Origin of the sequence: Lachnospira sp. CLA-JM-H23, assembly GCF_040096425.1 — a bacterium.
In the GTDB taxonomy this organism is placed as follows: domain Bacteria; phylum Bacillota; class Clostridia; order Lachnospirales; family Lachnospiraceae; genus Lachnospira; species Lachnospira rogosae.
The window spans coordinates 1-115343 of record NZ_JBBMET010000002.1; the positions used below are offsets into that span (position 1 = coordinate 1).

Here is a 115343-nt window from a genome sequence, read left to right on the forward strand (position 1 = left end):
GAGTTATTCTTAAGGAAAGTACGAAAGTACTTGACAGGATACGGATGTATAAGATATATTTAATGTGCAGTTTTGAATGAGTAGTGAATAGTTGTTATTTAAGAGGCTTTAAAGCCTCTTTTTTATTATCATCAATTTATATATTATGTAGATATTATATAGATTAGAAAGTTTTAATAATATTGTTATATACAATAATATCAGTATTTAAACATCAGCATTTAAATATAAGTATTCAAGTAGATAATATATTGGACAATATTCATATTTTGCATAATTATATGTAATAGCAATTGAAATTATGTATGTGATTTGTTATAATATTCCAATAAAAGTACGGGATTTATGGAGGATAAAACTATATGGAAACTAATATATTAATGGAAAGTGGTACTAATGAATTAGAGGTGCTTGAATTCATAGTTGGAGGGAATCATTATGGAATTAATGTCGCTAAGATTAAAGAGATAGTTCCATATAGCAAGGTTACACCAGTACCTAATTCACATCCTTGTGTAGAAGGTGTGTTTATGCCAAGAGATTTAATGATAACAATAGTTGATTTAGCTAAGGTTATTAAGTGTGCACCTTCTAAAGATATTACAAAGGATATGTTTATTATCACTAATTTTAATAAGCTTAATGTTGCATTTCATGTGGCATCGGTTGTTGGAATACATAGAGTATCCTGGACAGATATTATTAAGCCAGACAGCACAATAAGCAGTGCTGACAGCGGAATTGCAACAGGTGTTGTTAAGATTAATGGACAGTTAATTATCATTCTTGACTTTGAGAGAATTGTATCAGATATAAGTCCAGAGACAGGATTAAAAGTATCAGATATTGAAAAGCTTGAAGGAAGAACTAAGAATGAAGCACATATTGTAATTGCAGAGGATTCTCCATTACTTATGAAGCTTATTTCAGACTCACTTATTAAGTCAGGATATGATAATCTTACATTATGTGCTAATGGACAGGAGGCCTGGGAGAATCTTGTTGCTCTGAAGGATTCAGAAGATGCACAGATGGATGTAGCTTGTGTTATAACTGATTTAGAGATGCCATTAATGGATGGACACAGATTGACAAAGCTTATCAAGACAGATGATAAATTAAAGAATATACCAGTTGTTATATTCTCATCATTAATTAATGACCAGATGAGAGCTAAGGGAGAAGCATTAGGAGCTGATGTACAGTTATCTAAGCCAGAGATTGGATTGTTAGTTAATGAGATTGATAAACTTCTCAGATAATATTATTTATGTTATTATGGTGTTATCTATATAATGATAGCACCATAATTTATTGTTAAGGCTGTGAGGATAGATATGGAATATACATTACAAGATTACTGTAATAGAATTAGAGAAGATGTTAAAGATTATGATTATATATTAATAGGTCTTGGTGATGAAGCACTTAATAATAATGATGGTAATCTTATAGATATGCTTAATAAGTTTGGTGAACTTCTTGATAAGAATAATTATTTTATTATATCGTCTACCAAGCATAATTATCTAGGTGAATCAACAATAAATCCCAAAAGAATGGTTTGTCCATATATTAATGAAGATGAGAAACAGTGGGATTTTTACAACAAATGGTTATCAGCGACATTGGCTAAGAAGCTGCTTGTTATTGAGATAGGGGAAGGATTTAACAATCCTAATCTTATAAGGTGGCCATTTGAGAGAATTGTTATGATTAATGATAAAGCACATTTTTACAGGGTACATAGTACGTTTTATCAGATACCTAAAGAAATAGCAGACAAAGCTTGTACAATGAAGATTAACTCATATGAAGTATTGAAAGAGTTAGTTAATGTTGTTAATTAATATTCTTTATGGTAGAATTTTATTTATAATTTTACGAAGGTGGTGGAATTGTGGCAGAGAATGAAGAGGATTACCTTGATGGCTTATTGAAATCATTATCTGAAGATGAGAATGCACAATCAGAGAATAAGGATGAAGAGGAAGAACAGATCAAAGAGCAGGTAAGGGAAGCCTTTGAAAAGTCTAATGAGAAGAGTACTAAATTTGAAAATATATATGATGATGAGGATGGAAATCTTAATGACGATAATATAGAAGAGTTATTAAAAGATGTTATGACAGTTCCTCGTCATATGGCGGCTTCTGATACGGAAGAAACATTTATAACTGATGATACAGTATCAGAATTAACTCCTGAGGAAGTTGCTAAGAAGGCACAGGAAGCAGATAAGCAGACAGAAGCAGATGATACATCTAAGGATAAGCAGGCAGATGAAGCTATTGATAAGATGTTAGATGACACTCCAGTTGATGAAGCTGCTGGTACTAATCTTGATAAGAACGATGAGCTTATGGATGATATGGGTTTATCAGATACCGAAAAAGACCGTCTTGCAAGTATGAATTTGGATGATCTTATAGGTGAGATGAATGATAATGCAGATGAATCATCTATGAATGAGCTTCTTAAAGAGAACGGTATGCAGTCAGAAGATGAGGTAGCTGCTGAGGATACATCAGCCGATAATTCAGCTTCATCAGCAGATAATGCTTCTTTAGGCAATGCTGATAATGAGGCAAATGCAGCTTCAGATAGCACATCTGATGACAATGGCACAGAAGCAGCTAATAAAGACAGTGTGCAGAATAAAGCTTCAGATGCCGATGAAGCACAGGATGATAAAGTTTCTATGAAAAAGAAGCACAACAAAAAGCAAAAGAAAAAAGATAAAAAAGGTATTTTTTCTGTTATAAAAGACATTTTCTTTGAAAGTATTGAAGATGATCTTAATGAAGCAAATGTGGCAACAGGCGATGGAGAATTGCTTGAAAAGACTGTTGATAATGCAATAGCTGCTAAGACTAACACAGTGGATGATGGAAAAGAGCAGGATGAGAATGAGAAGCTCATTGATGAGGTATTTCATGGTAAAGCTAATCTTGACCAGCCAGAAGCACCTAAGAAGGGCTTAATTGCTAAGATTAAGTATAGGTATCAGCAGTTTAAGATTAGGCAGGAAAAAGAAGGTAAGCTTGAAGAAGAACAGGAACAAATAGAAAATCAGCAGAAGGCTGAGGCTAAGGAAGCAAAAAAGGCTCAGGCTGAGGAGAAGAAGAAACAGGCTGCAGCTAAGAAAGAAGAAAAGAAAAAGCAGGCTAAACAGGCAAAAGATAAGAAGCCTAAGAAAGAAAAGAAACCTAAAAAAGTTAAAGTTAAAGAACCACCTAAACCAGGTGATATTCTTAAGATTAAACCAAAATCAATCATTTTATTTATATTACTTATAGCAGGAATTATTATGCTTATACAGGTATTTGGCTATAGTATCAATTACAACAGTAAAGTAAATGCAGCTAAAGATTACTTTATCAATGGCGAATACGAGAAAGCTTATAATAGTTTAAGTGGTATGAACCTTTCAGGTAATGAAGAGACAATATATAACCAGTCAAAGGTTGTTATGTATGTTCAAAGACAGTATGAGTCATATCTTAATTACAGAAAGATGAATATGAATACAGAGGCAATTAATGCTCTTATAAAGGGTGTTGACAGATATCAGACATACAGGGCTGAAGGTAAAGAATTAGGCGTAGATGATAAGATGAAGGAAAGCTATGATAAGATTATCAATGCACTTAAGGATACATATAAGATATCAGAGACAGAAGCTATATCTTTAGCAGATATGTCTAATAGCGATTTTGTTACTTATTATTACAAGATAGAAGCATACGGAGAGGCAGTAAAATGATAGCGATTATTGATTATGATGCAGGCAATCTTAAGAGTGTTGAGAAAGCGTTAATAGCACTCGGTGAAGAAGTTATGGTATCCAGAGACTCAAGTGAGATACTTCAGGCAGATAAAGTTATTCTTCCTGGAGTAGGTTCATTTGGTGATGCGATGAACAATCTGGATCGTTTTGGACTTGTAGATACAATTAAAAATGTTGTAGCTAAGGATACACCATTTCTTGGAATATGCCTTGGACTTCAGCTTTTATTCAAGGAAAGCGAAGAGACACCAGGAGCTGAAGGTCTTAACCTTCTTCCAGGAAAGATATTTAAAATTCCAGCTAAGGAAGGCTTTAAGATACCACATATGGGCTGGAATTCCTTAAATGTTAAGGATAATGCGAGATTGTTTGCAGGAATCAATGCTAATCCATATGTATATTTTGTACATTCATATTATCTAAAAGCTGATAATGATGATATTGTAGCAGCGTCTACTGAATATTCAACACATATTCATGCTTCAGTAGAAAAAGGTAATCTTTTTGCGTGTCAGTTCCACCCAGAAAAGAGTAGTGAAACAGGCTTAAGAATACTTAAAAATTTTGCTGAATTATAGAATGGAGAATGTAATATGTTTACTAAAAGAATTATACCATGCCTTGACTGCAAAGATGGACGAGTAGTAAAAGGTACTAATTTTGTTGATTTAAAGGATGCTGGAGATCCAGTTGAAGTTGCCGCAATGTATGACAAATCAGGAGCTGATGAGCTTGTATTTCTCGATATAACAGCTTCAAGTGACGGAAGAAATACAACTGTTGATTTAGTAAGAAAAGTTGCTGAAAAAGTATTTATTCCATTCACTGTAGGCGGAGGAATACGAACAGTAGATGATTTTAAGGTGCTTTTAAGAGAAGGTGCTGATAAGATATCTATTAATTCAGCGGCAATTATGGATCCAACACTTATATCAAGGGCGGCTGATAAGTTCGGCAGTCAATGTGTGGTTGTTGCAATAGATGCCAAAAGACAGGAAGATGGTCATTGGAGCATTTATAAGAATGGTGGAAGAGTTGATATGAATATTGATGCTGTTGAGTGGGCTGTTAAGGCAGAACAGCTTGGAGCAGGAGAGATACTTCTTACAAGTATGGACTGTGATGGGACTAAAGCAGGATACGATATTGAACTTACAAGAGAGGTTGCCTCTAATGTATCAATTCCAGTTATAGCCTCAGGCGGGGCTGGCAATATGGAGCATTTTTATGATGCTTTTACAGAAGGTATGGCAGATGCTGCATTAGCTGCTTCTTTATTCCATTATAAAGAGATGGAGATAAATGATTTAAAGCAGTATTTATCTGATAAGGGAATACCTATAAGATTAGTTAAGTAGATATTGGAGGGTGTTATTATGTCAATGATAACTAATGATTGGAAAGATGCTTTAAGTGATGAATTTAAGAAAGATTATTACAAAAAGTTGTATACATTTGTAAAAGACGAATATAGCAGATGTGTTGTCTATCCTCCAGCAGACGATATTTTTAATGCATTTCATTTTACACCTTTAAAAGATGTTAAAGTGCTCATATTAGGACAAGACCCATATCACGAGGTAAATCAGGCACATGGGCTTAGTTTTTCGGTTCTTCCGGGCAATCCTATTCCTAAGTCACTACAGAATATATATAAAGAATTACACGATGACTGTGGCTGTTATTATCCTAATAATGGCTACCTTAAAAAATGGGCTGATCAAGGCGTACTATTGTTAAATACAGTATTAACAGTAAGAGCTCATAATGCTAATTCACATCAGGGAATGGGCTGGGAACAGTTCACTGATTCAGTTATCAATGCGGTTAATATGCAGGACAGACCGATAGTATATATGCTCTGGGGTTCACCAGCACAGAGAAAGATACCTATGCTTACCAATCCTAAGCATCTTATATTAAAGTGTCCACACCCTAGTCCTTTATCAGCATATAGAGGATTTTTTGGATGCAGGCATTTCAGCCAATGTAACGAATTCCTTGAAAGCCATGGAGTTGAGCCTATTGACTGGCAGATAGAGAATATCTGATATTATGAATATTTTAAAATAAATAAAAAGCAGCGTTGATTGACAACCCTTAATAGTAGATTGTCAATCAACGCTGCTTTTTGCTTAGAAAATAAAACTACGGAAGAAATGTCTATTCATCAAAATCTTCTTCTGAACCTGCAACAGCTCCTATTACAGCAATAATTACTACAACTGCAAATATAGCAACTGCAACACCGATAATTGGTCCTAAAAATAATAAAAAGTTCATATTACCGACCTCCATTTATTAGTATTATACACTTGAAATTATTTAATTTCAATATATTGAAATTAAATATTTCAGCATATTTATTATATACAGATGTTTCTATAACACATATGTATACAATAAATATGCAACACTCAGCCTTTTATATAAGTTCATGGTAATAAATCTGATTTAGCAGACATCAGACATTAAAGGTTCTTGTTAGCAGTAGCAAGCATAAGCTTAATTCTGTTAAGCTGGTTAACTTCTGATGCACCTGGGTCATAATCCACGGCGATTATGTTAGCTTCAGGAAATGCTGCACGTAATTCTTTGATTACGCCCTTACCAACAATGTGGTTAGGAAGGCAGGCAAATGGCTGACAGCATACAATATTCCCAGCACCGTTATGAATAAGCTCAATCATTTCACCAGTAAGAAGCCAGCCTTCACCAGTCTGGTTACCAAGTGACACAAGGTCTTTGGCAAGAGCAGCAGTTTCTTTAATTGAAGATGGAGCATCAAACCTCTTGCTCTGTGCTAATGCTTCGTTACCAGCTTTTCTGAACCACTCAAGCAATTTAATTACCACGTTATTGATAAATGCTGACTTAGATGAAGCACCAAGGTACTTGTGTTTGAAGTTAGCATTTTCTGCACAATAAAGAAGAAATCCCATAAGATCTGGAACAACAGCTTCAGCACCTTCAGCTTCCAATAAATCTACAAGATAATTATTAGCGGCTGGAAGAAATTTAACAAGAATTTCTCCAACAACACCAACTCTAGGTTTTTTAATATCAAGAAGTTCAATATTATCAAAATCGTGAACTATATCACGCAGATTTTTATTGAAGTCTTTCATTCTTACTTTGTCAGAAGTAAGCTGCTTTATACATATCTCTTTCCAATGTTCGTGAAGGGCGTTAACAGAGCCTTTTTCCTTCTCATAAGGTCTTGTTCTGTATACAACATTCATAAATACATCACCGTATTCAATAGCCATCATAGCTTTCTTTAACATTGGCAGATCATACTTAAAGCCTGAGTTAGACTCTAGTCCCTGTGCACTTAAAGAAATAACTGGTATGTATGCAAGATTAGCTTTCTCAAGAGCACGTCTTATAAATCCAATATAGTTAGAAGCACGACAGCCACCACCAGTCTGCGTAATTATAATGGCAGTCTTGCTTAAATCATATTTACCGGAAAGAACCGCGTTCATAATCTGTCCGACAACCATTAAAGAAGGGTAGCAGGCATCATTATTAACATATTTAAGTCCCATATCTACAGACGATTTATTATCATTGGCAAGAACTTCGAAGTTATATCCACACGAATTAAGAGCAGGTTCAAGCAGGTCAAAATGTATTGGTGACATCTGAGGGCAGAGAATAGTGTAATTCTTTCTCATCTCAGGTGTGAATTCAACACGCTTGTATGCACTTGAAACTAACTGTCGCTGGTAATTTTTCTTGTCCCTTACTTTAAGTGCAGCAATAAGTGATCTGACACGTATTCTTGCAGCACCAAGGTTATTAACCTCATCAATTTTAAGAACTGTATATATTTTGCCAGACTTAGTAAGAATATCATTAACGGCATCTGTAGTAACTGCATCAAGTCCACAGCCGAATGAATTAAGCTGTATAAGATCAAGATTATCCTGAGTCTTGACATAGCTTGCTGCGGCATACAGACGTGAGTGGTACATCCACTGGTCCATAACAATAAGTGGTCTTTCAACATTGCCAAGGTGGGCAACGCTGTCTTCAGTAAGAACGGCTATTCCATATGAGTTGATAAGTTCTGGAATACCATGGTTAATCTCGGGGTCAATATGGTAAGGTCTTCCAGCGAGTACAATACCACGTTTGTTATTTTCTTTAAGGTATTTAATAACTTCTTCACCTTTATTATGCATATCAGTTCTTGACTGCATCAGTTCTTCCCACGCATCGTGAACAGCAGCCTTGATTTCTGGTGCGGGAATTAAAGGAAATTCTGCTTTAAGTCGTTTGGCAAGAATTTCTTCACTTTCAAATGAGAGGAAAGGATTTCTGAAATCTATATTTTCTGTCTTTAATTCTTCAACGTTGTTCTTAATATTTTCTGCATAAGAAGTTACAATAGGGCAGTTATAGTGGTTATTAGTGTTATCAATCTCTTTATGTTCATAAGGAACACAAGGGTAGAATATGAATTTAATACCTTTCTTGATAAGCCAGCTTATATGTCCGTGTGCAAGCTTGGCTGGGTAACACTCAGACTCAGAAGGTATTGATTCAATACCTAATTCATAAATCTTTCTTGTAGACTGAGGCGAAAGAACTACACGGTATCCAAGCTTAGTAAAGAATGTGAACCAGAAAGGATAGTTCTCATACATATTAAGTACTCTAGGAATACCAACAGTTCCACGCACTGCAAGGTCAGCGGATAATGGTTCATAATCAAAAAGTCTATGGAATTTATAATCAAAAAGGTTAGGAAGATGTTCTTTATTTCGTTCTTTTCCAAGACCTCTTTCACATCTGTTACCAGTTATAAACTGCCTGCCACCAGAGAACTTATTAATAGTAAGGTGACAACTGTTAGTACAACCCTTACATCTTGTAAGTGTTGTTTCATATGTAAGACGGTTGATCTTATCTATTGAAAGCATTGATGATTCAGATATGCCGTCATATCTTTCCCTTGCGATAAGAGCAGCTCCGAATGCTCCCATAATACCAGCAATATCAGGTCTTATGGCATCAACACCTGTAATCTTTTCAAAACTTCTTAATACTGCATCATTATAGAAAGTACCACCCTGTACAACAATGTGCTTTCCAAGGTCGTTAGGGTCAGCAATCTTAATAACTTTATATAAAGCATTTTTGATAACTGAATAAGCAAGACCGGCAGAAATATCAGCGACTTCCGCACCTTCTTTCTGAGCCTGCTTGACTTTAGAGTTCATAAATACTGTACATCTTGTACCTAAATCAATAGGGTGCTCGGCAAAAAGTGCAGCTTTGGCAAAGTCCTGAACAGAGTAGTTAAGCGACTTTGCAAATGTTTCGATAAATGAACCACATCCTGAAGAACAGGCTTCATTAAGCTGGACAGAATCAACTGTCTGGTTCTTTATCTTAATACACTTCATATCCTGTCCGCCGATATCTATAATACAGTCAACCTCAGGGTCAAAGAATGCAGCAGCATAGAAGTGGGACACAGTTTCAACTTCACCTTCATCAAGCATAAGTGCTGACTTGATAAGAGCCTCACCATAACCTGTTGAACAGGCCTGCACAATCTTAGCCTTAGGTGAAAGCTTTGTATAAATGTCTTTAACAGCCTTGATTGTAGTATCAAGAGGAGAACCGTTGTTGCTTGAGTAAAATGAGTATAATAAATTACCATCTTCATCTACTAAAGCAGCTTTAGTTGTTGTAGAGCCTGCATCAATACCAAGGTAGCAGTTACCTTCATAAGTGATTATATCAGCAGTCTTTACATGATGTGCATTATGTCTTTTAGTGAAATCATCATAAGCTAACTGATTGGCAAAAAGTGGTTCCATACGTTCAACTTCAAATTCAAGCTTGATTTTGCCTGAAAGTCTTTTGATAATATCTGCAACATTTACACATACATTTTCATCATAATTCATAGCAGAGCCAACTGCCGCAAACAAATGAGAGTGGTCAGGTGCTATAACCTGTTCAGGTGTTAAGCTTAATGTGCGGATAAATGCCTGCTTAAGTTCTGATAAGAAATGAAGCGGACCACCAAGAAATGCCACATTGCCACGGATAGGCTTGCCACACGCAAGACCAGAGATTGTCTGGTTGACAACAGCCTGAAAAATAGAAGCTGATAAATCTTCCTTAGTAGCACCCTCGTTAATTAGAGGCTGTATGTCTGATTTGGCAAATACACCACATCTTGCGGCAATAGGGTATATTGACTTGTAATTCTTGGCGTACTCATTAAGACCAGAAGCATCTGTCTGTAAAAGTGAAGCCATCTGGTCGATGAAAGAACCTGTACCACCTGCACATATACCATTCATACGCTGGTCGATACCATTAGTAAAATATATAATCTTGGCATCTTCACCACCAAGTTCTATTGCAACATCACACTGAGGTGCATAATCCTGAAGTGCTGTAGATACAGCGACAACTTCCTGTGTAAATGGTACTTCAAGATGCTTGGCAAGTGTAAGTCCGCCAGAACCTGTGATAACAGGGTATATTTCAAATTCACCTAACTGAGCGACAGCCTTTTCAAGAAGAGATTGTAAGGTCTCCTGAATATTAGCAAAATGTCTTTCGTAGTCAGAAAATAAAATATTATTATTATCATCAAGAATAGCGATCTTTACTGTTGTAGAGCCAATATCAATACCTAATCTGTATTTGTTCATAGTCATTACGGCAGAGCCGACCTCCTTGTTAATTATATTGTGTCGAAAAATATATAATAAAATCGAAAAGTTACAATCCGACATATTATATAAGAAATGACACAGAAATTCAACACTTGTTAGAACATTGTTTATATAAAATTAATAATACTATTATTGTTATATAATTGACAAACATAGGTTTTGTTTTTATACTTTTATTATTAAATCGCTTTAAATATACATAATTTAATAATGTGGGAATTATTCCTGCGGAAATGAGGAGTTTAATGGATTGGTTTCAGAAACTAGAAAGAAAGTATTCTAAATATGCAATACAGAATTTAATGATGTATATTATTGTGTTATATGCTGTAGGTTTTGTATTCGAGGTGTTTGCACCTGGGGTTTACAGCACATATCTTTCATTGGATTTTGCATATATATTTAAGGGACAGATATGGCGGCTTGTAACATTTATTATACAGCCACCATCAACAAGCATAATATTTGTATTCTTTTCACTTTATTTCTATTATCTTATAGGAACAGTGTTAGAGAATATATGGGGGTCATTTAAGTTTAATGTGTATTTCTTCTCTGGAGTAATACTTAATATAATTGCGGCTCTTATAATATATCTTATATTTGGCATAAGTTTTAATATGAGCACACATTATATTAACCTTGCTTTATTTATGGCTTTTGCTATGGAACAGCCGGATATGGAAGTGTTGTTGTTCTTTGTAATACCGATCAAGATTAAATGGATGGCACTTCTTGACGGAATAGTATTTGCAATAATTATTCTTGGAGGCTTTATTGTTCCAACAATTGCAGTAAGCGGAGTGAACTTTGGCTGGACTATGTGGAAAGGTTTATACAATGCAGGACTTCTGTCAGGAAGCGGAATGGGATGTTATGCCAATGCGATTGCAGCTTTAGTGTCTATGATTAACTTTATAATATTCATTACAGTGTCTAAGAGAAGACCTTTTAAGACTTCTACACAGAAGAATTATAATAAGGCTATGCATACAGCAGGAAAAGCACAGAAGAATAATGGCAGCAGACAGAGCTTTAATGAAACATTTTATAATGCCAATAGTGAAAAGACAACATGGCAGGGGGCTAATAAGCCATACAGACCTGCTAATGGAACACCTAAGCACAAATGTGCTGTGTGTGGAAGAACGGAATTAGACGATGAAAATCTTGTGTTCAGATTCTGCTCAAAATGTGCTGGCAATTATGAATATTGTAATGAACATTTATATACACATATTCATATTGGCAAAACACAATAATATATGGTAATATGATGGTATATATTATTAATAACACTTAATTATCATAACAATTTCAGAATGGGTATTGCTATTTTATGTGTTATTAAGTATAATTTGTTGGATTGTTTTGAATTTAATTTATTTTATTTACTTGGAGGTTATAATGAAAAAGACTAAGGTTATATGTACTATGGGTCCTAACACTAATGATAGAGAGCTTATTAAGCAGCTTGCACTTAGTGGTATGGATATTGCAAGATTTAATTTCTCACATGGTGACCATGAAGAACAGGCAGGCCGTTTTGCATTAGTTAAGAGCGTAAGGGAAGAGATTAACAAGCCTATAGCTACACTTCTTGATACAAAAGGACCAGAAATCAGAACTGGTGTGCTTAAGGATGACAAGAAGGTTACACTTAAGGAAGGTCAGAAGTTCACACTTACAACAAGAGATATTGTAGGTGATGATACTATTGATATGATTACTTATGCAGGTCTTCCAGCAGATGTAGCTAATGGTAATACTATTCTTATTGATGATGGTCTTATTGAGCTTAGAGTAGAAGAGGTAGTCGATGGTACGGATATCGTATGTACAGTAATCAATGGTGGTGAACTTGGTTCTAAGAAGGGTGTTAATGTACCTAACGTAAGCATTAAGCTTCCAGGTATTACAGATAAAGATAAAGATGATATTATATTTGGTATTGAACAGGGATTTGATTTTATTGCAGCTTCATTCGTAAGAAATGCAGCTTGTATTCAGGAAATCAAGCAGCTCTTATGGGAGCATGGTGCTGATATTCCAGTTATCGCTAAGATTGAGAATGCAGAGGGTATTGAAAATCTTGATGAAATTATCAAAGTTGCTGATGGAATTATGGTTGCTAGAGGTGATATGGGTGTAGAGATTCCAGCAGAAGATGTTCCTCATTACCAGAAGGAAATTATCAAGAAGTGTAACGCAACATATAAGCCGGTTATTACAGCTACACAGATGTTAGATTCTATGATTAGAAATCCACGTCCTACAAGAGCCGAGGTTACTGACGTTGCTAACGCTATCTATGATGGTACAGACGTGGTTATGCTCTCAGGTGAAACAGCTAATGGTAAGTATCCACTTGAAGCATTAAAGATGATGGTTAAGATTGCTGAAAGAACAGAGCAGGATATCAAGGGAAGATCTGCAGATATCGCTAAGGTTCACAGCAAGAGAAGCATTTCAAGTGCTGTATGTAACGCAACAGTTCAGACTGCTGATAACCTTAATGCAAAGGCTATTGTATGCCCAACAATTTCAGGATTCACAGCAAGACTTACATCTAAATTAAAGCCAAATGCAGAAATTATCGGCTGCTCACCATATGATAATGTTCTTAGAAAGATGCAGATTTATTGGGGAGTAAGACCATTAAAGACAGCTACAGAGACTTCAACAGATAAGATTATTGAGCACGCTTTAGTTGTATCTGAGCAGGCTGGATATGTAGAAGAAGGAGATACAGTTATCGTATCTGCCGGTATCGCTACAACATCTGATCCATCAGCTAAGAGAGGTCTTACTAATACAATGAGAGTTGTTACACTCTAATATTATAGCTGGTATAAGATATTTCAGATAGTTATATAAGCCCACAAAACCTTGTGAAATTGGTTTTGTGGGCTTGTTTTAAGTTGGTTAGAACACTACATAATTGAAAATATAAAAATTGAATGATATAATAATCGAAAAATAAATATACGTAATTATATATATGCAATGGGAGTGATGTAGATGAGTTTTTGAAACCAATTAAGGAGGTTAGAATAGAATATGCAGCTTGATATTAAAAAAAATAGCAGAATAGTTTGATAATAACATAGGTGTATATTAAAGGATTTGAATATGAGCATAAAAAAGATATTGATATGGCTCCCAGCCATTGTTATGGCAATGATTATATTTGGCTTTTCAAAGCAGGATGGGGAAGAGTCATCAGGGCTAAGCTATAAGGCGGCGGATATTATACTTACAGTGTGTGATAAGGCTGGAATTATAGATTGTAATGAGAATAACAGGGAAAGTATGATAGAGGCGGTGCAGTTTCCAATAAGAAAAGCTGCACATATGACAGAATATGCAATTTTTTCAATATTTGTAATGATTGCACTTATAGTTGATGGGATTAAGGGTGTAAGGATTCCTGTCATATCAGCAGTTATAGCAATAGCATTTGCAGCAACAGATGAGTTTCACCAGACATTCGTGCCAGGTCGGTATGGTTGTGTGTTAGATGTGTTGATAGATGCGGCAGGGAGCATAATAGGACTTATTATAGTATATATTATATATAAAAATGTATGTAAACATAAAGACGAAAAATGCAATAATATTAATTGATAAAGATATAATGAGTGCAAAAGCACTCATCTTAAAAGTTCCTAACGGAACTTTGTATGTGCTGAAAAGCAGCACAGGAATAAAGATATAATGAGTGCAAAAATATGATATAACGCTTGCAAAATTAGCAACTATATGGTATAAGCTTTAGTAGACATATGATAATCAGGTGTCGAATATCAGAATATAATATTTTATTATGCAATTTTCATAATAAGTTGTATGAGGTTGACAGTAAGATTATCATCTATATTAATATAATGCGATGATGGAAACAAGTAGGCATAACAGTAAGCAACAGAAAGTAGCCGGCTGATGAGAGGCACAGTGGATAGTTATTCTGAATACATTCCGTAGCAGCAAACTGAAAGGCATATAGTGCTTAGTAGGGGCGACGTGTGGTACACGTTACAGTATCAAGGATCATAAGACCCGTTAAGGTGAACAGTGTGAGCTGTTTATGAATAAAGGTGGTAACACGGAGCATATGCTTTCGTCCTTTAACAAGGATGAAAGATATGCTCTTTTTTGTTATTAACAGGGTTATGTATCATTTATCAAATAATAACGTAATAGGAACAGGAGAACAGAAATGGCAGAAATGACAGTTTATGACGAGTTAGTTGCAAGAGGATTAATTGCACAGGTAACAGATGAAGAATTAATTAAGAATTTAATTAATAATGGAAAGGCTACATTCTATATTGGTTTTGATCCAACAGCAGACAGTCTTCATGTAGGACATTTTATGGCACTCTGCTTTATGAAAAGACTTCAGATGGCAGGCAATAAGCCTATCGCATTAGTCGGTGGCGGAACAGGTATGATTGGTGACCCATCAGGTAAGACAGATATGAGAAAAATGCTTACACCGGAGCAGATTGAGCATAACTGTGAGTGCTTTAAGAAGCAGATGAGCAAGTTCATCGATTTTTCAGATGATAAGGCTTTATTTGTAAATAATGCAGACTGGCTTTTGAAGCTTAACTATGTTGACCTTTTAAGAGAAGTCGGTGCGTGCTTCTCAGTTAATAATATGTTAAGAGCTGAGTGCTACAAGCAGAGAATGGAGAGAGGTCTTACATTCCTTGAATTTAACTATATGATTATGCAGAGTTACGATTTCTATATGTTATACCAGAAATACGGCTGTAATCTTCAGTTTGGTGGAGATGACCAGTGGAGCAATATGCTTGGTGGTACAGAACTTATCAGAAGGAAGCTTGGCAAGGATGCTTCAGCTATGACGATCACACTTCTTCTTAATTCAGAGGGTAAGAAGATGGGTAAGACAGTAAGCGGTGCTGTATGGCTTGATCCAGAAAAGACTTCTCCATATGAGTTCTACCAGTATTGGAGAAATGTAGCTGATGCAGATGTATTAAAGTGCATCCGTATGCTTACATTTTTACCACTTGAGCAGATTGATGAAATGGATAAGTGGGAAGGTGCACAGCTTAATAGAGCTAAGGAAATACTTGCATTTGAACTTACTAAGATGGTTCATGGTGAGGAAGAAGCTAAGAAGGCAGAAGAAACAGCTAAGGCTATATTTACATCAGGTGATGCGGCTAATATGGCAGCAGTTAAGCTTGAAGATGATGCCTTTACAGATGGAAGCATTGATATTGTATCGTTAATTCACGCAGCAGGTCTTGCAGCTACTAAGTCAGAAGCAAGAAGAGTTGTCTCACAGGGCGGTGCTTCTGTTGCAGGTGAAAAGGTATCTGATATAGCAGCAAAGTTTGATAAAGAATTCTTTGCTGGTGATGGAGTAGTTGTTAAGAAGGGTAAGAAGTCATTTATAAAGGTACAGGCATAATATTGTAAAATGTTTCAGAGCCGGCAGTAATACTGCTGGTTCTGGAGAGTTAAAGAGTGAGGATAAGTATGAAAAAGAGTGAGATTACCTTTATAAGGCTTATGAGCCTTGCGTTAATTATGGTTATAAATGCGGCTGTATTATTATTTTTTGTAGGGGAGCATACATTTCAGAATATACTTAACAGAATGAATAGTAATGTATATGATGGCGGTACGCTTGATACATCAATTTATAATTATTATTTTTATGCTGGTTTTGGAAGCATATATAAGATTATATTTCCAATAACGATATTACTGCTTGTGACTGCTGCGGTATGTGTATACAAAAAGGTGAGTATGGCATCAAGGCTGTCAATAGCTGCTAATATAAGTGCATTTATAACAGGTGCGTTATTGTTATTTGCAAGAATAACAGAAAGTTCAAAAGGTGTTCATATATTTATAAATAGCTTTTATATGAATAAATCGGACATTGGTAATATACAGACAGTACAATTAATGTCCAGAATACCAATAGCTTATATTCTTGTTATGGTGTTATCAGTATTAGGACTTTTAATGGTTAAGAGCAGTACAATAACAAAGCTAAAAATATATAATGATAAGATGGCATATAATAATGCTGTTATATATATATTCCCTGCATTATCAGGTTTTCTTATACTTGAAGTTATTAGAAATCTTGTTATTTCAAGAGTGGTGATGTTATCATCAGATGAGTATATACAGACTGTAGCAGGATATATTCAGGACTATTATATTGGAAGTAAATTCTATTTTAACTGGTCGTGGCTTATTATATTTACTATTGTAACCTGCGTTGCAATAGTATTAAATAATAATAATAAACTTATGATTATTGAGATAGCTGTATTTAGTATTATTGTTATTATTCCATCCGTTATATATGCGTTTAATCCGCCATCATTATTTGGATACCTTACAACAGATAATACGCTGTGTGATTTAACAGAAGCTGCATTTGTATGGTATCTTGTAAGAATGAGCGTATCATTAATCACAGGCATAATATTTATTGTATTGGTCGTTAATGAAAGAATTAATATAAAGTGTATGTATATAATAGCAGGCACATTGCTTGTGTTAAGTCTTGTTATGCTTATTGTGGCAGGACTAAACAGGGCTTCGCTTTCAGTTATGTATATGCTGTGTGCTGTGGCTGATGTTATAGGAGTTATAGTGTTAGCTGTTACAGGGTTAAGGACTTTAAGTTAATTAAATAAAAAGCTGGCTGTCCAGAAAACATTTATATGATAAAGTCATATAAAGCTTTCAGACAGCCAGTTTTTTATCAGCCAGTAACTTCTTTAATGCCGTTAATATCAGCTATGGCGATAAGAGAGTAGTTAGTGTAATATACAACAAAGCCCGGTTTGGCAGCGGCAGGCTTTTTGACTTCTTTCTTTAATACATAATCGACTTCAACTTTATCAAGGTCGCGGCCTTTAGAGTAGTAGGCTGCAAGTGCGGCAGCTTCCTCAAAAGTTCTGTCGGGCAGTTCCTTGCCGTTAGTCTTAACTATAACGTGAGAACCAGGCATCTGCTTGGCATGAAACCACCAGTCACTATTAGAAGCAAATTTAAAGGTTAGTTCATCATTCTGAAGATTATTCTTGCCGACATACATATCAAAACCGTCTGATGATATATAGTGCAGAGGTTTGTTGTTCTTGTTATCCTTGCTTTTGGATTTGCTGTTCTTCTTGATATAGCCGGTTATGATAAGTTCTTCTTTAATATTATTAAGGTCATTCTCAGTAGTTGCAATATCAAGGGCATTTATTATTGATTCAAGATACATAATCTCATCTTTAATCTCTTTGATAAGTCTTACACCAGCTTCATAAGTACGTTTTAATTTGTTGTATCGTGCAAAATATTTATTCGCATTCTCAATTGGTGTCAATGTATCGTCCAAAGGAATAGAGATTTCTTCGTTAGTGTAATAATTAAGAGCTGTGAAGCTTTTTGCACCAGACTCGATATTGTAGCCGTATGTGTTGATTAGCTCTCCATACACTCTGTATTTGTCACGTTTTTCAGTATCCTTTAACTGTTTTTCCTGAATATCAAGCTTTTTATAAGAACGCTCAAGATGAGTTGTAATTATTCTTCTTATATCAGTCGATTTCTGGTGAATTCGTGTTCTTACTTCTTTTTCGTGATAATAACCGATAAGACATTCACTTATTGAGGAGTAGCTTTCGGATTTATCATACATAGTAAGAGGAATCGCGGCAAAATCTGTGGGTGCACCGTTATCATATACGATGTTAGGGCTGAAACTTCCATTTGCCACGTCATTAATAATAGCCTTGAATGCTTCAAATAGAGCTATGCTTTCAGCACTGGACAGACAGTTGGCTGGTTTGGCACTGTCAATATGTGCCCTGTGGCAGACTTCCTCTGATATGCAGGTGCTTATTCCAGTGTAAGCACTGCTTAAGGCTTTGGCAGTAGTCTTAGGCTGTGATAATATATTTTCATTAAAGGTATTAAAATCCATATTCATCGGATTGTGCTTGTTAGATGTATTAGGAATAAAATATTCCCTTCCTGGAAGAACTTCTCTGACAGAGCTTATCTGTGCTGACACATGCTTAATACTGTCTAATATTGTGTTATTGTCATCGCATAATATGATATTGCTGTGTTTGCCCATAAATTCTGTGATTAAATGTTTACGGCAGAGGTCACCTAATTCATCTAAATGTTCAATTTCAATATCAATTATTCGCTCAAAAGCGGGTTGTGTTATTGATATAATTCGTCCGTTATTGATGTGCTTCCTAAGAAACATAACAAAGTTAGGTGCAAGCTGGGGGCTTGGCTTATTATCTTTAGTCATATATGCAAGCGGAAGTGAAGCATTTGCAGATAATACAAGCCTGTATTGTCCAGAATTAGCCTTTATGGTAAGTAAAAGCTCATCATTTTCTGGCTCTGCAATCTTATATAATCTTCCACCAAGAATTGTGTTGTTTAAATCGTGTACAATATTCGCTATTGTAATTCCATCAAATGCCATAATACTCCATTCTGGCGTATTGGTACGCCATTAATACTTTAGAATAAATGATAGCACATTTTATAGATGTTGTCTTGTATGGTTAAAGTAAAATTGATATAATTAGCAGTTGTAATTAAAAGTTTGATATGTAAGTTGATGTTTAATAAGCGATGTATTAAACTACATTTAGTATTAAAATATTTTTTAATGTTATCAACAATGAATAAATGAAATGAGGACACTTTGATGATAAAAAGTATGACTGGCTTTGGAAGAAGCGAGATAGAGAGAGGCAACCGTAAAATAACAGTAGAGATTAAGTCGGTGAACCACAGATTTCTTGAGAACAGTATAAAGATGCCTAAAAAGCTTAATATATTTGAGGCAAGAATAAGGGATACAATTAAGAAATATGCATCAAGGGGAAAGATTGATGTATTTATTACATACGAGGATAATTCAGAGAGCAATGTAAGCCTTAAGTTTAATGAAAGCATAGCACGGGAATATATGAATATATTCAGACAGATGGAGGAGCGTTTTAATATAAGAAATGATATTACTGTTGGAGCTTTGTCAAGATACCCAGAGGTTATCACAATGGAAGAATCGCAGGAAGATGAAGAAGAATTGTGGAACTTTATTAATGAGGCAATAGAAGAAGCCTGCAAGGGGCTTGCTGATACAAGAATTATTGAGGGTGAGAACTTAAAGAATGATCTTTTGTTAAAGTTAGACCATATGGAGGAGCTTGTTTCTTATATTGAAACAAAAAATCCACAGATAATAGAAGATTATAAGAAGAAGTTAGAAGCCAAGATGGAAGAAATCCTTTCAGATGCTGATATAGATAAGAACAGGATAGCTTCTGAGGTGATTATATATGCTGATAAAGTATGCGTAGATGAGGAGACAGTAAGATTAAGAAGTCATATTGAACACGCAAGAAAATGCCTTAACGAAGACGGAGGGATTGGAAGAAAGATGGATTTCATAGCACAGGAGATGAACAGGGAAGCCAATACAACTTTATCTAAGGCGAATAATATAGAAATATCAAATGCAGCTATAGATTTAAAGACAGAAATAGAAAAAATAAGGGAACAGATACAGAATATAGAATAAAAAAGCTTGCACGAATCGGTGTATTTCTGTATAATAACTTGTACACTTATGTTGTGTGCGTGCCAACAGGCATTTACAGATTGGAGAATAGAGATGAAAGAGAAAGGTTTATTACTTGTAATTTCAGGTTTCTCAGGAGCTGGAAAGGGAACTGTAGTTAAGAGATTATTAGAGCTTCATAATGATTATGCTCTATCTATCTCAGCGACAACCCGCTCACCAAGAGAAGGTGAACAGAATGGAAGAGAGTATTTCTTTAAATCAACAGAAGAATTTGAGAGTATGATTGATAATTCTGAATTGATTGAGTATGCAAAGTATGTCAGCAACTATTATGGAACACCTAAGGCATATGTCGAGGAACAGCTTGAAGCAGGTAAGAATGTGATACTTGAAATCGAGATTCAGGGTGCACTTAATATTAAGAAGATGTATCCAGATGCAGTTCTTTTATTCATTATGCCACCAAGTGCAGAAGAATTAGAGAGAAGACTTGTAGGACGTGGAACAGAAGATGAAGCCACAATAAAGGCGAGACTGCAAAGAGCCAGTGATGAGGCTAAGGGCGTAGAGAATTATAACTATATAGTTATCAATGATAAAGTGGATGATTGTGTTGAGGCAATTCATTCTATAGTTAACAGTGAGAAGAGAAAAGCAGTTAACAATATGAGTTTAATTAATAATATTAAAGAAGAGCTTAAAGCTTATGAGAAAGGAGAATAATAATGTTACATCCATCATATTCAGAATTAATGGCAGTTGTTAATAGTGAGGTAGAGGACGGCGAACAGCCAATCGTACAGAGCCGTTATTCAATTGTTAAGGCTACTGCCGCAAGAGCTAAAGAGATTATTGATGCAAGAACAATAGAGGAGAAGGTTAGAAAGGCTCGTATTGAGGCTGAGAACGCTCCAAAGGAAAAGGAAAAGGATAATAAGGATAAGAAGAATGAGCCAAAGCCGCTTACAACACCAGATGAGGCGAGAAAGCTTCAGATAGGAACACCTCTTATCGATAATGCAGAGAATATGAAGCCACTTTCAATAGCTGTAGAAGAGTTATATGAAGGCAAGGTTAAGATTGTCAGCAATGGCGATGACAGTGAAATTATGTAATTTCAGATTTTGATTTTATGCATGGATATTTGCTGATATAATGATTACTGCATAATATTGTCATTTGTAATATTAATAATAGAATTTACAGGCTGTTGCATTTTATATGTGACAGCCTTTTGATGTTGGGAGGTAACATAAAAGTTATGGGAAGTAATATATATGATGAGAAGAAGCGTGTAATTAACTGTGAAAGTGCAGAAAAATGTGGGAGCTGTGCCTATGCAGGAATGAAATACGATAATGAATTAAAGATAAAGCAGGGATATGTAGACAAACTTTTTAAAGACATCTGTCCAGTAGATAAGATAACAGGAATGTACAGACCAGTGCATTACCGTAACAAGGTTCACGCTGTTGTTGGTGAAGATAAGAATGGCAATATTATAACGGGAACATATGAAGAGAACAGCCACAATATAGTACCTGTATCTGACTGCCTGCTTGAAGATTCACACTGCAGTAGCATTATAGCTACATTAAGAGATTTATTTAAGTCGTTTAAATACAAGCCATATAATGAAGATAAGGGAACTGGTTTTATAAGGCATATTCTTTTAAGAAAAGGCTTTTCAACTAAGGAGATTATGCTTGTTATTGTGACGGCTGATGTTGCATTTCCGTCTAAGACACATTTTCTTAAAGCATTAAAAGAGAAGCACCCAGAGATTAATACAATCGTACAGAATGTTAATAAATACAATACAAGTATGGTGTTAGGACCAAGAAATATAGTGCTTACAGGCAAGGGATATATTGAAGATGTGTTATGTGGCTACAGATTTAGAATAAGCCCATCATCTTTCTATCAGATTAACCACCAGCAGACAGAAAAGTTATACAAGGCGGCGATAAATATGGCTGGAATAACTAAGAAGGATACAGTTATTGACGCTTATTGTGGAATAGGAACAATAGGAATAGCAGCTTCTTCCAAGGCAGGACAGGTTATAGGGGTTGAGTTAAATGCAGATGCGGTAAAAGATGCAGAGGTCAACGCTAAGATTAACAATATAAAGAATATTAGATTTGTGAATGATGATGCTGGAAAGTTTCTTGTTGAATATGCCACACATAAGAGGGCTGATGTTGTTATAATGGATCCTCCAAGAAGTGGCAGCAGTCAGGAATTTCTTGAGTCGGTACTTAAGATTAAGCCAGAAAGAGTTGTGTATGTATCGTGCAATCCAGATACTCAGAAAAGGGATGTTGATATGCTTATGAAAGGTGGATATAAGGTTTTGGAGTGCAGACCATTTGATATGTTCCCTTTTTGTGACCATGTGGAAACAGTCTGCCTTCTGTCGAGAAAAGCCCAATAAATCAAAGGATTTCGCCATTTTGGGAATAAAATAGATGTGTGTTTCTGTTTCCATAGAGTGATGATATAACTGGAGTTTTACCCCAGGGGATAGGCTTTTGGGAATAAGAAATACACATTTTGGCGAAAGGATACTTTTTCGCAAAAGTAAATTTGTGATAAGGAGGATAAGTTAATGAGTAATTTTAATAATAACTCATATCAAAGCTTAGTTGCAGATTTAATCGGAGATACATTTTATAAAGATACTTCCGTTAGCGGAAGAATATCTTTTGTTAGAAAATATGCAGAGGTTGTTATTCGAAAAATATTAGATATTGATCCAAATAAGGCAGTAACTTTAGGAGCAAAGAATATTCAAAATAGAATAAAAAATTTGCCTAACCATGAATTTATTGAAGCAGCTGTAGAAACTGTTCGTGGCAAAGAAAATCAGTCGACACATACGCAATATTTAGGAGGGTTTGACTCAGAGGACTTTGATAATGTGGTAGATGGTTTATTTGATATGCTATCATATCTGCTGATAAGCTATTTTGAAAAATACGAATTTGGATCAAGAAATGACGTGTTATATTCCTTTTCAATGCTGACACCTATAATACGTTTTTTGTACATGGGACGAAAAGAAAAAATTAGAGAAATATCAAATGAAAGTAATTCGTATGTTATCTTGAATTTTATTTCGTGATATGGGGGATAAAATTGTCACCACACTTTGAAAACCTATTGCATACTTTCGCTATGCAGTATAAAATCAAAGTTCAGGTGAATATTGAAATCGTCTGTCTGCTTTCAAGGAAACCTTGATTTTCTGCGGTTTGCGAGAGATTAAGGAAAGAAAATGGATGTGTGTTTTTTGGTCTTTTGAATGAAACATTTGAATATTGAAACAGTGGGGTGGTTTGAACCTTGCTGAATAATAGGCTTTTGCTAAAAGGTATCACTTTTGCGAAAATGTATGATACTTCTCGGCAGGAGCCTTTTTATATAAAGATAACTTGACTTCCAAATCTTACTGATGTAATATTTATACAAGTGCAGCAGGATTGCGGACGAAAATTTTTTACCACGAAATCTTACGCATGTAATAAAAAGGAAGGAGGAATGCATAGTACGATATACCAAGCAAAGTGAAATTTTTTTGCTTCAAAATCTTACAAATGTAATATTTTGAAGATATAGTGTACATTAAAAATAGAATATGACCATATCAGCAAAGCAAAATGAATGGAGGTTAATATGAAGAAAAGAAAAAGCAGAAACAAGCGAAAGAAAACAAGAAGCAGGCTCCTATGGATTGCGAGTGCTGCTATAGGAATAGCTGCGGTAATTTCTGCAGTATGTGTGGTAGGAATGATAGCAACAAAGAAAAATGCGTGGAGGACACCGGAAGAACTTTTGGTGGAGTACATGGATCATATTCCAAAACAGGAGTATGAAGAAATGTATGCGATGCTACATATTGAGGCATCGGGAAATGTCAGTCAGGAGAATTTTGTAACTCGAAATTCAGCTATTTATGAAGGTATAGAAGCCCGGAATATGGCTGTCCAGATTATTGCATATGATGAGGAGCAAATGTCGGTAACCTACCAGACTGCTTTCGATACAGTTGCAGGAACTATCAGCTTCGAGAATGAAGCACTTTTCCTAAAGGGCGAAGACGGATACAAGTTGGTTTGGGATGATTCCATGATTTTTCCTAATCTGACTTCTGCAGATAAAGTAAGAGTTTCCACTACACAGGCAGAACGAGGAGAAATTCTGGATAGGAACGGACGTGTCCTTGCAGGAAAAGGTACAGCATCTTCTGTTGGAATCGTTCCGGGAAAGTTGGAAAACAAAGAGGAAGCTATTGCAAAGATTGCAGAACTATTGGAAATTGCACCAGAAGTGATAGAAAAGAAACTGTCCGCGAAGTGGGTAAAGGATGATTCTTTTGTACCAATTAAAACAATACCGAAGGTTGAAAAAATCGAATTAATGAAGTATAAACCGGACCAAAAGGTACTAAAAGAAAATGAAAGACATGAAACATTGCTGGAGATTCCCGGAGTGATGATATCTGATGTTGAAGTGCGTGAATATCCATTAGGGGAAAAGGCTGCACATTTGGTGGGATATGTTCAAAGCGTTACAGCAGAAGATTTAGAGGAACATGCAGGAGAAGGATATACAGCCAATAGTGTAATTGGCAAAAGTGGAATGGAAGGTCTGTTTGAGAAAGAACTGAAAGGGAAAAACGGTTGCCGAGTTTACATTGTAAATTCGGAAGGTAAAGAGAAAGAAGAACTTGCTTATATTTTAGTACAGGATGGTCATGATATTAAGCTGACGATAGATGCTAATTTGCAGAGTTCTTTATATGAGCAGTTTAATGAAGATAAAAGCTGCTCGGTAGCTATGAATCCTTATACGGGAGAGGTATTGGCTTTGGTCAGTACACCTTCCTATGACAATAATGATTTTATTATGGGATTGTCGAGTGAGCAGTGGACTGCACTTAACGAGGATGAGAATAAGCCAATGTATAATCGATTCCGGCAAGTGTGGTGTCCGGGGTCTACATTTAAGCCAATTACTGCTGCGGTCGGCTTGGAATCAGGAGCAATCGATCCAATGGAAGATTACGGGAACGTAGGCTTAAGCTGGCAAAAAGATGCATCGTGGGGTTCATATCATGTAACAACACTCCATGCATATGAACCAGTCATTTTAGAGAATGCCCTGATATATTCCGATAATATTTATTTCGCAAAGGCGGCATTAAAGATTGGTACAGAAGAGATGGAGAGTTCTTTGACTGGACTTGGTTTTAATGAGGAACTGCCATTTGAGATTAAGATGGCAGAGTCGCAATATTCCAATACAGATGGAATTGAAACGGAAATACAGTTAGCTGACAGTGGTTACGGTCAAGGGCAGATTTTGGTGAATCCATTACACATGGCATGTATCTATTCTGCTTTCTGTAATGAGGGAAATATTATAAAGCCTTATTTGGTATATCAGAATGAAGAGGCAGCTGAGTATTGGATTCCAGGAGCCTTTTCTAATGAGACAGCAAGCCGGGTGTTAGAAGGAACAAAGAAAGTTGTGAATGATTCTACTGGAACCGGATATGCAGCCCATCGAGATGACATTGTATTGGCAGGAAAGACAGGAACAGCAGAAATCAAGGCATCAAAAGAGGATACGTCCGGTACGGAATTAGGATGGTTTGCTATTTACACAGCAGAGAAAGATATAGAATGTCCTATATTGATTATCAGCATGGTACAAGATGTGAAAGGAAGAGGAGGAAGCGGATATGTTGTTAAGAAAGACAGCCTGGTTCTGGAAGAGTGGTTTAGCAGTCATTAGTTTTGTACTGATATTTAGTATTTCGGGGTGTAGCGATACACCCCCGGAAGAAGATACAGTTTCGGAAACAGTAGTTGATGTTCAGGACGTTTCAGAAGAAGAACAGGAGAATGAAAAAGAAATTATAAACATCTGCATAGATCTTTATGAAAAGGCAGCAAAGGATAATAAGATGGCTGATTTGGAAGCAATTCGAGGTATTGTAAATCGTCTTGGAGAAAATGGATATCCGGCTGTTGACAACAGAAATCAAGTGAATATGACGGAAGCGGAGCAGGTATTGGAATTTTGCAAAAAAGTGGATGCACAGGAAGAAGCAGAATTAACAATTCTTGAAATCAGTTATTTGGGCGGATTTGTAAAATATGATTTGCATACAAAAGACGGAAATGTAGATGTGGTCAGAAGCTATTACAAGTATGAAGACGGGGGATTGCAAAGAGAAGTTACTGGAAGCTATCAGGCGGAGTATTGGAATTATACAGAAGAGGGTTACCTGATGTTTTCCGGTGTCTGGTTTTCAGAAGAATTGTACATTCTTACATTGAGTGGAGTAGAAGAGCATACCGCATTACGAGTACAGCCATTGGATGAAACATATAGGGAACTGAGCCGGAAATATCTCAACTTTATCAGCTTTGAACGGAATAATATGTTCATTGTGGATTGGAGTGAAGAAGATTTTGGTGATTTGAATTTCTATGATATGTATGACATTCTTTATCCAAAAGTGAATGGTCAGTATTTTCCTTATGTCGCGGATGGCAATTTGTCAGTCGGTGCAGTTTATCGGATTCCCAAAGAGGAATTTGAAAGTGTTATTATGAAATATTTCAATATTGATAGTGAAACACTGCAATCCAAAACAGTCTATGATTCGGAGGATTCCACATATGAATACAAGCCGAGGGGTTTTGAAGAAGTAGAGTACCCGGAATACCCATATTCAGAAGTAATCGGGTATACGGAGAACAGTGATGGAACAATTACACTTACTGCTAATGTGGTATTTCCATATTCGGGAAATTCCAAAGTATATGCTCACGAGGTTGTGATTCGTCCTTTGGAGGATGGCAGAGTACAATATGTATCCAATCGGATCATACCTTCCGAGGATAATAGTGAGGAAACATGGCACACACCCCGTTTGACAGCAGAGGAATGGGAAGAACTGTATGGAGGCGAATGATGGAAGATGTAAATTGGCTGTTGAAGAAATGGGGATTTCCGATTTTGATGTTGCTTATTGCGGTAATAGCAGGAGTGCTTTGTTGTGGAAAGCAGCACACGGAAGAACAGAAGGCGGCAGAAGAAGTGTGGGAGCCTCCGGTGGAAATCAAAGACAGTGAAACGATAACGGAAGAAGAAAGTGATACGGAAACTTCTATAGATTCAGCATATTGGCTTATTCCGCAAGCCAGTGATTGTCTTATTTCTGATGAGGAAAAGCAGCATCTACAAAGTACAGTTTTGTCGGCAGCAGAATCGGTTAAAGAAATCTATAAAAATGTGATAATTAAAGATGCTGCGAATTATTCCTCCGGTGTTAGTGAATTTACAAGCGAACAACGGAAAACGGTTGTGGAGCAGTTAGGAGCGGCCGGTTTGGTAAGTGTTGAAGAAGATACTAATATGCAGAACCCTGAAAAGATAGAAATGTTTTACTCAGATTATCTGAATGGGAAGGATTCAATGGTTACCATATTCGAAGTGCAGCGGGATGGACTGATTGGAGCATTTACTTTTATCTATCGGAAAGGTGAGTTACAGACCTATTACATAGGAATCCGGTGGAAAGAAGGCGGTATACCGGAGATACAGGGAACTTCGGTAAGTAATGTGACAGAAATTAAACTTACAGAAAAAGGGTATTTTATCTACGCATTTGAATATGTGATTGCACATGCAAGTTTGAGACAGTATTGGAGAATAGAGCCGCTTCCGGAAGACTGCCGGAAATTGACGCAAGAATACATATCAGGACTAAGCTATGTGAATTATAATGTGCTTGTCACAAACTGGGACAGAAGTAATGTAGAGGATATTCTTATGCCTTGTATGTATGAAGATATCTATCGGATTTATACTGGAGAAAATTTGAAAACAGAAAATTGGAAAATTCCAGCAGAAGAATATGAGAGGATAATGACTACCTATTTTCCGGTATCTGTAGAACAGTTGCGAGAACATTGTGGATATGATAAAGACAGCAACAGCTATGAATATGAGATGATTTATGCCAGCCTGTATCCACCTTTTGGAGAAGTAGTAGATTATACGGAAAATGCGGATGGAACGCTCACACTTATCGTAGATGGTGTATGGCCGGATTATAATTCTGACCTCGCTTTTAGAAATACGGTTGTAGTTCAGCCGTTTGAAGACGGAACTTTTAGGTATCTTTCTAATTCTATAGAGCAAATAGAATTGGAATTGCCGCCAATAGCAAAATCACAGCAAAGGTGATTTCGAAGGAAAGGATAATTTTATGGTATTAAAGAAAATGAATATTTTACTGATTACGGCATTTCTGATTGGGTGTTGTGTGTGTGCCTGTGGGAAGGAAGATAGTATTACAAGCGAAACTCTTGAGAAAGATACAGAAGAGGTATCTTCCACAGAGGAAACAAAAAGTGCAGAGGAAGAGGCTACAGAACAGTGGGAAAAGGGCTACAATCTTCCCGTGGACGAACAGGAAGCGGTGGAAGCTGAAAATGACTGTATAGAAATGATGGAACGTATTTCTGACATTTATGGAGATGCAGATAAAGGAGCAGCTTCTAATGTTGTTTTGGAAGATGAAACAATTTTTAAAATGCAGAAGAAAATAATGGAAACAGGATGTCCGGTTGCTACATTGGTTTTGTATTCTAATATGGGAAATTATGAAAATGTAGATAAATTTCTCAATGAATGCATGGATGGGAAAAGCGGCGCTGTAGTAATTTATGAGATATATGATGATGGTGGCGTAGGAAGAATGAAATTTATTTTCGATGGAACAGATATGTACATCGTAAGTACAAGAGGCGTTTGGAATGATAATAATACACCAGGAACATCATACATTTCTTACACCAGAATCAAAGAGTGGAAATATACGGGTAAAGGGTGGTTTTGTTATGAACTATGTGTACCAGAGTATCCGGAAGTAACTGAGATGGTGGATGGGAGCTGTCTGATCAGAGTAAAGCCAATGACAGAGGAACAGCGTGAAATGTCTGAAAAATGCGTGCGTGGTCTGGGATATCAGGGAAATAACCTCTTATGTTCCAATTGGGATACAGAGCATATGGAAGAACTGGATTATAATGGGATATATGAATATCTGTATGCAATGAAATACCAGGAAAAGTTTAATTCTGAGAATTACCCAAATGGAATACCAAAAGAGGAATTTGAAAATTTAATTATGGAGTATCTTCCGGTGACGGCAGAGCAGATACGGGAATATGCAGTATTTGATGAGGAAAACCAGACTTACGCTTGGGTGCGTCTTGGTTGCCTTAATTATGCACCAACGTTCTTTGGTACTTCTTTGCCAGAAGTAATTGATATAAGAGAAAATGGAGATGGAACAATTACACTAACCGTTGATGCAGTTTGTGATATGGTTATATGTGATGATGCAGTTATAACTCATGAACTTACGATAAGGTTTGCAGAGGATGGCAGTTTTCAGTATTTAGGGAATGAAATTCTGAATGACGGAATTATGCACATACCAGACTACCAATACCGAATTAAAGAATGATTTGATAATAGTTGTGTTTTGTGGTAATCTTACAGATGTAAGAAAAGGAAGGAGGACACATGAAGAAATTAAAACTAGTTGGAATATTGGCAGCAGTTGTATTAATAGGCGGTGTGATTTCAATTCCGCTTATAAATAACCACACTGCTTATAAAGTGGAAAAGAAATTATGTGAAACACCACTGCCAGAGAAAACGGAATTGATAGAGTCAATATCACGGGCAGGGAAGCTGACAGGTAACGGAAATGGAATGCAGTATTTCGGAGCAATTTTAATTCGAAGTGATTTGTCTTTGGAAGAATTGGATGCTTACTATTCAGGGTACAGAAGTAATGAGTGGGAATATCTTGTAGATATCCAAGAAGGACAAGAGATTGAAGTGGTCGATCATAGTACATTGCAATTTGCGGAGCAGATAGAGAGTAAAGGATATTACATTGTGTATTCGTGGGGAGATGGGAATTCTTTGCTGAAAGAGATAGATATTCGTGGACACTAAAAAGGAGCAAGATGAATTATGAAATATATTTCCAAAATCAGTAAAATCAGTAGCTTCATATTTTACATATTTCTATTGTGCCAATTATGGCATTTATGCCAATATGGAAGGATGGTGTAAAAATGATTATAAAGTCTATTATGACCGATGAAGATAGAAAAGCATTAGAGTATATGCTTTCGTTAGAATATGCTATGCCATATCAATTACTTAAGACAAAAAATAATAGAAGGAAAATTATTTATATAATGACACCAGTATTATTTTTGTTATCAATCGGCTGCTATTTTGTAAAGAGTTATCCGATGTTTTATGTGGAAATGGGGATTTCTATTATTGCATTGATTTGGATTATTTGGTTTCAATCTAAGGGAAAAAAATTTGAAAATAATGTCCATGAATTTGTATGGAATAAATCAAGATATAACAAAGTGGAAATTGATGTTCAGGGAATAAAATTAGAAGATAAAAAGATCTGTGAACTTAAAGAAATAGATAGAGTCTTTTTGTACAAAGGTTTTTTCTTTCTCATAACGAATGAAAAAAAGTTACTTGTACTAAAAACAGTAGGTGTAGAGACAGAAGAACTTATTAAGATTATTAAAGAAGCTGATATCTTATTTGAAAAAAGAGAAGAACCATTTAATATTTATGAATATTGCAAAAAGTAGTAGTTAAAAAAGAAAAAACAATTAATAAGATAATGGAAAAAAACGAGTAAAAGTTAATTCTACAGTTAACCTTTACTCGTTTTTGTTATTTCTGTGATACCCAGATATTCATGTCTGACAAGATAGACATGGTTATTTCAGTTGCGTTGCCTCCGGTAGCATCTCTATCGGCTCCAATATTTGTGGCAAAAAAGTATGTATTATCTTCCGTTTCGACAAAGCCAACAAACCATCCATTAATATCCTGACCATTTACACGGCCAGTTCCGGTCTTTCCGTAGAATGTTCCGGCATCGGAAGCTGAAAGGCAGATGGCATCTTTTACTGCATTGATATTTTCAGGGGCGAAGCCGAAACTGTTATTCTGTAGCTTGGTTAAAAGTTCGACCTGTTCTATTGGAGATATTTCCAAGGAGGATTCCATCCAATAAGAGGAGAAATCGCCACTCATGTTTTCGTTACCATATCCGATTTCTTGAACATAGCTGTAAACGTCAGAGGCTCCAAGCTGTTCATCTACTGTTTGAAAATACCAATTCACAGAGGAGTTCATTGCAGACTGTAAGGTCTGATCTGCGTTCCATGCTTCAAATGGATAGGTTTCTCCATTCCATGCAATGAACGAATTTTCCGGTGTAATGACGCCTTCTTCCAATCCGAACAAAGCATCGTATATCTTGTAGGTGGAGTTTGGAGCAACCCGTAAGGTGGCATGCTCCATGTCATGTATACTCCATGCATCGTTTTCCAAATCGTATAAAACAAAGCTGCCTTCGTATTCTCCGAAGTATGTGGAGAGGTCTACATAGGAAACATTCTCAGAAGAGGAGTCCCATTGGTAGTAGTTTTCGTCTGCTGCGTATGTAGAAATAAAAGGAGCAAAACCTAACAGGAGGACAGCAGTCAGTACAAATGCCGTCATACCTTTTAGCCTTTTTGTAAATGTTGGCTTCTCATAAGATGCGATATTGATAATTCTCCGCTTCATCTGTTTCATGTTTCCACCAAGACCGGCAGCAAACGGAAAAGGAGTAAGAGAAACCTTTTCAGCAAAGTTAATCAGTGTATTGCCATAATCCTCGTAAGCATCCTCTTCAAGCATCTTTAAAACAGAGGTGTCACAGGCAACCTCTCTGTCATTACGCATTTCTTTCAGAGCGTACCAAACAAGAGGATTGAACCAATATACCACTCCGGCAAGGTTCATCAAGAAACTTCCAATAGCATCATGGTGCTTGTAATGCTGCAGTTCATGTAACAGCATATACCGCATATCGGATTCGTTATAATCAGAGATCAGATGAATCGGAAGATAAATACAAGGTTTCAAAAGTCCAACAATAATCGGGGATTTCAAAAATGCGGTACTGTAGACAGGAATATCTCGGTAAATCCCCATCTCTTCTAAGCAGTGATGATACAGTTTGCGGACTTCCTTGTTCTGAAGGGGAAGGGCAGATTTCTCCAAGTTGTGTAAACGGAGAGAGGATTTGATTACCAAAATAATCATTGCAAGAATACCTACAATCCATATCCCTAATAATATGTATCCGGCAATGGATGGAGCTTCGTTATTTACAGAAAGGGTAAAGTCATTCATCCAATTTATATTTCCGGTTGGATTGGCCCCAATGGTTTCTCCCATAGCAGTTCCAGTATTGGAAGATGGAGAGCTTCTCAGGCTGCCGAGCCACGAGAAGATTTGAGGAAATCCGATTAAACGGAACGGTATAAAGGGAACTACCAACAACCCAAGCAGCAGGAACCACAGATTATACTGCATCCGGCTGGAAAGGATGTTTTTGAATATACGCTTGGCTATCAAAAGAATTCCGATGATACCGCTGATAAATACATTGCATATTAAAAAGCGTATCATAAAATCAGCCACGTTAATTGCCTCCTTTTTTTGACCTCTTTGAAAGAAGGAAGCGGAGAGTGTCTATTTCTGTTTCAGATAGTCTGTCATTTTCTATATATGCAGACAGCATGGCAGTGATATCCCCGTCATAGTATCGTTCCAGAAAAGAATTGCTTTCCTGGCCGATGTATTCGCTTTCCTTCACGACTGGGGTGTAAACAAACACTCGGCTCTGTTTTTCATAAGTCAGAGCACCTTTGGTCACAAGGCGTTTGATTAAAGTCTGTATCGTTTTCGGACTCCAGCTTGTGGTCTGTAATAATTTATCTGTTATTTCATTTGTACTGATCGGCGCATGTTTCCATACGATTTTCATAACTTCAAATTCAGCTTCAGAAATCTGTGGTAAATCACTCATTTCAAATCCCTCCTTAAATCTTACGGGTGTAATAAATATATTATAGACGTTATTTATGTGGTTGTCAATTTCAGAAAAAAGATATTGGCTTGAAATCTTACCTATGTAATAATTGAAATATTACAAGGGTAAGATTTGGAAAAGGCAACAAAAAGAAAAGAACCAGAATCACAATGGATTAGCTGGTTCCTTTACTCGTTTGAATTACCTCTTTTATGTATGAGTGCTAAGAGGTATTCAATTGCTGGAAGAATCTCGGCTACCTCTTGCTCATTACATTCCTGTAGCATCAATAACAGTTTTTGTTTTTTCAACCCGTCCGTGGCAGTGGCAGTGTGGAAAATCTGGTCTGCAGGAATGTGTAAATAAGCGATGATCTGGCACAATACTTCGAACTTGGGATTCCCACGGTCGTTTTCAATATTCAGTATTGTACGTTCATCACAACCTATTTGTTCAGCTAATGCTGCTTGAGATAGATGGACAGGGAAGGATTCGTGCCTTGCACGAATCCTGGAATGAAAAGTGGATAACAGAACATTTTAGGCGCACTTTAATAAGCCTCTGGTTTTATGAAGTTGGTAAGTCCTAGGCTATGAAAGACTTTAGACTTCTGATGTATTGTCGTTGATGGATTTTGTCGGCAACAACTACAGTTAATAACTGTGATATACCAGCAAGAAGTAAATCTGCATGAAGTGTTTTTTCGTTCGTTGTTTTTCGATTAGCGACACAAAAACTGTCTTTAAAGTGGTTGATTGATTTTTCAACATTTACCCGGATTTTGTAAGTGCCATCCCATTCTTGTGAGCCACGCTCCAAACCGGGGGTATGCTCTAAGGTTTTTTCGGGATAAACATAAATCATTCTGCCACAGGAAGAGGTTGTGCAGGGATTATCGCAATGACAAACGCGTGCAGTGAACGATACAAGGTAAAAGAAGTCATGGGATGTGCCAACCGCCACGTGGAGGAAGAAACGCTGATAAAGGCATATCTGATGGCGTGGAATGCGTTGGTGGAGAATCGAGAGGATTTCATGGGGCAGTGGACGGAACAGCTGCAGAGCGAGAACCTCTTGGAAGGTTATCGGGCAGAGAAGTTCATAGAATATACTGATGAGGCAGAGCCTTTGACGGAGATGGACACGGACTTCATGCTGAAAACACTGGACCACATCAAGGCTTTTGGGGATGGAACATTGTTGGTAGTGTTCCTGGATGGAACGGAGATTTGATGTAAAAATGAAGAGGAGTAAGAAAAGATGCCGATTGGGAGTTGCGATTCCTGATTGGCTTTAAAAGTGTATCAAAAATAAATTAAAATAAAATTGATACAATAAGATTGACAAAATGTTGATAAAACAGTATAATTTTAATGTATCAAAAAATAAAAAAGAGGAAAATGATATAAATGGTAGTATATGAATTGATTCCTAAATTAATAAGAGCAGCATTAAATAATGATAAGAAGGCTGTAGAATCGATTTCTCTCATGATAGGGAGAAAAATAAAAAAAGAGTATCCTCAAATAGCATCGGAAATTATGCAAATAACCGCCAATAGCAGTGTGGGGGCTGACACATTGAGAACATTGGATTTGACTCCCGCTCCAGTTGATAGAGAAACTCGAAGCCAATTGGTGAAGGTAGAAGAACCGATAATGGTAGAAGAACCGATATTATCGCCAGAGGTTTGGCATCAACTAAAGGATTTTTTGCTAGAACGCGAATTGTTGGAAAGATTTTTGGAAGAGGATATTGTTCCACCTAATAGTATATTATTGAGCGGAAAACCAGGGGTAGGTAAAACGTATATAACAAAATGGCTTTCTTATAAACTTAATTTACCAATAGTGACGGTTGATTTGGCAACATCGATATCAAGTTACTTGGGTAGAAGTGGACAAAATATAAAAAGTATATTTGACTATGCTAAATCCCAAAATGTTATTTTGTTTTTGGATGAGTTAGATGCTATTGCAAAAAGAAGAGATGATATGGGAGATTTAGGAGAACTTAAACGGTTGGTAAATGTCCTTCTAAAAGAATTGGAAGAGTGTCCGGTTACTTGTGTGATTGTAGGTGCTACTAATCACCCAGAGATATTGGATAAAGCAATATGGAGGCGATTCGACAGGAATATAGAAATCCCTATGCCTGGAAAGGAAGAACGCAGGAAACTTGTTGAGAGAACATTGGGTAATAAGTTCGGTGAGATGAAAAGTGATACAATAAAGTTCATTGTTGGAAATACAGAAACTGTTTCTGCTTCTGAAATTTGTAAACTATGTGAACATATAAAGCGTCAGATGGTGATGAATCGCGATGACAAGCCAGATATACTTGCTTTGAGAGAGTGCTGCCGCATAATTGAATTAAAAGATCGAAATGAAAAAGTTCAATTATGTAAGCGGATAAAGAATGAATTTCCAGAATTATCGTTGAGAGATATTTCAAATATTACTATGATTTCATCGGCATCAGTTGGAAGATATATAAAGGAGTGATGATATGGAAAAAGGAAAATATCCCATTATTGCAAATGGAGAATTATATGTAGAGCCGATTAGTAAAAAAATTAATTTTCCACCTAAAGAATGGCCGCATGATTATAACGACGCAAAAATAAATATTTGCAATGATTTGAATAATATCAAAAAGAAGATCGAAGATAAAGAAGAAATATTTTTGGATGAAAAAGTTCTGTGTATTCGATTGGAGCCTAAATTGGAAGCAAAATCATATGTTCCAGATTCTTTGATGATATCGGAAGACATGCAGATTATAGGTGGAAGAAAATATGCCTTTGTAGATGAAAATGGCGAAAAAAAAGATGCAAAATTGTATTTTGTCAAGGCAAAAAATGCAGGAATAGATAAATTAGAAAAAACACTGAGAAATGGAAGTAAGGATACTGTAGAAAAATGGAGAAGACAGATACAGTCTATAAAGAATATAGACCTGCTAAGTAGCGAGGAGAAGGTTCAGGGATTGACAGAGGATTGGACGAAAGGAACAATAGAAATTGTTCTTCATCCTTTGGAAAATAGTGTCCAGAAAATGATAGATGCATTTATGGAAATTTCAGGTTTATCTTCAAATGAAATAAAGATAAAAAGCTATGAAAAAGGTTTAACTTTTATCAGTGCAGTTTGCGATCGGGAAATAATAGCAGCTATTGAAAAGTTTAATCCATTGAGGTCTTTGCACCCTATGGGAGATATTGATCTTGAACCAATGCGAATGGTGCAGGAAGTGGAAGGCCCTAGGCCGGCAAAAAAGAAAATGCGTTCTAATATAACAGTAGGAATGTTTGATGGTGGTATAATTGAAGATCATGTCTTGTTAAAAGGTTATGCAAAGGAAAATGATGTAGTAAATACAACGGCCACATCAAATTCGTTACAACATGGGAATTCAGTGTGTGGAGCTATATTGCATGGTCACTTAGGTGGAAAAACCCCATCAGATGAATTGAAAAATCCCTCTGTATTCGTGGAGTCATTTAGAGTGTTGCCAGCTGAAACACAGATAACGAGTACACGAGATGCTGAATCGGTACATGGAATGTACGAAACTATTGATCAAATTGAAGCTGTTGTAGCTGAACGTAAAGATATAAAATTATATAACTTATCATTTGGTCCTAAAGAACCGATTTTGGATGATAATATAAGTCGATTTACATATGCATTGGATCGTCTGACATATAATGTAGAGGAAGGAGAAATTAACCCGCTTTTTTGTACTGCTGTCGGTAATGATGGTAATAGAGGGGAGTATTTGAACCGTATTCAAACCCCGTCTGATATGGTAAATGGACTTGCGGTGGGAGCATATACATATAATTTGTTTGGTGAAAAAATCAGAGCAGATTATAGCAGTGTAGGTCCTGGAAGAGAAGGAGCGAAAACAAAACCTGATTTGTTAGAGTTTGGTGGCAGTCAGGAACGGCCGTTCATTGTTGTTGGAAGAGGTAATGATAAGGTTGGTATTAGTGCAGGGACAAGTTTGGCAACTCCTGTGGCAACGGGAAAAATTGGTCAGATGATGGCACATTCACCATCAATTACTCCACATTTGGGACGAACATTATTGATTCATAATGCGACCTCTATGTCTGGGGTGCGGGATAATGAATGTGGATATGGATTTGGTAAAGAGGATGTTGATGATATTTTAAAATGTATTGGAAATAAAGTGACAATACTATATTCGGGAGATTTGCCTGCTGCGAGTACGGTTAAATTACCTATTTTTTCACCTGGAGTTAATCAATCAACAGGAAATGTGAGTGTTATATGGACGATAACAACTATTGTTAATCCGGATATAACAGATACGGATGCATATACCAATAACTGTATAGAAGATACATTTTATCCTAACAGTGCGGTGTTTAACTTTTCGAAAAAAGGGAAAAAGACAATAAAGCTAAATCTTACAAAAACAGAAGATGCACAGCAGATGGAAAAATTATTGGAGCAAGGATATAAAATGTCGGAATTACCTGTAAGTGGTGCTGCAAAAAAAGATAAAAGTGAGAATGCACTTAGAAATAAAGATTTAAAATGGGATACTGTTATAAAGAAAACCAAATCTATGAGAGCAACATCATTGTTAAACCCATTTTTAACATTGCATGCGATTGGAAGAAATGGGTATGAGCATGAAAATATTAAGTATTTTGTAGCATTTACTATTGAAGCCAAAGGGTATAAAGGGAATTTGTATGATAATATACTACAGACATACTCTAACTTGTTGCCGATAGAAATCCATAATGTGAACAAAGTTATGGTTCCTGTTGAATAAATGAAAAAAATCAATTGGAGTGTTTTCCGATTGATTTTTTTATGTATAATTATGTCATGAACAGTTTTTGTATTATTATCCATGAGAGGTGCTAGTATGGGATATGAAATAGAGTTTAAATTAATTGATATAAAAGATATAAATAAAATTCAATGTGTCGAAGAAACAGAAGGCCCCTTTGGAGATGATGTTAAAGTTGTATGTAGACATGATATTACAGATGAATATTGCAAAACTATAATGCAGAGAGCAATGACGAGAATAGCTATAGAATGTGAGTGGCGTTATATTGGATGTACAGAAAGAATAGGTCATCATGAGTTTGAAGTATCAGGACCAGTAAATAAGTATATAGTAATATTCCAACAAGATACATATGAATGGAATGTGCAATTAACGGTAGAAATAGGATATAAGAATTCATGTCATAAAAGCGAACAAAGTTATGATGCTTTTTTGGAAAAATTGAAACTTGCTATTAAAAATAGCATGGTACGAGATTGGTATAAATGTGTGTGGATTAGTGATAGCCAATCTTTATGGTTATCAAGAGAAGTTTATTCAGAAATCTATATGGCAGAAAATGAACTTCGAGCATTTGTAAGTAAAGTGATGATTGATAATTTTGGGGCTGAGTGGCATGATAGACCAGAGTTTTCCAAGTTAAGTGCCAGTATTGAATTAAATGCAGATAATGTGAAAAGAAATGTTCCTAATTTTGCCAATATTGATGTGAATTTGTATACGGTCACTTTAGAAGGGCTGATGGATACTGTACAGTCAGATATATATACTGACGCCATGTCATCTGATTCAGAAGTTCAAAAGAGAATTAAAAGTAAAATTTTTTCAACAACCAAATTGGATAAAATGAAATCTGCATTGGATTTTCTGAGAAATCAATACACTAAAAAATACAATATTTGGGACAAGTTTTTTATTCCTTTTATTGATAAGCCGGAGGAATTCCAAACCTCATTAACAAGTTTTATAGCGAATAGGAATCATGTTGCACACAATAAATTGTTGGATTATTCCGCAAAAGAGAAAATGTTATATGACACTCATGCGTTTAGAGGTTATATAAAGGAAGCTGTTAGAAAATTCGATAGTGAAAATCGTTCTGAAGAAGTAGAAGAGACTTTGCAAGCTATAGAGGATCAAAAAGAATATGAACGAGAAGCACATTTAGAAATAGTACAGTCTGAAGCAGGAATATCAATAAGGGATAGAAAAAAGATATTGGCTTTATTTAGAAAAGTGATAAGGGATATTTATAGAGATATACATGAAATTCTATACTTTAATGAAGTGTTGGATGTTAACGAAATAAACTCTCTAAAAGATGAAATGGATGAACAGCTTTTGTTTACAATATTTAATGGACGGCAGGAACTTTTAAATGTATATGGACTGGTAGATATTGATGATTCTGAGGGAGCAACAAGTGTACTGAAAATAAGTGTAGTTGGAGGAAATGATGAAGATGTTGCTACTGAAAGTATTGAATACGTTAATGGCGAAGCGGAATACAACTTGGAGCAGACCGGTTATATGCCAGTAGTAAAAGATTCATTAGATGATGGCAATAAGGAAGCTGTCAAAGAGGCTGTTAATGAGTTTGTGCTAAGGATAATGGATGATTGCGAAACAATGGGATATAGCGAAGAAAGACGGGCGGAGGAAGACTGGGATGCAGATGCTGCTGACATTTTAGAAAACAGATAGATTATCATGTGGGGTAAAGGCTATCCCCCCTAAGTGGAGTATATACTTTTTTGCAAAAGGTTTCAGTTTCGCTATTTAGTATAAGAAGAAACTTTCACCGCATGTAGAGACGGTAGTGTTATTGTCCAAACTTGATGTCGATAAGCATATAGATGTTGAAATTAAGCTGGATTAGCTTGATTTGACAAGTGCAGAGAGTAAAGCAACATACGCTCAAATCAAGGAGTATGTATTAGAAAAATTTGGACTAAAAGTTTCTACACTTTATATTGCACAAATTAAAAAGAAATGTGGGATTGAAATGAGAGAACATTATAATAAATCTAAAAAAGATAATCAGGCTATCCCACAGTGTACGCCTGAAAAAGAAGAAGCTATCATGGATGCTTTAAGACATTTTAAAATGATTTAGTAGAAATGGAGGGTATTTATGAGATGGATATTAAAAATTATCTTATTTCCAATTAGCTTGTTGTTAAGTATCCTCACCGCAGTTCTTTCATTTTTACTTGGCATAGGAACAGTAATACTGTACTTGCTGATGATGTTTTGTATATTTGGAGCAATAGCCTCTTTTTTACAAAAAGAGGTTACCATAGGTATAGAAGCCTAAATTATAGGATTTTTACTTAGTCCTTATGGGATACCGATGGTTGGAGCGTCAATTATAGCATTATTGCAAGGTATAAACGAGAAAATAATGTCAGTTTAAATCAGGGAATTGATAAATCAGAAGTTGTGGAGGTAATTTTATGCGAGTATACGAAAATAAAGAAGAACTCAAAACTGAAATAAATAAAACATTTGAGAAGTATATTGCAGAATTTGATAATATTCCAGAAAGCTTAAAAGATAAAAGAATTGATGAAGTTGACAGAACGCCGGCAGAAAATCTTGCCTATCAGGTGGGATGGACAACTTTAGTTCTTAAATGGGAAGAAGATGAAAGAAATGGGCTTCAAGTAAAGACACCATCGGATGAATTCAAATGGAATCAACTTGGTGAATTATATCAATGGTTCACAGATACCTACGCTTATTTATCATTGCAAGAGTTAAAATTTAAATTAAATGAAAATATTAATTCTATATATGTAATGATTGATTCATTAAGTGATGAAGAATTATTTAAACCACATATGAGAAAATGGGCTGATGATGCGACTAAAACAGCAGTGTGGGAAGTTTATAAGTTTATTCATGTGAATACTGTAGCTCCTTTTAAAACTTTCAGGAACAAAATTAGAAAATGGAAGAAAATAGTATTATAAATTACAGACAGTAAAGTTAAAAATTTCATAAATAGGTTATCAAAGGCGATAGAAAAACTATCGTCTTTTTATTTGAAAAAAGAAGCATATCCCAGAGGGCTGCTTCATCAATTTTTTCGTAAGTGTCCGTACACTTACTGTGCTTACTCATATACTAATAGATCATATACTAATCGTGTAAGAACAATTTTAAGCATAATGCTTATATTATTATACCATAGTTTGGAAAAATAAAAAATTATATTTCATAAACGTTTCATAAAAGCTATGTAGAATGTTATTGAAAGCAGTTATGAAATACTAAAAAATAGAAAGGAGTAGTTAGTAAAGTGATAAAAAATGCTATAGCATATATTACAAGAAAGAGAAATCGAACTTTAATAATTTTTATCATATTGACTATAGTTCTATCTTGTTTGTATTCTTGTTTAACAATAATGAAATCAAGCAATGAAATAGAAAAGACTTTATATGAAAGTTCTAATTCTTCAATTTCAATAACAAAAAAAGATGGTAAATATTTTAACGTTAATCAATTTAAAGATATTGAAAAAATAAAAGAAGTTGAAAAAATAATAATTCAATATGATGGATTAGCAAAACTAAAAGATGCTAAAGTAGTTAGCGGAGAACAAAGAATAAATAGAGAAGATTTATCTGACGAATTTAAGAATGTTGTTTCATTCGAAGCTACAAATAATACTAAAAGAAATATTTTGTTTAGCAGTAGAGTGTTTACAATTAAAGAAGGAAAAAATATAGAAGAAAATGATAAGAATTCAATTATTGTTCATGAAGAATTTGCTAAACAAAATAATCTAAAATTAGGTGATGAAGTTAATCTTGAATTACTTGACATTGAAGAAAGTGAAAAAATAAAAAGTCATAAATTTAAAATTATAGGAATCTTTTCTGGTAAAAAACAAGAAACATATACAGGATTATCTTCTGATTTTAGTGAAAATATGGTGTTTGTAGATTATTCAACAAGCCAAGAGATATTAAATAAATCAGAAAATAACAAAATTGCAAATAAAATTTTAATGTATTCTAGTAGCGCAGAATCTACAGACTTAGCCTTAAACAAATTGAAAGAGCTTAAGATTGATGAGTCAAAGTATTTTGTTCAAAAAGATTCTAATGCATTTGAAGAGTCTTTAGAGTCAGTGAGTGGAATAAAACATATGATAAAAATAATGACTTATTCTATTATGTTAGGCGGGATTATTGTTCTTTCATTGATTTTGATTCTATGGTTAAGAGAAAGAATTTATGAAATAGGTATATTTTTATCTATTGGAACATCTAAGATACAAATTATAATGCAATTTATATTCGAGTTATTATTCATATCGATACCAAGTATAATATCTTCCTTATTTTTAGGAAATGTATTGATAAAAGTAATTGCAGGTGGATTAATTAACTCAGAGAACTCAATGATTTCTGGTGGAAATTTAATAAATGATAGTAGTTTTGTGTTAAATATTACAACACTTGGACAAAGTTATTTAATATTAATAAGTATTATTGTTTTATCAGTTGTATTTGCTTCTTCATTAATATTAATCAAGAAGCCTAAAGAAATATTATCAAAAATAAGTTAGGAGAAAATTATGGAAATATTAGAAATAAAGAATGTATCATATAGTTATGCCAATTCTAAAGAAAAAGTTTTGTCAGGAGTAAATCAAAAATTTGAACTTGGGAAGTTTTATGCGATAGTAGGAAAGTCAGGAGCAGGAAAATCTACACTTCTTTCCTTACTTGCTGGACTTGATAAACCTCAAACAGGACAAATATTGTTTAAGAATGAAGATATACAAAAGAAAGGATATAGTAATCATAGAAAAAATAATATATCTTTAGTGTTTCAAAACTATAATTTAATAGATTATTTATCGCCGATTGAAAATATTAGATTGGTGAATAAATCAGCAGATGAAGGTATCTTGTTTGAACTGGGCTTAGATAAAAAACAAATAAAAAGAAATGTTATGAAATTATCTGGTGGACAGCAGCAAAGAGTAGCTATTGCCAGAGCATTGGTATCAGATGCTCCAATAATACTAGCTGATGAGCCTACGGGTAGTGTTCAATTAGTACAACACTACCCAAAAACAACACCCGTGATATTCTGGTCATTGTCAATCCTTATTTCTTTAATGACCGAACGCCAAAGCGTGCGTTTTTCTTCACGGGTCAAAGTATCATAAATGGTTCTAAAGCTATTATCAAGAAGCCTGCGCACAGCTGCAAAGTCTGGCGGTGCTTCCTGCGCTGGTTCCGGTATCTGGTTTAGTGCAGAAACATATATTTGATAGTCCTTTTTATAGTCTTCAATGTCGATAAGGTCATTCACATACAGTTCTTTTAATTTGGTCAACTTCCGTTTCAGTGCGGCTTTGTCAGTCCGGGCAACGGACGATTTCTTTTTGGCTGCTTCCACGTCCCATTCAAGCTGGCAGCGTTCCAGTTCTTCCCCCAGATGGTCAAACAACCATGCTTCCACAATGTCTTCACGGGCTGAATGATTATGAGAGCAGCGCCCACGCTGGAAATGCTGGTTGCAGCGGTAATAAAAATAATCACTGGATTTGTAGCCAACAAGTTTGTGCCCACATTCAGCACAAGTCAGAATGGAAGTGAAAATATAAACCTTGCCAGATGGAGCGGAACGCACATTGCGTGTCAGAAGCGCTTGCACACGGTCAAACTGCTGTCTGTTTATGATTGCCGGGCAGAATTGGTCATTATATCTGCCGCCCCGGTCATACACGCCAGTGTACAGCTTTTCTTTCAGCATACGCCGAAATGTGGCGTCACACCAGTTCACGCCGTATGTTTCCCGGATATAACGAACAGTAGCCCGCTGGGAAACTGTGTTTTCAAAATAATTAAAAGCGTCTTGCACAATGGCTGCGTCTTCCGGTACGACTTCCAGCCGCTTTTCTTCATTCACACGGAAGCCGAACGGAGCAGAACCGGAAACAACGGTGCCATGTGCAATCTTGCTGTCAAATACAACGTCTATTCTTTCACCGTCTATGTCAGCTTCATTCTGCGCAATGGACAGCTTCACATTGATATACAGACGCCCGTTTGCGGTTGTTGTGTCGTATTCTTCATCAGTGGTCTTCCAGTCGCAGTTGTGCGCCTGCAATATTTCCATAACTTTGTAATAATCAGCAACGGAACGAAACCAGCGGTCAAGGCGGGCGAAAAGCAAAATGTCTACTTCATCACGCTTCACACTGTCCATCATGCGTTGAAATTCAGTTCTTTTGTGAATGTTTTTTCTGGCGGTCTTTGCGGCGTCAATATAAATTCCAACAATGACCCAGCCACGTTCCCTTGCGTATGCTTCCAGCCGTTCTTGCTGGGCTTCCAGCGACAAGCCTTTTATCTTTTGCTCTTCACCGGAAACCCTTATATATAGAGCAACCCGGACAAGCGCCGGGGCAATTTCCTTGTTTCTCATAATATCACCACAATTCTTGTCAATTTCCTTTAATTTCCCGTCATGCCGTGATAATATAATAAGTGCAGACGGTATGTTGTATCTGGTATGATATATCTTTGCACCGCACCCGGAGTGTTCCCAGCACTGCGGGTGTTTTTATTTGCCAATTTTTAACAGTAGTTGCGAACCTGCCAGACCTTTATAATTGAAAAGCGCCCAGCTTTTCCGATAAAAGAAAGGTCGTGGGAGATAATGAAAAAGAAATACATATATCATAGCAACCATAATATATTTGCTATTTATTACAGCAGCAACAACACAATGTATATCAATATTAACTTCACAGGAACGACACAACTAATCATTAAAAAATAAAGCGGGACCGCTGGGCGTCCCCTAAAGGGGGCTACCCAACGTCACTATTGCCGCCGTTGTCAACTGGCGGGAATTGCTTTTCTAATTCTTCCGGTGTGTCCGGTACGCCGTCATACAACGGCTTTTCTTCCGGCACGTCTTCTGCGTCTGCAACGTCTATGTATTTTTCAATCATACGCCGCAGCGCTTCCCAGTCTGCTTCATCAAAAAGCGCAAACGTCTTGAAAATGTTCTTTGCAAATTCATTCTGCCCGGTCATTACACGGTCAATCAATGTATCATATTCCGTCTTGTCGTCAGCGTACATATCACCAGTGCCATTCAGCAACCAGTTTTCGTTGATACCAAATTCACTGCATATCAATTTGTACAATGACAATTTCTGGTCTGGCTTTGCAAGTCGGTTATGTTCAATATTGTTAATAACATCACGGCTGACACCCAGACGTTTTCCAAATGCTTCCATACTCATTTTCAAAGTATCTTTTCTTAATAATCGCACTCGTTCGTAAACTTCCATTGAGTAGATACCCCCTTTCTTTTATTTTATGGGCTCTCGCAACTTTGTGGTGGATGCCACATTTTTATATCTTGTAGCATCCACTCTGAATGGCATCCAAAATGCTTTCAAATGGAATACCGTAATCAGTGATTTTTGGTAGTTCGATTTTATACATCATAGATGTCCAATGATAATCTACCGGTGGCATTTCACATCTTCTTCCTGCTGTGAATAAAACTTTACCTCGAAGAACATCGAAGTCATAGCCTCGCCCCTGTGTAGCAATTCCGCGGATAACACTGTTCAGACCTTCAACAAATGCGTTGGTTTCCGGTGCATCAAAGTAGTTAAAAACTTCTTTTTCACAACGACGAATAGTGCTAGTAATCATGGAATAACCGTTAAATTCAGAATCATTGTACGGAATGCTCTTTTTCCAGTCAAGGTAACGTTCTTCCGCCTCCTGCCTGTTTGGGGAATCGTATATCTTGTAAAAGTTTTCTGTTAAGCGGCAAGCTGTTTCGAGCTTGGGATATTCATTAAACCATTGTTGCCTCAGATCTCGCGCATATGGTGTAAGCTTATCTTCTCGCATTAGGAAGATAGCACGATTACGTTTGAGTTCTGCAGGACCGAGACGACTGTATCTTCGACGCATGTTATCGAGCTGCTCTGTAAGCATTTTAACGATATGGAATTTGTCGATTACCACAATGGCATTTGGTAGTGTTTCATAAACAGCGTTACGATATCCAGACCACATATCCATAGTAACAACCTCGACGTTATTAGGTTTCTGAAGGGATTGTAGAGCTCTAATAATTGATGGCTTACTTCGATCCTTTAGCATATCCATAACGGTTCGTTCTTCGCCATTTGCAATTACCGCCCAAGGCTGCTTTCGCTTATAGTCATTATTCGCCATTAAGCATATTTCATCAATACCAAGAATTCGCGGCGTCTCTAACTCGCCGAGACTTGGAAGACTTTCAACTTCTTCCAAGAATATTTTTCGGATGGTTGTATGAGAAATCTTCAAATCGTTTTCAAGCGTTGAAAAAGGAGTGATTTTAGCCTTCTCTGCAATATGATTGCGCAGACGTACAGTCATCCTATTCTTGCCATCAACACAATACAGAGGCTCTGCAAAGCAGCCAGAACATTCTTTGCAACGATAGTAGCGCTTTTTTACAAAAAGACTTACTCGCTGATTGTGAATGTTCAAATCTCTGATAATCTGTTGTCTGGATTTATAAATTACCAGATCTGGGTGCAAAGAACCACATACAGGGCAGTAATTAGGACGGTCCTTGGTCTCTACATAAATGCCCATGTCATAATCATTTTGATGTATGTCGGTGACTTCAAATTCTGGTAATTTAAGTAACTTATCAACTAACATATCTCCCATGTCGTGTCTCCTTTTGAACTATGGAACGGTTAGTCCTTTAAATGCTTGGTATAAGTTTTAATCATATCAAGAATAAAAAGCTGTTCTTCCTCTGATAGGTCTTGCGCACATGCGTAGATTTCAGAAAGAACTTTAGCGCTGCGAGTTGCTTCTTTGCTTATATCCATAGAACCTATGCCGTCTGTTAGCCATTCCTTGTTAATATTTAATACGCTGCAGATAGCGTTAATTACCATAGGTTGAGGTTCGCTCACTTTATCATGTTCGATATTCGTGATGACACCTCTTGAAGCCCCTATTTTATCTGCCAACATATCCTGAGACATGCTTCGAGCCTTTCTTGCCTCTTTAAGACGTTGTCCAATACTCAATATGTTTACACCTCCTTCATGCTTGAAGTGTATCATAAGGAAAACGTCTTGTCAATACAGAAGCGTCTTGATAATACAAAATAAATGTATTGACAATACTTAAAAAGCGTGTTATAGTGTATTCACAATACAAAACATTCAAAGACGGCGTATTAGTAAAACGAGAGGAGGGCTGTTTATGATGGGTAATCCCAAACTTGTAAGTGAAATCGTAGAAACTGCCAGCACCATTCCAATTGAGTGCCAGGAACATATTTTAGATGTCATTAAAGCTATGGCATTTACAAGAAAGGTTGTTGAAAGAGGGCGTGCAGCAGATGTAGAGGCAGGGGAATATGGTAAGAAAGAAACAGCATAATGATGGTTTGGTGGATGGAAATATTCACTCAAAAAAACGTCCATCCACCACAAAGTTTCAATACCCATTTTATGTGTTCACTATACAACAAGAAAGTGTGTTAGTCAACCAAAAAATAAGAATAAATATAGAAAAGTGTGTTGACAGACCAACAAAACAATGCTATTATAAGCCTATCAACCAATATAGAAACAAAAAATGAGTTGGTGAAACAAAAAGAACGGAGGTGGCAGCAGTGATGGACAAGCACGAACCAGATATGCCGTACTTTGACATACTGGGAAGAGCGCAGGCAGCAGTTTTTCCAAACGAAGAACTGAAAGCGGAAAACTTCAACTTGGTAAATACAGAGGGTTTTGAAAAAGCAGTGGTGCTTCTGAAATGCTGGGCAGAAATGACAATGCGTGAAATGCTCAAAGAAAAAAACTTCCGCATTGAAATTAACTACAATGCGGAAGCCAAAAAAACCACATTTGCAATATATACACCTACTGCAAAAGAACAATCGGACAGTCAGCAGGAACATTCAGAAGTTTAATATTACTTTCTTCAATACAGAATGTAGCGGACTGAAAACCTTGTTTGAAGTCTGGACCGGTAAAAGCGTTGTTTTTTATACGGTCAATCAAAGCGGTTTTTTCATCAAGTGAAAGCGGCGAAAAATCAATTTCATATTGATGTAAAGACATATTCACACCCCCTTTGCTATGGATTGCCAGCCCTGCACTGGCTGACAATCCAATTATAGCAGAGGACCACAACACAGAAAAGGAGGAAGCGGACATGGCAGCAGTTGAAATGAAAGATAAGAAAAAAGAAATGATTGAGAAGACCGCACAGGAGTTCCAGAAGTTAAATGGTGACAATCAAATGTTTATTCTGGGCTATATGCTGGGTATTCAGCAGGAACGCCAGAGAACCACACCGCAGCCACAGACGGCATAGGAGGTGGCAGGAATGGAAGTGCAAGGAACATTCAATGCCCAGCGCTTCTTTGACACTTTGGCAATGATTATTTCACAGCGGGAGGGTGTAAAAGTCACCGTGACTGTGAAGCAGCCGGAGCCAGAAGAGAAAAAGCAGCGGTCAGCATAGGCGCTGGGCGAAAAAACAAAGGTTTTTCAATAGTCAAAATGTGAATAGTAGCGAAAAGCTATTCAAGATAAATCATACCAGATACAAGGAGGAAAAGCGCAAATGAAAGAATTTGTGAAGAAAAAAGCGGTCATTGTCAAAGACAGACTGGGACTGCCAAACTACATGACCATGTTTTACATGGAGCCGGGGACGTACAGCCCGGAGGACGTGCCGGAAATGTTCAAAATTAGAAATAAGATTGTCCCGGCAATCCTTATTTCACAGTATCACAACACCGTGATTGATACGCTGAACGGCGGCGTTGCGGTATCACTGCCATTCCAGCAGCCAAAGCACACAATCAATATGAACGACGCAGCCAAAGCCTGCGCCAGAAAAGGCGAGGGCTGGCACCTTATGACAAACACGGAATTTGTCTACTTACTGAATGAAGCGGAAGAACTGGGGCACACAATCGGCGGTAACACCAATTATGGAGCAAATGCAGAGAACCCGGACGAAAAGGGCGTGAATTATGACAGAGGACGCACACTGACCGGACTTGACCCGCTTACATGGTCCCACGACGGAACCGCAGGCGGCGTGTTTGGACTTTGCGGCAATTTCTATGAGTGGGTAACGGGGCTGCGCCTGCACTATGGCGTTATTGAGTACACAAAGAACAATGACGCAGCAGTGGACGGCTACACGACAGAAGCCCCAGACTGGCAGGTTGCGACGGTAAACGGAAAGCCGCTGCGATTATACGGAAACGACGGCGTGACACTTTCAACCAAAGAAGACGTTGAAGTGGCATGGGACGGCTGCCATATTAAGGACTTGCAGCTGGAAGAACTGGAAGAAATGCCAGAAATTGCGTACAAGCTGGGAATTGTACCGCATGACTGGAAGAACGAAACAGCTGGAATATGGGCAGACAACGAACTTGAAGAAGCCGTGCCTTTCCGGGGTTCGAGTTTCAACAGCACTTCCTACGGTGGCGCTGGTGCGCTGGGCTTGAACAACGTCCGTTCTAACGTCAGCAGCAATGTTTCGCTCCGTTCCGCTTTGTTTTTGGAAAGCTGGGAACTGGTAACTGATTTACTGAAAGCGAGTGCGGAAGCACACGCATAAAGAACAAGCGTTCTAATATTTGACCGATAAAAAGGCAACGTAAAAAGCCTTTGAAGATGTGCCGCAAACACAAAATCAAAGGCTTTTCAAAAGTCAATATGTTAATAATTCAATACGTGTTTATTATACCATATTGGCGGTTACAAGTCAAACATTTTAGGGCTGGAAAGTCCTTGAAAATAGCGGGTTTTGTCCCTGCTAAACGGGCTTGTATGGGGTATTAACATTCCTACGAAATATATAAATTTATATATATGCTGGTATGGAGATAATAAGCAGGATTGATGGGGGATAGGCACCACCATTTCTGGTATACCCTTATACGCTAAAAAGGTATCAGACAGAAAAGGAAGTGCAGTGGTGTTTATCAGAGAGAAGAAGACAGACTGTGCCAATTATAGAGAAGTGGACATAATACCACGAACAGAAGCAGCAGAGCAGGCAACAAGAGGGAAGAGGGGCAGAAAGAGAAAGAGCAACGCCCCAAAGCAAAAAGACCTTAACGACAAGAACGCTAAACGCTATCTGGTACAGTTAGGCAATGGCAATTTCAGTATAGGCGACCTGCACACGTCCTGCACATACAGTGAAGAGAACCTGCCGGGCACAGTAGAAGAAGCAGAAAAGATAGTGACAAATTACCTGCGCCGCATAGCGTACCGCAGAAACAAACTGGGGCTTGAACCCCTTAAATACATACTGGTAACAGAATACAAGTACACAAAGGACGGTCAAAGCATTAAGCGTATACACCACCATATCATCATGAATGGCGGACTTGACCGTGACGACGTGGAAATGATGTGGACAAAAGACCGTATCAGCTGGAAGAAGACCAGTGACCCGGAATACAGAGCCAGTATAGAGCAGCTGGGTTGGGTAAACGCAGACCGCCTGCAAATGAATGAAAACGGCATAGAGGGTCTTTGCAAATACATTGTAAAAGACCCGCAGGGCAAGAAACGCTATTCCAGCAGCAGGAACCTTGACCGCCCGGAAGTCACAAGAGAGGACGGCGGGGAGAAGCAGCAGCGTGACCAGAACCATTGGAAGTACAGCCGAAATCTGACAGCACCGGAAGAAAAGTGCAATGATTTTAAGTACAGCAAACGCAAAGTGGAACAGCTGGCAAAGTCACCAGACGGAGGGCTGGAAGAGTTTAGAAAGATATACAGCAATTACAATATCGTATCTTGCGAACCCGTCTATTATGAGCAGACAGGGTGGCATATTTACTTGAAAATGTGGAAAAAGGAAAAGCCAAAAGGCAGAACAGGAGGAAAGAAGCGTGAGAGGAAGAACACCGCAGATACGCCGCATATTAAGGCGAAAGAGGATAAAAAGGGCAATTAAGGCATACGGCAATTACATTGCAGCGGGACTGCTGGCAGTGGTTGTAATTGTGTTTACAGTAGGGGCAGCAGTCAAGCCAGTTGCAAACAGCCTGCCGGAAGACACAAAAAAGCCGGAACCGACACCGCCGACAACGGAAGCAGTGCAGCAGGAGCCGTACCCGTTCAACCTTATGTCCCTTGACTGGTCCGGTGAGGAATTAGAGGGCTGGACAAGATATGAAGTGCCGGAGGACTACGCAGACCACGGCGGGTACTTCCCGGAATGTATGCAGCAATTCACATACATAATTTGCAAGCAGAACGGCGTTGACTATGCACTGGTGCTGGCAATCATTGAAACAGAAAGCGGGTACAGATGGGACGCAGCCAGCAGCGAGGGTTCAACAGGATATATGCAGGTATTGGCAAAATGGCATGAAGAACGTATGCACAGACTGAATGTGGACAATGTGGAAAACCCATATTTCAACATCATGGTTGGTGTAGATTATCTGGCAGAATTGCAAGAGAGGTTCGACACAGAAGCAGAAGTGCTGACAGCCTACAACTACGGTGTTGCTGGTGCTTATGAACACGTATGGAACAAAGGATTGACAGAAACAGAGTATTCAAGAGAGGTGCAGCAGGCGAAAGAAAGAATTGAAAGAAGAATGAGGGGTGAATGGTGATGGAAAATGAAATCAGACTGGGCGACATTATGGACAAGTTGACGCCCAGTGACAGAGTGGTGATATATAACGCAGCCAGACAGGTTGTATACCGTGGATATGCTGCAAACGCAGTGCATGGAACATTGAACCCGCAGCGACGCATTAAGAAAATGGGGCTGGGAATGGAAACATACAGAGCCACGGAACAAATGTGGGACTGGGAGAAAACAGACAGCCTGCCGGAGCAGGTGCCAGTTGAACAATTCACACAATACCGGGTGGAAGACCTGCAACACATTCTGTATATCAGAATTGAACTGAAAAGCGAATTTGAACAGTGAGGGACAGCACATGAAGTGTAAATTTTGCGGCGCAGAAGTAAAGCTGGGCGAACGGTGCCAGTATTGCGGGTCGATAGCAGAAGCGTTCTACTACAAACCAGAGGAACCGCCGGAGGTTGTAGGAAGAAACCAGACAGACCGGAAAGAATACACAGTGCAAAAAGGTGACAGCCTTTGGAAGATTGCACAGAGGTTTTGCGGAAACGGTGCCGCCTGCTATGCACTGGCACACAAAAACGGCATTAAGAACCCGGATTTGATATATCCGGGACAGGTATTGAAGATTTAGGAGGAAAAGAGCATGAAGCAGCAATGGGAACCACCAGAACTGGAAGAAATGCCAGTGGTCATATTATCACTGCACCAGAAATGGTGGCAAAAAATGGCAGCAGGTGAAAAGGTTCTAGAACTGCGGAAGACAAAGCCGCAATGCAAAGCACCGTTCCGGGTGCTGGTATATGTGACAGGCGGCGTGGGAATAGTTGGCGAATTTATTTGCCCGGAAGTTCTGGAAATCAAGAACTTTGAAGAAGCAGAGAGAAAAAGCAAGGTTCCTGCACATGATATTCACAATTATGCAGCAGGCAGCAGGCGCAAAGTGTACGGCTGGGAAATAACAGCTGTCAAAGAATATCCACGAATAGTGACGCTGGCAGAACTGGGAATAAAGCGTGCGCCGCAGTCGTGGCAGTATATGAGGTGACAACATGGGAAAATATTTCAAAGAACCGTCACACAAAATGACGGTAAAACGCAAGAAAGATAAAATCACATACAACTATGACGGAAATCTTGAAGCGACACTTGAAAACAGCAAAAAGGAACTGGAAAAGAAAAGCGAAAGTCAAGAACGTGTTTTCTTATTATGGCAATATCAAAAAGCAAAGAAAGCCCATGAAGCCTACGAAAGACGCATTAACGATTTGAAAGGATTTATAGAACTTGCAGAAAAAGAACTGAAAAAGCGGGAGAGTGCAGAAGAATGAACAAAAACCAGATACAACGTGAAAAGGTCATTGCAAAGTTGGCAAAGATACAAGCCCTTGCAGAACGTGGAGAGGGCGGCGAAAAGGTCACTGCTTTACAGATGTATGAAGCCTTAAAAGATAAATACAGCATATCTGACGAAGAAGTGCAGCAGGCAGTAGCCGTCCCGGTAGATATAACGCAAATTGACTTGAAACAATACTGGGGCATTGTGTTTTCAATGGGTATCATTGCAAACAACCTGCAAGACGAACTGGACTTTTGCAATGAATGTCCACACACCCACACAGAAGAAGACTGCGGGGAGTGTAGCACACACCAGAATATAAAAGGATTGCAGCTGCAATATGAGGAAATGAAACGCAGGCTGGAAAAAGCAGCAATGGAGGTGTAGCACATGGCAGCAAGGAAACCCAGAAAGCCAAAAGCACAGAAGAGCGAATACCCCACATTGCCGGGACAACTGGGATATTTGAACAGTTACTATTGCCCGGTATGCGGAAAGCATTTGTTTTCAGCGTATGACAAGGATTTGCGGAAAGACCGGGAAGACGGCTATTACTTCCATGTGTCCCGTGATTTCAATTATTGCAGTAAATGCGGAACGCTTCTGGATTTGGACGAATGGAAGCGAGAAGAAGAACCAGCGGCAGCAGGTGAAGAACTGACGCTGGAAGATTAGGAGGCGACGGCGGGTGAATGATTTGTTGTATGTGTGTAGCCCATACCGGGGCGACACAAAGCGCAACAAGGAATATGCACGCAAGCTGACACGGGCAGCCATAAACAATGGCTTTGTCCCGGTCACGGTGCATTTATACTTGACGGAAGTTACAGACGACCAGAACCCGGAAGAAAGAAGACGGGGCATGGCAGCGGGAATGAAGATACTTGAAAACTGCAAATACATTCTGATTGGCGACAAGTACGGCGTATCAGACGGAATGAAAGCAGAAATGACACTGGCGGCACTAAAAGGAAAAGTCATGCTGTATGAGCAGGACGGCAAAATATATCTGGTGGACAGCCGGGAAGAAACCACAGGAGGACAAGACAATGAATGAAGAACAGAGAATGGCAGAGGTTGAGAAGTTCAAGAATTACTTTTCGTACATAAACAGACCGGGAGCAGATAAGCTGCTTGCGTGGCTGGAAGAAGCGGGATTTTTCACAGCCACGGCAAGTACAAAGTACCACGGCGCATACACAGGCGGTCTGGTAGAACATACAAACCACGTATACCGCAGATTGGTTCGGCTGGCAGACGAAGAGGACAAAAGACAGGGCAGAACGTACCCGGAATACACAGTGGACACAATCGCAGTTGCAGCGCTTCTGCATGATGTTTGCAAGGTGGACGCCTACAAGGTAGAGAAGAAGAACCAGAAACAGAAAGACGGCAGCTGGAAAGAAGTTGAGGTATACGGATATACAAACAGCCTGCCGCTGGGACACGGTGAAAAGTCAATTATACAGATTATGCGATATATGCAGCTTACGGAAGAAGAAATGCTGGCTATCAGATGGCACATGGGCGCTTTTGATAGCGCAGTAAAGGGCGGCAGCTATGACATGAACAATGCTTTTGCAGGCAGCAGGCTTGCAGCCATGCTTCACATTGCTGACATGATGGCAACACACCTTGACGAAAGGGCAAACGCCAATGAGTAGAACATATTACAGAAAGCGCAGTGAAGCCACAGAGCAGGAAAGAGTTATAAACTGGGCGACGTTCTATGCAAAGGACTTCCCGGAATTGGAATTGCTGCACCACATACCAAACGGCGGTAGCAGGAACCAGCTTGAAGCGGCGAACCTTAAACGGCAGGGAGTAAAAGCAGGCGTGCCGGACTTATGCTTGCCAGTAGCCAGAAACGGAAAACACGGGCTTTATGTTGAAATGAAGTGGGGAAAGAACAAAACAACAGACAAGCAGGACTGGTGGCTGGAACAGCTGCGGCAGCAGGACTATGAAACGGCGGTTTGCTGGACGGCAGAAGAAGCAATGGACACAATAGCGGGTTATCTGGGAGTTATAGAGCAGACAGGAAGAAAGGTGGAAGAGTAAATGGGAGCAATGGACCACACATTGAAACAGACAGTGCCATATTACAGCACCATGAAGCGTGCAGGGGCGTTCAGACAGCCCCAGAAGCCACAGAAGCGGCAGAAGAGAACGACGCTGACGGAATACAGCCAGAACGGGCAGAAAGCCATATTAAAACCACACGTCACAGTCAATCAAGCCGCAAAGAAGCTGTATGACTATGAACGAACCGGATTGTCACCACATGAGGTTGTAAACCTTGTTGAGCAGGTGCAGAACTTGACAAGGCGTGTGAAGAAATACGAAAGCTGGGAAGAATGAACGACGTTGACCGCTGCTTGATATGCGGTGAAGTTATCCCGGAGGGTTCGCAGGTCTGCACCGCCTGCCGCAATAAATACGACATTGTGACCGGGGAAACAGAAGAAATGGCACAAGAACTGCGGGACATAGCAGACGTGCTGAAAATCACAGAGGGCACAGACACAAACATTAGAAAGTCAATGGAAAGCATATTGAGGATTGCAGACAGACTGGAAAGGACAAGCAATGGCAAGAAAAGAAGATAAACAGCCACAGTATTTACCGTTAATCGTAAAAGCAAAGTTACATACTGGCGGCAGGGACTATGAGAAAATCAAAGAGGAATTAAAGGGGCAGGGATTCACCTGCAAGCAAATGAAAGGCATGGTGCGTGAGGGCAACTACTTTGACGGAATAGTGTTGTATTTGTCAAAGTGGAACTGGGACAACCACGAAAGCTGGCACCTTTACAACTGGGACGACAAGGACGACAAAGAAGTTATGCTGGGCATATATGAAGCCGAACAGTACCACCCACAGGCGCCGTATAGATACAGAGATAATTTTGAGAAGTTCCAGAAAGATTGGACAAGCGGAGAGTATGACCCAGGTATGACATTCACTTTCAAGGACAGTGAAGTTGAAGTGCTGGAAGTCCTGCAAGAAGAGGTGGACAACATAGACCACGAAGCAGTCAAAAGGCAGGTGACAGCAGCAGAAGACGCCAAGTACCAGAAGAGAAGAAAACAGCGCCAGCGACGCAAACAGGCGAGCAAGGGCAGCAGATACCAGCGCAAATACTTTTAGGAGGAATAAAGATGGCGAAAATATCAAAAAAGACAATGGAAAATCTGGAAGACATTTTGAACCGTGGTTGCGATTACGCAGCAACACAAGAAGTGGTGACAGAGATTGCAAATGAAGCGCTGAAAGAAAGCGGCTGTGAGTTGTGCCAGTGTGACGACGCCAGCGTGTGCGACTGGGACGGTGACGAAGTATGCACGGTAGAAGATTTTGCAAACATCTTCTGGGACAAAGCAGTTGAGAAAATCTTAAACGTGTTAGCTACGGAGGAATAAAGATGGCGAAAAAGAAGCAGAAGCATTACAGCGGGAAAGAATTGATTTACCGCCGACGGCTGGCACGGCAGCAGGCAGAAACGGAAGAAAAGACAAATAACATAAGAGTGCGCCAGTTGCACCAGATAAACGCCAGCCGCCGGGCTATTGGCTGGGCAAAACAGAAAATGAGGGAGGGCAAGAACAATGATTGCATTTCTGATTGAGGTTGTAAAAGCACTGGTAACATTCTTTGCGGTCTGCGTGGGGCTGGGTATTTTATATCTTGTCTTTGTAGTGGTCAGAGAAGTTGGCTGGGAGGTAAGAAGACAGAACAGAGAGAAGCACGAACAGGAGGACAAAGAGGAATGAAAGCAGAATTTTTCAAGGCGGTGTGTCCGTTAGAGATTGGGGACACCGTAGCAATCAAGGCAACAAAGGACGGAGAAGCAAAAGAAGCACTTTATTTGCCACGGGGCTGCACAGTGATTACAACGGCAGCAGTTGCGCTGCATAAGGTCACAGACATTGCAACACTTCACTATCTGAAAAAAGGTGAAACACAGTTCTTATATGAACTGGACGACTGCGGGAAGTATGAACCATTGACCGTGAAAGTTCCGGTCAGAGAATTTGCAGAAGAACTGAAACGCCGGGGCAGATAATAACAAATACTTACGGAAGTATACAAAATATACAAATATACTTCCGTAAGATTGTGTAAAATGTCAATAGACTTTATACTTCCGTAAGTATATAATAAAGACAGTTAAAGAAGTAAACAAACGGAGGTAACAAACATGACAGAGAGCAGAGAAAAAGCAATCAGAAGAACAAAGAACCTTGCATATTGGTTCATGGGAGAAATGTTGAAAGAGGAAGAAAGAGGGGAGAAAGAAAAAGAAGCATTTGAAAAAGCAAAAGAAACCGGGGAACTGGTAATGATGATAAGCACAGCAGAGAACAATGCAAGAGTTATGAAAAGCTGCATGAAAGAAGCAAGAGAAGCAGCAGAATTTTTGAGAGATGAAAAGAACGATATTGAAGAATGGCAGCTTGCAGGAATTAACGCAATGTTCGACCAGTGCAACAAAGAAAACATGGTGCCATACGATATGCCAACAGCAATAAAAGGGCTTTTGTGTATGCAGTACCGATAAGCATACAAGCACGGGTGGCGCAATGGATAGCGCAGCAGTCACCGAAGCTGCCGGGTGCGGGTTCAAGTCCCGCCCCGTGCATTACTGGGAAAGCAACTATAAATTCATACCAGATACAAGGAGGAATACAACATGAAAGTATTATCAATTATCAATCTTAAAGGGGGAGTGGCAAAGACCATTTCCAGCGTAAACATGGCGCATATTCTGGCAGCAGTAAAAGGCTTCAAAGTCCTGCTGATTGACAATGACAAGCAGGGAAACGCCAGCAAGATTATGAACCGCCACAGCTATGACCACAAGGGAACGGCAGAAGTAATGACGCAGAGGGGCATTGACCCGGCAGAGGTTATCCAGCACACAGACTTTGACGGGCTGGACATTATCACAGCAAACATGAATTTGCTTACAGCCAACCTTGAAGTCATGCTGGACCAGTCCAGACCACAGCAGACCCGCTTTAAGAAGTTTCTTGACGGCTTACAGAATGAATACGACTACTGCATTATTGACAACGCCCCGGACATTAACATTTCAACCATAAATGCGCTGGTGGCTTCTGATGATGTGATGGTGCCTATCACCATTGATGATTTTGCAATAGACGGGCTGGCAGAACTAAAAGAACAGATTGACAACACCCGTGAGGACCTAAACCCGCAGTTGCGCTTCTGCGGCTGCTTTGTCACACAGTACGACAGAACCAATGAAGCAGACACACAGGGCGAAGAGTTCTTGAAGACGCTTGAATATCCGGTGTTTGATACACATATCAGAAAGACACCGAAAATGAAACCCAGCACATTTGAAAGATTGCCAATCATTTTATATTCCCCACGCTGCGGCGCAAGTGCCGACTATAAAGCACTGGTGGAAGAATGGTTGAGAATGTGACCAATTCGGACACGTTAGGAGGGAAAGACAATGGCAGGAGCAGCAAAGAAATTCAACTTGACAGAGTTATTAAACCAGCGGTCAAAGGAAGCTGGGGAGCAGCAGAAAACAGAACAGCAGCAGGCGGCAGCAGGTGCAGAGGTTGTCACGTCCGAAGAGGGCGTGAGCAGCACCGCTGACATTTACGACCTTATACCGTCAAAGGGTAACTTTTACAGCGTAGAGGACGTGCAGGACTTAAAACAGTCTATTGAACTTCTGGGAGTGTTGCAACCGCTTCTGGTAACTGATGAAGAGGAAGACGGCAAACGCCGTATCATTGCAGGACACAGAAGACGGCTGGCGGTCATGCAGCTGGTAGACGAGGGAAAAGAGCGTTTCAGACGGGTTCCAATCTTAATCAAGCCAAAGAAAAACGCCATACTGGACAGACTGGCGCTGATTATGGCAAACCGTTTCCGTGAAAAGACAGACTGGGAGCGTATGACAGAAGCACTGGAAACAGAAAAACTGGTGCTGGAATTAAAAGAAAGCATGAACATTCCGGGCAGAACCCGTGATTTGCTGGCAGAAATTATAGAAACGTCCCCGGCACAGGTTGGAAGATATAAAGCAATCTATAACAATATCATTCCAGAACTGATGGCAGAATTTAAGGCAAACAGAATTGTTGTATCTGTCATTTATGAAGCGTCCGGGCTGCCGGAAGATTACCAGAAGCAGGCAGCAGAGGTATTCCGGGAAAATGAAGTGCTGACGTTATCAGACATTAAGCAGTTAAAGAAGAACTGGGAAGCGTCACAGCAGATACCGGGGCAGATGGACATAAACCAGTTGCAGAAGCAGTCAGAAGAGCAGCAGGCACAGGAAAACACCGCAGATGGTGAAACAGACGTGCAGCAGGAAGAAACAGCCACAGAGCAGCAGCCAGAATATGTTGACCCACAGCCAGAAAGCATGACTTCACTTTGTTACAGCTGTACGCACTATGAAGAGTGCCACGACAAGACAGCAACCGTGACAAACTGCAACGCCTACGAAAACCGCAGAGAAGCCCAGAAAACGGACGAAGAGCGGTACAACGAAGAGCAGGCAGCTATTGACCGGGAAACACAAAAGAAACTGCGTGAAATGCAGCAGGAAGAGAAAATGCAGCACTTGCCGTCTGATGAAAGAAAAGAAAAAACAATCAGAGTATCACCGGACAAAATGAAAGCCGTTGCAATCGACCACACAAGACCATACATGATTTTGAAAAATGACGGTTACAGAGAGGGCGACACAGTGAAGCTGATTGAGTTTGCAGAGGGTAGAGCAACCGGAAACACGGCTGACATGAAAATTATCTGCATGGACGACGACACGACCAGCAGCGCACTTGAAGAGGGCTATTGCGTAATAGCGTTGCAGGAGGTGTAGACGTGGTACAGATTTTAGAACTATTTGGGGGAATTGGTTCCCCCAGATGTGCTTTGCGGAATTTGAACATTCCAACAAAAGCCATTGACTATGTGGAAATAGACGAAAACGCCGTAAGGTCATACAATGCAATGTTTGCGGAAGAGTTGGAGTATAAAACACAATCAGTGGTGGGGTGGAACCTCAAACCAGATATTCTGATACATGGCAGCCCGTGTCAAGATATGAGCATTGCAGGACATCAAGGAAAAGCGACTGCGGAAGCCGGGAGGATAAACAGAGGAAAAGGAGCAGACAAAGGAAGCGGCACCCGGTCAAGTCTGATGTGGGAAACAATACACATTATTCAAAATATGGGCGAATGGAAGCCGAAATATGTTATCTGGGAAAACGTGAAAAATGTATTAAACGGCTACAACAAGAAGAACTTTGAACAATACATAGCAGAAATGGAAAAGCTGGGATATACAAGCAATTATCAAATATTAGACGCAAGGGACTTTGGATTGCCACAGGCACGGGAAAGAGTTTTCACGGTATCGGTGCTGAATGGTGAAAAGTTCGACTTTTCAGACTTAATCAGAACGCCAATGAAAGATATATCAGAATTTCTTCTGGACAATGACGAAGTGCCGCCAGTGTACGACGTGACGCAACCGAGTGTGTACAGTGTGATTGGAGAAAAAGGCATAAGAAGAGCAACGGTGATAAAAGATTTTGCATACACAATCACGACCAGACAGGACAGAACACCAGCGCAGGTGATTGACTGCGGAAACGGGCGTTATAGATATTTAACAGAACGTGAGTGCTGGCGTCTGCAAGGATATACAGACGAAGACTACGAAAGGGCAAAAGCAGTCCAGAAGCGTTCTGGAAGATACAGAATGGCGTTATACAAGCAGGCTGGGAACAGTATTGCGGTTCCCATATTTGAAAGTATGTTCAGAAAGATAATTTTACATGAAACAGCATAGGAGGTGCAGAAAATGCCAATAAACATGACAGATTATAAAATGATTATTCACGAAAGAATATACAATGTTCTGCAAATTATGATTGATTTTGGAAATGAACCAATAGAAGACAGAAACGCACCAAAACCAAAATTTATTGACGCAGTATACATAGACGAAGATGGAGTAATAAGAACCATGCACGACGCAGCAGAGTGCTTCCAGTTCATAAGAAAAATGGAGGTATAGCAGATGGAAAGACCAATAATAATGCTTAATACAGACAATACGCCCGTATTTTGCCGGAACCAGTGTGCAAATACAAAGTGCGCAAAGCATATCACAAAGGCTTATGAGTGCGGCGGGGCGTGTTCCATGCAGTTATTAAGGGGGCAGCCGGAGTGCGCAGGGTACATATCACGGAGGAAGCGCAAATGAAAGAAAATGTTTGCGTAGACTGCAAATATTATGAAAGCTGCGGAAAGCCGGAAAGATACATAAAGTGCATGGGGTACGAAGAGAAAGAGCGGCAGCAGGCAGCAGGAGAACACGCAGTTGACGTGCAAGACGGATAGCAGCCGGGCAAAACTGGCAAAACAAAGAATGGAGGAAAAGCAAATGGCGCAGGCAATGGAAAAAGACAGGGTTATTGAATTGCTGGAATACTATAAAGACATAGACGGGGAGGTGAATATATACAGAAAGATTATAAGTGACTTAACGGACCAATACTACAACCCCATTGGCGCTATACAGTGCGACGGTCTACCAAAAGGAAAAAATAATATATCACGACAAACAGAAAATATGGCGCTTAATATTCCAGATTATGTCAGCGGCGAAATCAAAGAGTATGAAGCAAAGGCGCAGCAGTTACAAGCACTAAAAGCACAGATTTTGCAAGAAGTTTCAAGACTGAAACTGAAAGAAAAGCGCATTATTTTTGATTTTTACATGCACAACCTCAAATGGGAACAAGTAGCGGTACGAAACTCATACAGTGAAAGACAGTGCAAAAATATCAGAGATACAGCAGTTGAAACACTTTCACAGAGGTTTGAAAAGAACCAGATTATTTCACAATTTCAGAGGATTGCATAAGCAATCATTGCCCGCCATTGCCTGCGTTTTACTGGTATAATTTAAGCCAGTGAAGCAGGCTTTAAGCCGTTATAAATTGCACGTTGGCAATAGTGGGCTTTGGGATTTTTTGAATTTACAAAGCCCATAATTTTTTATACTTCCGTAAACCGGAAGACTTGAAAAGAATGAAAACGAACGAAAAGAGGTGAGAAGATGGGAAGACCACGAAACCCGGAACGGGACAAGTCAATGCAACGCTATCTGGACGCAGACGGCAAGATTGAAACAGCGGAACTGGCAAAACTGGCAGGGGTGCCAGAAGTGCGGATAAGAAAATGGAAGTCAGAAGACAGCTGGGACGAAGCCTTGAAAAAGAAGCCTAAAAAAAGGGGTGGACAAAAAGGCAATAAAAATGCTGCGGGAAAAACCCCGGCAAAAAAGGGGAACAAAAACGCTGTCACACATGGAGCATTTGCACAGGCGGGGTATGAAGACATAGACCCGGAGCAGGCGGCAGCAATACAGAACATGGGTACACCGTCCGCACTATCTCAAATGATGGAGGAATTGCAGGCATTATACGTCCGCAAAGCCTATCTGGAAAGCCTGCTGAAAGAGTACGAGAGTAAAGAAGCAGGCGGCTTTTATACTGATAAAATCGTACACATGATTGTGCCAAAGAGCATGGAAGAACGCAGGGAAGAAGAGGACTGCGGCATGGAGCAGGGGCAAGCGACAGACCCAGAGGGCGGCAAAGAGATATACAAAACAGCAATGAAATCTATTATCAAGTCAAGCCCGTTTGATAGAGCAATGAAAGTGGAAGCTGAACTAAACAAGCTACACGGGCGTATCATCAAGCAGCTGGACAGTATCAAGGCGTATGAGTTAGAGGACAGACGCTTACAGCTTGCGGAAAAGCAACTTGAATTGAACAAACAGAAGCTAACGGGAGAATTTGAGATTGACCCGGACGGAAGCACAGAAAACGACGAAATCACAGACGTTGTGGACGACGTTTAATAGGTTCTTCTGGCGGTCTGGAAGCACTGCGGGTACGGCGACGCCCAAAACCTGCCCAGATATAATTTTGAAAATTCCATTTCCGCTTCCGACCCGGTAAAAAATAAAGGGGTATGGGCTAAAAAAAGAAAAAATGTGACCAATTCGGACACAAAAGAAAGGGGGTGCGGTTTTTGAAAGCGTACACTTCAAAGGCGGTTGCCGCTTGGCTGGATATTTCAGAACGCAGAGTGCGCCAGCTGCGTGACGAAAAGGTTATAACGGAAATCAGACCGGGGCTGTACGACTTGAAGACCGTAAACCACCAGTACATAAATTATTTGCGCAAAAACAACCCGGAAAGTGAAAGTGCAATAGATTACAACGCAGAACGTGCAAAGCTGGTCAGAGCAAAAAGAGAAGCACAAGAACTGGAATTGCAGCTGCGCAGAAATGAGGTACACACCACAGAGGACGTGGAACAGGTAATGACGGACACGCTTGTTAGGTTCAAAACAAGGCTTATGGCTATACCTGCAAAGTTAAGCCCCATTTTATCAAAGAAAAAGGACCAGACAGAAATATTTAAGCTGCTGAAAAGCGCCATTGATGAAGTGCTGGAAGAACTTTCAGACTTTCAGACAGTGTTTGGGTATGGTGTAGACAATGAAGAAAAACACAGTTGATATGTTCACACGGATTTTCAAAGTGCTACAACCACCGCCGGAAATGACACTTTCGCAGTGGGCAGATAAGTTCCGCAGACTGTCTGCCGGGTCTTCCGCAGAGCCGGGACGTTGGAAGACAGCAAAGGCGCCGTATCAAAAAGAGATTATGGACGCCATAACAGATATTACAATAAAAAAAGTTGTGATTATGTCAGCAGCGCAGGTGGGAAAAACAGACGCAATGGTGTTGAACCCTATTGGATATTATGTGCATTATGACCCGTCACCGATTATGGTTATACAACCGACAATCGACATGGCAGAGAAGTTTTCAAAAGAAAAATTGTCGCCTATGTTGCGTGATACACCCGTACTGGCTGACCGTATCAATGAGAAGAGCCGCAACAGCGGCAACACAATCATGCAAAAGATATTTCCGGGCGGCTTCATAACGATTGCAGGCGCAAACAGCCCAACGGGACTGCGAAGCCACACAATCAGAATATTGCTTGCAGACGAAATAGACGCATACCCAGCCAGTGCAGGAAAAGAGGGCGACCCACTTTTGCTGGCTTCAAAGCGTCAGACTACATTCTGGAATAAAAAGCAGGTGGACATTTCAACACCGACAGTCAAAGGGGCTTCCAGAATAGAAGTGGAGTACGAAAACAGCAGCCGGGGAGAATGGAACGCACCGTGCCCGTGCTGCGGAGAACTGCAACCGCTGGTCTGGTCAAATGTTGTGTTCGACAAAAACGACCTATCAGAAATCAGATACGCTTGCAGCAAGTGCGGCGTCATATCCAGTGAAGCAGAATGGAAAGAACACTTTATTGACGGAACCTTTGTACACGAAGACCCAGACAACCCCGTGCGTGGATTCCACTTGAACACGCTTGCTTCCACATTGACCACATGGCAAGAAGTTGTTGAAAAGTTTCTGACGGCAAATGACCAGATGAAAAAAGGCAACGTGGAACTTATGAAAGTATGGACTAATACCGAAATGGGGCAAACGTGGGAAGAAGACGGGGAAACCATAGAAGACGACGAACTGATGAAACGCCGGGAGAAATACAAGTGCGAAGTGCCAGAAGAAGTGCTGTACTTGACAGCTGGCGTAGATACGCAGGACGACAGATTTGAAATTGAAGTTGTGGGCTGGGGTCCAGAATATGAAAGCTGGGGCATTAGGTATGCGGCAATATACGGCGACAATTCAGACATCAACAATCAAGTCTGGCAAGACCTTGACACATTCTTATTGCAGACCTTTGAAAAACCAGACGGAACGAAAATGAAGCTGTCATGCGTCTGCATTGATAGTGGAGGACACAGAACCAATCAAGTATATAAATTCTGCAAAGCCCGGTTCAATCGCAGGGTATTTGCAATCAAAGGTTCAAACGATAGCGCCGCAGCGTATATACAGAAGCCGTCAAAAAGCAACCGTGAGGGCGCATACCTTTTCACACTGGGAGTTGATACCGGGAAAAGCCTGCTTATGGACAGGCTAAAGCTGGAGGAAGAGGGACCCGGCTTTTGCCATTTTCCAAAAGAAGAGGGCAAGGGATATGACGAAAAGTATTTCAAGGGCTTAACGTCAGAAAAAAAGGTAATGCGTTACAAGATGGGCAGACCATATTTTGCATGGGAACTGAAAGACAAAGGCGAACACAAGCGAAATGAAGCGCTGGACTGCCGAAACTACGCAACGGCAGCTATTGAAATAATCAACGTACCGTTGAAGAAACCGGATAAAAAGAAAGACGCCACACAAGCAAAGAAAATTGTAAAACGTGGCAGAAGAAGAAGTGGAGGAATTTTATAAATGGCAGGAATTACACTGGAAACAGCAAAAAGACACCTTGACGCATGGCTGGAAGCGGAACTGGCAGTGACAAACGCCCAGTCATACACGATAGGCAGCAGGACCATGACAAAAGCCAATCTGACCGAAATTAGAAAGTCTATTGAATATTGGCAAGGGAAAGTCACTGCGCTTGAAAATGCGGCAAAATACGGCGGCAGGAACCGTGCAAAACGATTTGTACCACGGGATTTATAAAACATTGCCCGTGATTGCCCGTTTTTAGGCTTTATTTCCCCCCATTGCCCGCAAAAATGGGGTAATATTGTAGCGTGAATAAGTGAGAAAAGACAAAAAGCACCCGTGAAAAGGTGCTTTTTTCATGCAATAAAGGAGGTGAAAGCGTGGGAATTGCAGCGGGAATTGATAAGGCAATAGCAGTCATAGCACCGCAAGCAGCACTGAAAAGAACGGTTGCAAGGCAGAAAATGCAGATTTTAGACAGTGGGTATGGCAATTATGGCGCCAGCGTCGCAAAGAAATCACTTGCAGGCTGGCTTCATGCAGGCGGCAGCAGTCGTGAGGACATAGAAGACAATGTATCTATATTGCGCCAGCGTACCCGTGATTTATACATGGGCGTGCCACTGGCAAACGGGGCAGTCAAAACCATGCGCACCAACGTTGTTGGACGTGGGCTGCGGTTGAAATCGACCATTGACGCAGAAACGCTGGGAATTTCACCAGAAGAACGCCGGAACCTTGAAAAAAAGATTGAAAAAGAGTGGTCTATCTGGGCTGAAAGCAATGATTGCGATATGTCAAGGATAGACAACTTTTACGAGTTGCAGCAGTTGGCTTTTATGAACTGGCTTATTTCTGGGGATTGTCTGGCGGTATTGCCAGTCAAACCACGAATAAACCAGCCGTATGACCTGCGTGTGCAGCTGATAGAAGCAGACAGACTTTGCAGCCCGGACGACTGCGACACCATAGACAACAAGATTGTTGGAGGTGTAGAGGTTGACAAGTCCGGAGAAGTGATAGCGTATCACATAGCGAACCACCACCCGTTGTCATACGCATACAATGACATAAGCTGGCAGAGGGTTGAAGCATACGGACAAAAGACCGGAAGAAGAAATGTGCTTCACATGATGAACCGGGAAAGAATAGGACAGCGCAGGGGCGTTCCGTTCCTTGCGCCAGTCATTGAAAGTTTGAAACAGCTTGGAAGATACACGGACGCAGAGCTTGTGGCTGCGGTTGTGTCTGGTATGTTTACCATTTTCATTGAAAAGGCAGACGCCAGCGCAGAAGACGCCATAGGAAGTATGCTGCCGGAAGAAGTGCAGGTGGACGCAGAAGACGAAAGCACCATTGAACTTGCGCCGGGCGCCGTTATCGACTTAAACGAGGGCGAGAAAGCCCACGACACGAACCCCGGAAGACCAAACGCCAATTTTGGCGGCTTTGTAGAAGCAATATGCCAGCAGATAGGCGCAGCACTTGAAATTCCGTATGAATTACTTGTGAAGCGTTTTAATTCCAGCTATACAGCCAGCAAAGGTGCGCTGGAAGAAGCATGGAAAATGTTTAATATGTACCGTGACTGGCTATCAACGGACTTTTGCCAGCCAGTATATGAAGAATGGCTGACGGAAGCAGTAGCAAAAGGACGTATCAAAGCACCGGGCTTTTTTACTGACCCGGCAATAAGAAAAGCATATTGCGGGGCAAAGTGGAACGGACCTGCAAAAGGTATGCTTGACCCGGTAAAAGAGGTTACAGCCGCAGAAAAGAGAGTGTCAAACGGCTTTAGCACCAGAAGTGATGAAGCAATGCAAATGACGGGAAGCAACTTTTATAACAATGTCGAACAGTTGAAACACGAAGAAAAAGAACTGAAAGAGGTGAAGAAAATTGCCAATGGAACCACAAACAAACAGAACACCCCAGCAGAACCCGCAGACAATGCCGGGAATGAACCAGCAGCAGGACAGCAGAACACCGGGCAATCCTTACGGGGTGACGACAAATAAATTCTGGGACTTTATCCCGGCAACAGGGGACAAGCCGCCAGAACTGCTTTTATACGGCGCAATAAGCAGCCAGCAGTCATGGTGGGAAGACAGGGTGACGCCACAGCAATTCAATCAAGAACTTGCGGCGCTTGGTGATGTGCCAGAAATTATCGTGCGCATTAACAGCGGCGGCGGTGATGTGTTCGCAGCAAATGCGATTTTTACGAGATTGAAAGATTGTTCAGCGAAAGTGACAGTCAAAATTGATGGCTGGGCAGCTTCCGCAGCCACAATCATTGCTATGGCAGGCGACACAATCAAGATTGCCAGAAATGGTGTATTTATGATACATGACCCCGCAATGACAGTCTGGGACACTTTCAGAGCAGAAGACTTTTTGAAGATGGCTGATGAACTGAAAGTGATTAAACAAAGCATTGTCAATACATACGCCAGTAAGACTGGCAAAAAGACAGAGGACATAGAACAGCTTATGTCAAATGAAACATGGTGGACGGGCGACATTGCCGTTGAAAACGGCTTTTGTGATGAATTGATGTTTGAAGACAGCACAACAGTTGTTGAAAATTCTTCAAAAATCGTTGTCAATTCAGTGCCTATTGACGTTTCCATGTTCAAGAGTATTCCAACCCAGTTATTAAACAGCCCGCACAATCAAAATCCGGGTAGTTTAGTAAATAGTGCAACAGAACCTATCAACAAGCCACAGGAAAAGGAGGAACCACAAATGGCAGCACCAGAAAACAAAATCACAACGGTTGACGCACTAAAAGCCGCATACCCGGATTTAGTAGCGACAATCCAGAATGAAGCAGCAGCCGCAGAACGTGCCAGAATTAAAGGCATTGAAGACTTGGCAAACGGCAACTATGACGCAATCGCAAAGGACGCAAAGTTTGACAACCCTATTTCTGCACAGGAAATGGCAGTTAAAATCATTTCAGAGCAGAACAAAGCGGGCGGCAACTACATTCAGAACCGCCAGCAGGACGCAGAAAACAGCGGTGCAAACGGCGTGCAGGGAGCAGCACCGGAGGACAACACAGGAGAGAACGGCAAGAACGTGTTTGACGCCGCTATTGACAAGTTGTTTCCAGACAAGAAATAAGGAGGTACAAGCAAATGGGTGAATATGCAGTAGAAAAAAGAGAAATCACACCGAAGAACTTTTTTGCTGGTGATTTTCCAACAGTACCGGAAACCGGAACAGCAAATGCAGCTATCAAGGAATATGCACCAGTAATGATTGACACTGCGAATGACAACAAGATTATTCCAGTTGCAAAAGGAAGCGAAGCAAGCGCAATCGGTATTGCTGCTGCGGCAGCAGGAAACGGCGAACCAGTAACATATTACATGACAGGTGAGTTTTTCGCTGACGCATTAGCACTTGAAGCCGGGGCAGATTTAGCAAAAATCAAAGAAGCACTGCGCAAGGTATCAATCTTTTTGAGATAAGGAGGAAGAACAACAATGGCAAACGAAGTATCTATTTACGAACCACGGACAATGGGCAGAGTGGTTCAGAAGTTACCGCCCGTGCGTACTTTTTTCAGAAGTACATTTTTCAGACATGAAGAAACATTCACCACAAAGGACGTTGACGTTGACTTTAGAAAGGGTAGCAGAAAGGTTGCACCGTTCGTCAGCAGATTAGTTGGTGGAAAGGTAGTGCCAAACACTGGTTATCAGACAAAGACATATACACCGCCTTTAGTTGCACCGGAGAAAGTGACAACCGTTGATGATTTGTTAATCAGAAGACCGGGCGAAAGTCTTTATTCTGGCAGAACACCTGCGGAACGTGCCGTACTTAAAATGGCAGATGACTTCAAGGAGTTAAGAGAGCAGATTTTAAGACGTGAAGAACTGATGTGCGCACAGACAATCTTCACTGGCGCAATCCCTATCATTGGCGACGGAGTGAATGAAGTAATTGATTTTTCTTTTACAAACAAAGAAACTATTTCAGTTGCAAAAAACAAGTGGACTGCTGACACTTCCGACCCTATCGCAGATATTAAACGCTGGCACGAAACAGTACAGAAGAAAGGTTTTGTGAACTGCGACATTTGCGTAATGGGAAGTGACGTTGCAAATGCGTTTGTAAATCACCCAAAGGTGCAGAAAATGCTTGATGTGAAAAACTTCAATCTTGCAGTTATCCAGCCTAAGCAGTTACCGAACGGCGTCACATACATTGGCACAATTCACGAACTGGGACTTGATATTTACAAGTACAACGAGTGGTATCTTGACGACTGGACAAACCCGGACGCACCGGAGGACAAGCCGCTTGTACCTGCGGACAGTTTAGCACTGTTAAGCACAAATGCTGATTATTCCATGTACTATGGAGCAATCACACTTATTAAGGAACCAGACGGCAACTTTGTGACCGTAGAGGGTAAATATGTACCGGACACATGGACAAAGCGCAAGCCTGCCCGCCGCTTCCTCAATCTGTCTTCTGCACCGTTATGCGTTCCGCATGATGTAGACAGCTGGTTTGTTGCAACACCTATCTAATGGACTTCAAAGCACAGCTTGCCAGTGACATGAAAGTGTTTCACAACTGCGGAGAAATGGCAACTATGACTGATATATGGTATCAAGGTAAGAAACACTATTTGCCCATAATCATTGACCACACGGCAGCCGACGAACGGCAGAGAGGAAACGGGGACAATGCAGAGGGCATAAACCGTGCTTCTTGTCTGGTCTATATGTCATTATATGATTTTGGTTGCGTTCCCAAAAAAGGACGCCAGCTTGAAATTGACGAAGCCGGGGCAATCAATATGTATAACATTTCAAAAGCAGACTGCGAGGACGGGGAAATAATTCTTGAATTGGAGATGTTGGAAGAATGATTGAAATAACATCTGACGCAATAGAAAGAGTGGGAACCCTGCTGGCAGACGTTCCAAAAGGTGCAGAAAGAGTATTTGCCAGCGCTATGAACCGTGGTATTTCCAGAGTGAAGACACAGGCAATAAAGCAGGTAAAAACCGTATATGCCGTAAATGGCGCAGCACTGACGAAAGCAACCAGAATAAATATAACAAAAGCCAGCACGGGAAACCTTGCGGGCTTTGTTTCGTTTTCTGGCGTGAAAATACCGCTGTACAAATTCAAAGTAACGCCGACGAAGCCCGGAACTGGAAAGCAGGTGCGGGCAGCAGTTAAAAAAGGCGGTAGCGGGACACCATTTGAAGACGCTTTTATTGCAGAAATGAAAAGCAATGGTCACACCGGAGTATTTGAGAGGACAGGGCGCAAGCGTTTTCCGATTGAAGAAAAAATGGGACTATCAGCAGCACAGATGGTGGGAAACGAAGATATTATAGACGGGCTGGAAAAGGAAGCACAAGAACTGGTAAACGAAAGAATTATACACGAAATGAACAGGATTTTGAATGGTTATGGAGGGTAAAGAATTATGACACCAGTTTTTTTGTTGGAAGAATTGCAGAAATTCATTAGTTCCAAAACGTCTGACATTATTTTGCCAGTGCGAACCAGAACGGGAAGCAGCGAAGAAAAAGAAAGAGCAGCAGCAGTTTATAAAATGGGGCTGCCGGAAGCAGACGACGTACAACAGAAAGTGCCATACATTCTGTTAAAGTTCCTAACAGGGACGGACGACAAGAAAGCAGGCGAACCAGAGGAAGACAGCTGCAAAGTAAGAATAATATTTGCGGTGTATTCAGAAGATGGGCAGGACGGACCGCTGGCACTTCTCAATCTGATTTTGAGAGTGCGCAGCGAATTGAAGAAAGCCGGGACAATCGGCGGCGGTCAATTTGCCTTGGAACTGCCGCTGGAATATATCGTATATCAAGACACCACGCCGCCATACTACATGGGCGAAATGGTGACAAATTGGAGTATGCCAGTCACGCAACGTGATGTGGCAGAGATTTTGCACAATTTATAGACAGGAGGAAGACAAAATGGCAAAAGCGACCACAGCAAGCGCCACAGCAGCCGAAAAGGACGTTGAAAAGGTGCAGGCGGTAGAAAATACCACAACAGAAGAAAAAGCCGTAAAAACGGCAAATACGCAGTCGGAAACAGTAAAGCTGATTTACATTGGACCGAACCTGCCAAAAGCAATGCTGCCATGCAACAAGATTTTTGAGGGAACAGACAAAGAGATTGAAGAAGAACTTTCTTTCATTCTTGAAAAGTTCCCGCTTGTAAGAAAAATGCTGGTTCCTATTTCCGAACTGGCAGACAAGAAAGACAAGGTGAAGACAACCGGGAATGTATACAACAAGTATTATTCAGACTTAAAGGCTGCCGCCCTTGCATACGCAGAACAGGAGGTATAACAAATGAGTGACGTATCACATGGAGTAAACGCCAGCAAGACAAACAATGGCGCAATCACGCCCGTGTCCGTAGATACTGGCGTGCATTTTGTGGTTGGAACAGCACCCGTGCAGATGGTAAACGGAAAAGTAAATGAAGTCATTATGGCTTCAAGCTACAAAGAAGCAGTGCAGGCGTTGGGATATTCCGACGACTGGAAGAAATACAGTCTTTGTGAAGAAATTTACACAGCGTTTACATTGTTCAATTCTGCGCAGGTGTTCTTTGTAAATGTTCTTGACCCTAAGAAGCACAAGAAAACAGTTGATGAAACACAGATAGACGTTGTAGACGGTCAGATTGTATTACCTGCGGAAGCAATCGCAGGCAGTGTGGAAATCACAGGAAAGACAGCCGGGGAAGATTACGAAGTATTTTACAGCGACACAAACTGCGTTGTGGAGTTCTTAAAAGAAACCACAGGCAAACTTACCGTGAAATATGACGCCGTGGACGCTTCACAGGTCACAAAAAGTGATATTATCGGCGGTTACAGCGTAAGCACACACAAGACAACCGGACTTGAACTGATTAACAATGTATTTCCACTTTATACAAAGGTTCCAGACCTTATTTTGTGTCCGAATTGGTCACATGACGCAGAGGTTGCAGCTGTAATGTCTGCAAAGGCAGAGAATATCAACGGACTGTTTGAGGGTGAAGCAATTCTGGACATTGACTGCACGGCAGAAACCGGGGCGACATACTACACGGAAGTGCCAGCATGGAAGAAACAGAAAAACTTCACAAAAAGAACAGAAGTTGTCTGCTTCCCTAAAGTTGCGCTGGGAGATAGAGTTTTCAATCTTTCAACACAGCTTGCAGCCAGTATGTCAGCCGTAGACAATGCGGAAGAGTACGGCGGCGGCACACCTTGCGAAAGTGCTTCAAACAAGGGTATACAGGCAGACAGAATGGTTACTGCGGACGGTTCGGAAGTAGTCATGGATATTCAGCAGGCAAACTACTTGAACGAAAACGGCGTTGTGACTGCACTTAATTTCTTTAATGGCTTTGTAAGCTGGGGAAATTATACGGCTTGTTACCCTGCCAACACAGACGTGACGGACTATTTCTACTGTATCAACCGTATGTTCAAGTGGGTTGCAAAGACGCTTATTTTGACGTACTGGAACTACATTGACAGAGGAATTAAAAGACGTCTGATTGACGCAGTTGTGCAGTCAATCAATGATTGGCTGGCAAGCCTTGCAACTGATGAAAAAATCATTGGTGGACGTGTGGAGTTCAACGAAAGCGAAAACAGCACAAGCCAGCTTGCAGCAGGAATTGTGCGTTTTCACATTTATATGACGCCGCCATCACCAATGCAGAAAATGGACTTTGTGCTTGAATATGACTTGTCATATCTTGCAGCACTGGTGGCAGCATAACAGGAGGTGAAACAGAATGTCAAAAGTTGACGAATTGGTTATTAACTATGCGATTTACGAAGACGCCGTAGAGTATCTGGGAACCACAGAAGTGACACTGCCAGACTTGGAGTACATGACGGAAGAGTTGAGCGGCGCAGGCATTGCGGGAAATATCGAAGAAATCATTATCGGTCACTTAAATGCAATGTCAACAACTTTCAATTTCCGAACTGTCACAGCGGCAGCAGTCAAGCTGATGGAACCACGGGTACACAGAATTGACCTGCGAGTTGCACAGCAGAGAATGAACCTGCGCACAAGCGCAAACGAAGTGTCCGGCGTTAAGCACATTATGAAAGTAAAGCCGAAGAAGACAGCACTTGGAAAAGTTGCGGCAGCTTCAACAGCTGATGTAAGCGGTGAATATGCCGTTTCATACTATGCAATGTACTTGGACGGTTCAAAGGTAACGGAAATTGACCCGTTAAACTTTGTGTGCATTATCAATGGCAAAGATTACTTAAAGGACGTCAGAAAAGCATTAGGCAAGTAAAAAAAGACAGCAGGAGCCAGCGGGAAGACCGCTGGTTTTTTCCTGCCTAAAATCAAAGATATGGAGGAATAAACAATGTCAGATACAACAAATACAACTGAAAACATGGAGCAGGTAACAGAGCAGGAAAAGGAAATGCAGGAAGCACAGGCAAGCGGCGTGGTCAATTTTGACGACAAGAAGAAAGACAAGGAAGAAGACGGCAGTTTGAATTATACACACACATTCAAAAAGCCCAGAGAGATTGAGGGAAAGAAGTATACAAAATTAACTTTCTATTTTGACAATTTAACTGGTGAAGATATTGAAGCAGTAGAACAGGAACTTGCAGACCAGAACAAATATGCACTTTCACCGGAAATTTCCTCTGCGTTCCAGTGTATTCTTGCGGCAAAAGCTGCGGGGGTTGCTTCTGATGAAATCAGACGTCTTCCGGTAGGCGATTACATGAAGATTAAGAACAAAGCAAGGGATTTTTTAATTGCTGCGGGCTACTAAAAATTAAAGAACCCGCAAAGTTCATAAGAAAGCAGATATACAAAATGTCAAGGGCTTCACATACGCCCGTCCCGTTCTGGCTGCAAATGCCTATACGCAGACTTTTTGCATGGATTGAAACCATAAATGAAGTGGAAAAAGAAGAAGCGGAAGAGCAGAAACAGAACAGCAATAATGCGTAGGGAGGTGAAACAGCTTGGCAGGGTCACAAAAGGAATTTGAACTGCTTTTTAAGCTGAAAGCGTCGCTGGGTGGCAATTTTAACAGCACATTCAAAAGCGCAATTAACACCAATAACCAGTTACGGGACAGCTTAAAAAATGTCAATTCCCTGCAATCAAAGATTGACGGCTACACAAAGCAGTCTGCCGCTATTGACAAGAACAAAGAACGGCTGGCGCAGCTTAACGCAGAGCATGACCGATTACAGCAGGAATTGCAGCAGACAGGCGAACCCACAGAAGCACTGCGGAAGAAGCTTGAAAAGAATGAAAACCAGATACAACAGACCACTGCCAAAATCGAAGAACAGGAAAAACAATTAAACAGTTATGCCGACGAACTGAAAGCAGCCGGAGTAAATACGGATAATCTGGAAGAAGCCAACGGAAGACTGCAAAAGTCTTATGAAAAGCTGCAAACTTCACAGCAGACGTTGCAAAAACTGAATGACAAGCAACAGCAGGTAGAACAGAGCATTTCAAAGACAAAAGGACAACTGCTGGGAACTATTGGCGCAATTAGTGCCGTAGCCGCCGCAGTGTATGCAGGACCCGTGCAGGCAGCGCAACAGTACGAAAAAGCAATAGCAAAGGTGGGAACCATTGCAGATACGCAGGAAGTCCCACTGGGCACATTGTCACAACAGATAATGGAACTGTCAAACAAGACAGGAATTGCAGCCAATGCCATTGCTGATGATGTGTACAACGCTATATCTGCCGGACAGAAGACAGGTGACGCCGTAAACTTTGTTACAAACAGTACGAAGTTAGCAAAAGCCGGATTTGCGGAAAGTTCGCAAACGCTGGACGTATTAACAACCGTATTGAACGCATACGGCATGAGTGCGGACAAAGTAAGCACGGTATCAGATATGCTGGTACAGACGCAGAACAAAGGTAAAGTGACAGTAGGAGAACTGGCAAGCAGTATGGGTAAAATCATACCGACTGCAAACGCCAGCAATGTTTCACTGGAACAGTTATGTGCCGGATATGCAATAATGACCAGCAAAGGTATTGCAGCCGCAGAAACGACAACATACATGAACAGTATGTTAAATGAGTTGTCAAAGTCTGGAAGTACGACAGACAAGCTATTGCGGCAGAAGATGGGCGGCAGCTTTGCAGAATTGATGGCAAGCGGTAAATCACTTGGGGAAATTCTGGGCGGTATACAGGAAGAAGCCAGCAAGTCTGGTCTTGCCCTATCTGATATGTTCAGCAGTTCAGAAGCCGGAAAAGCGGCAATGTCGCTTCTGTCAAACGGAGTTGACGGCTTCAATTCAAGCGTACAAGACATGGTAAACAGCGTTGGGGCAACAGACAGCGCATTTGCCAAAATGGAAGACACCACAGAAGCCAAAATGGAAAAGGCAAAGAACAGTATAGCAAACTTGGGCATTGTTCTTGGTCAAAACTTACTGCCGATTGTCGGAAATCTGGCAGACAAAGTGGCGGTTGTGGTCACTAAAGTTTCAGAATTTGCAGCAGCAAACCCAAAATTAGTGCAAACAGCCCTAAAGGTAGCAGCGGGGCTGGCAGCATTGAAAGTGGGAATGTTGACAACAAAGCTGGTTACATTATCAGCGCAAGACGGCATATTGTCACTGGCAAAAAAACTGCTGGGACTGCGTGCCGGATTTATTGAAAACGCAGCAACAAGCGTAAGTTTTGCGGAAAAGCTGAAAACAGCTGGAAGCGGTATATTGTCATACTTTGGCAATGTAAAAGGCGCTATGGGCGGCGTAGGTTCTGCAATAGGTAATATATTCAGTGGAAACAGAGTTGTTGGAGCAGTAACAGGCTTTATGGGCGGCGTGAAGCAGTCCATTGTCAGCGGCTTTTTAGGAATTGCAGGAAAAGCAAGCGGAGCATTGACAGGAGCCGGAACAAAAATGCTGGGACTTATGCTGAAACCATTTTCACTAATTGGCGGCAAGCTGGGTCCGATACTTGGAACGGTAGGCGGTGCGATTGCAAACAGCCCACTTGGAAAAGTAGGTGGCTTCATAACAAAGGGGATTACCGGAGCATTTAGCAAGGCAACAACACTGATTGCACCGCTGGGAAATGCGGTAAAAACGGTGCTGGGTCCTATTGGAAACCTTGCAAAAACAGCACTGGGACCACTTGGAGGTATTGCAGGAAAGATATTGCCAGTTGTGGGCGTTATCACAACGATTATTACAGTAATACAGCTTGTAAAGAACCATCTTGAAGAGATAAGGGGATTTATACAGCGAACCTTTGGTGATGAAGCGTTGGCAGTCTTTGACAAGATTGTTTCGGTCATTACCAACATAGGCGACACCATAAAGAATGTGTTTTCTGATGGGAACATAGGTGCAGCCCGTGACAAGATACAAGAGTTGTTCGGAGATAAAGGCGCAGCAGTCTTTGACACGTTCGTAAATGTACTGGGAACAGTCAAGAACGCAGTTTCAGAGGTTGTGGGCTTTATAACCACATACGTTGTGCCAGTTGCAGAACAGGTATTGCAGGTAATTGTTACACAGGTAATACCGGGGATTGTTAGTTTTATTCAAGCGGCAGCCCCAACCATTATGCAGATTATACAAAGCATTGCTGATTTTATCGGTGCAATTATTCCGGTGATAGGAAGTTTCATTGCTGGTCTTATGCCGATTATTTCAGAAATAATCACATTCATTTCAACTTATGTTTTGCCGATTATTTCAGAATTATTCAGCTTTATTTGTAGCACGGTGCTTCCGGCAATTTCCGCAGCAATTCAAGCAATTTTGCCAGTGGTGACAAACGTATTGCAAACGCTTTTACCTGCGATACAAACAGCACTGACGACAATCTGGAACATAGTTTCACCAATAATTCAAGGAATTTTAGCAGCAATACAATTTGCAATGCCAACAATCCAGTCTATCGTACAAAGCGGAGTTCAAGCAATTTCCGGTGTAATTTCTGGAATTGCAACCGTACTGAATGGAATTATCACTTTCATAACTGGTGTATTTTCCGGGAACTGGCGGCAGGCTTGGGAGGGCATAAAGCAAATATTTTCTGGAATTTGGCAGGGCATCAAGTCAGTGTGTACGGGAGTTATCAACGGCATTATATCTGCGGTCAACACGGTTATACGTGGATTGAACAAAGTAAAAGTGCCAGACTGGGTGCCGGGTGTAGGTGGAAAAGGTATAAACATATCTGAAATACCTATGCTGGCGAAAGGTTCAAAAAACACACCAGACACGTTCATTGCTGGTGAAGCGGGACCGGAGTTAATCACGAACGCACCGGGGCGCACGGTGTTTACAGCGGACCAGACAAGAAACATTCTGGCTGCACAGAATACAGCAGCCACAACAGCGGCAGCGGTAGCGCCAACAGCACAGACCACAACAGCACCGCAGACGGTGAATAACTACAACACAGCGCCAGAGGTAACAGCAGGCGCAGGAAGTGGCGGTGGAAGTGCAAACAACGTAACTATAAACAACAGTCCGACAATAGTTATCAACGGGGACCAGCTGGAAGACTTGGACGCAAAACTGGAAGAGAACAACAGAAAGTTGCTGCGTGACGTTGAAGACCTGCTGGACGAAAAAGAAGACAAGGAGAAGCGGCAGAAATATGACTAAAAGCTACACAACAATATCTGGGGATATGTGGGACAAGATAGCATTTGAACAAATGGGAAGTGTCCTGCATACAGATAAGCTGATGAAAGCCAATGTCAAGTACGCCAGCACCTACGTTTTCCCTGCCGGGGTTGTATTAACAATCCCGGAAGTGGAAGACGAAGAAGACTTGGAACTGCCACCGTGGAAAAGGGGGCTGCTGACGTAGAATGAGCGCAAAAGACATGGCACGCCGGGTGGAACTGCGGCTGAAATTTCAAAACGTAAAAGTCCCGGCAGATATAAATAAATATTTAAGCAGCCTTACTTTCACTGATGAAGACGAAGACAACGCAGACGATTTGCAGCTTGCGTTTGATGATAGAGAAAGAAAGTGGCTGGGAAGCTGGCTGGAAGTAAAGCCGACTTTCATTAAGACCACAACGACGGTGCAAAAGCAGGTTGAAGCTGCAAGCGTTGTCAATTATGTGGTCAAAAAAGGTGATACGCTTTGGGCTATTGCCAAAAAGTATCTGGGAAGCGGTACAAAATACCCGCAGATTGCTTCTGAAAACAATATTAAAAACCCTAACTTAATATATCCGGGGCAGGTTTTCAAAATCACAACGGGCGGTACAGCAACACAGACGGTCACAGAAACGAAAGAAACAACAAAGAAAGTGTCTGACCCTAAATTGATAACAGCAACGATTGTCCAGAAGAACTGGCACGATAACGGCAAAGACGCCGTGCTGGACTGTGGGACATTTGAACTGGACAGCGTAGACGCCAGCGGACCGCCAACAAAAATCACACTAAAGGGCACGTCAATTCCTTATACTTCCAAAATGAGAGTAGAAAGAAAATCAAAGGCGTGGGAAAACACCAATTTGAAAGTGATTGCAGAACAGATAGCGTCTGAAAGCAACTTGAAACTGATGTACATTGCGGACAACATACCGAAGTACAAAAGAAAAGAGCAGGTGCAGACGTCAGACATTGTGTTTTTGCAGAAATTATGCAAAGCGGCAGGGCTTGCGCTGAAAGTAACCACAATGAATGTGGTTATCTATGACGCCGCAGAGTATGACAGCAAGCCACCTATAAAAACCATAAAATATGGCAGCGGTGATTATATTTCATACAAGCTGGGAACCAGCCTGCATGATACAGCATACACCAGCTGCCATGTTTCGTATACGGACCCGGACAGCAAAGAAACGATTGAAAGCACATACACGGCAGACAGCACAGAGGGAACCGGGCAAACACTTGAAGTCAACGAAAAGGTCAGAAGCACAAATGAAGCATACGAACTGGCAAAAAAACGGCTACGTGAAAAGAACACACAGCAGTTTACAGCAAGTTTCACAATGCTTGGTGATGTGCAGCTGGTGGCAGGTGCCACAGTTAAATTAAAAGGCTTCCAGAAGTTTGACAGAAAGTACAAGATTACCAAAGCGACCCACAAATTGACGGGAGGATATACAACACAGATTGAATTACAACAGGTATTGGAGGGCTACTAATGGCAGACATGACAGAGTTAAAAAACATAGTGCGGCTTGGCACCGTGCAGAGTGTGAACGCCAGCAAAATGACAGCCCGTGTGAAGTTCAAGGACAAAGGCGGTATCACTTCCGGTGATTTAAGAATTATAAAACGCCCAGTGTACGTTGTGCCAGCAATGGAAAGCGGGGCAGAGGGGCAGACAGCAAAAACAACACTGAAATATGACTACAACGGGCAAATGTTAAAGGAAGTAAGCCACAACCATGAAGCATTTGTGACAGAGTGGACGCCGGGCGTCAATGATATGGTGCTTTGCATAATGGTTCCAGACGGCGACGGCGACGGCTTCATAATCGGGGAGGTGTAGAGCATGGCAAAAATAGGAAGTCTGGGAAGTCTGGTTTTTTCAGTTTCAGAAAACACCGTGCGCACCTTTGATGAATTAAGCTGGAAAGTGTCTGCGAAGTATGCAACGCACGACAGACACATTAAGCGTGATGTATTGGAGTTTTTAGGACCGGAACCCGGAACAATCAGTTTCAAAATGGCGTTCAGTGTATTTCATGGAACAAACCCACTGAATGAAATTAAGAAATTGAACAAAATGTGCAACAAGGGCAATGTTTCAACACTGGTTTTAGGTGGCAAGAAATACGGCTCTTATAAGTGGGTAATAACAGGCGTTAGCAGCACATTGAAACGCTATGACAACAAAGGCAACTGCTGGGCTGCGACAGCAGACGTGACACTAAAAGAATATCCAAAGAGGTGATGAAACATGGACGTGATAAGGGGCGACGGGTCACTATTGACAGAAATTGACCTTGCACCAGCAAATGACCATCAAGCAGTCATACAAAATATTGCGGTTATTCTGGACACGGTGCAGGGTTCCTGCCCTATGTTCCGTGATTTTGGTTTGCCCGGCAGCCTATACGGAAGACCGCAGCCAGTAGTTGAAAATATACTGGTGGGCTATCTGTACGACCAGATAGAAGAATTTGAACCACGGGCGCAGGTTGCAGACATTACATTTGAACATGACGCAGCCACAGGGCGCACAATACCTATTATTTATTTGGAGGAGGTGGAAACAGACAATGAGTGACAGAAAATATCCAGACATTGACTTTGTGGAAACCGACACGGAAACAATAGAAAGCAACTTGATTGCACTATATGAAAACTTTGTACAGCAGGTGCCGGGGCGTGAACGGTACAAAGTGTACCCAGCGTCACCGGAAAGGCTTTTTATTGCGTGGGTTGCAAATATCATTGTGCAGCAGCGTGTCATTATCAATGAAACGGCAAAAAAGAACGTGCCACGTTATGCAGACGGTGAATACTTGGACAGCTTGGCAGAATTATTCAAGGACTTGGAAAGACTGCCAGCAAGCCCAGCGTCTGCAATGTTCCGTTTTTATATTTCAGAAGCACAGAAACAATCAGTGATTATTCCTGCGGGCACCAGAATTTCTTTTGATGGTGCAATTTTATTTGAAACAAAAGAAAATCTGGAAATAAAAGCCGGGCAGACATACGGGGACGTTGAGGGAATTTGCACCACAGCGGGCGACGTCGGAAATAATCTGGCAGCGGGGCAGGTCAAAGAACTGGTTGACCTATACGACTACTACCAGAAAGCAGAGAACATCACGGCGACCAGCGGCGGCGCAGAAGAAGAGGACGACGCCAGTTATTATGAGCGTATGCGTGAGAGCATGGAGAGTTTCAGCACGGCGGGTCCTATTAACGGGTACATATACTGGACAAAGAGCGTATCACCAGCCGTGGCAGACGTGGCAGTGACAAGCCCAGAACCTTGCGTTGTAGACGTCCGGGTGCTTTTGCAGAATGGGCAGCAGGCAACGTCCGGGGTACTGAAAGAGATTGAAGACGCCTTGAACGCTTCTGACATTAGACCACTTACAGACAAAGTGACGGTATCTGCACCGGAAACGGTAGCATTTGACATTGATGTGACTTTTTATATTCCGCAGCCAGACGCAGCCAGCGCCACAGTTATTGCGGCAGCGGCAACGCAGGCAGTAGAAGAGTACGTGACATGGCAGACAAGCAAAATGGGGCGGGATATTAACCCATCATACCTAACAGCAAAGCTGATGGAAGCAGGCGTGAAACGTGTTGAAGTCAGAAAGCCAGTATTCACGGTTGTTGATGATATAAAGGTTGCAAAGCTGGGAAACAAAAGCGTTCTGAATGGAGGTATTGAAAATGTCTAAAACAATTTACAATGCCGATTATTCAGAGTGCCTGCCGGAAGCGCTAAAGAAAGACCCCAAAATGGTTGCACTGGCAAACGCCACGGCAGCAGCACTGCTGGACACTTCCGGGATAATTGACAATGTGCTGATATATTCCAGATTTGATGAATTACCAGAAGAACTGGTGGACATTTTGGCATACGACCTACACGTTGACTGGTACGACTACAATTACCCACTGGAAGCAAAACGGGATTTAGTGAAAAACAGTGTCAAGGTTCATAAGAAAATGGGCACAAAATATGCCATTGAAACAGCGCTGGGCAGCTTATTTCCAGAAAGTGAAGTGGAAGAGTGGTTCCAGTATGAGGGAGAACCCGGACACTTTCATATTGTGCTTGATGTGACCAACCAGAGAATAACGGCAGACTACGCAGCTATTATCCGGGCAGTGAAAATGTATAAAAGATTATCTGCGCACATGGACGAATTGACCTATCAAGGACAGGTCCACGGCGTCATATACACCCACGGGGAGTATTTCAGATACAAAACACCGCTGACCGGAAGACTTAACGCCGGAACATACCCACAGAGAAACACAAAAGCCGGGATAGGCGCTGCAACCTATATTGTGGGAACGGAAGCAGCAGGCTTCATATTCACGGCACCAGCAGCAGGCATAAAGCCATACAGAAACACGGTATTTTCACAGCAGGCGGCGCATATCGACGCAGACACGGCGTTGAATACGTTTGGCTATACAAATACACCAGCAGGACGGATAAAAGCCGGAGAGCAGCCACAGAGAAACACCAGAGGGCAGACAAGCGGCGTCACAGTCACGGCAAGTGACAGAATGGAAGCACACCGCTTCACAGTTCCGGCAGCAGGAACCGTCCCGGAAAGAAGCACGGTGCAGCGGACACAGGGCGGCGCCGTAGGGACAAGCACGCAGGCAATGGGGTTTTCATACGGCGTCAAGCCGTGCGGAAGCCACAGGAAGCTATAAAGGAGGTGAAAAGCCATGTTGACAACAGACGCAATCAATGATTTCAAAGATTTCATTGATAATATCATTGCCTATGCAAAAGTAACCGTCAACGGCGTTTCTGAAAAAAAGGTGATACACCGCCGGGAACGTCTGAAAGACGGCAGGGTTGCTGTATATGTACAGATTACCCCGCAGGTAAGCGGAAAAGCCACAGTGCAGAGGGTGCAGCTTTACAACAAAAACAATAAGTTGTGGGCTGACAAGGCGGTAAATATTCCGCTTAACAATGTACAAGAGGGCGTTTTGTACCGATTTACTTTTGATTTTACAGAAAAGGAGGTGTAACAGATGTACGAACAGAAGTTATGGCAAGACCATGTAACAGAGTTTGAAGACCGCTACACGGAAAGCAGAAATGATGATGGAACTATCACGCACACACCAGTTGAGGGGGAAATCATTCAGCAGGGAACACCGCAGAACGCAACCAACTTCAACCACATGGAAAACGGTATTTCCAATGCAACAGAAACGGCAGCGCTTATGGCGCTTTCTACAATCCACCACCAGCAGGCAATAGCTGACTTGCAGGGAGAAACAGCAACGGTGACTTTGAAGAATACGCAGCAGTACCCGTTCAACAATTCTACACAGTCAGTTGCGCTGAAGACTGAAAGAAACCACATGGACTACACCGTGGAAACAGAAACTGTGGACTACACGGGCGGTTTTCCGGGCGACATTGTTATTACAGAAAAGTTGCTGAATGGTTTTAAGATGGCACACACCGGAAGCGCAAAAAGCGTGACCGTAAAAGTTTATGTGAAAGGTGGGTTTTACTAATGGCAGCAGGTGTGATTATTAAGACAGAGGAACGCAGACAGCACGAAGAAGCGGTTATGCGTTCTTTTGGCGTGCAGGGCAGCGGGACAGCAGCACAGAGAGAAGCAGCGGAGGTTATCGCAGCCAGAAGCAGCGAGGTAGTAAGAAACCAGAATGGAGGTAGAAAGTATTATGGCTACTAATAAAATCAATGTAGTTGAAAAAACACCGGGCACACATATTGAATATGCACTGTCTGGCGGTAAAAAAATCACGTTCGGTGATGATGAATTAACAATCAATCTTGCCAGCCGTGAAAGAGATTTTGAAGTGTCACTGGACATTTGCATTGACGAAGAAGACGGCGTGGTGATTGGCACCGGAGGACGTGCGCAGAAGTACGCTGCGCAGATTGTTATTCCTGCCAGACGCTATGATGTTATCGAAGACGGAGAGGACGAAAACGGAGAACCGAAAGAAATTCCAGTGCCTATCCCGTTTGATATGTCACTTTGCACACTTATTCTTTGGGGATTGGAGGTATAAAGAATTATGTCTAATTTTGATGATTTAGCAATGGCGGTTGCTTCCTTTGGGGGTAACAACGCAGTAAAGTTTGATGATTTGGGTATGCCGTCAATTATGGTGGGTATTCCAAAAATGAAGTATTCCGACATTATCACCGGAGGAACACAGGAAACATTGCCGTGGTGGATTGTGGACGGAGTAGAAAAAGAAGTTATCTGGGTATCAAAGTATATTAACGTCGTGGTCAACGACCGTGCATACTCACTGCCAATGAAAGACCCTAAAGCATACATTGATTTTGACACAGCACTTGCGGTATGCCGCAGAAAGGGCGAGGGCTGGCACCTTAACCAGAACGGCGTTTTTGCTGCTATCAATCTTTGGTGTATGAAGAATGGATTTACACCACGGGGCAACACAAACTGGGATAGAAGCTATGAAAAGGCGTATGAAAAGGGTGTAAACACATACGTTGACGGTTCGCATGGCGGCGGCAGAACTGCAACGGGTTCTGGTCCGGTAACTTGGAACCATGACGGCAGCCCGGCTGGAATTGCCGACCTTTGCGGCAACTGCTGGGAGTGGGTATCTGGTATGCGCATTGTAGATGGTGAAATTCAGATTATCCCATACGGAAACGCCATGAAGTCTGACTGCAACATGGGCGCAAAAAGTACAGAGTGGAAAGCAATTAAGCCGGACGGCACACTTGTAGCACCGGGGACGGTTGGAACATTAAAGATTGACAGAACCAGTGCAAGTGACGCAACACTGCGTATCAACACAAGTGTCACGACACAGACAACCGACAGCAACGACACAAGCGTACCATTCAAAGATACAAAGGCGGTAAGCGGCGTAACCATTCCACAGATTTTGATTGCGTCCGGCTTATATCCAGACGCAGGACAGACAACGCCGGGCAGATTTTGGGCAAGAAATAACGGCGAAAGACTGCCTTTCCGGGGTTCGGGTTTCTACGGCTCTTCCTACGGTGGCGCTGGTGCGCTGCACTTGCGCGGCGTCCGTTCTCTCGTCAACCACAATGTTTCGCTCCGTTCCGCTTTAGTTGAATAACTGGAAACTGGGAACTGATACACTGCGGGGCTTACGGCAGTAAGCCCCATACTACAAAATACAACAAAGGTGGTTTAAGAAATGCCGGAAAACAAAACAGAAGAAAGACCGCCGCAGCTGGACAATGTGCGAGATAACGCCACACAGGAAGACTTCAAAATGAAAAATAAAGTCTGGGAAATGCTGGAATATGCAGGACCACAGCTTGAAGAGTTTCCCAGAGCGAAAAGAGGACTTGCACAGAAGATAGACGGAACAATGCTGGATATTTTGGAGTTGGTCATAATGCTTGAAAATAAGCATTACAAGAAGACGACACTTGGAGAACTGGACACGAAAGTTGATGTGCTGCGGCATTTGATAAGGCTTGCGGCAAGCACAAAATACACACGTAGCGGCAAACCGTGTCTGCCAATGAAGAAATATGAAATGATGGCACGATATATCAATGAAATAGGCTGCATGGTGGGCGGCTATTATAAATCACTGAACGGCAGCACTTCCGGGAATGGGAGTGCTGCAAAATAAGACTGGTAAAAGGCAGGGTAACACCTGCTTTTTATATTATGGGAATAAGCCGTTAATAGAGGACTTGCCGTGCCTATCCGGGGTTCGAGTTTCAACAACACTTCCAACGGTGGCGCTGGTGCGCTGAACTTGAACAACGTCCGTTCTAACGTCAACAACAATGTTTCGCTCCGTTCCGCTTCACCCCATTTCTGCCAGTAGTCGTGCCCACAAGTGGACACGTCCAGTGCATTTGGGTTAAAGGGGTTTATTTCCATTCCAAAGGCTACCAGCCGGGAGCCGTAGGAAAAAGATTGAATAGCCGTAAAGATAGTTAGTAAGCCGCAGGGCTGAAAGTCAGAGCCGGAAAGACTGGCACTGAATGTATATATCACGTTTGGACTGCGGAAGAACCGCAGTTTGATTTGTACGGCAGATTTTAACAACAGGAGGGAAAAGGAATTGCACAAAATCAAAAACATTTTCCCTATGATTTACGACTTTGAAAATCTTTTCAATGCGTACAAAGCCGGGATAAAGTGCAAGAGGTACAGACCAGATGTGATGGCGTACACGGATAAGCTGGAAGAAAACTTGATTGAATTACAGAATGAATTTATCTGGCAGACCTACACCGTGGGACGCTACAACATATTTTATGTTTATGAGCCGAAAAAGCGCATGATTATGTCACTCACTTTCAAAGACCGGGTGGCGCAGCACGCTATATATAGCCAGCTGAACCCATATTTTGAAAAGCAGTTCATTTCTGACAGCTACGCTTGCAGAGTAGGCAGGGGAACACACAAAGCAGTCAACCGCCTGCATGATTGGTTGAAGCAGACTGACCGGAAGCCGCAGCGTTTCTATTATTTGAAACTGGATATTGCAAAGTATTTTTACCGGATAGACCATGAAGTATTGATGGATATTTTGCGGAAGAAGATTGCTGATGAAGATTTGTTGCACGTCTTGTCAGTAATAATAAACTGCGAAGACACAAACTTTGGTCTGCCGCTGGGTGCCGACATTGGCGACGTGGCGTTTGATGAATTACTGGGAGAAGTTGGGCTGCCTATCGGCAATCTGACTTCACAAATGTTTGCAAATTTGTACTTAAACGAACTTGACCAGTTCTGCAAACACAAACTGCACCTGCATTATTACATACGCTATATGGACGACATTATTATTTTACACCCAGACAAAAAGTATCTGGAAAAGATAAAGAACAAAATTGCGGACTTTCTGGGAAGCAAGCTGCATTTGCAGCTTAACAAGAAAACTTGCATAAGACCAACCAGCATGGGCATTGAGTTTGTAGGCTTCCGCATTTGGTCAACACACATAAAATTGCGTAAGAAGACGGCAAAGAAGCTGAAACGTAGATTGAAATATATGTTTGCAGCATATCACGCAGGAGAGATTGACAAAGATACACTGGATAGGTCCGTTGCTTCATACCGGGGCATATTACAGCATTTCAACAGCTACGGTATGCGCCAGAGCCTAAACGAACTGTACTTGCAGGAAATGGGCAAGCCATATCCAGAACCGGAGAAGAAGCCAGCCAGCAAATGCGGTCTATTCTGCGGATATTACGGCAGCACTGATGATTATATCAAGCAGCCAGAAGAAAAGGAGGTGACGGACAGTGGAAGCAATACAGACGCTTAACCCAGCGGACGTCTGGGAAATGGTACAGAAAGCTATTGTATGGCTTGCGGGAATTGGGATTGTTATTGACATAACGCCGGGAATTAAAGTACAGCCCGTGCGTTGGTTGATTAAACAGCTGGGAAATCTTATGAACCACGACATGAAAGAACAACTGGACCAGCTGCAAAAAGATTTTACAGACCACAAGGTTGACAGCTGGCGTATGGAAATTCTGGAATTTCAGAGCAGTTGCATAAATCACAGACGCCATACAAAAGAAGAGTTCGACCATATCATTGACATACTGGCAAAGTATGACAAGTACATCAAAGACCGCAAGTTGACTAATGGGCAAGTTGATGTTGCGCATGAATACATACTGGAAATATACAAAGAGTGTATGCGCACAAACGATTTTGCTTTGTCAAAGCCGAAAGAACCATAGGAGGTACAAAACAGCAATATGAAAAGTTTAATATTTTTTATCATTGGATTTGCACTGGCATTAGCAGTGCTTTTTTTATGGAATTTACAGTATTTCAGACAGCGCAGGAAGAAGAGAAAAGAAGAGTTGCAGGAACACCCGGAGCGAAAGACCAGCGCAACAAAAATCATTATCTTTTCAATTCTGGCGACTTACTACATAGCATTTGCCGTGGGCGTGTGGGTAGTGGTCACAAAGGATTTTTACCAGTTATCAGTCCTTTTGACGTTCGTTGGCGGGGTAACTGCTGCCGCAGTAGCGTTCTACTGCTGGAAAGCAAAGGCAGAAAACCTGCTGAAAATCAAAGCTGCATACCCGGAGTTGTCCGGCACGCTGTCTGACTTTTCAAGCATGACGCAGTAGCGCCGGGGAGGTATAAGACATGGGACTAATAGGAAAAACAACACCAGAAAAGATTTGGAACTTTTTGAAATCAAAAGGGCTGTCCAGTTGTGGGGCAGCCGGATTGATGGGGAACCTATATGCAGAAAGCGGGCTGAACCCGCAGAACTTGCAGAACAGCTATGAAAAGAAGCTGGGGCACACTGACACAAGCTACACAGCAGCCGTGGACAACGGCTGCTATGGAAACTTTGCAAGGGACGGCGCAGGCTATGGGCTGGCGCAGTGGACATACCACACCAGAAAAGCCGCTTTACTGGAATATGCAAAAGCAGCCGGGAAGTCTATTGGCGACCTTGAAACACAGCTGGGGTTCCTTATGAAAGAATTGACAGAGGGCTACAAAGCCACGCTGTCAGTATTAAAGAGCGCACAGACCGTCATCGCTGCTTCAAATGCAGTGCTGACACAGTTTGAGCGCCCGGCAGACCAGAGCGACACGGTGAAGACAAAGCGTGCAGGATATGGGCAGAAATACTATGACCAGTACGCAGCCGGAGCCGTTAGCAATAAAAAGAATGGAGGTACAAGCAATATGAATGTATCAGAAGTAAGAAAGAAATTTGCAGCAAGGGCGGCAGCGTATGTGGGAGTGAAAGAGGGTACAGCAGCACACCACGCAATCATTGACGCCTACAACAATCACAAGCCGTTAGCGCAGGGGTACAAAGTGACATACCGTGACGCATGGTGTGCAACCTTTGGTTCAAAGATTGCCATTGAAGCAGGCTACACAGATATTATCCCTACGGAGTGCAGCTGTGACCGTCAGATTAAGTTGTGGCAGCAGATGGGGCGCTGGTGCGAGAATGACGCAAAGGTGCCGGAACCGGGCGACTATATCTATTATGACTGGGACGACAACGGCGCTGGTGACTGCACAGGCAGCGCAGACCATGTGGGCGTTGTAGAAAGCTGCAACGGTAACACTATCACAGTTATTGAGGGCAACAAGTCCAATGCCGTTGGAAGAAGAACACTGGAAGTCAACGGGCGTTATATCAGAGGTTATGGCGTGCCGGACTTCTCAAAGAAAGCAACCAGCGAACCTGCAAAGCCTGCGGCACCTGCACAGCCTGCGCAGGGAACAGCCGGGGAACAGGTATACACCGTGCAGAGAGGTGACACACTTTCTGGCATTGCTGCAAAGTATGGCACCACATACCAGAAGTTAGCAAGCTACAACGGAATTGCAAACCCTAACGTCATTAGCGTTGGGCAGAAAATCAAAATTCCGGGAAGCGGCGTGCGTACATACACCGTGAAGAGCGGTGACAGCCTTTGGGCAATCGCAGCAAAGCAGCTGGGCGACGGTTCCAGATACAATGAAATTAAGACCATGAACGGTCTTACAAGCAACACCATTTACGCTGGGCAGACATTGAAGCTGCCTGCATAATCAACAGGAGGAAAAGACAATGGATAATGTAATTTATGCAGCCGTATATTTTGCCGTAACACTGGGGGCGTTCTTGATTGGAAAGTACGTTTGCCCAAACATTCCAAAGACCGTCACAGACAAGCTGGGCGAACTGTCAGAGTGGGCAGCAAAGTTTGTGGAATGGGCAAAAGAGTTCAAAAAGGATAAGACCGGGGAAGAGAAGATGGCAGCAGTTGTGGAGCAGTTGAAGAAGATTGCTGATGAAGCCGGGCTGAATGTCACAGAAGACCAGCTGAAAGCCATTGCACAGACGGCATACAATGCCATGAAAGCCGGAGAGAAAGAAAGCAACACCGCAGAACCGCTGGAAGCACTCACAGCCACACCAGCCGCAACGGTAGTGATTAACACCACGGCACCAGTAACAACAACAGAGAAAGTGGCTATTGCCACAGACAATGTGCCGGAGGGTGCCACGGAAACCAACGCAGACGGCACAGTGAACCTTTACGACGCAGCCGGGAATATTACCGGGAGCGTGACAAAGGAAGAAGCAGAGAAGATGGCGGCAGAAGTCACAAAGATTGTTGATGAAGAGGGAAACACACTGGCAAACCTTAAATAATGCCGCCAGCACTGCGCAGAATAAGCCAGAATAAGAAGAAAAGACCGTAAGTGGATAAATACACCACTTGCGGTCTTTTTACGTTTACGGGGCAAATACGGCGTTATATCGGTTTATATGTGTAATCAATGCCGTTTTCAACAGCTTTGATACTGTCTATCTGGTCTTTATAGCAGCCACGGGCAGCAATCACACGGGCTTTGCTGACAGCTGCATTTTCACTTCCTGCATTAACATTCAGCCAATCAATGCGCACACCGTCATTGTCCACAATGGAGATTTGAAAAGACTTGTGAGGTATGCGCTTCACAGAGCCTTTGCCGTTGCACTGGTAGCAAGGACCAGTCATGCCGGATTTATAAATGAATTTGCCGGAACCATTGCACTTGCTGCAAATAACAATATCTGTTTTCATAGTCATTCACCATTCTTTCTGGGCGGCAGCAATGCCGCCCGGTTGCATTATACTTCTTTTGCTTGCAATTCGTCCCATGTATGCTGGGCAAGTTCTGCCATAGCCTGCGGCGTTTCTTTCACGAACATTGCGAAAAGGAAAGTCAAGAACTGGCTTTTTGTGTCCTGCCATTCTTCCGCTGTCATATCTGGGTTTTCTTCCAGCTTCATTCTCAGAAGCCGTTCTGTTATTTCCTGCCCAAAAGGAGTGTTAAGCACTTTGCGTTCTGCCTGCGTTATCTTTTCCACAAATTCATCAAAGCTTCCAGCTATCATCATTTTTGCTTCCATCATTCATTCCACCTTTCTTTCTGGCTGGCTGCTATGCAATAGCAACCAGTCTTTCTGCACCCATTTTTCTTTCACGGACAACGCCATCTTGATTGCTTTTCAGAAGACAAGTGATTGTCTTTCCGGTCTTGCTTGGGATAAGGTCAACCACGGTGCTTGTATATCCGTAGTTCCACATGATAACGTCCCCGGTCTTTAATTCTTTTACTGCCTTTGCTTCCTGCTTGTTATATATTCCTTGAAGTTTTACTGTCATTGCTTTGCCCTCCGTGTTCTGTATTTCTTTAACTGTCTTTATTATATACTTACGGAAGTATAAAAGCAATAGACACAATGCACAAACTTACGGAAGTATAATTGTATAATATGTATACTTCCGTAAGATAAAAGCATTTTACATTGTACCGATAAAATCAGAACTGGTAAGCGCCCAGAACTGGGCTGCGTGTATAGTTGGAAACTTTGGTATTTCCCATGTGATACTGTCATACACAATCTTGTATATGCCGCCTTTGTTTACTGTCAGATAGTATTTATCAGTATCACTTTTCCGGTCTGCCGGGTGCGTGTCCTGCACCATGAATGAAAGCCCGTTCTTTCTGAAACGTCTATTATAAGATTTTCCCATATATTATCACCATTCTTTCTGGGCGGCAGCAGCGCCGCCCGTGCAGTTATTAGTCAAGGCAACATTCCATTGAAATTGGATATTGCGCTTTTAATTTTTCAAAAGCCGCCTTTGTGACCCGGTAGCTGCGCCAGTTTTCAATTTTCTTCTGGCAACCATCAATCCAGTGGGCTTCAATTTCCGTAATGCCCCTGCCTTTTAATTCAAGCGGGGTATCAACAAAATAATGTTTGCCATAATATGAAAGGCTGGCTTCCATCTTAACTTCTGGCTTACGCTGCCCCATTTCTGGGGTGTAGCAGTGCAGCCCGTTTATTCTATCTTCCATGTAAATGATTTTTCCCATATCGTTTGACCTCCGTGTGTTTGATTTCTTTAACTGTCTTTATTATATACTTACGGAAGTATAAAAGCAATCGGCAAAATATACAAATATACTTCCGTAAGATTGTATAAAATGTATACTTCCGTAAGAAAAGAAAGTGTGATATACTGATTAAAAACCACAGGAGGTGCAAAAAATGCCAGATACAACAGAAAAGAAGACCATACCGAGAGGACCAGCAGCCACGGCAGCAAAGAACAAATACCGTGACCACAATTATGACCGCATGGAACTTGCGGTGCCAAAGGGTATGAAAGCCCGTATAAAAGAGATTGCAAAAGAACAGGGCTATTCATCACAGAACAACTATGTTGTGGAAGCAGTGAAAGAGAAATACCAGCGGGACACCGGGGAGGAATTAACGTGGCAGAAAGAGTAAAAGAACAGGAATTTGAAGAGGGCTTTCTGCATGGCTGGGACGGTTCGGAATGTATATATTATACAGACGAAAAGTGCTTATATTATAATGACGCAGAAGCGCCGTGCCACCATTGCCACCACTACACAAGGAAGACACAGCAGAAAGGGGAGAGAATAGCAGAAAACTATCTGGAAACCAGAAACAAGGTGATTGAAAATTGCTGGCGCATGATAGTTGGGAACGACACGCCAAAGCAGGAAGACGGCTGGCTTGAAGTAATGAACGACAGGCAGACAGAAAATGGGATTGCTAATATATACAACTTTATGTATAAAGGGAAAAGAGCGCTGACGCTGGAAGAAGTACAAGGGTGCGGGGCAAGCAGGTATTTTATCAGCAGCGGGGAATATACACTGGAAGACTACATGAGAGCGGTGCAAAATAATTCTGAAAAACTGTGAAAAAACTATTGACTTTATACTTCCGTAAGTATATAATAAAGATAGTTAAAGAAGCAACAATACTTTGACGAATACGGCAAGGGAAAGGAGAAAACATGGCAGACAATATGACAGATAAACAGTTTGAAAAAATCTTGAAAATGGTTGAAATGATTTTGGACGGCTGCAAAGACCTTGACGAAGCAAAAGCAAAGGTTAAGGAACTTACAGAAGACCAGAAAAAAGAAAAGTCGGCAGAATAGCCGACAGGGTACAAACAGAGGGGCGGCGGGCTTGCCACCAAAGCCCCAAACTGTTTATATAGATATAATATCAAGAAAACGTGGCAAGGTCAATACAATTCAATACGGAGGAAAACGGAATGGAAACTGAAATGGAAAGCAGAATTGCAGACCCGTTCAGCTGGGACGGACACGAAGCAGAAACACTGCTTGTTTGCGAAAGTGGAAGCGGAAGAGCAAAAGAACTGGTGGCAGTTGTGATAGTAAAGACAGAGGGAAGACCAGAAGCATTTTACAGAGTGAGAGAAGCAGGAGAAAAAGACGTTGACTTTGAAAGCTGGCTTGAAGCGGTAGACTATTACAACTGCATTGGAGTAGAGAGCCACCCGGCAACACCGGACACCGGAATTGCAAAAACAGAGTTGCAGGACGAAGACTGGAAAACAGCAATAGCACAGAAAAAACCAACAATCCCGGCAGGCGCAGTGGTAAAGATAACTGGAACACTGCAAAATATGTATGGGGACTTTGTGAAAGTGGAGTACAACGGCGTAAAGTACACGGTTGAGCCACGCAAACTGGATATGCCAAAGACGCTGGAAGAGCAGAAACAGGCAATCAGAAAAGCAGCACTGGCAGCAGGCGCAAAGATAATTGAAAATAATTAAAAAAGAAGAACCCCAGCAGACCGCATATTTGCCGGGGTTCTTTATTTTGTACTAACTTAACACAGCCCACTGGTAATCTGGATAGTGTTACTGCTAGAGAAATAATTAATATATTAAAGACATTAGCTAAAGATAGAGATAAATGTGTAATAGTTGTAACACATAGTAAGGAAGTAGCAGATTCTGCAGATATCATTTTAGAACTAAGTGGTAAAAAGTTGAAAAAAGTAAATAAAATGAATTTGGAGGTTGAATAATGATAAAAAATGCATTTGCTTATGTAACTAGAAAAAGCTTAAAATCAATAATTATTATGTTAGTCATTTTGGCTATGTCAACTTTAAGTCTTATAAGTTTATCTATTAAAGATGCTACGGACAGAGCTTCAAAAGAAACATTTGCTAATATAACAAATAGTTTTTCTATGGAGATAAATAGACAGGTAAATCCAGGAACACCTAGAGGTGGAGGAAATGTAAAGGGTGAAGATATTAAAAAGATATCTCAAACAGATAGTATAGACTCTTATGTAAAAAGAATAAACAGTGTTGCAGATTTAGTTGATTATGATATTATTGAAACTAAAGAGACTCTTGCGAATCAATCGCCTAAAAGAGCGAAGAATTTTAAAAGAACAGTGATGTTAACCGGAGTTAACGACTCATCAAAAGAAACAAAATTTGTATCAGGAGCATATAAATTAGTAGAAGGAAAGCATTTAGAAAATGAAGATAAAAATAAAATCTTAATGCATAAAGATTTGGCTGAAAAAAATAATCTTAAAGTTGGAGATAAGATAAAAATAAAATCTAATTTATTTGATGCTGATAATGAGAAAGGTGCAGACGAAACAGTAGAAGTAGAAATTAAAGGTCTATTCGATGGGCATAATAGCGGTGGAGTAAGTGCGGCACAAGAACTATACGAAAATACATTAATCACTGATGTTCATACAGCTGCTAAAGTTTATGGTAATACAGAAGATACAGCTGTATACCAAGATGCAACATTCTTTGTAAAAGGTGATAAGAATCTTGATAGTGTAATAAAAGATCTTGGGAAATTAGATATAAATTGGAGAGCATATAATTTGATTAAAAGTTCATCAAATTACCCTGCATTACAACAATCTATATCAGGTATCTACTCAATTTCAAATAAATTATTTGTTGGCTCATTAATATTTGCAGGAGTTGTAGTTTCATTATTATTATTCTTATGGCTGAATGCCAGAAAGAAAGAAATAGCAGTATTACTATCATTAGGTATATCAAAATTAGAAATTTTTGGTCAATTCCTAATTGAGATGGTATTTATATCAATCCCCGCATTCGTTGGTTCTTATTTCTTAGCTGGGTATACAGCTGATAAGCTTGGGAATAATATATTGAATAAGGTTACTGGTGATATAGCTAAACAAATAGCTAGACAATCTGCATCTAGCCAATTAGGTGGTGGTGCAGAAGCTGAAGGATTTAACAAGACATTATCAAGTTTAGATATAAATGTATTACCTAAATTCATAATTTATGTAGTTATATTTATGAGTTTAGTACTGCTTGTATCTTTGATTATATCTTCTTTCAATATATTAAGAAAGAATCCAAAAGAATTATTAATTGACAATAAATAAAATTTTTGGTGCTGAAAAGCACCAAAAATTTTTTGCTTTTCAATACCCAATAATATGCTGTACAATATAAGCGAATATGCTTAAGTGGAGGTATACATGAAAATATTAACCGTTGAAGATGATAATATAATAAGAGAGGGGATAAGTGAATATCTTTCAGAATTTGGATATACAGTTATTCAAGCTAAAGATGGAAGAGAAGCATTGTCAAAATTTAATAGCGATATAAATCTGGTTATCTTAGACATTCAGATACCTTTTATTAATGGTTTAGAAGTGTTGAAAGAAATTAGAAAGAAAAGCAATTTGCCAATTCTAATCCTGACTGCATTTAGTGATGAAGAATATAAAATCGATGCATTTACTAATTTGGCAGATGGATATATAGAAAAGCCATTTTCATTGCCGGTCTTAAAGGCCAGAATAGATTCTTTAATTAAGAAGAATTATGGACATTTAGAGAAGTTTGAATATAAGAATCTATCAGTTAATTTTAATAGCTATACAGCTAAAATAAATGGAGAAGAGATAGATGTAAATGCAAAAGAACTAGAAGTATTAAAATGTTTATTGGATAATAATGGACAGGTGTTAACAAGAATGCAAATTATTGATTATGTATGGAAAGATAGCGAAGAAATTCCTTATGATCGGGTAATAGATGTATATATAAAAGAACTTAGAAAAAAATTACAATTAGACTGTATAACTACTATAAGAAATGTAGGATATAAATTGGAGAGAAAATGAAAAAAATAAAGATATTTCCCAAAATGTTCATACAAATATTTTCTGTTCTTGCAATAATAATTATATTAGTTCATTCATTAGTTTATTTTATCTTTCCTAAAACATATTTGGAGACAAGAAAAGAAAAGATCCATAATATTGCAAATGAAATTTCTAGTAATATGAACGGAAAAGAAATAAAATACATAGAACAAACTTTGGAGCTTTATTCGAAGAGTAGTGAAATAAAAGCATTTATAAAAGAAAAAAATAATAAAAATGAAATACAAATCAAAGATGATATAAATGTTAATTTAGAAAGTGATAGTAATTCTTTGATAATTGAAGAAAGAGAAATAACGCTTAATGATGGTGAAAAAATAAATCTACAATTTGTTTCTACAGCTGATATGCAAAAAGATGCGAAAGATTTAAGTATTAAATTTTTACCATATTCTTTATTTATATCAATTTTATTTTCTGCTATTATTTCTTTAATTTATGCAAAAATAATAAAAAATAATATACAGGAAATAAAAATTGTTACTGATAAAATGATGGAACTTGATAAAGAAACGCGGTTAAAAGTTAATTCTAATGATGAAGTTGGAGAATTAAAACAACAAATTAATGATTTGTATTCTACTTTATTAAGAACAATTGATAATTTGGAATTTAAAAATAAAGAAATTTTAAAATTAGAAAAGTTAAAATATGACTTTTTTAAAGGTGCATCCCATGAACTTAAAACTCCTCTTGCTAGTCTTAAAATAATACTGGAAAATATGAAATACAATATTGGAAAATATAAAGAAAGAGATATTTATATTAATGAATGTATTGACATCGTTGATAGTTTAACAAAAAATATTTCTCAAATATTATCAGTTCATTCTATAGAAAATTTGAATAATGATGAAGAATATTTGAAAATAAATGATACACTAGAAGATATATTAAAAAAATACGAAATATTAGCAAATCAAAAGAAAATAACCGTCAATAATTATATATCAGATGAGAATATTTATATAGGAAAAACAGCGTTAAAGATTATTTTATCTAATTTGATTAGTAATGCGATAAAATATACCGATGTAAATGGGGTAATTAATATTGGGATAGTTGATGATTGGTTATATATAGAGAATTCATATGGTAACAATAGAATTTCGAATATGGATGAAATATTTGATGTTAAATTTGATTTAAATAAGGAAAATAGTAATGGATTAGGCTTGTATATTGTAAGTAATATTCTGAATAATTACAATATAGAATATAAAGCATTGCAGGATGAAGAATTTTTTATCTTTAAAATTAAAATATTTTCTTAAACAAGATATAATTTTGCAATAGTTATTGAAAAAATAGAGACTTATTATGTAGCACTTACTGAAAAACAAGCAGATAAAAAAGAGATGGAGGAAACTTTATGGCAAGAAAGAGATAAAACTTATAATATATATAATATATATGCAGAGAAGGTGGTGCTGCTGGACGTAAATGATAGAAAATATGTTGTTAAAGGTTTGGGGCAATCTAATATATGGTACGGAAACGAAGAAGAAGATAGGAAAGTAGAGACGATTATAGAAAACTATGAAAAAGATAAAATTAATAAAGTTACTGAAATAGAAAAATACACAGAGGAATTGGAAGGAAAAGAAAAAGAAGCGGTTGTCAAGGTAAGAATTAATCAGGACAAGTTCAGAGAAAAATTAATAAATAAATATAAAAAATGTTGTCTGTGTAATGTTAATATGAATGAATTGTTGGTAGCAAGTCATATTAAACCGTGGAGTATAAGTGATGCAAATGAAAAACTGGATATACATAATGGTCTGTTAATGTGTCCTAATCACGATAAGTTATTTGACAGAGGTTATATTTCATTTGATGATACTGGCAGAATTTTAATTTCTGAAAAGTTAGATGATAATAACAGAATGTATATGAATATAACACCTACGATGAAAATAGATATTACAGAAGAGAACATAAAGTATATAAAATATCACAGGAAAAATGTATTCATTGAAAAGTAGATATTAGTATTATGTCAGGAAATTATTTCTATTTATAAATTAAGAAAATGTTGTATAAACAACAGAAAATTAATTCTCCATTAAATATAATGTGCGTGTCGGGTGCTAAAGTGCCAGGATAAATAGATTATAATAATGGAGAGTAAATATATGGATAATAAAATGTTTTGTTTTCAGTGTGAGCAGACAGCAGGATGTTCAGGTTGTACAGGTAATGCAGGTGTATGTGGAAAGGATGCATCTACAGCAAAGCTTCAGGACGAGCTTACAGGTGCACTTATAGGTCTTGTTAAGACTTGTGGAAGCAGTACTAAGACAGAGAATACAGACAGAATAATAATCGAAGGTCTGTTTACAACAATAACTAATGTGAATTTTAATAATCAGACATTACAGGATATGATTGATAAGGTTCATAATGAAAAGAATATTATATCACCAGGCTGTAGTGCCTGTGAGGCTAGATGTGGTAATACAGATGATTACGATTTGAATGAGATATGGAATGCGAATGAAGATATACGTTCATTAAAATCACTTATTCTTTTTGGAATAAGAGGAATGGCAGCTTATGCTTATCACGCAATGGTGTTAGGTTATACAGATGATACAGTTAATGAGTTCTTCTATAAGGCTCTTTCATATATAAGCTTTGATTTGGACGAAAGCCAGCTTCTTCCTGTAGTTATGGAAGTTGGTGAAGTTAATTTGAAATGTATGGAACTTTTAGATAAGGCTAATACAACAAGTTATGGAAATCCTTCACCGGTAAAGGTTACTTTGAATGTAGAAAAAGGACCATTTATTGTTGTAACAGGACACGATTTAAAAGATCTGGAACTGCTTCTTGAACAGACTAAGGATAAAGGAATAAATATATATACACACGGCGAAATGCTTCCGGCACACGCATATCCTAAGCTTAATAAATATCCTCATTTAAAGGGTAACTTTGGTACAGCGTGGCAGAACCAGCAGAAGGAGTTCGATGCAATTCCGGGAGCTGTATTATTTACAACTAACTGCCTTATGCCAGTTAAGAAAAGCTATGAAGACAGGGTATTTACAACAGAGGTAGTGTCATATCCACAGATGGTGCATATCGGGGAAGATAAAGATTTTACACCTGTAATCAATAAGGCACTTGAGCTTGGCGGATATAAAGAAGACCAGCATAGAACAGGCATTAATGGCGGAGAGTATGTGATGACAGGTTTCGGACATTCAGCAGTGCTTTCCGTTGCTGATAAGGTAATAGAAGGTGTTAAGAATGGGTCAATCAGCCATTTCTTCTTAGTAGGAGGTTGTGATGGTGCAAGACCGGGACGTAATTATTATACAGAATTTGTTAAAAAGACACCAGCAGAGTCTATAATTCTTACACTTGCCTGTGGTAAGTACAGATTTAATGACCTTGAGCTTGGAGATATTGATGGTCTTCCAAGAATTATGGATATGGGACAGTGTAATGATGCCTATAGTGCGATAAAGGTAGCAATTGCTTTAGCAGAAGCATTTGAATGTGAAGTAAATGAGCTTCCACTCTCAATGGTTTTATCGTGGTATGAGCAGAAAGCTGTATGTATACTTCTTACACTCCTTCATCTTGGAATTAAGAATATACTTTTAGGACCTACACTTCCAGCATTCATCTCACCTAATGTACTGAAGATACTTGTTGAGAATTACGCTATAGCACCTATCAGTACACCAGAGGAAGATTTAAAGAAAATATTAGGCAACTAATTATATGTGATTTTTTTGGTTAGATAATTACTTGCTTTATCTTTAGCTGTAAGCTCTTTTAATTCTCTTATCGTGAAATATCCGCACACAATTGCAGCTGCGGCATCGGCAATCGGGCCGGCATACATAACACCATCAATTCCCATAAATATTGGGAATATTACTATGAGCGGAAGTAAGAATAATATCTGTCGTGTAAGGCTTAATAATACGCCAAGGCTCGATTTGCCGATAGAGTTAAAGAAGTTGGATGTAACCGGCTGTATTCCATTAATTAAAGTAAGGAACATATATATTCTGAAATACCGCTCAGAGAATTGGAAATAAAGTTCACTTCCGTTACCGAATACGCTGATAATCTGTCTTGGAAATACCTGAAAACAGAAAAATGCAATCAGTGATAAGAAAGAAGCTGCTCCAAGTGCTAAAAGGTATGTCTTTTTTACACGTTTGTACTTACGTGCGCCATAGTTAAATCCGATAACAGGCTGTGTGCCTTGTGATATACCAATAACAAAGGACATAAATATCATATTAACCTTTGTTATTATTCCTGCACACGCAAGTGGAATATCACCGCCGTAGATTGACTGTGCACCATAGCGGGACAGTGTATTATTCATAACAATCTGGATAATTGTCATAGCAATCTGGTTAAAGCAGGCACTTGCACCAAGTATTAAAATGTTCTTGCAGTAACACCATTTTATATTAAAGCTGTCCCCGCTAAGTTTAATATTCTTAAAATGGAACATATATCTTAAGCTTATGCAGAAAGATATAATCTGGCCTGTAATAGTTGCTAAAGCTGCACCTGTCATTCCCATATTAAATATAAAGATAAATATAGGATCTAATATTGTATTCACAATAGCACCAACAAGCATAGAAGTCATAGAGTAGCGTGGATTTCCGTCAGCAAGTATCAACTTACTCATACCTGTGTTGGCGATAAGAAATGGAAATCCAAACGCTGTTATTCTTGTATAAGCCTTAGCATATGGCAGAACGTCAGTAGTTGCACCAAAGAATTTAAGCATAGGCGTAAGGAATATTGTTGTAATTAAGAACAATGCAGTTCCGCATACCGCCATAAGAAATATTCCGTTGCCAGCATATTTTTCTGATAAATGCTTCTCGCCAGCCCCAAGATGAAGTGAGAAGTTCGTAGCACTTCCTATTCCTAACAGAAGTGAGATAGCAGTGCATGTAGTTGATAGTGGAAACGCAATATTAGTTGCGGCATTGCCAAGCATACCAATACCCTGTCCGATAAATATCTGGTCTACTATATTATAAAGAGCAGTTACCAGCATTGAGATTATGCAGGGAATTGCAAAATTAATTAAAAGAGTGGACTCTTTTTTATAACCCAGAGGGTTGTCAGTTGTAGATGAATTCATAAAAAGTTCCTTTCATTATATTTAATATTTATATCTTGTTGACTACGCACAGTATAACATATTAAAAATAAAATTGTAATTGACGTAATTGATAAGTATGTCAGTAATTAACACATACAAGAGATAAATTGAAGTTAAATAATTATATTTTATTAAAGTGCTTTTGATAAGTATTGTTGACACACTTGTATTTGGGTGTAGAATATATAAGCTATTAAGTATTCAGATGATTAAATATATTAAACACACAGGAGGTATATATGAGTGTATCTAATAAAAAATCGATAGATATGACAAGTGGAGCTTTATGGAACAAAATACTTCTGTTTGCTCTTCCACTTGCGGCAAGCAGTATATTACAGCAGTTGTTTAACTCTGTTGATACGGCGGTAGTCGGAAGATTTGCAAGCAGTCAGGCACTGGCGGCTGTTGGAAGCAACAGTTCTTTAATATCACTTATGATTAATCTTTTTATAGGAATATCATTAGGTTCAAATGTTGTTATTGCTCGTTATATAGGAGAGAAATCAGAAAAAAACATACACGCCGCAATACATACAGCAATACTTGTTGCCATTATAAGCGGATTTTTTGTTATGATTGCAGGTCAGTTCATAGCAAAACCTGTGCTTCTTCTTATGGGAACACCGGAGGATGTTATTGACCTTGCCGTGTTGTATCTTAGAATTTATCTTCTAGGTATGCCATTTATTATGCTGTATGACTTTGGCTCATCAATTCTTAGAAGTACGGGCGACAGCAGAAGACCTCTTTATTGTCTTATTGTTGCAGGAGTTATTAATACACTTCTTAATCTTGTGCTTGTTATAGTGTTCAGATTAGGTGTGTCAGGAGTTGCGATTGCAACAGTTATTTCTAATATAGTAAGTTCTTCAATGGTTATATATATTCTTACACACGAATCAGAGCCTATAAAGCTGGAATTAAGACAGCTTAAGATATCTGTTAAGGAATTAAAGAAAATATTGGTTATAGGTATTCCGGCAGGACTTCAGGGAATGATGTTCTCAATAGCCAATGTGTGTATACAGAGCACAATTAACAGCTTTGGTTCAAGTGCAGTTGCAGGTTCAGCGGCGGCACTTAATTATGAATTCTTTGCATATTTCCTTGTAAATGCGTTCGCTCAGGCGGCAGTAACATTTACAAGCCAGAATTATGGCGCAGGGGAATATAACAGATGTAAGAAAATATTCCGCATATCTTTAGTGTTTGCGCTTGTATCGTGTGGTATTCTTTCGGGTATATTTGTTATGGGAAGGGAATTCTTTCTTCGTATATATACGACCGATGCAGATGTTCTTGTATTTGCGAGGCAGAGAATTATCATTGCAACAACGCTGGAATTATTAACAGCAGTATATGAGATAAGCGCAGGAGCTATGCGAGGTCTGGGATATTCACTGCTTCCAGCGGTAATTACCTGTGTTGGTTCGTGTGTTATAAGACTTATATGGATATCAACAGTATGTAAGGTTGTACACGTATTCTGGGTGCTTATGATTATATATCCAATATCGTGGGTAATCACAGGAATTGCTATGATGACAGCTTATTATATTGTCAGAAGAAAATGTTTCACATTCACCCATTGACACGGTAGGCGAATGGGTATAATATCATACAAAAAGATGATAATAAGAAAGGAAGCAAGGAAATGATAATATCATCGAAAGGGCGTTATGCCCTAAGAGTAATGGTATATCTTGCAGTTCATCATAGTGATGAGTATATACCATTAAAGGAGATATCAGATAAAGAAGAATTGTCAAAGAAATATCTCGAGACAATTACAAGAATGTTATCAAAAGCAAATCTTATAGAAGCAGCAAGCGGACACGGCGGTGGCTACAGATTAACAAGAAAGCCAGAGGATTACAGCGTTGGTGAGATATTAAAGCTTACCGAAGGAACACTTGCTCCTGTAACCTGTCTTAATGAGGAGACTTTAATGTGTGAACATTCGTCTTCCTGCTATACGCTTCCTATATGGCAGGGACTTGCAGATGTAATTAATAACTATCTTGATAATATGACACTCGCAGATGTTGCGGCAACAGCAATTGATAAGGCGGGTAATAAGACGGCATATAATGCCTGATAATATATGCGGCATTGTGCTGGCACACTTGGCACAAAGCAGTCCTGCGTTTAAATGAGTGTGCAGAAATGAGGAGTATTATGTCAGATAAGAATTTATTAAATGTTAAAGATTTATATGTAGATGTAGAAGATAAGGAAATTCTTCATGGTGTTAATCTTTCAATAGGCAAGGGTGAAACACATGTACTTATGGGACCTAATGGAACAGGTAAGTCAACACTTGGCTATGCTTTAATGGGCAACCCAAGATATACAGTAAAGAGTGGTGAGATATGGTTTGACGGTAAGAATATTACTGATGAACCAGTTAATGAGAGAGCTAAAGCAGGAATGTTCTTATCATTCCAGAACCCACTTGAAGTTCCGGGTGTTACACTCAGTTCATTTATAAGAAATGCCCTTGAATTAAAGACCGGCAAGAGAACAAGATATATGGAATTCAAGAAAGAACTTGAAAAGACTATGGAGCTTTTATCTATGGACAAGTCTTATGCAGAGAGAGATCTTAATGTAGGCTTTTCAGGTGGTGAGAAGAAGAAGGCAGAGATATTACAGCTTCTTATGTTAAAGCCATCATTTGCAATTCTTGATGAAACAGATTCAGGACTTGATGTTGATGCTGTAAAGACTGTATCAGCAGGTATAGAAGAATACCAGAAGACATGCAAGGGAAGCCTTCTTATAATTACACACAGCACAAGAATACTTGAATCTTTATCAGTTGATTATACACACGTTATGATTGAGGGGAAGATTATAAGCACAGGTGATGCTTCACTTGTTGATAAGATTAATGAAAATGGTTTCGCAGAATACGAAGCAGAATAGTCAGCCATAATCATACGTTGATATATGAAAGGAGTTTACATCGAATTATGAAAGAAAAGACATATGTAGATGATATAGATAGAAACATATATGATTTCAAGAATGATGATAAGGACACATATAAGTTAAATGCTGGTCTTACTCCTGAGATAGTTGAGAAGCTCTCAAAGGAGAAGAATGACCCTGCTTGGATGCAGAATTTCAGGCTTGAGTCATTACAGATATATAATAATATGAAAGTACCTGACTGGGGACCATCTATAGAAGGTCTTAATATGGACAATATAGTAACTTATGTAAGACCTAATACTAATATGAAAGCTAAATGGTCAGAAGTACCAGAAGACATTAAGGATACATTTGAAAAGCTTGGTATTCCACAGGCAGAAAGAAAGTCACTTGCTGGTGTTGGAGCACAGTACGATTCAGAGCTTGTGTATCACAATGTAAGACAGGAAGTTGCTGAGATGGGTGTTGTATATACAGATATGGAGAGTGCGTTAAAGGGTGAATATGCAGATATGGTGCGTACACATTTTATGAAGCTTGTTAAGCCTACTGACCATAAGTTTGCGGCACTTCATGGTGCAGTATGGTCTGGTGGTTCTTTCGTATATGTTCCAAAGGGAGTATCAGTTGAGATACCATTACAGTCATATTTCAGGCTTAATGCACCGGGAGCCGGACAGTTCGAGCATACACTTATTATTGTAGATGAGGGAGCTGATTTGCATTTCATAGAGGGGTGTTCAGCACCTAAGTATAATGTAGCCAATCTTCACGCCGGTTGTGTTGAGCTATTTGTAGGAAAGAATGCTAAGCTTAGATATTCAACTATAGAGAACTGGTCTAAGAATATGTATAACCTTAATACTAAGAGAGCTATTGTTGAGGAAGGTGGTACAATTGAGTGGGTATCAGGCTCATTTGGCTCACACGTATCATATCTTTATCCTATGAGTATTCTTAAGGGTGATAATTCTAAAATGGAATTTACAGGAATTACATTTGCAGGAAAAGGACAAAATCTTGATACAGGTGCAAAGGTTGTCCATACAGGAAAGAACACAAGCTCATATATTAATACTAAGTCAATATCAAAGGATGGTGGAATTAGTACATTCAGGTCATCAGTTATAGTTAATTCCAAGGCAGAGAATTCCAAGGCTTCTGTATCGTGTCAGTCACTTATGCTTGACAGCATATCACGTTCAGATACAATCCCGGCAATGGATATTAAGACAAGCAAGGCGGATGTCGGACACGAAGCACAGATTGGAAGCATAAGCGATGAAGCAGTATTCTATCTTATGTCAAGAGGAATGACAGAGGAAGATGCAAGAGCTTGTATCGTAAGTGGATTTGCAGATAACGTATCTAAGGAGCTTCCACTTGAATATGCAATTGAAATGAATAATCTCATAAGACTTGAAATGAAAGGCAGTATAGGTTAATTGTGCTGATAAGATGAGCAGGAATGGAGAAATTTATGAATAATAATGAATATAGAATAAATGCACTTCCAGCAAAGACATGGTACCAGCTTAATATGAATGATACACGTCTTTTATGGGATGATAATTTAGTACCTTGTGATATGGATACAAAAGGTTGTGATAATGTATGTTCAGATGTTAATGCTAAAGATTACAGTGATATAGAAAATGCAGTTCTTACAGGTGCAGGCAAAGAAGCAGATGTGTTATTTGAAGCAGGCGTAACTAATACATTACTTGTAAATGCAGATAAAGAAACTAACGGCCAGACATTATATATTAATGTCAATGGCAATGATAAGAGCCAGTCAGGAAAGATTATAGTTAATGTAGAGGATAATGTTACATTTACAATAATTGAGAACTTTAAAGGTGAGAGCAGTACAGAAGGCAGGGTAGCATTAAGAACACTTATAGATACAGGTCTTAACAGCAAGGTACGCCTTATTCAGGTATATATGCAGCCAGAAAGCATTGATGTATTAAGCGATACAGGATGCAGGCTTTCAGATAATGCCTCATTTGAGATTGTTCAGGTATTCGTAGGCAGGGGCAGTCTTTACGATGGAATAAGGACGGAGCTTATAGGCAATAATTCTGCATTTACAGCAGATATTGGATATCTTGGTGCTAAGAAGCAGAATATAGATATTAACCTTATATCTAATCATATTGGAAAGAAGACTAACAGCGGGATAAGAGTTGATGGTGCATTAAAGGACGAAGCTTCTAAGCTTTTCAGAGGTTCTATTGATTTTAAAAATGGTTCTTCTGGTTCAGTTGGTGCAGAGACAGAAAATGTACTTTTACTTGGCGAAGATGTCAGAAACAAGACAATACCTCTTATACTCTGTGCAGAGGAAGATGTTAATGGTTCACACGGAGCTACAATCGGTGAGCTCGATGAGGAAACATTGTTCTATTATGCTTCAAGAGGCATTGATAAGAAGAACGCTGAGGATATAATGACTAAAGGAAGAATTGAAGTTATTATAAGAAAGATTAATGACGAGGACACAGAAAAGCTTGCAGAGGAGCAGCTTGAAGAAGTGTTGCAGTAATGGAGGCAGTAATGGAGATTAAAGAGCAGAAAGATTATAGAAAAGATTTTCCACTTCTTAATAATAATTCTTCTATATATATTGATAATGCGGCAACAGCACAGAAGCCACAGTGCGTAATTGATGCTGAAAGCAGATTTTATGAGGTTAATAATGCCAATCCTCTCCGTGGCTTTTATCCATTAAGTCTTGCCGCTACTAAGGAATATGAGGATGCAAGGGAGGTTGTAAGACAGTTTCTTAATGCGGACTCTGATAAGGAGATAATCTTTACAAGAAATACAACAGAAAGCCTTAACCTTGTTGCATATAGCTATGGTATTAATAATCTTAAGGCTGGAGATGAAATAGCAGTTTCAATAATGGAACACCACAGCAATCTTCTGCCTTGGCAGATGGTTGCAAGAGTGACAGGTGCAACTTTAAGATATCTGGAATGTGAGAAGGACGGAACATTAAAAGATGATACTCTTAAAGATGGAATTAATGCTAATACTAAGATCGTTGCAGTTGCACAGGTTTCCAATGTATTAGGCTGTGTCAATCCAATTAAAAAGATAGCCAAAATAGCACACGATAATGGTGCTGTTATGGTTGTTGATGCGGCACAGAGTGCACCACATATGAAGATTGATGTAAAAGACTTAGATGCTGATTTTCTTGCATTTTCAGGACATAAGCTTATGGGACCTATGGGAATTGGTGTACTTTATGGTAAGGAAAGCATACTTAAGAATATGCAGCCATTTCTTACAGGTGGTGAGATGATTAATTCAGTTACTAGAGATGGTGCAACTTATGCAGAACTTCCACACAAGTTCGAGGCAGGAACGGTAAATGCGGCAGGAGCTGTTGGTCTTGCAGCAGCAATTAAATACATTAATGAGATAGGCTTTGACTATATACAGCAGAAAGAAGAAAAACTTACAAAGATTGCTATTAACGGACTTAAAGGTCATAAGTACATTCATATATTAGGCTCTGATGATTATAAGAACCATACAGGAATAGCAGCATTTACAATAGATGGGGTTCACCCACACGATGTAAGCGAGATATTATCTTCTGACGGAATAGATGTAAGGGCTGGACATCACTGTGCACAGCCACTGCTTACATTTCTTGGAGTTAATAATGCGACAAGAGCAAGCTTTATGTTCTATAATACAGAGAAGGAAGCAGAAGCATTTGTTGAGAGTGTGCTTAACATAAGAAGGAGAATGGGTTATGATGAATAGAGGCTTTTATAATGAAATACTTACAGAACATAATATAAGACCAGAATTTAAACACGACTTAGAAGATGCCAATATCGTCCTTGAGGGTGTAAATCCTAACTGTGGTGATGATATATGGCTTAAGCTTAAGGTTGAAGACGGTATTATTAAGGACGGAGCTTTTGTTGGAGATGGCTGTGCTATATCCCAGGCATCGGCTGATATTATGCTTGGGATGATAATTGGAAAGACTAAAGAAGAAGCTTTAAAGCTTGGAGATTTATTCTTTAAGATGATTAAGGGTGAAGCAACCGATGAGGAGATTGAAGAATTAGACGAGGCATCAGCACTTAAAGATATATCACATATGCCTGCAAGAGTAAAATGTGCTGTACTTGGCTGGCATACATTAGATGAGGCATTAAATAAGGAGTAATATGGCAAAGTATATTATGGCACTTGATCAGGGAACGACAAGCTCAAGATGTATATTATTTGATAAGGCTGGCAATATCTGTTCAATGGCACAGAGGGAATTTGAACAGATATATCCTAAGCCGGGCTGGGTGGAACACAATCCAATGGAGATATGGTCAACACAGTATGCGGTTATGTCTGAGGCTATGGCACTTGTGGGTGCTAAGCCTAAGGATATAGCTGGCATTGGAATAACCAACCAGCGTGAAACTACAATTGTGTGGGATAAAGAAACAGGTGAGCCTGTATATAATGCTATTGTATGGCAGTGCAGACGTACAGCCAAGGATATTAATCTGCTTGTAAAAGATGGTTATGCAGATGTAATCAAGGCAAAGACAGGACTTGTGCCAGATGCGTATTTTAGTGCAACTAAGATTGCGTGGATACTTAGTAATGTAGCAGGAGCAAGGAAAAAGGCAGAAGAAGGCAGATTGTTATTCGGCACGGTTGATACCTGGCTTATATGGAAGCTTACAGGCGGTGCGGTGCACGTTACAGACTATACTAATGCTTCAAGAACTATGCTTTTTGATATTCATAACAGGTGCTGGGATAAAGAGCTTCTTGAAAAGTTCAATATACCAGAGGTTATGCTTCCTAAGGTAAAGCCTTCAAGCTGTATATATGGTTATACAGACCCTTCTGTTCTTGCTGGAAATGTTGCAATAGCAGGTGCGGCAGGTGACCAGCAGGCGGCACTTTTTGGACAGTGCTGTTTTGAGCCGGGAGAAGTAAAGAATACATATGGAACAGGCTGTTTTCTTCTTATGAATACAGGGGATAAGCCTGTGGAGTCTAAGCATGGTCTTATAACTACGATTGCGGCAGGAAGTGATGACCAGCTTCATTATGCACTTGAGGGAAGTGTATTTACAGGCGGTGCAATTGTACAATGGCTTCGTGATGAGATGAGGCTTATAAGAAGCTCTTCACAATCAGAAGATTATGCAAGAATGGTAAATGACACCAATGGAGTATATATTGTTCCTGCATTTTCGGGAATGGGTGCACCTTACTGGAATCCTTATGCAAGAGGCTGCGTTGTAGGCTTATCAAGAGGTGCTAACAAGGAACATTTTATAAGGGCATCGCTTGAGTCAATAGCATATCAGACATATGATGTGTTAAAGGCAATGGAAAGTGACACAGGACATATAGTTAAAGAGTTAAAAGTAGATGGCGGGGCAAGTGCCAATGATTTCCTAATGGAATTTCAGGCAGACATTCTTGGAGCTAAGATAAGACGTCCTAAGTGTATAGAAACTACTGCACTTGGTGCGGCATATCTTGCTGGTCTGGCAGTTGGTTTCTTTAAGGATCTGAATGAGATAAGAGATAACTGGCAGTTGGCTTCCACATTTGAGAGCAGTATGGCACCATCAGACAGGGATAACCTTCTCGCAGGCTGGAGAAGAGCCGTAAAATGTGCCATCTCTTATACAGATGAATAAAACTGAATAAAAAATATATTGTTTTTGCTTTGTTATTGTATATAGTGTATAATTTTAAGCATATATATCAGGGAGGAAGAGGTTTTGGATAATAATGTACTAAAGGCACTTAATGTAATAGAGCAGGTTAACAATGTTATATTAGGAAAAGATAAACAAATAAGAGAGATTATGGCGGCATTTCTGGCCGGAGGACATATACTTTTGGAAGATATTCCGGGTGTTGGTAAGACAACACTTGCGACAGCATTTTCCAAGGCAATGGCACTTGACTGCAAGAGGGTGCAGTTTACTCCGGACGTAATGCCGTCTGATCTTACAGGATATTCTGTATACAGAAATGACTTAGGTCAATTCATATATCAGCCGGGAAGCGTGTTCTGTAATCTGCTGCTTGCTGATGAGATTAACAGAACATCACCTAAGACACAGTCAGCACTTTTAGAGGTTATGGAAGAAAGAAAGGTAAGCGTTGAGGGCGTTACCAGAGAAGTTCCAGAACCTTTTATTGTTATTGCAACACAAAATCCGCTTGGTAATGCAGGAACACAGAGCCTTCCAGAAGCACAGATGGATAGATTTATGATTACTTTATCAATCGGTTACCCTGATTATGAAAGTGAGCTTGATATGGCTATGTCTGTAGGAAAGCAGAGCAGGACAAGTGATATGACACCAGTGGTGAGCATAGATGATTTTATAAGTATGCAGAATGAAATATATGATGTATATATGAACGAGAGCATATACAAATATATAGTTAATCTTGTTACAGCTACAAGAAAGTCACGTTATATAGAAAGAGGTGCAAGTCCAAGAGCGACTATAGCACTTGTAAAGATGTGTAAGGCGTGGAGCTGGCTTAACGGAAGGGATTATGTTGTTCCTGCGGACGTTATTGCACAGTTTGAGTATGTTATAACACACAGAATAATTCTTAATATGGCGGCGAGAATGGACGGTAAAGACAAGGCAGAAGTGATTAATGATATTTTGAAATCAGTTGCTAAGCCAGCAGTAGGAAAGAAGGCATAATGACAGGTGTATTTTTGATTATTATACTTGCTGTTGTGTGGTATGTAGCAGGCATATTTCATTCATTTGCACTTATGCTTTATGTAGCTGTTAATCTTCTGCTAATAGCAGGTATGTATATATTAACTCGTATATATAAAAGAAATGTTGCATTTGATTTCGATGTTAATCTGGCAGAGGAGTTAAAGAATTCTGGCTGCCAGTTAAGAATTAATGTAAGCAATAAAACAGGAATACCAATCACGAAAATCAGATTAGATGTAGTCGTGTCATATTGTGATAAGAAAGGTAAAGAATACAAGAAATACCGAAAGAACGTAAAGCTGTACGGAGGCTGTAAGGGCAGGAAGGATAATATGGATTTATCTGTCAGCCTGCCATATTGTGGAATGGCGGATGTAAAGATAGTTAAAGCGAAAGTGTATGATTACACAGGCTTGTTTTATTGTACAATAAAGCCTTTAAGCATAATGAATATTTTGATATTTCCAGAAGTTGAAAGCAGTATATATGAAGGCGCTTTTTCACAATTTGAAAGCAATAATAATATAGAGTTGTATATCAACAGAAAAGGCAGTTCACACGATGATATAAGACAGATAAGGGAATATCAGACAGGAGATTCTTACAGGCACATACACTGGAATTTAAGTTCAAGAACAGGAGATCTGCTTATTAAGGAATTCTGTGGACAAGTTGACAGGGAGATACTTGTGCTTCTTGATACACTGCCTGATGATATTAATAATATTGAGCGTATGAGCAGCTTTTATGATAAGACAGCTATACTTGTTATGGGTTTTATTCAGGACGACACGAAGGTATCAGTGCTGTGGAATGATCTTAATTCTGGAGCTTTATGTAAACAGACAGTATCAGATTATGATGATTTAAAGAATGTATATTATATATTATATAGGCTTCATTATAATTGTCGTAATAATGATACGGATATTAGCAGGGAATACAGCCTTGGAGAGTATATTGATAAGAATATCATAAAGATAGATACATCATCTGATGTTACTGAGTTATTGGGAGAAAATGTATATGAAGAACATGCGTATTAATGTAAGGCAGGCACATTCTGACACATATAATGGTAATCCTTATATAGCCTTTGCAGGGATAATGACAGGGCTGTTATCGGTTATATTATTTGTTGATGAATTAGATGCTGTCAGCTTTACAGTTGTGGGAGTATTATTATTCTCAGGAATATATGCGTATATTTTAAGTTATGCACATTATAATAAGAGGAAGTTTCTGCCATTTGTGATAGTGGGAGAAGTGGCTGTAACAGCTATATTGTCTGTATTTAATATACAGCGTATATCAGAGCAGTCTGTATCAATAATGCAGGCACTGGTTGACGGACGGGCAAATACACAGAATGTTACATATGTGGTGTTTGTAAGCAGTGTCGTGCTTATTTATATTATATATCTGTTAGAGGTTATATTTAAAAACCGTGTTATATTGACACTGGTTACAGTTGTAATGCTTGCAGCTTCACCTATATTAAGATTAGAGGTAAGCTTGTTTCATATATTTGTAATAGTTATGCATCAGGTTATAGTGGGCGTGTCTTACGCTGTGCTTGGAAGACGTAAGAAAATGCTGTATACAACAAGAAGCGGAAAGTTGATACATAAGAAAAGTATAATATATTGTATCGCAGCGACAGTGATTATTTTCTTTGCAGCTGATATTATTACCAATATATTTTCTGAATATATGTATGGTTCTATTTCGGGCATAGAGCAGACTATCTATAAGACATCAAAGAGAATATCAGGCAAGGGTTCTGATGTTAAGATTAATGGGGAGATAAGTTCAGGCAATAATTACCAGTCTGGAATTACCCAGATGACAGTTACGGTAAGTAAAATGCCAACAGAGGATTTATATCTTTACGGTTTCAGAGGTGGCGAATATAAGGGCGGAAGCTGGGATTCAACTGATGATGATACTATATGTAAGAATATAGACAGAACTGAATTTAAGAAAGAAACGATATCACAGCCTGTTTACGCATCAACATATTTTAAAAAGATGTATTATTATATTAATATATATATGAGGAACAGCGGAATTGTTGCGACCTCTAACAATAATAAAATAAACAGAAAATTAGATGTTAAATATGTTAATGATAATTATAAACAGACAATAGAGCCTTATTACAATAGTGGTTCTAAGAATTTCAGCAAAGGTGATGACGGAAAGAAAACATACAATATTGAATATATTGAACAGGCAGATATGCAGTCTGAATGGAGAGAGAAGAGTAATGAAAAATATAATACAACAGTTCGGGATTATAAAAATGTACAGCAGTTGTATAAGGCAGCTATGACTCCAATCTATTCTGCTGTATCCAAAAGTTTGGTTCCAAGGCTGACTTCATATGTTCAGGCTAATCCATTAACATCACTAAGTGATAAGACTACATTTATTATGTATACACTGCTAAGCAATACAAGATATACAAGAACTCCGGGGGTAATGTTGGGATCATCAGATATTGCGGAGGATTTTCTGTTTAATGCACAGAGAGGTTACTGCGTTCATTATGCAACGGTGGCTACAATTATGTACAGGCTGTACGGAGTTCCGGCAAGATATGTATGTGGTTACAGATTAAGTGCCGAGGACTTCAAGGAATCTGATCAGTCGACTTATGTTGCAGAGGTTTCTGATAAAAAAATGCACGCGTGGACGGAAATATTTATTGATAATTATGGCTGGGTTCCTGTAGATGTTACGCCAGCAAGTGATGGAAGCTGTGCAGTTTCATATCCGGGTTATGATATTAATACATTTAACAACGTTATGAGTGAACACGGCTGGACACTCGATAAAGCGAGCATTAGCGGTGATAGCAGTGAAGATGTAACTTATGTAAGTACAAGAAGCGGAGCTGTTAAGGTGGCATTAAAAAAAGGCTTTAAAGTGGCTGTAGTGGTTGTTAAATATATAGCAATACTGACTCTTGTTATATTAATTGTCTTGCTGCCATTATGGATTAAGTTATACAGGGTAAGCAGGCTCAGGAAAATTCAGTCTTTAAGTTCGTGTGATATATATGAAAGATTAATGGAAATGCTGCATTTTGCGGGAGATTTCACCGGATATAACGGGACAGAGGAAGATTTTGCTTATAAGCTTTCGGCACGTTATGGCAATATTACATACGAAGAAGCAAAAAATGTATACGATAGTATTATGTATATACGTTTTGCTGATACAGATAAAGGCAGGTCATATTATAAGAAGAATGTATTGGTCTTATACAGAAAAGCGGCGGAAGAAATTTATAAGGAATTAAAGAAGAAAAAAAGAATAGTATTCAAATATATACATTGTTATATCTGACTTTAATATTGACGAATAATTTCTTTCGCATTATTATATGTTATATATAACAATGGAGGAAAAATATATGACGTTAGCTCTTATAACGGCAAAACAGGTTATTGTATTATTTATATTAATATTTTCTGGATTTATATGTGTTAAGACAGGTGCAGTAAAGATAGAGGGAAGGAAAGCATTTTCTGATCTTCTGGTATATTTTGTTGTGCCTTGTATGATAATTAATTCTTATCTGACAGAATTTGATGACAATATTTTTAAGAATATATTGTACGCATTGGGATTAAGCATACTGCTTTTAGTTGTTGGATTTGCCATAACATTTTTATTATCTTTTAAGTTAAAGGGAGATAATGTGCCTATCGTAAGATTTGGCTGTATGTTTTCTAATGCAGCATATATGGGATTTCCTCTGATACAGGCTCTATTTGGAAGTGAGGGACTTATATATGCAAGTGCCTTTGTGACAGCATTCAATATTTTTTTATGGACACTTGGATATTCAATTGTAAGCAGAACCTTTGATTTAAAAGCAATTGTTAAAAAGATATTCACAACACCAGCTATAATATCAGTGTTTATTGGACTTTTAATATTTATTGCAGGAATTCCGCTTCCAGATATTATAAGTCAGCCAATAAGTTATGCGGCGGCTATTAACACGCCATTATCTATGTTTATTACAGGTATGATAATTGCGGCAAGCCCAATAAAGAATATGTTTAATAATAAGCTTGTATATTTTGCAATTATTGTCAGAATGTTCATTATACCTGTAGTGTGCATAGCTATTTTTAAAATATTTAATATCAGCGTAATGGTTGCTGATGTTGTAATTATTCTTGAGGCGTGTCCTTGTGCATCAATATCTTCTGTATTTGCGGTGCAATTCGGATATGATGAGGATGTTGCGGCGGCGATGGTGGTGCTTACTACATTTATAAGCATAATAACACTGCCGGCGGTGGCACTTATTATAACTACATTAATATAATGATACCAGG

Annotated in this window: 128 protein-coding genes, 1 tRNA gene and 5 pseudogenes; 118 read left to right on the forward strand and 16 right to left on the reverse strand. The window is 39.7% G+C overall.

Annotated elements, in window-relative coordinates; all coding sequences use genetic code 11:
- Nucleotides 1-362: 362 nt before the first annotated feature.
- The 6 genes from WMO42_RS02210 (at nucleotide 363) to WMO42_RS02235 (ending at nucleotide 5841) form a co-directional block, all read left to right on the forward strand.
- Entirely contained in the window at nucleotides 363-1262 is a 900-nt protein-coding gene (locus WMO42_RS02210; RefSeq protein ID WP_022501160.1) for a chemotaxis protein, read from the forward strand.
- 75 nt (nucleotides 1263-1337) lie between these two features.
- Nucleotides 1338-1850, forward strand: coding sequence for a hypothetical protein (locus tag WMO42_RS02215; protein ID WP_022501161.1), 513 nt, complete (start codon nucleotides 1338-1340; stop codon nucleotides 1848-1850).
- A 50-nt stretch (nucleotides 1851-1900) separates the two neighbouring features.
- The gene (locus WMO42_RS02220) at nucleotides 1901-3766 is read left to right on the forward strand and encodes a hypothetical protein (protein ID WP_349191431.1); all 1866 of its coding nucleotides are present in this window, start codon (nucleotides 1901-1903) and stop codon (nucleotides 3764-3766) included.
- The gene (hisH, locus tag WMO42_RS02225) at nucleotides 3763-4368 is read left to right on the forward strand and encodes an imidazole glycerol phosphate synthase subunit HisH (RefSeq protein WP_349191432.1); all 606 of its coding nucleotides are present in this window, start codon (nucleotides 3763-3765) and stop codon (nucleotides 4366-4368) included. The genes WMO42_RS02220 and hisH overlap by 4 nt, the downstream gene beginning before the upstream one ends.
- A gap of 15 nt (nucleotides 4369-4383) precedes the next feature.
- Entirely contained in the window at nucleotides 4384-5148 is a 765-nt protein-coding gene (gene hisF, locus WMO42_RS02230) for an imidazole glycerol phosphate synthase subunit HisF (protein ID WP_022501164.1), read from the forward strand.
- Nucleotides 5149-5166: 18 nt separating this feature from the next.
- Nucleotides 5167-5841 (forward strand): uracil-DNA glycosylase, encoded by a 675-nt coding sequence (locus WMO42_RS02235; RefSeq protein WP_022501165.1) that lies wholly within the window; start codon nucleotides 5167-5169, stop codon nucleotides 5839-5841.
- A 420-nt stretch (nucleotides 5842-6261) separates the two neighbouring features.
- Here the strand turns inward: WMO42_RS02235 and WMO42_RS02240 are convergent, their stop codons facing one another.
- Nucleotides 6262-10476: an acyl-CoA dehydratase activase-related protein gene (locus WMO42_RS02240; protein WP_349191639.1), complete on the reverse strand. Its 4215-nt coding sequence runs from the start codon at nucleotides 10474-10476 to the stop codon at nucleotides 6262-6264.
- A gap of 269 nt (nucleotides 10477-10745) precedes the next feature.
- On the opposite strand from WMO42_RS02240, the gene WMO42_RS02245 reads away from it, so the two are divergent.
- From WMO42_RS02245 to WMO42_RS02265, 5 genes are all read left to right on the forward strand, one after another.
- Nucleotides 10746-11762 (forward strand): hypothetical protein, encoded by a 1017-nt coding sequence (locus WMO42_RS02245; RefSeq protein WP_022501168.1) that lies wholly within the window; start codon nucleotides 10746-10748, stop codon nucleotides 11760-11762.
- Nucleotides 11763-11907: 145 nt separating this feature from the next.
- Nucleotides 11908-13338, forward strand: coding sequence for a pyruvate kinase (pyk, locus tag WMO42_RS02250; protein WP_022501169.1), 1431 nt, complete (start codon nucleotides 11908-11910; stop codon nucleotides 13336-13338).
- A 294-nt stretch (nucleotides 13339-13632) separates the two neighbouring features.
- Complete coding sequence (locus WMO42_RS02255) at nucleotides 13633-14127, forward strand: VanZ family protein (protein ID WP_349191433.1); 495 nt, start codon at nucleotides 13633-13635, stop codon at nucleotides 14125-14127.
- A 601-nt stretch (nucleotides 14128-14728) separates the two neighbouring features.
- Entirely contained in the window at nucleotides 14729-15949 is a 1221-nt protein-coding gene (gene tyrS, locus WMO42_RS02260; protein WP_055306679.1) for a tyrosine--tRNA ligase, read from the forward strand.
- A 68-nt stretch (nucleotides 15950-16017) separates the two neighbouring features.
- The gene (locus WMO42_RS02265; RefSeq protein ID WP_349191434.1) at nucleotides 16018-17190 is read left to right on the forward strand and encodes a hypothetical protein; all 1173 of its coding nucleotides are present in this window, start codon (nucleotides 16018-16020) and stop codon (nucleotides 17188-17190) included.
- A 76-nt stretch (nucleotides 17191-17266) separates the two neighbouring features.
- On the opposite strand, the gene WMO42_RS02270 is transcribed toward WMO42_RS02265, so the two are convergent.
- A complete protein-coding gene (locus tag WMO42_RS02270) occupies nucleotides 17267-19003 on the reverse strand; it encodes an NFACT RNA binding domain-containing protein (protein WP_055306662.1) in 1737 nt (578 codons plus the stop codon).
- A 228-nt stretch (nucleotides 19004-19231) separates the two neighbouring features.
- Here WMO42_RS02270 and WMO42_RS02275 point away from each other — a divergent pair, with 228 nt between their 5' ends.
- The 11 genes and pseudogenes from WMO42_RS02275 (at nucleotide 19232) to WMO42_RS02325 (ending at nucleotide 30840) form a co-directional block, all read left to right on the forward strand.
- Nucleotides 19232-20110, forward strand: coding sequence for a YicC/YloC family endoribonuclease (locus WMO42_RS02275; protein WP_055174975.1), 879 nt, complete (start codon nucleotides 19232-19234; stop codon nucleotides 20108-20110).
- A gap of 93 nt (nucleotides 20111-20203) precedes the next feature.
- On the forward strand, nucleotides 20204-20836 hold the full coding sequence (gmk, locus tag WMO42_RS02280) for a guanylate kinase (RefSeq protein ID WP_022501419.1): 633 nt from the start codon (nucleotides 20204-20206) through the stop codon (nucleotides 20834-20836).
- 2 nt (nucleotides 20837-20838) lie between these two features.
- Nucleotides 20839-20970 (forward strand): annotated as a pseudogene (locus WMO42_RS02285) (DNA-directed RNA polymerase subunit omega); the annotation flags it as partial.
- 404 nt (nucleotides 20971-21374) lie between these two features.
- On the forward strand, nucleotides 21375-22550 hold the full coding sequence (gene rlmD, locus WMO42_RS02290; RefSeq protein ID WP_349191435.1) for a 23S rRNA (uracil(1939)-C(5))-methyltransferase RlmD: 1176 nt from the start codon (nucleotides 21375-21377) through the stop codon (nucleotides 22548-22550).
- Between the two features lie 174 nt (nucleotides 22551-22724).
- Complete coding sequence (locus WMO42_RS02295; protein ID WP_349191436.1) at nucleotides 22725-23240, forward strand: hypothetical protein; 516 nt, start codon at nucleotides 22725-22727, stop codon at nucleotides 23238-23240.
- A gap of 551 nt (nucleotides 23241-23791) precedes the next feature.
- Entirely contained in the window at nucleotides 23792-25915 is a 2124-nt protein-coding gene (locus WMO42_RS02300; RefSeq protein ID WP_349191437.1) for a penicillin-binding transpeptidase domain-containing protein, read from the forward strand.
- Nucleotides 25863-27104 carry a DUF6070 family protein gene (locus tag WMO42_RS02305; protein ID WP_349191438.1) on the forward strand — a complete coding sequence of 414 codons (1242 nt, stop codon included), beginning with the start codon at nucleotides 25863-25865 and terminating at the stop codon, nucleotides 27102-27104. Before WMO42_RS02300 ends, WMO42_RS02305 begins: the two co-directional genes overlap by 53 nt.
- Nucleotides 27104-28381: a DUF6070 family protein gene (locus tag WMO42_RS02310; protein WP_349191640.1), complete on the forward strand. Its 1278-nt coding sequence runs from the start codon at nucleotides 27104-27106 to the stop codon at nucleotides 28379-28381. The genes WMO42_RS02305 and WMO42_RS02310 overlap by 1 nt, the downstream gene beginning before the upstream one ends.
- Before the next feature lie 22 nt (nucleotides 28382-28403).
- Nucleotides 28404-29669, forward strand: a complete 1266-nt coding sequence (locus WMO42_RS02315) for a DUF6070 family protein (protein WP_186837449.1) — start codon at nucleotides 28404-28406, stop codon at nucleotides 29667-29669.
- A 59-nt stretch (nucleotides 29670-29728) separates the two neighbouring features.
- Nucleotides 29729-30169 (forward strand): hypothetical protein, encoded by a 441-nt coding sequence (locus WMO42_RS02320; RefSeq protein WP_118371773.1) that lies wholly within the window; start codon nucleotides 29729-29731, stop codon nucleotides 30167-30169.
- 122 nt (nucleotides 30170-30291) lie between these two features.
- On the forward strand, nucleotides 30292-30840 hold the full coding sequence (locus WMO42_RS02325; RefSeq protein ID WP_117482133.1) for a hypothetical protein: 549 nt from the start codon (nucleotides 30292-30294) through the stop codon (nucleotides 30838-30840).
- An 85-nt stretch (nucleotides 30841-30925) separates the two neighbouring features.
- Here WMO42_RS02325 and WMO42_RS02330 read toward each other — a convergent pair whose 3' ends face one another.
- From WMO42_RS02330 to WMO42_RS02345, 4 genes and pseudogenes are all read right to left on the reverse strand, one after another.
- Nucleotides 30926-32731, reverse strand: coding sequence for a BlaR1 family beta-lactam sensor/signal transducer (locus WMO42_RS02330; RefSeq protein WP_349191439.1), 1806 nt, complete (start codon nucleotides 32729-32731; stop codon nucleotides 30926-30928).
- Between the two features lies 1 nt (nucleotide 32732).
- A complete protein-coding gene (locus WMO42_RS02335; protein ID WP_349191440.1) occupies nucleotides 32733-33119 on the reverse strand; it encodes a BlaI/MecI/CopY family transcriptional regulator in 387 nt (128 codons plus the stop codon).
- 191 nt (nucleotides 33120-33310) lie between these two features.
- Nucleotides 33311-33655 carry a helix-turn-helix transcriptional regulator gene (locus tag WMO42_RS02340; RefSeq protein ID WP_349191641.1) on the reverse strand — a complete coding sequence of 115 codons (345 nt, stop codon included), beginning with the start codon at nucleotides 33653-33655 and terminating at the stop codon, nucleotides 33311-33313.
- Nucleotides 33656-33775: 120 nt separating this feature from the next.
- Nucleotides 33776-34034: pseudogene (locus WMO42_RS02345) on the reverse strand (ISNCY family transposase); the annotation flags it as partial.
- Between WMO42_RS02345 and WMO42_RS02350 the strand changes: the two are divergent.
- The 9 genes and pseudogenes from WMO42_RS02350 to WMO42_RS02390 all read left to right on the forward strand — a co-directional run.
- Nucleotides 34023-34355, forward strand: a complete 333-nt coding sequence (locus tag WMO42_RS02350) for a hypothetical protein (RefSeq protein ID WP_349191646.1) — start codon at nucleotides 34023-34025, stop codon at nucleotides 34353-34355. The pseudogene WMO42_RS02345 and the gene WMO42_RS02350 overlap by 12 nt on opposite strands.
- A gap of 176 nt (nucleotides 34356-34531) precedes the next feature.
- Complete coding sequence (locus WMO42_RS02355; protein WP_349191441.1) at nucleotides 34532-35626, forward strand: AAA family ATPase; 1095 nt, start codon at nucleotides 34532-34534, stop codon at nucleotides 35624-35626.
- 4 nt (nucleotides 35627-35630) lie between these two features.
- Nucleotides 35631-37934: a S8 family peptidase gene (locus tag WMO42_RS02360; RefSeq protein ID WP_349191442.1), complete on the forward strand. Its 2304-nt coding sequence runs from the start codon at nucleotides 35631-35633 to the stop codon at nucleotides 37932-37934.
- A 96-nt stretch (nucleotides 37935-38030) separates the two neighbouring features.
- On the forward strand, nucleotides 38031-39662 hold the full coding sequence (locus tag WMO42_RS02365; RefSeq protein WP_349191443.1) for a hypothetical protein: 1632 nt from the start codon (nucleotides 38031-38033) through the stop codon (nucleotides 39660-39662).
- Nucleotides 39663-39843: 181 nt separating this feature from the next.
- Nucleotides 39844-40074, forward strand: coding sequence for a trmA family RNA methyltransferase (locus WMO42_RS02370; RefSeq protein WP_021388686.1), 231 nt, complete (start codon nucleotides 39844-39846; stop codon nucleotides 40072-40074).
- 18 nt (nucleotides 40075-40092) lie between these two features.
- Nucleotides 40093-40374, forward strand: a pseudogene (locus WMO42_RS02375) (CD1845 family protein).
- A 40-nt stretch (nucleotides 40375-40414) separates the two neighbouring features.
- Nucleotides 40415-40933 (forward strand): ClbS/DfsB family four-helix bundle protein, encoded by a 519-nt coding sequence (locus WMO42_RS02380; RefSeq protein WP_349191444.1) that lies wholly within the window; start codon nucleotides 40415-40417, stop codon nucleotides 40931-40933.
- A gap of 329 nt (nucleotides 40934-41262) precedes the next feature.
- Nucleotides 41263-42540 carry an ABC transporter permease gene (locus WMO42_RS02385; RefSeq protein WP_349191445.1) on the forward strand — a complete coding sequence of 426 codons (1278 nt, stop codon included), beginning with the start codon at nucleotides 41263-41265 and terminating at the stop codon, nucleotides 42538-42540.
- 9 nt (nucleotides 42541-42549) lie between these two features.
- A pseudogene (locus WMO42_RS02390) lies at nucleotides 42550-43029 on the forward strand (ABC transporter ATP-binding protein); the annotation flags it as partial.
- Nucleotides 43030-43043: 14 nt separating this feature from the next.
- Here the strand turns inward: WMO42_RS02390 and WMO42_RS02395 are convergent.
- The 4 genes from WMO42_RS02395 to WMO42_RS02410 form a co-directional block, all read right to left on the reverse strand.
- A complete protein-coding gene (locus WMO42_RS02395) occupies nucleotides 43044-44414 on the reverse strand; it encodes a recombinase family protein (RefSeq protein WP_349191446.1) in 1371 nt (456 codons plus the stop codon).
- A 388-nt stretch (nucleotides 44415-44802) separates the two neighbouring features.
- Nucleotides 44803-45273 carry a helix-turn-helix transcriptional regulator gene (locus WMO42_RS02400; RefSeq protein ID WP_349191447.1) on the reverse strand — a complete coding sequence of 157 codons (471 nt, stop codon included), beginning with the start codon at nucleotides 45271-45273 and terminating at the stop codon, nucleotides 44803-44805.
- Between the two features lie 82 nt (nucleotides 45274-45355).
- Nucleotides 45356-46684 (reverse strand): ISL3 family transposase, encoded by a 1329-nt coding sequence (locus WMO42_RS02405; RefSeq protein ID WP_349191448.1) that lies wholly within the window; start codon nucleotides 46682-46684, stop codon nucleotides 45356-45358.
- A gap of 29 nt (nucleotides 46685-46713) precedes the next feature.
- Complete coding sequence (locus WMO42_RS02410; protein WP_349191449.1) at nucleotides 46714-47055, reverse strand: helix-turn-helix transcriptional regulator; 342 nt, start codon at nucleotides 47053-47055, stop codon at nucleotides 46714-46716.
- A 178-nt stretch (nucleotides 47056-47233) separates the two neighbouring features.
- On the opposite strand from WMO42_RS02410, the gene WMO42_RS02415 reads away from it, so the two are divergent.
- The 65 genes from WMO42_RS02415 (at nucleotide 47234) to WMO42_RS02735 (ending at nucleotide 90242) form a co-directional block, all read left to right on the forward strand.
- A complete protein-coding gene (locus WMO42_RS02415) occupies nucleotides 47234-47413 on the forward strand; it encodes a hypothetical protein (RefSeq protein WP_349191450.1) in 180 nt (59 codons plus the stop codon).
- A 235-nt stretch (nucleotides 47414-47648) separates the two neighbouring features.
- The gene (locus WMO42_RS02420) at nucleotides 47649-47951 is read left to right on the forward strand and encodes a hypothetical protein (RefSeq protein ID WP_349191451.1); all 303 of its coding nucleotides are present in this window, start codon (nucleotides 47649-47651) and stop codon (nucleotides 47949-47951) included.
- A gap of 245 nt (nucleotides 47952-48196) precedes the next feature.
- Nucleotides 48197-48358, forward strand: coding sequence for a hypothetical protein (locus tag WMO42_RS02425; RefSeq protein ID WP_182430840.1), 162 nt, complete (start codon nucleotides 48197-48199; stop codon nucleotides 48356-48358).
- Nucleotides 48359-48370: 12 nt separating this feature from the next.
- Nucleotides 48371-48508 (forward strand): hypothetical protein, encoded by a 138-nt coding sequence (locus tag WMO42_RS02430; protein WP_227094306.1) that lies wholly within the window; start codon nucleotides 48371-48373, stop codon nucleotides 48506-48508.
- A 102-nt stretch (nucleotides 48509-48610) separates the two neighbouring features.
- On the forward strand, nucleotides 48611-49624 hold the full coding sequence (locus WMO42_RS02435; protein WP_349191452.1) for a hypothetical protein: 1014 nt from the start codon (nucleotides 48611-48613) through the stop codon (nucleotides 49622-49624).
- 360 nt (nucleotides 49625-49984) lie between these two features.
- On the forward strand, nucleotides 49985-50977 hold the full coding sequence (locus WMO42_RS02440) for a hypothetical protein (RefSeq protein ID WP_349191453.1): 993 nt from the start codon (nucleotides 49985-49987) through the stop codon (nucleotides 50975-50977).
- The gene (locus tag WMO42_RS02445; RefSeq protein ID WP_349191454.1) at nucleotides 50913-51647 is read left to right on the forward strand and encodes a lytic transglycosylase domain-containing protein; all 735 of its coding nucleotides are present in this window, start codon (nucleotides 50913-50915) and stop codon (nucleotides 51645-51647) included. The genes WMO42_RS02440 and WMO42_RS02445 overlap by 65 nt, the downstream gene beginning before the upstream one ends.
- Nucleotides 51641-51970, forward strand: coding sequence for a hypothetical protein (locus tag WMO42_RS02450; RefSeq protein ID WP_349191455.1), 330 nt, complete (start codon nucleotides 51641-51643; stop codon nucleotides 51968-51970). The genes WMO42_RS02445 and WMO42_RS02450 overlap by 7 nt, the downstream gene beginning before the upstream one ends.
- Nucleotides 51971-51980: 10 nt before the next feature.
- On the forward strand, nucleotides 51981-52259 hold the full coding sequence (locus tag WMO42_RS02455) for a LysM peptidoglycan-binding domain-containing protein (RefSeq protein WP_349191456.1): 279 nt from the start codon (nucleotides 51981-51983) through the stop codon (nucleotides 52257-52259).
- A 12-nt stretch (nucleotides 52260-52271) separates the two neighbouring features.
- The gene (locus WMO42_RS02460; RefSeq protein WP_349191457.1) at nucleotides 52272-52673 is read left to right on the forward strand and encodes a hypothetical protein; all 402 of its coding nucleotides are present in this window, start codon (nucleotides 52272-52274) and stop codon (nucleotides 52671-52673) included.
- Nucleotides 52674-52677: 4 nt separating this feature from the next.
- A complete protein-coding gene (locus WMO42_RS02465) occupies nucleotides 52678-52956 on the forward strand; it encodes a hypothetical protein (RefSeq protein ID WP_349191458.1) in 279 nt (92 codons plus the stop codon).
- Nucleotides 52953-53351 (forward strand): hypothetical protein, encoded by a 399-nt coding sequence (locus WMO42_RS02470; RefSeq protein WP_349191459.1) that lies wholly within the window; start codon nucleotides 52953-52955, stop codon nucleotides 53349-53351. The genes WMO42_RS02465 and WMO42_RS02470 overlap by 4 nt, the downstream gene beginning before the upstream one ends.
- Nucleotides 53352-53354: 3 nt before the next feature.
- Nucleotides 53355-53639 carry a hypothetical protein gene (locus WMO42_RS02475; protein WP_349191460.1) on the forward strand — a complete coding sequence of 95 codons (285 nt, stop codon included), beginning with the start codon at nucleotides 53355-53357 and terminating at the stop codon, nucleotides 53637-53639.
- 31 nt (nucleotides 53640-53670) lie between these two features.
- Entirely contained in the window at nucleotides 53671-54021 is a 351-nt protein-coding gene (locus tag WMO42_RS02480; protein ID WP_349191642.1) for a DUF4406 domain-containing protein, read from the forward strand.
- Nucleotides 54014-54628 carry an HD domain-containing protein gene (locus WMO42_RS02485; protein ID WP_349191461.1) on the forward strand — a complete coding sequence of 205 codons (615 nt, stop codon included), beginning with the start codon at nucleotides 54014-54016 and terminating at the stop codon, nucleotides 54626-54628. The genes WMO42_RS02480 and WMO42_RS02485 overlap by 8 nt, the downstream gene beginning before the upstream one ends.
- Nucleotides 54621-55025 (forward strand): VRR-NUC domain-containing protein, encoded by a 405-nt coding sequence (locus tag WMO42_RS02490; RefSeq protein WP_349191462.1) that lies wholly within the window; start codon nucleotides 54621-54623, stop codon nucleotides 55023-55025. The genes WMO42_RS02485 and WMO42_RS02490 overlap by 8 nt, the downstream gene beginning before the upstream one ends.
- Complete coding sequence (locus WMO42_RS02495; protein ID WP_349191463.1) at nucleotides 55026-55325, forward strand: hypothetical protein; 300 nt, start codon at nucleotides 55026-55028, stop codon at nucleotides 55323-55325.
- A complete protein-coding gene (locus WMO42_RS02500; protein ID WP_117469230.1) occupies nucleotides 55322-55573 on the forward strand; it encodes a hypothetical protein in 252 nt (83 codons plus the stop codon). Before WMO42_RS02495 ends, WMO42_RS02500 begins: the two co-directional genes overlap by 4 nt.
- The gene (locus WMO42_RS02505) at nucleotides 55527-56114 is read left to right on the forward strand and encodes a hypothetical protein (protein WP_349191464.1); all 588 of its coding nucleotides are present in this window, start codon (nucleotides 55527-55529) and stop codon (nucleotides 56112-56114) included. The genes WMO42_RS02500 and WMO42_RS02505 overlap by 47 nt, the downstream gene beginning before the upstream one ends.
- Before the next feature lie 11 nt (nucleotides 56115-56125).
- Complete coding sequence (locus tag WMO42_RS02510) at nucleotides 56126-56386, forward strand: hypothetical protein (protein WP_349191465.1); 261 nt, start codon at nucleotides 56126-56128, stop codon at nucleotides 56384-56386.
- 2 nt (nucleotides 56387-56388) lie between these two features.
- Entirely contained in the window at nucleotides 56389-56592 is a 204-nt protein-coding gene (locus tag WMO42_RS02515; RefSeq protein WP_349191466.1) for a hypothetical protein, read from the forward strand.
- A complete protein-coding gene (locus WMO42_RS02520; RefSeq protein ID WP_156330523.1) occupies nucleotides 56573-56737 on the forward strand; it encodes a hypothetical protein in 165 nt (54 codons plus the stop codon). The genes WMO42_RS02515 and WMO42_RS02520 overlap by 20 nt, the downstream gene beginning before the upstream one ends.
- Nucleotides 56734-57030 carry a hypothetical protein gene (locus WMO42_RS02525; protein WP_349191467.1) on the forward strand — a complete coding sequence of 99 codons (297 nt, stop codon included), beginning with the start codon at nucleotides 56734-56736 and terminating at the stop codon, nucleotides 57028-57030. The genes WMO42_RS02520 and WMO42_RS02525 overlap by 4 nt, the downstream gene beginning before the upstream one ends.
- A gap of 135 nt (nucleotides 57031-57165) precedes the next feature.
- Complete coding sequence (locus WMO42_RS02530) at nucleotides 57166-57525, forward strand: hypothetical protein (protein WP_349191468.1); 360 nt, start codon at nucleotides 57166-57168, stop codon at nucleotides 57523-57525.
- An 8-nt stretch (nucleotides 57526-57533) separates the two neighbouring features.
- A tRNA-Arg gene (locus tag WMO42_RS02535) sits at nucleotides 57534-57606 on the forward strand.
- 51 nt (nucleotides 57607-57657) lie between these two features.
- A complete protein-coding gene (locus tag WMO42_RS02540) occupies nucleotides 57658-58419 on the forward strand; it encodes a ParA family protein (protein ID WP_349191469.1) in 762 nt (253 codons plus the stop codon).
- A 30-nt stretch (nucleotides 58420-58449) separates the two neighbouring features.
- Nucleotides 58450-59838 carry a ParB N-terminal domain-containing protein gene (locus WMO42_RS02545; protein WP_349191470.1) on the forward strand — a complete coding sequence of 463 codons (1389 nt, stop codon included), beginning with the start codon at nucleotides 58450-58452 and terminating at the stop codon, nucleotides 59836-59838.
- 2 nt (nucleotides 59839-59840) lie between these two features.
- Nucleotides 59841-60815, forward strand: coding sequence for a DNA (cytosine-5-)-methyltransferase (gene dcm / locus WMO42_RS02550; RefSeq protein WP_349191471.1), 975 nt, complete (start codon nucleotides 59841-59843; stop codon nucleotides 60813-60815).
- 12 nt (nucleotides 60816-60827) lie between these two features.
- Entirely contained in the window at nucleotides 60828-61043 is a 216-nt protein-coding gene (locus WMO42_RS02555) for a hypothetical protein (protein WP_250796691.1), read from the forward strand.
- Nucleotides 61044-61228: 185 nt separating this feature from the next.
- Complete coding sequence (locus WMO42_RS02560) at nucleotides 61229-61369, forward strand: hypothetical protein (protein WP_349191472.1); 141 nt, start codon at nucleotides 61229-61231, stop codon at nucleotides 61367-61369.
- A gap of 43 nt (nucleotides 61370-61412) precedes the next feature.
- Complete coding sequence (locus WMO42_RS02565) at nucleotides 61413-61895, forward strand: sigma-70 family RNA polymerase sigma factor (protein ID WP_349191474.1); 483 nt, start codon at nucleotides 61413-61415, stop codon at nucleotides 61893-61895.
- A gap of 195 nt (nucleotides 61896-62090) precedes the next feature.
- Entirely contained in the window at nucleotides 62091-62900 is an 810-nt protein-coding gene (locus WMO42_RS02570; RefSeq protein ID WP_349191475.1) for a phage terminase small subunit-related protein, read from the forward strand.
- A gap of 173 nt (nucleotides 62901-63073) precedes the next feature.
- Nucleotides 63074-63565 carry a hypothetical protein gene (locus WMO42_RS02575; protein ID WP_055285907.1) on the forward strand — a complete coding sequence of 164 codons (492 nt, stop codon included), beginning with the start codon at nucleotides 63074-63076 and terminating at the stop codon, nucleotides 63563-63565.
- Entirely contained in the window at nucleotides 63546-65378 is a 1833-nt protein-coding gene (locus WMO42_RS02580) for a phage terminase large subunit family protein (protein ID WP_118492239.1), read from the forward strand. Before WMO42_RS02575 ends, WMO42_RS02580 begins: the two co-directional genes overlap by 20 nt.
- Entirely contained in the window at nucleotides 65379-65615 is a 237-nt protein-coding gene (locus WMO42_RS02585; protein ID WP_069431154.1) for a DUF6148 family protein, read from the forward strand.
- 146 nt (nucleotides 65616-65761) lie between these two features.
- A complete protein-coding gene (locus tag WMO42_RS02590; RefSeq protein WP_349191478.1) occupies nucleotides 65762-67399 on the forward strand; it encodes a phage portal protein in 1638 nt (545 codons plus the stop codon).
- Entirely contained in the window at nucleotides 67341-68510 is a 1170-nt protein-coding gene (locus tag WMO42_RS02595) for a head maturation protease, ClpP-related (RefSeq protein ID WP_349191479.1), read from the forward strand. The genes WMO42_RS02590 and WMO42_RS02595 overlap by 59 nt, the downstream gene beginning before the upstream one ends.
- Nucleotides 68511-68524: 14 nt before the next feature.
- Nucleotides 68525-68860, forward strand: coding sequence for a hypothetical protein (locus WMO42_RS02600; RefSeq protein WP_250796695.1), 336 nt, complete (start codon nucleotides 68525-68527; stop codon nucleotides 68858-68860).
- Between the two features lie 15 nt (nucleotides 68861-68875).
- Nucleotides 68876-69931, forward strand: coding sequence for a major capsid protein (locus tag WMO42_RS02605; RefSeq protein WP_349191481.1), 1056 nt, complete (start codon nucleotides 68876-68878; stop codon nucleotides 69929-69931).
- A 65-nt stretch (nucleotides 69932-69996) separates the two neighbouring features.
- On the forward strand, nucleotides 69997-70275 hold the full coding sequence (locus WMO42_RS02610; RefSeq protein WP_242990499.1) for a hypothetical protein: 279 nt from the start codon (nucleotides 69997-69999) through the stop codon (nucleotides 70273-70275).
- Complete coding sequence (locus tag WMO42_RS02615; protein ID WP_306779504.1) at nucleotides 70272-70838, forward strand: phage tail protein; 567 nt, start codon at nucleotides 70272-70274, stop codon at nucleotides 70836-70838. Before WMO42_RS02610 ends, WMO42_RS02615 begins: the two co-directional genes overlap by 4 nt.
- Nucleotides 70839-70844: 6 nt before the next feature.
- The gene (locus WMO42_RS02620) at nucleotides 70845-71342 is read left to right on the forward strand and encodes a hypothetical protein (RefSeq protein WP_270472655.1); all 498 of its coding nucleotides are present in this window, start codon (nucleotides 70845-70847) and stop codon (nucleotides 71340-71342) included.
- A gap of 16 nt (nucleotides 71343-71358) precedes the next feature.
- Nucleotides 71359-71739, forward strand: coding sequence for a hypothetical protein (locus WMO42_RS02625; RefSeq protein WP_349191483.1), 381 nt, complete (start codon nucleotides 71359-71361; stop codon nucleotides 71737-71739).
- Nucleotides 71740-71742: 3 nt separating this feature from the next.
- Nucleotides 71743-73173, forward strand: a complete 1431-nt coding sequence (locus WMO42_RS02630; RefSeq protein WP_270472659.1) for a phage tail protein — start codon at nucleotides 71743-71745, stop codon at nucleotides 73171-73173.
- Between the two features lie 16 nt (nucleotides 73174-73189).
- The gene (locus WMO42_RS02635) at nucleotides 73190-73708 is read left to right on the forward strand and encodes a phage major tail tube protein (RefSeq protein ID WP_117469246.1); all 519 of its coding nucleotides are present in this window, start codon (nucleotides 73190-73192) and stop codon (nucleotides 73706-73708) included.
- Between the two features lie 75 nt (nucleotides 73709-73783).
- Nucleotides 73784-74206: a phage tail assembly protein gene (locus WMO42_RS02640; protein WP_055285881.1), complete on the forward strand. Its 423-nt coding sequence runs from the start codon at nucleotides 73784-73786 to the stop codon at nucleotides 74204-74206.
- Between the two features lie 196 nt (nucleotides 74207-74402).
- Nucleotides 74403-78047 carry a phage tail tape measure protein gene (locus WMO42_RS02645; protein ID WP_349191485.1) on the forward strand — a complete coding sequence of 1215 codons (3645 nt, stop codon included), beginning with the start codon at nucleotides 74403-74405 and terminating at the stop codon, nucleotides 78045-78047.
- The gene (locus WMO42_RS02650; RefSeq protein WP_069431167.1) at nucleotides 78040-78255 is read left to right on the forward strand and encodes a tail protein X; all 216 of its coding nucleotides are present in this window, start codon (nucleotides 78040-78042) and stop codon (nucleotides 78253-78255) included. Before WMO42_RS02645 ends, WMO42_RS02650 begins: the two co-directional genes overlap by 8 nt.
- 16 nt (nucleotides 78256-78271) lie before the next feature.
- On the forward strand, nucleotides 78272-79555 hold the full coding sequence (locus WMO42_RS02655) for a LysM peptidoglycan-binding domain-containing protein (RefSeq protein ID WP_349191487.1): 1284 nt from the start codon (nucleotides 78272-78274) through the stop codon (nucleotides 79553-79555).
- A 53-nt stretch (nucleotides 79556-79608) separates the two neighbouring features.
- On the forward strand, nucleotides 79609-79905 hold the full coding sequence (locus tag WMO42_RS02660) for a hypothetical protein (protein WP_349191489.1): 297 nt from the start codon (nucleotides 79609-79611) through the stop codon (nucleotides 79903-79905).
- A 3-nt stretch (nucleotides 79906-79908) separates the two neighbouring features.
- Nucleotides 79909-80310: a phage tail protein gene (locus WMO42_RS02665; protein ID WP_154300137.1), complete on the forward strand. Its 402-nt coding sequence runs from the start codon at nucleotides 79909-79911 to the stop codon at nucleotides 80308-80310.
- Between the two features lie 6 nt (nucleotides 80311-80316).
- Entirely contained in the window at nucleotides 80317-80646 is a 330-nt protein-coding gene (locus tag WMO42_RS02670; protein WP_055285869.1) for a hypothetical protein, read from the forward strand.
- Nucleotides 80639-81781 (forward strand): baseplate J/gp47 family protein, encoded by a 1143-nt coding sequence (locus WMO42_RS02675; RefSeq protein WP_349191491.1) that lies wholly within the window; start codon nucleotides 80639-80641, stop codon nucleotides 81779-81781. Before WMO42_RS02670 ends, WMO42_RS02675 begins: the two co-directional genes overlap by 8 nt.
- Nucleotides 81774-82775: a phage tail protein I gene (locus WMO42_RS02680; RefSeq protein WP_349191493.1), complete on the forward strand. Its 1002-nt coding sequence runs from the start codon at nucleotides 81774-81776 to the stop codon at nucleotides 82773-82775. Before WMO42_RS02675 ends, WMO42_RS02680 begins: the two co-directional genes overlap by 8 nt.
- Before the next feature lie 15 nt (nucleotides 82776-82790).
- On the forward strand, nucleotides 82791-83102 hold the full coding sequence (locus WMO42_RS02685) for a hypothetical protein (protein ID WP_069431172.1): 312 nt from the start codon (nucleotides 82791-82793) through the stop codon (nucleotides 83100-83102).
- 3 nt (nucleotides 83103-83105) lie between these two features.
- Nucleotides 83106-83600, forward strand: a complete 495-nt coding sequence (locus WMO42_RS02690) for a hypothetical protein (RefSeq protein WP_349191495.1) — start codon at nucleotides 83106-83108, stop codon at nucleotides 83598-83600.
- The gene (locus tag WMO42_RS02695) at nucleotides 83600-83782 is read left to right on the forward strand and encodes a hypothetical protein (protein ID WP_055285858.1); all 183 of its coding nucleotides are present in this window, start codon (nucleotides 83600-83602) and stop codon (nucleotides 83780-83782) included. The genes WMO42_RS02690 and WMO42_RS02695 overlap by 1 nt, the downstream gene beginning before the upstream one ends.
- Entirely contained in the window at nucleotides 83772-84125 is a 354-nt protein-coding gene (locus WMO42_RS02700) for a hypothetical protein (protein ID WP_117471699.1), read from the forward strand. The genes WMO42_RS02695 and WMO42_RS02700 overlap by 11 nt, the downstream gene beginning before the upstream one ends.
- A 30-nt stretch (nucleotides 84126-84155) precedes the next feature.
- Nucleotides 84156-85184 carry a hypothetical protein gene (locus WMO42_RS02705; RefSeq protein ID WP_349191497.1) on the forward strand — a complete coding sequence of 343 codons (1029 nt, stop codon included), beginning with the start codon at nucleotides 84156-84158 and terminating at the stop codon, nucleotides 85182-85184.
- 81 nt (nucleotides 85185-85265) lie between these two features.
- Nucleotides 85266-85712: a four helix bundle protein gene (locus WMO42_RS02710; protein ID WP_154300143.1), complete on the forward strand. Its 447-nt coding sequence runs from the start codon at nucleotides 85266-85268 to the stop codon at nucleotides 85710-85712.
- A 441-nt stretch (nucleotides 85713-86153) separates the two neighbouring features.
- The gene (locus WMO42_RS02715) at nucleotides 86154-87368 is read left to right on the forward strand and encodes a reverse transcriptase/maturase family protein (RefSeq protein WP_349191499.1); all 1215 of its coding nucleotides are present in this window, start codon (nucleotides 86154-86156) and stop codon (nucleotides 87366-87368) included.
- Nucleotides 87346-87795, forward strand: coding sequence for a hypothetical protein (locus tag WMO42_RS02720; RefSeq protein ID WP_306779495.1), 450 nt, complete (start codon nucleotides 87346-87348; stop codon nucleotides 87793-87795). The genes WMO42_RS02715 and WMO42_RS02720 overlap by 23 nt, the downstream gene beginning before the upstream one ends.
- Before the next feature lie 18 nt (nucleotides 87796-87813).
- Complete coding sequence (locus WMO42_RS02725) at nucleotides 87814-88197, forward strand: hypothetical protein (RefSeq protein ID WP_069431176.1); 384 nt, start codon at nucleotides 87814-87816, stop codon at nucleotides 88195-88197.
- 19 nt (nucleotides 88198-88216) lie between these two features.
- Nucleotides 88217-89635, forward strand: a complete 1419-nt coding sequence (locus WMO42_RS02730) for a phage tail tip lysozyme (RefSeq protein ID WP_349191501.1) — start codon at nucleotides 88217-88219, stop codon at nucleotides 89633-89635.
- A 19-nt stretch (nucleotides 89636-89654) separates the two neighbouring features.
- Nucleotides 89655-90242, forward strand: a complete 588-nt coding sequence (locus WMO42_RS02735) for a phage holin, LLH family (protein WP_308459717.1) — start codon at nucleotides 89655-89657, stop codon at nucleotides 90240-90242.
- A 103-nt stretch (nucleotides 90243-90345) separates the two neighbouring features.
- On the opposite strand, the gene WMO42_RS02740 is transcribed toward WMO42_RS02735, so the two are convergent.
- The 5 genes from WMO42_RS02740 to WMO42_RS02760 form a co-directional block, all read right to left on the reverse strand.
- Entirely contained in the window at nucleotides 90346-90657 is a 312-nt protein-coding gene (locus WMO42_RS02740; RefSeq protein ID WP_349191503.1) for a hypothetical protein, read from the reverse strand.
- A gap of 47 nt (nucleotides 90658-90704) precedes the next feature.
- A complete protein-coding gene (locus WMO42_RS02745; protein WP_349191505.1) occupies nucleotides 90705-90989 on the reverse strand; it encodes a hypothetical protein in 285 nt (94 codons plus the stop codon).
- 28 nt (nucleotides 90990-91017) lie between these two features.
- On the reverse strand, nucleotides 91018-91242 hold the full coding sequence (locus tag WMO42_RS02750; protein WP_117471706.1) for a hypothetical protein: 225 nt from the start codon (nucleotides 91240-91242) through the stop codon (nucleotides 91018-91020).
- A 138-nt stretch (nucleotides 91243-91380) separates the two neighbouring features.
- The gene (locus WMO42_RS02755) at nucleotides 91381-91614 is read right to left on the reverse strand and encodes a hypothetical protein (RefSeq protein ID WP_154268339.1); all 234 of its coding nucleotides are present in this window, start codon (nucleotides 91612-91614) and stop codon (nucleotides 91381-91383) included.
- 49 nt (nucleotides 91615-91663) lie between these two features.
- Nucleotides 91664-91960: a hypothetical protein gene (locus tag WMO42_RS02760; protein ID WP_154268338.1), complete on the reverse strand. Its 297-nt coding sequence runs from the start codon at nucleotides 91958-91960 to the stop codon at nucleotides 91664-91666.
- Nucleotides 91961-92135: 175 nt separating this feature from the next.
- Between WMO42_RS02760 and WMO42_RS02765 the strand changes: the two genes are divergently transcribed.
- From WMO42_RS02765 to hcp, 10 genes and pseudogenes are all read left to right on the forward strand, one after another.
- Nucleotides 92136-92378 carry a hypothetical protein gene (locus WMO42_RS02765; RefSeq protein WP_306779489.1) on the forward strand — a complete coding sequence of 81 codons (243 nt, stop codon included), beginning with the start codon at nucleotides 92136-92138 and terminating at the stop codon, nucleotides 92376-92378.
- A complete protein-coding gene (locus WMO42_RS02770) occupies nucleotides 92363-92821 on the forward strand; it encodes a hypothetical protein (protein WP_349191508.1) in 459 nt (152 codons plus the stop codon). Before WMO42_RS02765 ends, WMO42_RS02770 begins: the two co-directional genes overlap by 16 nt.
- A 95-nt stretch (nucleotides 92822-92916) precedes the next feature.
- A complete protein-coding gene (locus WMO42_RS02775; RefSeq protein ID WP_154268336.1) occupies nucleotides 92917-93063 on the forward strand; it encodes a hypothetical protein in 147 nt (48 codons plus the stop codon).
- A gap of 119 nt (nucleotides 93064-93182) precedes the next feature.
- Nucleotides 93183-93710, forward strand: coding sequence for a hypothetical protein (locus WMO42_RS02780; protein WP_349191510.1), 528 nt, complete (start codon nucleotides 93183-93185; stop codon nucleotides 93708-93710).
- Between the two features lie 62 nt (nucleotides 93711-93772).
- Nucleotides 93773-93967, forward strand: a pseudogene (locus WMO42_RS02785) (ABC transporter ATP-binding protein); the annotation flags it as partial.
- Nucleotides 93967-95343: an ABC transporter permease gene (locus tag WMO42_RS02790; protein WP_349191512.1), complete on the forward strand. Its 1377-nt coding sequence runs from the start codon at nucleotides 93967-93969 to the stop codon at nucleotides 95341-95343. The pseudogene WMO42_RS02785 and the gene WMO42_RS02790, both read left to right, overlap by 1 nt.
- Before the next feature lie 96 nt (nucleotides 95344-95439).
- Nucleotides 95440-96093 carry a response regulator transcription factor gene (locus tag WMO42_RS02795; RefSeq protein ID WP_055174961.1) on the forward strand — a complete coding sequence of 218 codons (654 nt, stop codon included), beginning with the start codon at nucleotides 95440-95442 and terminating at the stop codon, nucleotides 96091-96093.
- Nucleotides 96090-97409 (forward strand): HAMP domain-containing sensor histidine kinase, encoded by a 1320-nt coding sequence (locus WMO42_RS02800; protein ID WP_055174958.1) that lies wholly within the window; start codon nucleotides 96090-96092, stop codon nucleotides 97407-97409. The genes WMO42_RS02795 and WMO42_RS02800 overlap by 4 nt, the downstream gene beginning before the upstream one ends.
- Before the next feature lie 84 nt (nucleotides 97410-97493).
- Entirely contained in the window at nucleotides 97494-98120 is a 627-nt protein-coding gene (locus WMO42_RS02805) for an HNH endonuclease signature motif containing protein (RefSeq protein WP_055174955.1), read from the forward strand.
- A 150-nt stretch (nucleotides 98121-98270) separates the two neighbouring features.
- Nucleotides 98271-99866 carry a hydroxylamine reductase gene (gene hcp, locus WMO42_RS02810; RefSeq protein ID WP_349191513.1) on the forward strand — a complete coding sequence of 532 codons (1596 nt, stop codon included), beginning with the start codon at nucleotides 98271-98273 and terminating at the stop codon, nucleotides 99864-99866.
- Here the strand turns inward: hcp and WMO42_RS02815 are convergent.
- Nucleotides 99863-101269 carry an MATE family efflux transporter gene (locus tag WMO42_RS02815; RefSeq protein ID WP_349191514.1) on the reverse strand — a complete coding sequence of 469 codons (1407 nt, stop codon included), beginning with the start codon at nucleotides 101267-101269 and terminating at the stop codon, nucleotides 99863-99865. The two genes, hcp and WMO42_RS02815, sit on opposite strands and share 4 nt — an antisense overlap.
- A 260-nt stretch (nucleotides 101270-101529) precedes the next feature.
- Here WMO42_RS02815 and WMO42_RS02820 point away from each other — a divergent pair, with 260 nt between their 5' ends.
- From WMO42_RS02820 to WMO42_RS02875, 12 genes are all read left to right on the forward strand, one after another.
- Complete coding sequence (locus tag WMO42_RS02820; protein WP_022503137.1) at nucleotides 101530-102885, forward strand: MATE family efflux transporter; 1356 nt, start codon at nucleotides 101530-101532, stop codon at nucleotides 102883-102885.
- Between the two features lie 62 nt (nucleotides 102886-102947).
- The gene (locus WMO42_RS02825; protein WP_022503138.1) at nucleotides 102948-103391 is read left to right on the forward strand and encodes an Rrf2 family transcriptional regulator; all 444 of its coding nucleotides are present in this window, start codon (nucleotides 102948-102950) and stop codon (nucleotides 103389-103391) included.
- Nucleotides 103392-103471: 80 nt separating this feature from the next.
- On the forward strand, nucleotides 103472-104221 hold the full coding sequence (gene sufC, locus WMO42_RS02830) for a Fe-S cluster assembly ATPase SufC (RefSeq protein ID WP_055174952.1): 750 nt from the start codon (nucleotides 103472-103474) through the stop codon (nucleotides 104219-104221).
- A 47-nt stretch (nucleotides 104222-104268) separates the two neighbouring features.
- A complete protein-coding gene (sufB, locus tag WMO42_RS02835) occupies nucleotides 104269-105675 on the forward strand; it encodes a Fe-S cluster assembly protein SufB (RefSeq protein WP_022503140.1) in 1407 nt (468 codons plus the stop codon).
- A gap of 35 nt (nucleotides 105676-105710) precedes the next feature.
- Complete coding sequence (locus WMO42_RS02840) at nucleotides 105711-106778, forward strand: SufD family Fe-S cluster assembly protein (protein WP_349191516.1); 1068 nt, start codon at nucleotides 105711-105713, stop codon at nucleotides 106776-106778.
- Nucleotides 106779-106789: 11 nt separating this feature from the next.
- Entirely contained in the window at nucleotides 106790-108016 is a 1227-nt protein-coding gene (locus tag WMO42_RS02845; protein WP_022503142.1) for a SufS family cysteine desulfurase, read from the forward strand.
- Nucleotides 108006-108431, forward strand: coding sequence for a Fe-S cluster assembly sulfur transfer protein SufU (gene sufU, locus WMO42_RS02850; RefSeq protein WP_022503143.1), 426 nt, complete (start codon nucleotides 108006-108008; stop codon nucleotides 108429-108431). The genes WMO42_RS02845 and sufU overlap by 11 nt, the downstream gene beginning before the upstream one ends.
- Nucleotide 108432: 1 nt before the next feature.
- Nucleotides 108433-109926, forward strand: coding sequence for a glycerol kinase GlpK (gene glpK / locus WMO42_RS02855; protein ID WP_022503144.1), 1494 nt, complete (start codon nucleotides 108433-108435; stop codon nucleotides 109924-109926).
- Nucleotides 109927-110010: 84 nt separating this feature from the next.
- The gene (locus WMO42_RS02860) at nucleotides 110011-110961 is read left to right on the forward strand and encodes a MoxR family ATPase (RefSeq protein ID WP_022503145.1); all 951 of its coding nucleotides are present in this window, start codon (nucleotides 110011-110013) and stop codon (nucleotides 110959-110961) included.
- Nucleotides 110961-112031, forward strand: coding sequence for a DUF58 domain-containing protein (locus WMO42_RS02865; RefSeq protein ID WP_349191520.1), 1071 nt, complete (start codon nucleotides 110961-110963; stop codon nucleotides 112029-112031). The genes WMO42_RS02860 and WMO42_RS02865 overlap by 1 nt, the downstream gene beginning before the upstream one ends.
- Nucleotides 112012-114339: a transglutaminase-like domain-containing protein gene (locus WMO42_RS02870; RefSeq protein ID WP_349191522.1), complete on the forward strand. Its 2328-nt coding sequence runs from the start codon at nucleotides 112012-112014 to the stop codon at nucleotides 114337-114339. The genes WMO42_RS02865 and WMO42_RS02870 overlap by 20 nt, the downstream gene beginning before the upstream one ends.
- A gap of 67 nt (nucleotides 114340-114406) precedes the next feature.
- The gene (locus WMO42_RS02875) at nucleotides 114407-115333 is read left to right on the forward strand and encodes an AEC family transporter (protein ID WP_349191523.1); all 927 of its coding nucleotides are present in this window, start codon (nucleotides 114407-114409) and stop codon (nucleotides 115331-115333) included.
- The last annotated feature ends 10 nt before the right edge of the window (nucleotides 115334-115343 follow it).

Bases quoted from the DNA above. Each gene is read 5' to 3' on its own strand.
- WMO42_RS02430 (WP_227094306.1), top strand. From the start codon at position 48,371: ATGGAAGTGCAAGGAACATTCAATGCCCAGCGCTTCTTTGACACTTTG.
- WMO42_RS02865 (WP_349191520.1), top strand. From the start codon at position 110,961: ATGACAGGTGTATTTTTGATTATTATACTTGCTGTTGTGTGGTATGTA.
- hisH (WP_349191432.1), top strand. From the start codon at position 3,763: ATGATAGCGATTATTGATTATGATGCAGGCAATCTTAAGAGTGTTGAG.
- WMO42_RS02325 (WP_117482133.1), top strand. From the start codon at position 30,292: ATGATTATAAAGTCTATTATGACCGATGAAGATAGAAAAGCATTAGAG.
- WMO42_RS02460 (WP_349191457.1), top strand. From the start codon at position 52,272: ATGAAGCAGCAATGGGAACCACCAGAACTGGAAGAAATGCCAGTGGTC.
- WMO42_RS02580 (WP_118492239.1), top strand. From the start codon at position 63,546: ATGAAGAAAAACACAGTTGATATGTTCACACGGATTTTCAAAGTGCTA.
- WMO42_RS02310 (WP_349191640.1), top strand. From the start codon at position 27,104: ATGGAAGATGTAAATTGGCTGTTGAAGAAATGGGGATTTCCGATTTTG.
- WMO42_RS02365 (WP_349191443.1), top strand. From the start codon at position 38,031: ATGGGATATGAAATAGAGTTTAAATTAATTGATATAAAAGATATAAAT.
- WMO42_RS02840 (WP_349191516.1), top strand. From the start codon at position 105,711: ATGAATAATAATGAATATAGAATAAATGCACTTCCAGCAAAGACATGG.
- hisF (WP_022501164.1), top strand. From the start codon at position 4,384: ATGTTTACTAAAAGAATTATACCATGCCTTGACTGCAAAGATGGACGA.
- WMO42_RS02740 (WP_349191503.1), bottom strand. From the start codon at position 90,657: ATGAAAACAGATATTGTTATTTGCAGCAAGTGCAATGGTTCCGGCAAA.
- WMO42_RS02670 (WP_055285869.1), top strand. From the start codon at position 80,317: ATGGACGTGATAAGGGGCGACGGGTCACTATTGACAGAAATTGACCTT.
- WMO42_RS02615 (WP_306779504.1), top strand. From the start codon at position 70,272: ATGATTGAAATAACATCTGACGCAATAGAAAGAGTGGGAACCCTGCTG.
- WMO42_RS02845 (WP_022503142.1), top strand. From the start codon at position 106,790: ATGGAGATTAAAGAGCAGAAAGATTATAGAAAAGATTTTCCACTTCTT.
- WMO42_RS02795 (WP_055174961.1), top strand. From the start codon at position 95,440: ATGAAAATATTAACCGTTGAAGATGATAATATAATAAGAGAGGGGATA.
- WMO42_RS02745 (WP_349191505.1), bottom strand. From the start codon at position 90,989: ATGATGGAAGCAAAAATGATGATAGCTGGAAGCTTTGATGAATTTGTG.
- WMO42_RS02680 (WP_349191493.1), top strand. From the start codon at position 81,774: ATGTCTAAAACAATTTACAATGCCGATTATTCAGAGTGCCTGCCGGAA.
- WMO42_RS02725 (WP_069431176.1), top strand. From the start codon at position 87,814: ATGAAAAGTTTAATATTTTTTATCATTGGATTTGCACTGGCATTAGCA.
- WMO42_RS02525 (WP_349191467.1), top strand. From the start codon at position 56,734: ATGAAAGCAGAATTTTTCAAGGCGGTGTGTCCGTTAGAGATTGGGGAC.
- WMO42_RS02800 (WP_055174958.1), top strand. From the start codon at position 96,090: ATGAAAAAAATAAAGATATTTCCCAAAATGTTCATACAAATATTTTCT.
- WMO42_RS02210 (WP_022501160.1), top strand. From the start codon at position 363: ATGGAAACTAATATATTAATGGAAAGTGGTACTAATGAATTAGAGGTG.
- WMO42_RS02600 (WP_250796695.1), top strand. From the start codon at position 68,525: ATGGGTGAATATGCAGTAGAAAAAAGAGAAATCACACCGAAGAACTTT.
- WMO42_RS02540 (WP_349191469.1), top strand. From the start codon at position 57,658: ATGAAAGTATTATCAATTATCAATCTTAAAGGGGGAGTGGCAAAGACC.
- WMO42_RS02300 (WP_349191437.1), top strand. From the start codon at position 23,792: ATGAAGAAAAGAAAAAGCAGAAACAAGCGAAAGAAAACAAGAAGCAGG.
- WMO42_RS02270 (WP_055306662.1), bottom strand. From the start codon at position 19,003: ATGGCATTTGATGGAATTACAATAGCGAATATTGTACACGATTTAAAC.
- WMO42_RS02245 (WP_022501168.1), top strand. From the start codon at position 10,746: ATGGATTGGTTTCAGAAACTAGAAAGAAAGTATTCTAAATATGCAATA.
- WMO42_RS02630 (WP_270472659.1), top strand. From the start codon at position 71,743: ATGAGTGACGTATCACATGGAGTAAACGCCAGCAAGACAAACAATGGC.
- gmk (WP_022501419.1), top strand. From the start codon at position 20,204: ATGAAAGAGAAAGGTTTATTACTTGTAATTTCAGGTTTCTCAGGAGCT.
- WMO42_RS02595 (WP_349191479.1), top strand. From the start codon at position 67,341: ATGAACCAGCAGCAGGACAGCAGAACACCGGGCAATCCTTACGGGGTG.
- WMO42_RS02780 (WP_349191510.1), top strand. From the start codon at position 93,183: ATGGAAACTGAAATGGAAAGCAGAATTGCAGACCCGTTCAGCTGGGAC.
- WMO42_RS02700 (WP_117471699.1), top strand. From the start codon at position 83,772: ATGGCTACTAATAAAATCAATGTAGTTGAAAAAACACCGGGCACACAT.
- WMO42_RS02275 (WP_055174975.1), top strand. From the start codon at position 19,232: ATGATAAAAAGTATGACTGGCTTTGGAAGAAGCGAGATAGAGAGAGGC.
- WMO42_RS02820 (WP_022503137.1), top strand. From the start codon at position 101,530: ATGAGTGTATCTAATAAAAAATCGATAGATATGACAAGTGGAGCTTTA.
- WMO42_RS02650 (WP_069431167.1), top strand. From the start codon at position 78,040: ATGACTAAAAGCTACACAACAATATCTGGGGATATGTGGGACAAGATA.
- WMO42_RS02500 (WP_117469230.1), top strand. From the start codon at position 55,322: ATGAACGACGTTGACCGCTGCTTGATATGCGGTGAAGTTATCCCGGAG.
- WMO42_RS02295 (WP_349191436.1), top strand. From the start codon at position 22,725: ATGAGTAATTTTAATAATAACTCATATCAAAGCTTAGTTGCAGATTTA.
- WMO42_RS02425 (WP_182430840.1), top strand. From the start codon at position 48,197: ATGGCAGCAGTTGAAATGAAAGATAAGAAAAAAGAAATGATTGAGAAG.
- WMO42_RS02695 (WP_055285858.1), top strand. From the start codon at position 83,600: ATGGCAGCAGGTGTGATTATTAAGACAGAGGAACGCAGACAGCACGAA.
- WMO42_RS02705 (WP_349191497.1), top strand. From the start codon at position 84,156: ATGGCGGTTGCTTCCTTTGGGGGTAACAACGCAGTAAAGTTTGATGAT.
- WMO42_RS02870 (WP_349191522.1), top strand. From the start codon at position 112,012: ATGAAGAACATGCGTATTAATGTAAGGCAGGCACATTCTGACACATAT.
- WMO42_RS02435 (WP_349191452.1), top strand. From the start codon at position 48,611: ATGAAAGAATTTGTGAAGAAAAAAGCGGTCATTGTCAAAGACAGACTG.
- sufB (WP_022503140.1), top strand. From the start codon at position 104,269: ATGAAAGAAAAGACATATGTAGATGATATAGATAGAAACATATATGAT.
- rlmD (WP_349191435.1), top strand. From the start codon at position 21,375: ATGGGAAGTAATATATATGATGAGAAGAAGCGTGTAATTAACTGTGAA.
- WMO42_RS02825 (WP_022503138.1), top strand. From the start codon at position 102,948: ATGATAATATCATCGAAAGGGCGTTATGCCCTAAGAGTAATGGTATAT.
- WMO42_RS02350 (WP_349191646.1), top strand. From the start codon at position 34,023: ATGACAAACGCGTGCAGTGAACGATACAAGGTAAAAGAAGTCATGGGA.
- WMO42_RS02405 (WP_349191448.1), bottom strand. From the start codon at position 46,684: ATGGGAGATATGTTAGTTGATAAGTTACTTAAATTACCAGAATTTGAA.
- pyk (WP_022501169.1), top strand. From the start codon at position 11,908: ATGAAAAAGACTAAGGTTATATGTACTATGGGTCCTAACACTAATGAT.
- WMO42_RS02585 (WP_069431154.1), top strand. From the start codon at position 65,379: ATGGCAGGAATTACACTGGAAACAGCAAAAAGACACCTTGACGCATGG.
- WMO42_RS02335 (WP_349191440.1), bottom strand. From the start codon at position 33,119: ATGAGTGATTTACCACAGATTTCTGAAGCTGAATTTGAAGTTATGAAA.
- WMO42_RS02265 (WP_349191434.1), top strand. From the start codon at position 16,018: ATGAAAAAGAGTGAGATTACCTTTATAAGGCTTATGAGCCTTGCGTTA.
- WMO42_RS02675 (WP_349191491.1), top strand. From the start codon at position 80,639: ATGAGTGACAGAAAATATCCAGACATTGACTTTGTGGAAACCGACACG.
- WMO42_RS02565 (WP_349191474.1), top strand. From the start codon at position 61,413: ATGGCGCAGGCAATGGAAAAAGACAGGGTTATTGAATTGCTGGAATAC.
- WMO42_RS02730 (WP_349191501.1), top strand. From the start codon at position 88,217: ATGGGACTAATAGGAAAAACAACACCAGAAAAGATTTGGAACTTTTTG.
- WMO42_RS02465 (WP_349191458.1), top strand. From the start codon at position 52,678: ATGGGAAAATATTTCAAAGAACCGTCACACAAAATGACGGTAAAACGC.
- WMO42_RS02750 (WP_117471706.1), bottom strand. From the start codon at position 91,242: ATGACAGTAAAACTTCAAGGAATATATAACAAGCAGGAAGCAAAGGCA.
- WMO42_RS02395 (WP_349191446.1), bottom strand. From the start codon at position 44,414: ATGAGAAACAAGGAAATTGCCCCGGCGCTTGTCCGGGTTGCTCTATAT.
- WMO42_RS02450 (WP_349191455.1), top strand. From the start codon at position 51,641: ATGGTGATGGAAAATGAAATCAGACTGGGCGACATTATGGACAAGTTG.
- WMO42_RS02555 (WP_250796691.1), top strand. From the start codon at position 60,828: ATGCCAATAAACATGACAGATTATAAAATGATTATTCACGAAAGAATA.
- WMO42_RS02475 (WP_349191460.1), top strand. From the start codon at position 53,355: ATGGCAGCAAGGAAACCCAGAAAGCCAAAAGCACAGAAGAGCGAATAC.
- WMO42_RS02875 (WP_349191523.1), top strand. From the start codon at position 114,407: ATGACGTTAGCTCTTATAACGGCAAAACAGGTTATTGTATTATTTATA.
- WMO42_RS02560 (WP_349191472.1), top strand. From the start codon at position 61,229: ATGAAAGAAAATGTTTGCGTAGACTGCAAATATTATGAAAGCTGCGGA.
- WMO42_RS02355 (WP_349191441.1), top strand. From the start codon at position 34,532: ATGGTAGTATATGAATTGATTCCTAAATTAATAAGAGCAGCATTAAAT.
- sufC (WP_055174952.1), top strand. From the start codon at position 103,472: ATGTCAGATAAGAATTTATTAAATGTTAAAGATTTATATGTAGATGTA.
- WMO42_RS02545 (WP_349191470.1), top strand. From the start codon at position 58,450: ATGGCAGGAGCAGCAAAGAAATTCAACTTGACAGAGTTATTAAACCAG.
- hcp (WP_349191513.1), top strand. From the start codon at position 98,271: ATGGATAATAAAATGTTTTGTTTTCAGTGTGAGCAGACAGCAGGATGT.
- WMO42_RS02735 (WP_308459717.1), top strand. From the start codon at position 89,655: ATGGATAATGTAATTTATGCAGCCGTATATTTTGCCGTAACACTGGGG.
- WMO42_RS02635 (WP_117469246.1), top strand. From the start codon at position 73,190: ATGTCAAAAGTTGACGAATTGGTTATTAACTATGCGATTTACGAAGAC.
- WMO42_RS02570 (WP_349191475.1), top strand. From the start codon at position 62,091: ATGGGAAGACCACGAAACCCGGAACGGGACAAGTCAATGCAACGCTAT.
- WMO42_RS02640 (WP_055285881.1), top strand. From the start codon at position 73,784: ATGTCAGATACAACAAATACAACTGAAAACATGGAGCAGGTAACAGAG.
- WMO42_RS02235 (WP_022501165.1), top strand. From the start codon at position 5,167: ATGTCAATGATAACTAATGATTGGAAAGATGCTTTAAGTGATGAATTT.
- WMO42_RS02790 (WP_349191512.1), top strand. From the start codon at position 93,967: ATGATAAAAAATGCATTTGCTTATGTAACTAGAAAAAGCTTAAAATCA.
- WMO42_RS02380 (WP_349191444.1), top strand. From the start codon at position 40,415: ATGCGAGTATACGAAAATAAAGAAGAACTCAAAACTGAAATAAATAAA.
- WMO42_RS02495 (WP_349191463.1), top strand. From the start codon at position 55,026: ATGGGAGCAATGGACCACACATTGAAACAGACAGTGCCATATTACAGC.
- WMO42_RS02360 (WP_349191442.1), top strand. From the start codon at position 35,631: ATGGAAAAAGGAAAATATCCCATTATTGCAAATGGAGAATTATATGTA.
- WMO42_RS02665 (WP_154300137.1), top strand. From the start codon at position 79,909: ATGGCAAAAATAGGAAGTCTGGGAAGTCTGGTTTTTTCAGTTTCAGAA.
- WMO42_RS02710 (WP_154300143.1), top strand. From the start codon at position 85,266: ATGCCGGAAAACAAAACAGAAGAAAGACCGCCGCAGCTGGACAATGTG.
- WMO42_RS02775 (WP_154268336.1), top strand. From the start codon at position 92,917: ATGGCAGACAATATGACAGATAAACAGTTTGAAAAAATCTTGAAAATG.
- WMO42_RS02305 (WP_349191438.1), top strand. From the start codon at position 25,863: ATGTTGTTAAGAAAGACAGCCTGGTTCTGGAAGAGTGGTTTAGCAGTC.
- WMO42_RS02520 (WP_156330523.1), top strand. From the start codon at position 56,573: ATGATTGCATTTCTGATTGAGGTTGTAAAAGCACTGGTAACATTCTTT.
- WMO42_RS02515 (WP_349191466.1), top strand. From the start codon at position 56,389: ATGGCGAAAAAGAAGCAGAAGCATTACAGCGGGAAAGAATTGATTTAC.
- tyrS (WP_055306679.1), top strand. From the start codon at position 14,729: ATGACAGTTTATGACGAGTTAGTTGCAAGAGGATTAATTGCACAGGTA.
- WMO42_RS02215 (WP_022501161.1), top strand. From the start codon at position 1,338: ATGGAATATACATTACAAGATTACTGTAATAGAATTAGAGAAGATGTT.
- WMO42_RS02530 (WP_349191468.1), top strand. From the start codon at position 57,166: ATGACAGAGAGCAGAGAAAAAGCAATCAGAAGAACAAAGAACCTTGCA.
- WMO42_RS02805 (WP_055174955.1), top strand. From the start codon at position 97,494: ATGGAGGAAACTTTATGGCAAGAAAGAGATAAAACTTATAATATATAT.
- WMO42_RS02485 (WP_349191461.1), top strand. From the start codon at position 54,014: ATGAATGAAGAACAGAGAATGGCAGAGGTTGAGAAGTTCAAGAATTAC.
- WMO42_RS02685 (WP_069431172.1), top strand. From the start codon at position 82,791: ATGTTGACAACAGACGCAATCAATGATTTCAAAGATTTCATTGATAAT.
- WMO42_RS02610 (WP_242990499.1), top strand. From the start codon at position 69,997: ATGACTGATATATGGTATCAAGGTAAGAAACACTATTTGCCCATAATC.
- sufU (WP_022503143.1), top strand. From the start codon at position 108,006: ATGATGAATAGAGGCTTTTATAATGAAATACTTACAGAACATAATATA.
- WMO42_RS02240 (WP_349191639.1), bottom strand. From the start codon at position 10,476: ATGAACAAATACAGATTAGGTATTGATATTGGCTCTACAACAGTAAAG.
- glpK (WP_022503144.1), top strand. From the start codon at position 108,433: ATGGCAAAGTATATTATGGCACTTGATCAGGGAACGACAAGCTCAAGA.
- WMO42_RS02765 (WP_306779489.1), top strand. From the start codon at position 92,136: ATGCCAGATACAACAGAAAAGAAGACCATACCGAGAGGACCAGCAGCC.
- WMO42_RS02490 (WP_349191462.1), top strand. From the start codon at position 54,621: ATGAGTAGAACATATTACAGAAAGCGCAGTGAAGCCACAGAGCAGGAA.
- WMO42_RS02690 (WP_349191495.1), top strand. From the start codon at position 83,106: ATGTACGAACAGAAGTTATGGCAAGACCATGTAACAGAGTTTGAAGAC.
- WMO42_RS02620 (WP_270472655.1), top strand. From the start codon at position 70,845: ATGACACCAGTTTTTTTGTTGGAAGAATTGCAGAAATTCATTAGTTCC.
- WMO42_RS02470 (WP_349191459.1), top strand. From the start codon at position 52,953: ATGAACAAAAACCAGATACAACGTGAAAAGGTCATTGCAAAGTTGGCA.
- WMO42_RS02655 (WP_349191487.1), top strand. From the start codon at position 78,272: ATGGCACGCCGGGTGGAACTGCGGCTGAAATTTCAAAACGTAAAAGTC.
- WMO42_RS02605 (WP_349191481.1), top strand. From the start codon at position 68,876: ATGGCAAACGAAGTATCTATTTACGAACCACGGACAATGGGCAGAGTG.
- WMO42_RS02315 (WP_186837449.1), top strand. From the start codon at position 28,404: ATGGTATTAAAGAAAATGAATATTTTACTGATTACGGCATTTCTGATT.
- WMO42_RS02815 (WP_349191514.1), bottom strand. From the start codon at position 101,269: ATGAATTCATCTACAACTGACAACCCTCTGGGTTATAAAAAAGAGTCC.
- WMO42_RS02755 (WP_154268339.1), bottom strand. From the start codon at position 91,614: ATGGGAAAATCTTATAATAGACGTTTCAGAAAGAACGGGCTTTCATTC.
- WMO42_RS02415 (WP_349191450.1), top strand. From the start codon at position 47,234: ATGATGGGTAATCCCAAACTTGTAAGTGAAATCGTAGAAACTGCCAGC.
- WMO42_RS02760 (WP_154268338.1), bottom strand. From the start codon at position 91,960: ATGGGAAAAATCATTTACATGGAAGATAGAATAAACGGGCTGCACTGC.
- WMO42_RS02510 (WP_349191465.1), top strand. From the start codon at position 56,126: ATGGCGAAAATATCAAAAAAGACAATGGAAAATCTGGAAGACATTTTG.
- WMO42_RS02255 (WP_349191433.1), top strand. From the start codon at position 13,633: ATGAGCATAAAAAAGATATTGATATGGCTCCCAGCCATTGTTATGGCA.
- WMO42_RS02320 (WP_118371773.1), top strand. From the start codon at position 29,729: ATGAAGAAATTAAAACTAGTTGGAATATTGGCAGCAGTTGTATTAATA.
- WMO42_RS02455 (WP_349191456.1), top strand. From the start codon at position 51,981: ATGAAGTGTAAATTTTGCGGCGCAGAAGTAAAGCTGGGCGAACGGTGC.
- WMO42_RS02625 (WP_349191483.1), top strand. From the start codon at position 71,359: ATGGCAAAAGCGACCACAGCAAGCGCCACAGCAGCCGAAAAGGACGTT.